Consider the following 115,343-nt stretch of genomic DNA (forward strand, 5'->3'; position numbering starts at 1 on the left):
TTTCGCATTGCTTGGTAATGCTCCATGGTACTCCATTGCGCGTACATCGTTACTTTCGTTCCGTCAGTTCCGCGATGAAGGCTACATGAAACGAATCCTGGCGCATATCGAACGGAGACATCCGTTGCTTGAGTAAGCAATTCGAGAAGACGGCCTTGATTTTGGGGCTCGACAGTAAATACGTTTATAAAAGTAATGACGTTATTGTTCGTGGAAATTACAGTCATCATTCGCACCTCCGTATTCCTGCTAAGTGTTTGATGCTTGGTTATTATTAATTACTGTTTCTGATTTCATACATGAGTTTTTATTGACAGCTTCTACAAATCAAAAAGATCAGGTCATTGTCGTATGACAAAAGAAACCTGATCCCAAATTATTAAAATTACGTATTGTTCTAAACTTGGATTGATTTCCAAGAAGCCTCGATAATCTGTTGGATCTGGAAATCGCTTAAGTCATATTTGTTAATATAGTAACCCTTAAGTATAGAAGAAATGATCCCGTGAATGAGTTGGTGACACAAATGAGAATCCATTTCTTTAATCATACCCAGCCTTTGGCCTTCGATAATCAAATCCTGCACGGCTTTACTGGAACGATGTTCATCGTCCATGTTACGCAGCTCCGGAGAAATATACGGCGAAAACGAATAACTGTCGATAAACAAAAACTTTTTCGGAAAATGCATGCCGAACCGCAACCGATTAAGCTGCAGACATTTAAATCGCTCGTACAGGCTTGCATTCGTGTCGTAACCTTGTAGTAAATATTCCCCCATATGTGTGCGCGACTCGCGATATACTTCATTTACTAATTCTTCTTTGTTCGTAAAATAATTATAGATCGTACCGGACCCAACATTCGCCCGCCTAAACAATTTAGCAAATGTGACCGACTGCAGCCCCTCTTCATGAATCAAGTCGAGTGTGGCCATCATTATGTCTTGTTTTTTGCTCATATTCCCCACCTCCCCCTTATTGTAAACGCAATTTCTCGATTTCGTACAGTGTCGACTCGCGGTTGCGGATCATTTAACGTATAAGCGCTCCATTACCACGTAGTCTTTACCGCCTTTACTAAAAGTGTGGTCTGTTTCAAGCAGTCCGAATTTTTTGTAAAACGCCCCCTTTTCCTTTCTCGCATTGCAGTATATCCGCTTAATGCCGAGACGATTGGCTTCTTCGAATACATAGCTTAGAAGCGTACTTCCATAACCTTTATTTTGATGAGGGGTCAATGTAGCAAATTTTCGAAACTGCGCTTGGTCTCCGCGAATAAAGACGGACACCACCGAGACAAGCTCCTCCGCTACAAAAAGGCCATAATGAATACCTTGGTCGTCCTCATCCAGTTTAATGTAATCGAAATCCTTATTCGGCCACATGACCGTATGCCTCAGCCGCCAAGCTTGTTCCTTCTCAATCCTTCTAATGGTCAATTACACCCAAACCTTTCATTAATCGAGTACGCTCTTCTCCTTAAGGTCCGATCGGTATGACTTGCAAGCCTATAATCACATGGTAGCATTTTTTCGAGGCGCATAAGTGAATGATATGGAAAATAGGGTGGGATCAGGGGAATGGGATTGGATGTATTCGCACAAACAGACCGCCGCAATCATGGGCAGTCTGTTTGTGCGCGGTATGCGAGAAGCGGGATATCACTCACGGCGTTCAGGTTACGTGTGCATCCTCTTACTTTGTTTGTGTAACAAATTCGTTAACCGCTTGCGCAAATTGCTGAGTATGCTCTACATGCTCCATATGACCGCCCCGCTCGAATAGGACGAGATGAGATCCAGGTATTTTTTCCGCTATTTCTTCAGACCATCTTGGGCCGCAGTTGACGTCATATTCACCGGCTAGAATGAGCGTTGGCGTGGTGATCGTGTGCAGACGATCTCGTACATCCCATTCATAGGGCTGACGGTTGGGATCTCCGAAGAAATCGAGATCTACCTTCCATTTGTCTACCTTCTCCTTAACACTCCAATAGTTACCGAAGTATGCGGGCAATAAACGGTGAAGAACAGCCATGGCCGATTCTTTGTCCCTTACGTTTTTTGAATCCATCATGGCTTGCTTCGCATCTTGAGCTTCCGCGTTATCTGGCCAACGCTTGGCAAAGTTCTCGATTTGTTTGAATTGTTCCATATATAGATCCATGCCCATTGTAGGGGCACTGGAATAGAGGATCAGACCGCGAAGTTCGTTCGGATAGTCCAGAGCGTACTGAAGGCCCACACCGCCGCCATGAGCATGACCCAGGAAGTAATACGTTTGAGCTCCGATATGCTCGGCTACTTGGTGCGCGAAATGCGCATACCTCGGCAAACTGTAGTCACCGTCCGGCAGCCTATCCGACTTACCTGTTCCTACAGGTTCTAGATAGACCATTGTCATGGTATGCTCCAGCTCTGGCAGCTGAAGATACTTCCAGTGAAACCCGGGTCCGCCCGGATGAACCAAACAAATGGGGCCATGGCCAGCTACGTGATAAACTTGACGCACCCCGTCGATGAAAATTTCATGTTCTCCAGCAGTGAGCGGGTTAACCTCAGATGGATTCATTATTAAATACCTGCTTTCTTGATTCATTTGGTTGTCAGTCACTTGCCATCAATGGTCTAACGACTTCAAAAATTCCTCTAATGCTATACGCCATGGACGGAGGTCTTCCAATCCATTCGCATGGATGGCCGTATGCGCCAATGCCGAGTACCTCGGACGAGGCGCAGGCCGCGGAAAGTCATGCGTGGAACATGGTTTCATCTCCACGTTGAACCCAGTCTCCTCCATGATCGCAAGAGCAAAATCATACCAGGAGCAGATTCCCGTGTTTGTTGCGTGATAGATGCCATATTGTTCCGAATGGATAAGCTGCAATAAAAAGCAAGCAAGATCCTTGGTATAGGTAGGAGATCCGAATTGATCATTAACTACCTCCAGCCTTTCTCGTTCCTGAGCCAATTTCAGTATGGTTTTAACGAAATTTTTCCCGTTGTGCCCATATACCCAAGAGGTCCTGACGATAAAATAGCGAGCGGAAGACATTTGGACGGCCAGCTCCCCGGCGCGCTTTGACTTTCCGTAGACAGTTTGTGGATCCGTTGCGGCATATTCCCCATACGGCTTCGATGCCTTGCCATCGAAGACATAATCCGTACTGATATAACATAGCGTTGCCCCAATGCTTGCGGAAGCTCTTGCTACATTCCGGGTGCCCGTTTCATTCGTCCTGAAAGCCAGCTCCTGTTCCGATTCGGCCAGATCGACATCCGTGAAAGCGGCGCAATGGATGACGACATCCGGTTTGTAAGCTTCAAACACCTCTACACACTGAGTCTCATCCGAAATATCAAGCTGCTTTCTGCCAAGTCCCAGCACTTCATGACTAGCCGAAAAAAGGTTGACAACTTCATGGCCTAACTGACCCTGCGCACCTGTCACTACTATCTTCATGGCGCTCCCCTAACCTTGATAGCTTGGCTCTGAAGCGTTACCAGTCAAGATTGTCTTCCACCAGTCTTGATGATCCAAATACCATTGAATGGTCTGTAAAATATCGGTCTCAAAACGATGCTTCGGCTGCCATCCCAGTTCATGGATTATCTTGGTCGCATCAATCCCATAACGGCGATCATGTCCTAAACGATCCGGAACATGCCGGATTAACGATTCAGGCTTTCCAAGCTCCTTTAGAATGGTCTGCACAATCTGAAGATTCGTCTTCTCGTTACGCCCGCCGATATTATACACTTCCCCGTTCTTGCCCTGATGCAGCACAAGATCAATCGCATGGCAATGATCCTCTACGTACAACCAGTCACGGATATGCATGCCGTCTCCGTAAATAGGAAGCGGACGATCATGTAATGCATGCACAAGCATGAGAGGGATTAATTTCTCGGGATATTGGAAGGGCCCGTAGTTGTTCGAACATCGCGTAATGTTCACTGGCAAACCAAAGGTCTCGTGATAGGCACGCACGAGCAGATCGGATGCGGCTTTACTTGCCGCATAAGGGCTATTCGGATGAAGCGGTGACTGCTCGGTAAATAGCCCCGTTTCGCCAAGCGTTCCATATACCTCATCCGTAGAGACATGAACAAACTTCTTAACTCCGACTTTTACAGCGGCATCCAGTAAGACTTGTGTCCCGAGTACATTGGTCTTTGTAAAAATGGCGGGCTCCGCGATACTGCGGTCCACATGAGATTCCGCCGCAAAATGAACAACGATGTCAATGCCCTGTCCAAACAGCCCATTCATTTGTTCTCGATCCGTGATATCGCCTTTTATAAAAGAGTGCTTGCCGCTTCTGGGAACCGTTGACAAATTCATTAGATTACCGGCGTATGTTAAGGTATCCAAATTAATCAGCTCATAATCCGGATAGCGATCCAGCATATAATGAATGAAGTTGCTGCCGATAAATCCAGCTCCTCCTGTGACGAGTATTTTCATGACCTTATTGCTCCTAGAAATTTAGTTCCGCATGAATAAGCAGCGGATGCTCCTGATCTTTATCCGATAAAATAGGAGACGCCGTTGGCCAATCAATACCTAATGCAGGGTCATTCCAAAGTATCCCGCGATCCAGTTCCGGAGCGTACATGGCATCAACCTTATATAGCACCTGCGTATTCGGAACGATGGTACAAAAGCCATGCGCAAAGCCTCGCGGGATTAGCAGCTGCCGTTTATTAGCCTCGCTCAGAATAACCCCAACCCATTGTCCGAAAGTAGCAGAATGCGTGCGGATATCAACCGCGACATCATAAATGGCTCCTGTAGTTACGCGAACAAGTTTTGTTTGAGCATGGGGGTTTAATTGATAATGCAAACCCCTTATAATACCGCTCTGAACGGATAAGGAATGATTGTCCTGCACGAATGAAATGTCGATGCCGTACTCGGCAAATGCTGCCTGACTGTAACTCTCCATGAAAAAACCTCGGGAATCACCATGAACTTGCGGCTCTATCACATATAATCCTGCTAACCTTGTAGGAAAGAATTTCATTCGCACCAACACCTTGCTGTCTTAATCCCAAGCGTTGTCTTCAAGAGATAAATCCTTGGCCAGTTCATTCGCGTGTACGAACGATTCATGCGTCCCCGCGTCTGTCCACCAACCACTCAGGATCTCGAATGTGAGTTCGTTTCTTTCGATATACGCATTATTGACATCCGTGATTTCCAATTCGCCGCGATCGGATGGCTTCAGTGTCTTCACGATATCAAACACGGTGTTGTCGAACATATAGATACCCGTGACTGCATAATTGCTTTTCGGATATAGAGGCTTCTCCTCAATCGACACGATCTTATCTTCCAATAGCTCCGGAACACCAAACCTCTGCGGGGATTGTACTTCACGGATCACTATTTTCGCACCCTTGTCCTGCTCTTTGAAACGATTCACAAATGGAACGATACTCTCTTCAAACACATTATCCCCGAGAATAACGGCCATTTTGTCGCTGCCTACGAAGTGTTCGGCTAAATCTAAAGCCTGAGCGATCCCTCCGGCTTCATCTTGAACTTTATAAGTGAACGCAACGTTCATCTCTTGGCCGCTCCCGAGCAGATTAACAACATCTCCTATATCTTCTTTCCCGGTAACGACAAGAATTTCGGTGATGCCGGCTTGTTTTAATTTAAATACCGGATAGTATATCATGGGATATTTACCAACGGGCAATAAGTGTTTATTCGTCACTTTGGTTAGTGGGAGCAATCTGGACCCCTTCCCGCCTGCGAGAATAATTCCCTTCATTTCATTATCCCCCTACTCCCCCATCAATATTAGGATGACAAGGATACTATTATTTCGCGTCTAACTCGGCTACGACATTCGCGATGGCGGCGTACGGATCAAGGGCGGCATACTCCGCGCTCAATCTTTGCGCATTCGCTAAAAATTCCGGCTTATGAAGGACGTTCAGGACAGCCTCTCGAATCGCCGCTGGCGTCGGTGTTTGGGTTTTGAGATTAATTGCGGCACCGGTATGGGCCGTACGGGCGTTACCTTCGATCTTATCTTCGGAAATGCCAGCCAAAACCATCGGCACTCCGAAACTTAACGCCTGCTGCGTCCCGCCAAATCCACCGTTTGTGACGAGAACATTCGTATGCGGCAGGAGATCGACGAAAGGAATAAATTCCGCGACGCGCGCATTGGCTGGTACTTTTTTGACTTCCTCCTTGCTGCCTGTCGCCGCAACGACTAGAACCGGCAGGTCAGCCAGCGCTTCTAGCGTTGGCTCTATCAGGTGACTGAAGTCGCCGTTTGCGACTGTTCCCTGTGTGACGACGACAACTTGCTTCGCTTCTAGCACTTCCGGCCACCATACCGGCAATTTAGCGTCTACGGAAGGCGGGGTAGGAAGCGCACCGATGAAGCGGACGCTTGCTGGCAGGTCCGATCGCTTGTAACTCAGTTCCTCTACAGACAACTGAAGAAAGCTGTCCGCCTGTACGCAGCTATCGAGAAGGTAGGGTATTTCTCCGACCGCCCCCAGATCCCTCAATACCTTTTCATAGAGCTTCTGCGCATCACCGAATATCGTATTTCTCATTAAGCTATTTAACTCCATATTTCGCGCACGACCCTCTTCCGTGCTATCCGGTTCGAGTCCCATGCCAAATGGCGCAGCGTCATTGCTAGAAATCGCAAGCGGTATAACGCCTACGACAATATGTCCCTTCGCGCGTACGCCAGGGGCACCGTGCAATGCCGGCGAGATTGCGAAGCCGAATGACTCTGCCATCACAATCGCTTGGTCGTCGCCATATTTCTCCAGTTCCTGTTGCAGCGCTGCATATTGGTTTGGAATCGCGCTAACGAAATAACGCTGCAGGTCATAGTTAACCTGAGCAGGCCCTTCGAAGGCGAGCCGCTCGGGGTCTAATAGATCTTCGGGCTTCCAATCCGCCGCACCCGTAAATGAGACAAAAGCGGCGCCTGTCTTTTCGACAGCTTCCTTGAATATAGACCCTGTTAAAATCGTCACCTCATGACCGCGCCGAATAAGATCTTTTGCAATGGACAACATAGGAGCGACATGTCCATATACAGGCGTAATAGGCATAATAACTTTTGACATAAAATAACCTCTTTCTTTTCTAAGTTCTAGTTTATAAAGGACTCATCTTCATTCGTGGATATGAAGCGGCGGGCCGTCTGCTCGGCTTCCGGCGCATCATGCTTGCGTTGCTTTGCTTTGCTTTGGTTGCTCGTCGTTATTCCCGGTCTCCTCTTTGTTGTCGATTTACTAGCTAAGTTATGAGATCGATCGTTCTCATATTACAGATCGCCTGACCCTTTGTCAACTTATCTACTAAATCATAGAATCGTCCACACCAGTCCAGAAGCGAGTAAATCCCAAGGACAATGGTCCGTGGATTCGTCGTTAACTGATGAATGTTCTTTCGAATATCCCCCAAAATAATCCCCTCCAAGTAAACTGTGGTGCGCACTGTTTACTTAAAGGGGAAAGCTCATACTAGGGGTTCAGCAACCCTGTAGCTTCAAAATAACAAAAGCCCTTCATCCTGTTAAAGGACGAAGGGCTTGCTTCATTCATTAAGCTCGAAACCCAAATCGGATTATCCCTTTAATCCCGTCGTCGCGATCCCCTCTACGAAATGCTTCTGCGCCAGGAAGAAGACCACGATTTGCGGGATGATCGATACAAGCGACATCGCCAGCACTTGCCCCCACGAAACGGCGGATTGCGTATCGATAAACATTTTCACGGCGAGCGGTACCGTATACTTGTCCACCGAGTTCAAATAGATCAGCGGTCCGAGATAATCTTCCCAGTGCCAGAGAAAGGAAAATATCATCACCGTGATGAGCGCCGGCTTGGTCAGGGGCATCACGATCCGCCAATAGATCCCGAACCAGGTGCAGCCGTCGATCTTAGCCGATTCGTCAAGTTCCATGGGAATGCCCCGTATGAATTGCACCAACAGGAAGATGAAGAAAGCGCCGCCCATCATACTCGGCACGATAAACGGATAATAAGTGTTGATCCAGTTGAACTTGTGGAACATGACGTATTGCGGGATCATGGTAACTTGACCCGGCAGCATGATCGTGACGAGCAGCAGAGAGAACAGCCATTTCTTCAGCGGGAAAGGAATCCGGCCAAACCCGAATGCCACGAGGCTGCTCGATACGACGGTCAAGACGGTCGTGGTGATATTAAGCTTGAAACTATTGAGATAGAAATAAGTAAACGTATATTTGGGCAGCGCCACCCACCCATCGCGAAAATTGCTCCACATCCATTTTGCCGGAAAGATCGAGGGGGAAGCCAGCTCCGTATTCGATTTCAGCGATGCCCCGATCCACCATAAGACGGGATAAAACATGACCGCGCTAAACAAGAGCAGCGCAAGGTGAATGGGCCATTTCTTATTTACCGGCATGCTTAACCCCTCCCCCCTGCTTCATTCTCGTAATACACCCAGTACTTGGATACCGAAAAATTAATCGCCGTTGCCACGGCCACAATGACGAGCAGAATCCAGGCCAACGCGGACGCGTATCCCATATGCAGGGCGGCAAACCCTTTCTGGTATAAATACAGCGCATACATTTCGGTCGAATTGAGGGGCCCGCCTTTCGTGACGACGAAGGCTGAAGTAAAGCTTTGAAACGCCCCAATCACGCCCATAATGAGATTGAAAAATATCACCGGAGACAGCATGGGCAGCGTGACGGCAATGAATTGCCGTAATTTGCCGGCGCCGTCTACCGACGCTGCCTCGTACAGATCTTTGGGCACCTGCTTTAATCCTGCCAGGAAGATGATCATGGCGGAGCCGAACTGCCAAACGCTAAGGGTGATCAAGGTTCCCAGTGCCGTTCCGGGCGATCCGATCCAGTTCTTGGCCTCTATGCCGAAGAGAGAGACCAGGTCATTCATAAACCCGTTGATGCCGAAGATATTTCTCCATAACACGGCAACCGCGACGCTGCCGCCGATTAAGGAAGGAAGGTAGATAATCGTTCGGTAAAAGGAGATCCCGCGAATGTCCCGATTCAGCAGCATCGCGACCATCAAAGCGAACATCAGCCGCAACGGCACCGATAGTAGTACGAATACAAAGGTGACGCGCAAAGAATTGTAGAAATAGCGATCTTTCGCTATTTCCATGAAATTTTGAAACCCAATCCATTTGGGCGGGGACAATAAGGAAAAGTCAGTTAACGAATAGTAGAACGACATGAGCATCGGCCATAAGTTTAGAATTAGAAACCCGATCAGCCATGGGGAAATGAATAGAAAGCCGGCCAACGCATTGGAACGAAGTTTCAGGTTCATCGCGTCCCCCGTTATTTCTCGTATTTTTTTGCGGCTTTGGCCAGTTCGTCGTACGCTTGTTCCGGCGTGATCTTTCCGAACATGAGCTGCTGTTTAATATCGCCTTCTTCTTTGCCGAAGTCTGCCCATCCTGGCGCGCCCGGATTGAAGGCTTGCGAACTCTCGGCTGTCTTGTCGATCATCTCCACTGTCAGTTGATCGCCTTGGTTGAATTTCGGCTTCATTTCGGCCACGATTTTGTTGGAGATGGGAATGCCCCTGGTCGTCCCGTCTAATGCCGTGGCTTCGGGATCGTTAATGAACCAGTCGATAAATCTCTTGGCTTCCTCTTTATATTTCGAATTCTGATTAACGGAGAAATAGAAGGTTGCCTTCAGCCATCCTCCGGGCTGCTCCGCTTTTGGAATCGCCGCCACCCCGATGCTGTTTGGCTTCAGACTCTCGAACGCCGAGACTTGCGCCGCATGCAGGCCCTTGAAGATCAGCTGTCCCTTGATCAGCATGTCCTGGGTCGGGTCCAGATCGATGTCGGCCAGCTGTACGTCCGGGGGCGGCACGATGCCTTTCTTCCGGAGGTCGGCGAATTTATTCGCGTATTCCAGCCAAGTCGCTTTATCATAGTTGAATTTCCCGTCTTCCGTAATCGGCCAGCCCTTGCCCTTGCTCAGTTGATAATTCGCATACAGGGTACTGTCCGCCGTGCCGTCTTTAAACGGATATTGGTCTTTGCCGAGCAAGGGTTTGATCTCTTCCCCCATGCTGAAGTATTCTTCCCACGTCCACCCGTCTTTCGGCGGAGCAACGCCAATCTTCTCGAGCGCCGATTTATCGTATATCATGCCCCATGCATTGCCACCGAGCGGAACCGCTGTCAATGTTCCGTTATATTCGCCGGTTTCCAATAGTTTGGGATCGATATCAGCCGTATTGATGCCCTCGGATAAATCCGATAGTTGGCTGCGTGCATTCCAATCGGCGAGCCAAGCAGCGTCCATTTGAATGATATCGGGGGCGTTATTGGATGCGGCTTGGGTCGATAATTTATCGATGTAGCCGTCGAATCCGGAGTACTCGGGTTCGAACGTGACATTCGGATGCTGTTTTGTGTACAAATCCAACATTTTCAGCGTTGCATCATGTCTGGCTTGGGACCCCCACCACATAATGCGTAGCTTGACGGGCTCGTTCCCGTTTGAAGCAACAGGGTCTGCCGTATTGGTATTCGTCTTCGCCTCGTCCTTCACGCCCAGGGAGCCGCAGGCGGTAGAAAACGAGGTTATGAGTAACAACGTCATTCCGAGCCGCAGCAATTTCTTCTTCATGATCCTCACCTCTTCATGGGATTGGTAAAGCGCTTTCTTAACTAAAATGTTACCAACCGCCTATTCGAGCGTCCATATAAGAAATGTCCGAGTATTGTTTAAAAAGTTCAGAAGTTTAGCGTTTATGGATGTCCGTCGGACTGATCCCGCTGAAATATTTTTTGAACGCGGTGCTAAAATACGATACGTTTTTATACCCTACCTTCTGGGCAATTTCGTAGATCGGAAGCTTTCCTGCTAGAATCAGATGCTTCGCCTGTTCCATTCGCACGCGCGTCAAGTAACCGTGAAACGTTTCGCCGGTTGTTTTCTTGAAAATATCGCAGAGGTAGTTTCGCGAGACGAATACTTTTTCGGCCAGCTCCGTCAGCGTGACCTCTTCAAAGTAGTGCTGTTGGACGTATTGGATGATAAAGTCCACGGTTTCTTTATGTTTGTTATTGAAGCTTCGGCTTTTGCAAATCGAAGAGATCTTCTCGGCGATCCAGCAGCGGAAATCGTCAGACTTCATGATCGCGTTTATTTCTTCGTGAATGAGCGCCGGCGGAAACATCTCATCGAGCTGTAGGCCCGCTTCATTCAACGCATACGTGACCATCATCCAGCACTCTATGCCGAAACGCCGAAGCGTGGTCGGGGTCAAGACCCCCTGTTCTTCAATCTGGCGCAGGAAGTCGCCGATAATTTGCAGCGCCTGTTTCTCCTGTGAGGTTAAGATCGCCTCGCTCAAATGCCGGTGCCATTTCACCAGGCCAATGGAAGGACTCGGACGGCGCGTAAGCTGCAGGTCATGGATGGCTCGTGTGAGAACGGTATGCAGCGTTTGCAGCGAGATCGGCTTGGATAGATAATCCTCCACATTTAAACGGAGCGCCTGACGAGCATACTCGAAGTCGTTATAGCCGCTGTGAATAATAATCTTCCCTTCATACCCTTCGCTCCGGAGGGAATGAATCATCTCGATGCCGTCCATGTCCGGCATGTATAGATCGGTTACGATAATGTCGGGCCGGCTCGAGCGGACAATGTCCAACCCATCCCGGCCATCCATGCCTTCTCCCGCTAACTCGGCACCTAGCTCATCCCACGGGATCATAGATTTCAACCCTCTGAGGACCGATCTGTCGTCATCGACAATCGCGATTTTCCACATGGCTGGTTCTCCTCTCGCATTCATTTCTTGGAAACATTAGGATGAAGCCGTCGGCTGGCTCAGTAAAGGAATCGAAACCGAAATCACAGTTCCGGAATTGAATGCGCTTTCAATCATTACGCCGAACGGACTGCCAAATAAAGCATCGATACGTTCGCGTACATTCCGAATCCCGTACCCTCCCTTTACCTTTTTGCGGTTGTCCGGTCCGTTGACATGAAATCCTCTGCCGTCATCCGTTATCCGGAACGTAATTCCGCTATCGGACGAGAAGGCTTCGATCAGGATGAACCCGCTGCTGCGGCCGTGGAAGCCGTGAAGGATGGCATTCTCGACGAATGGCTGCAAGGTAATTTTCGGGATCAAAGAGGTCGTTAACGATTCCGGAACCCGGACATCATACTCAAGCCCTTCCTCCCAGCGAAGCTGCTGAATGCGAAGGTAGCACTCCACATGCCGAAGCTCGTCGGCGATCGGAATCAGACTCTCTCCGTTGGAAAGCCCGATTCGAAACATTTGCCCCGTCAGCTCAAGGATTTCACTGATCTTATGTTGCCCCTCCTGCATCGCCATCCAATTGATTTGATCCAGGGTGTTATATAGAAAATGTGGATTAATATTCGCTTGAAGCGCTTTCACTTCCGCTTCGCGCTGCCGGCGATGCTGGACTTCAAGCGCCTTGTACAATTCGTCGATGCGTTCCATATGCCTGCGATAGCTGTTAAACAAATAGCCGAATTCATTCCGGTAATCGTCGGGCAGGAACACTTTGCTGCTGTCAAATGCGTATTTCCCCATCGCCTGAACGAGGATCCGGAGAGGCTTAATAAGCTGTCTCGACATCGATAAGCTAATGGCAATTGTAATAAGAATCGTGGAGAGGCCGATGATCAATAAGAGTTTAGCCAGTTTAAAGCCCCCGCTCGTCACGTTCCTCCATGGCGTGATTTCGGTTAACGTCCAATCGGTATTGAACATTTTGGACCAGGCGAGCAAATACCGCTGGCGGTTCGCTGCATCGATTCGCAAGCTCCCGGCTTCGCTTCGCGGATCTGTTACATAAGCGGAGATGTTTGCTGCGATCGGCTGGCCCACCGCAACAAGCAGATTGCCGCCGGAGTCGAACAGCATGCGGTTAGCGGGTTCAGATCCGGCTTGTATCAGACTCCGGATTGCGGATGCCTTCACGTTAATCAGAATAAGCCCTTGATATTCATCCGTGCTGGAGTAGATTTTTCTTGCGAAGCTCAAGACGGACATTTGCCCTTGGAACGTGTCGATGGTATGCTCTCCGATCCAGGTAAAATCCGTCGTTTTCACCGCCGGGTACCAGCTTTCCTGTGATAAACGCGAAAGCTTATAAAATTGCACCGATCTTTGCCGGTCGGAACGGACCGGATGCTCGATGTAGAGTTGAATGGAAAAGATATTCGAAACGCTATTGGCAATATTGGTCAAATATTGAAGCGTATCGTTGAATTTTTTATTGCGGGAATAATCGTCATCGCCGGTATACGAGAGATATTCGAGAAAATCCATGTTGAGCGTCGTGGAAAGCGAGATTTGCTCGATCGCATCCAATTGAATCACCAATTTTTTGTTCAACTCGGTGAGCAGCCCTTGTTGATAGTAGGAAGCGGTTTTCGATAATTCCTGGGATGACACCGTATACGAAATCCAAGTAATAATAAGCGTCAGCATGAAGATCGATCCGGCAAAGCAGGCAAAGACGATGCGATCCCAGCGGTAAATTTTTAACGGGTTGTTCATTCTCTGTCCTCCGGCATGACAAGACCGAATATTATGGCGCGTTCGTGCATTTTAGTACCCTCCCGATTTTCAGTTGACTATCACCTTTCATCCTATATCATCACAAATACAACTTCCTAGAAGATATTGCCTCAAAAGCGGACAATCTTGCTCATATGTCATCGTAAAACGACCATAAAAAAAGGCCAACCAGTAGAGACTGGTTAACCTGATCATACGAATAGCCGCCCATAAAGGTCACCCGAACAACTGAATGACCAGTTCTTCTTCAAATCCATGTTTGCGGTAAATGGTCTGTCCCATGTCACTTGCCTGCAGAACAGCTAACGTTGCGCCCGCGGCTTGCATGTCTAGCAAGGCATGCCCCACCATAACGCCGCCGATTCCCCTTCTACGGAATTCCTTCAACGTAGCGACCATGTACAAGCCTCCTACGTCGCCAGTGCGGAACGTCATGGCCGTTCCTGCCGGCACGTCATCCACATAAGCTAGAAAATACTTCATTTGTCCTTCGGGATCATACACAAATGCTTCGGTAAAGGCATTGGCCAATTCGTCCGGCAGGCCATATTCCGCCACGAACACCCGTTTGAACCTCTCCAGCTCTTCTTCCGTCTGGACGGTCACGATGCTCAAGCCTGGCATAGGAGGTTGTTGAATCGCCTTTCCTTCCAGATTAACCGCCATGCCGGACATGGTCCCGACCGGTAGAAATCCATTCGTCTTTAGCGTTTCGACTACGACTTCGTCTAGTTTATGAGAATAGACATGCCACACGCATTTCGCGCCGCGTTCTCTATAGGAGTCGATCATAGACTTCACCTGCCCGGCTGCTTGGCTCTTATCGTCATCAGCCGCTTGATAATCGAATACGCGATTAAATATCGTTAACGGCAGCTCCGTTTCGATTCTTGCGCTATTTTCGGCACGAATAAATTTTGCGTAAGGACTGTTATCGCCCAAACGTTCAAACGTTTGGATCATGTTCTCCAAGATGGCGTCCTTTTTATTTATCATTTCGCTATTCTCCCTTCAACCGATCCTTTCGATCAAGATCGAAATCATTGTTATCTGCGGTACCCGACAAGTTGTTAGATCGACCATTCTCATATTATGGATTTATCCTAGCAGTGTCAAGCTCGCTATTCAGCATATCAAGTTGTGAACGCAAACAGGGAGCAGCTGCCACGCGGCGATCTGCTCCCTGTTTGCGATGCTACAGTTTCCCGATTTAGTCCGGCGGATCAGATCTGCCTGCTCTACGTGAGGGCTACATCTGATTCCATGGCTTTAAGCTGGCTCGAAATGATACCAAGGTGCATGGCTTCGTGCATTAGTGCGAAATTGAAAAGCTCGCCGGAGGTCATGAATTGGAACGGGCCCATTTGGTATGGCGATTGCAGCTTCACGTCCAGCATCTCGGGCGTCAGTTCTGAGAGACGGGACAGCTGCGCCATTAACTGTTCGGTCAGCTCCTCCTTCGAGGGCGGAGCAATCATCCATTCCGACGGTTTCGTTCCGGAGCCGAACAAGGATTCATAATGAGGCGGTATTGCAGACGGAACTCCGAAGGATAGAGCGGCGTATCCATCCATCCAATTAACGATATGACCGGCATTCCAACGAATCGTGTTATTAAAGCCTCTCGCTTGAATATCGAATCGATCTTCCGAAATGCCTTGGAGCTGCCCGATCACGAGCTGATGCAGTACTTTTCCGCTTGCAAGAATCGTATTGGCCATGATTAACGCCTCCCGTGTCCATTGTTGAACGTATCGCTGTCACATTTAAAGGGTACTCCCCTCTCCACCTCGCAGCCATCACGAGATTCCGATTCAAATGATCGGTTTCAGTAATGATCGTATGAAGGCGTGGTGTAACCTGGACTTTCATTTATAATGAGTAGAGAGCGCTTATGAAAAGGGGGAACGAGGAGTGGAGTTCAGGCAACTCGAGTATTTTGCCGCCGTTTGCAAGGAAATGCATTTCTCTAGAGCGGCAGAGAACCTGTGCACGACACAGTCGAATCTGAGTCAACAGATCAAGTTTTTGGAAAACGAGCTCGGGATACCTCTATTTGATCGCATTGGCAAACGGATTGCTTTGACGGAGGCAGGTACGATCTTGCTGGATCAATGTCATCTTATTTTCGAACGCATCGACTATATTAAGGGAGCGATTACGGATCTGAAGCGTTTGGAAGCCGGCAGGCTGGACATCGGGATTCTTCCTGGAGATGGAGATTTGCTGTTCGATACATTGCTGATCAATTTCCACCGTACCTATCCCAAGCTGTCGATACGCGTAACGGAGACCGTGGATGTCTATGAACAGGTTGTTGACGGCACAAGGGATCTGGGCGTTACGGTTGTGCCTGCGAATCCGGATGATCGCATCTCGATCGTTCCGTTGTTCCACGAGGAGTTTGCATTGGCCATCCATGCGGATCACCCCTTCGCGAAGTCAAAGGCGATCCCCTTCGAACAATTGCAGCAGCTTAAGATGGTGATGTTCGGGCCAGAGCATCAAATTACGAAGGTCATTCATTCCTGCTGCCAAGAAAAGGGAATCACCCTAGAGAATCCAATCGTGACCTCTACGCTATCGACGCTGCTGTCCTTAGTCGAACAAGGATTAGGCGCGGCCATTCTTCCGCGGCTGCTGCTCGATTACCTCAAACGCCATAAGATCTCAGCCGTCACGCTGCTCCATCCGACGCCAAGCCAGGATATTTGCATTCTCTATCGAACGGATAAATTTATGGGGCAAGCTGCAAAAATATTTATCGAAGAGCTGAAATCTTTTGTTCAAAGCGTAAAGGAACTTTCCACGCGGTCTTTGGGGTAAATGGCCGGGGCTGGTATAAATTAAAGGAGCAGTTGCCGTGGCAATCTGCTCCTTGTTAATCATCTGCTGCTATTTGACGCGTCGGCCGATGACTTATTTCTTGCGTTCTAACGTTCTAAGGATGAAGGACGAAAAATCATTTGGCTTTCGACCTAATAGCCATGTTAAAACATTAGAATTGCCTCTAGACCCATGTTCATTGTAATGCTGAAACATCTTTAAGATTGTCGTGACTTGATAGTCTCCCGCTCCATGTTTTTTTAATTGCGATGCGAGCATTTCGTGTGAAGGCGTTTCAACTTTAATCTCATGGCCAAACTGCTGTTCCATGGCGGCTATCATATCGGACAACGATAAATTTTCAGGCCCGCAAAGTTCATACGTGGCCCATGTATGTCCTGGACTCGTAAGAATGATTGAAGCCGCCTCAGCCAAATCCTCTAAGTCAACCATACCGATGCGTGTTTCTTGCGTCGTAAAATAGTTTTGTTGGAAGATGCCTTGCTCAGTAAGCGACTCCCAAGACTCGAGAATATTCTGCATCAATACCCCAGGCTGAATAATCGTATAGGGGATACCCGAATTCACCAGGCGCTCCTCGATGAGCAGTTTTTTGTGGTGATGCGGCATTTCATGAATGAGGGGATGGATGACGGAATGGAAGACAACATGTTCGATTTCGGCCAAGCGGGCTGCTTCGATGATCTAGTGCTTTCACTACTGCACGACCCGTTTTCCCGCTGATCAATTCCATAACATATTGCGGCTTTAAGACGGCCTCCGAGTCCGTGTAGCGAAGCGGGTACCGCTGCTTAGTTGCTTGTAATTCCTCCAGCCAAGCGTCCGATTTTGCCGGTTTTGCATGCGCATTCGCCAGTTGAAGGACGGATTTGACGTCGCCGATGCAGGGGATCGCCGTCGGCACGATTTTGCTGATCTCCGCGGGATCGATGTCGATGTGCGCGATCGTGTTCGCCTTGGGCGCGAACCCGCTCGTTTTCATCGTGACCCGGTCATCGAAGCGCGCGCCGATGCCGATCAGCAGATCGCAGTTCTGCAGCGCCTTGTTCGCCGTATACGTGCCGTGCATTCCCGGCATGCCCAGCCATAATTCATGGGCGATGGGGAATCCGCCCAATCCAAGCAGCGTCGTCGTGACCGGTATTCGCGTTGTGCCGACGAATTCGAGCAGCTCCTTGGCCGCGTCCGAATGGATGACGCCCGCTCCCGCCAGAATAACCGGAGGTTCGGCTTTTTGGATCGCTTGGAGTAAGGCCGCGATTTGAACCTTATCCGGGATCGTATCCGGCTCATACCCGCGAATTCGCAGAACGCCCGTCGGATATTCGAAGCGCATCGTTTGGCTCGTCACGTCCTTCGGAATATCGATCACGACCGGGCCCTTGCGCCCGGTTGAGGCGATGTAGAAGGCTTCGCGGATGATCCCCGGCAGTTCTCGGACATTGCGAACCAAATAAGTATGCTTCGAGATCGGCATCGTGATTCCGGTAATATCCGCTTCTTGAAATGCATCGGTGCCGATAAGCGGCGTGGCGACGTTGCCGGTGATCACGACTAACGGAACGGAGTCCATATGGGCCGTGGCGATGCCCGTGACGAGATTCGTAGCTCCGGGACCCGACGTCGCGAAGCATACGCCGACTTTTCCCGTTGCGCGCGCATAGCCGTCCGCGGCGTGGATAGCCCCCTGCTCATGCCGCGTTAAGATATGCTTGAAATCCGGATTCGCTTGAATGGCGTCGTAGATATTCAGCACACTGCCGCCCGGAATGCCGAACACGCATTCCACGCCTTCGAGCAGCAAGCTTCTGAGCAGCACTTCCGATCCGGTTACAATTTCGTTGTTCATGAGCTCGCGCATGCTTTCTTCCGTCGAGTGTTGCCTATCGGTCTCGATCATGCTGTAGCCTCCCTTTGGCAGCGTATACCGGTGTTGTGCTTTCCGCGGACCATGGATTACGAATGATTTGCCGTTGCCTCATTGTATGTAATTTGAAATTTCCGATCAATACCGCGTTTTCTATCAGTCTGATAGGCTAGGCCGATCATTCGTGCGGCCGTATCCGCCTCCTGGATAAAATTGACCCAAAAAAAAACAAAAAGCCGCGTTTTCGCGGCCTTAAACTTGCTGCACGATTGGCACGAGTGAATTGGAACCAATTCGTCCCTAGCGCTTTTTTCGCATTTACTCTCATTAGGACTTTAACTTTGCAATTGATAGGTTAACACGATAGTGGCCATACTTTAAGATGCGGTCAAGAAAGCCTTCCATGTCTTCATTTGCGGCAAAGTGCGCGGTCAACAAAAAAGAACATCCATCCCCACTGATCCGGTGTACTTCGGTAATCGCCTCTTCCACTCTGAAAAACGTATAAAACGCTGGATGATTGACCGCATCCACATAAATCTGAATAAATGCAGTCAAAGGCTGTCCAAGTTTCGCCTTATTCGTCGCAATCGTATATTGTTCAATGATGCCTAGATCCTCTAACCTTCGAATTCGGTTGCCCACAGCTTGCCCCGTCATATGAATCTCTTGACCAATATCCTTCCATTGCATCCTTGAATTTTTCCTTAATAATTCCAGTATCTTGAGATCCACATCATCAATCATAAGTCGTTCTTCCTTTCATCATGAAACTAGGAAGCAGAAAACCGTTTCATCAACTTATTCTGTTCATTCGTAATCGTCTCTATACTTAGCTATATCAACTTACCCCTACAAGTCGAGGAGCTATCTTAATATATAGCACAGACAAGTAGGAATACAATGTAAGTTTACGAAGGGGTGTAAGAGATGAATGCAACCGTCTCAAAGAAAGTAACGATTCGTTCGTATATGATTGCTTTTCTATTTATTATCTCGATGATTACCGCTGCAGCGATCTTGAACGATCACCAGCTTATTCTGCCAGAAGCTGCAGCAATGGCGGTTGCGATGTGGGTGTACCGGGAAGAAGGATGGATCAGACAGCCTGCGAAGATTTTTCTTGCACCGTCTATCACCGCTGCCCTCGGTTTCGTGGTCAATCACTTCAATATGCCTTATCTAGCAAAGGTTAGTCTGGCCATCGTACTCATCATGCTCACTATGCGTATCCTTCAATCCAACTTAGCACCGTCGATTGCAACGGGTTTACTGCCGTTGGTTGTGAATGCAACCGAATGGTCGTTTATGATATCGGTGATCATTGAAACGTTCCTATTAATGCTCGGCGTTCTCGTATTTCAATTCCATAAAGGACTTGAGAAGAAAGTTAAGCTAAATTACAGGTATATGCTCGTTTTCTTGGTGATGACGTTCGTGTGGATGGGTTTATGCTGGCTTGTTGGACTTCAACAACTTACGGTTATTCCGCCGGTTCTCGTTGTTGTGTTTGAATCGCTTCAGAAGCCGATGTATATCGGCAAGATGGCTTTTAAGCAAGTCGTTGTGTTGACAATCGCTGCGACGGTCGGAACGCTGTTGTACTTGGCTATTGGCAGGTGGATCGTGGTAACGGCGTTAGATATGATCGTCATGCTGATTCTGTTGCGTATTGTCGGCATGCGCATGCCGGCCGCGTACGGTTTTACACTGCTGCCGTTAGTTTTCCCGAAAGATCATGTTCCGATGTTGCCGTTCGTTTCATTGGTTGCCTCTGCATTGCTGTTAACCTTGGTGCTGGCGTATAAAAAGGTTGAAATGAAGCGAAGGACGTTCTCGCCCGCGCCCAGACCGGACGCCGAGGAATGATGAGGCCGCCGTTCCCATATATTAGGCTATACCCTGTCTCATGAAAGGAGGCTGGCGATGTACAGTGATCAACCGGCTCATCGGACGGCTGCTTCTTCGGCTTCCCAATGCCCAGCCACAATTGAAGTCATCGGCGAAGGAACGGTAACCGCAACCCCCGATCAGGCTGTAGTCGTGCTGGGCACCATTTCGGAAGGCTCCGATCTGCAAACGGTCCAATCCGTTAACGCGGCAACCGTGACGAATATCATCGACGACATGCTTCAACTGAACATCCCCCGTGAAAACATGCAAACGTCCGATTACCGTATCGAAGCCCAGTACGATTTCGAGGAAGGCCAATCGATATTTCGGGGATACAAGGTTACGCATCTTCTGCAAATCACGCTCGATCACATCGGTCAAACGGGAACGGTCGTGGACACGGCCGTGGACGCGGGCGCTAATCAGGTAAGCAGCATCCGGTTTCAGCTGAAGCAGCCGGCGCTATACGACAATCAAGCGTTATCGCTAGCCGTTCTCAATGCCCAGCAGAAGGCCGCCTCGATTGCGGGCACGCTCGGGATTCCCCTGCCGGCCGTTCCGAGTAAAGTTCGTGAGATGCCGGATTCGGCTAACGCCATTCCTTTCGCCCCTTCCCTACTCGCAAAGAGCGCCGCCACTCCGATCTCACCGGGCCAGATGAACATTACCGCCTCCGTCCAGGTGACCTACCAGATTCATTAACCGCATTAATTCGATAACGGAACGTGAAAACGGCCTTCTTCGCTTTAGGAAGAAGGCCGTTTTGTCATTAATCATGCTTTAAATGCTGCAGCGTTTGAATGAACATTTGTTCCACATGGCTGTCATCCAGGGAATAAAACACGGTCTTCCCGACTTTGCGGCGCTTCACGATGCGCAAATTACGAAGGAACCGGAGCTGATGCGAAACCGCCGATTGTCCCATTCCAAGCACCTGCGTTAAATCATGAACGCAAAGTTCGCTTAAGGTCAGCGCATGGATGATTTTGACGCGCGTCGGATCTCCCAGCGTCTTAAACAGGTCCGCCATGTCGCTGGCCGCGGTATCGTCAACCATGTTGTCCTTCACGAGCGACAGATCCGCTTCCGTTCCGTCACACGTATCGTCGCATGCGTCTTGCATGATTTTTTCGACCATGGCTGCCTCCCCGATAGCATTTATTCGTAAAAATTATTATAGCACAAAAAGCATTCGGGAATAATGGGTACCCTTAATCCAGCCTCCCGCATATCGTAGCTATACGCGCACACTAACATATGAATAAATGCTCAATAATGCACGAAGGATAGCCGTTCCTGTTTCGCCTTCGATTCCTCTGCATTTTCCCCAATTTGGAAAAATGGGTTTGACACTGAACACGTTCAAGACATATCATATGAATATATGTTCATGTGTAGTTCAGAAAGGAAGGGCGGCTATGAACGAGTATCGCGTGAAAGGGTTATCCTGTGGCAATTGTACATTGGAACTGGAACGCCAAATTCAAAAACTCCCATTTGGCGGCTCAGCTTCGCTTAGTTACAACTCTGGCAAATTGAAGCTGGATCCTCGTGTCGAAATGACGGCTGTCGAGAACATTTTAAAATCAGACCGTGCCTATATCGATCCTCAAACGCGTCCTAATGAAGGTACGCATGACGCACATGGTCATCATCATGATCACGACCATGGTCACGGTCACAACCATGATCACAACCACAACCATGGACACGATCATGATCATAATCACGGACATGATCATGATCATGCTCACGAACATGGAAATACCGCAAGCATGATCAGACTGCTGCTGATCTCGGCCGCCATTTATGCCGCTGCTCTCCTATTGGGCAGCTTCATTCCGGAATCGGTTCAAATCGGCTTGTTTATTGCGGCAATTGTTCTGAGCGGTTACTCCACGTTCCTTCGGGGATTGAAGAATTTGGCAGCGCTCAAGTTCAATATCGACACCTTGATGACGATTGCCCTCATTGGCGCGGTGGCCATCGGAGAATGGAAAGAAGCGACGCTGGTCGCGATCTTATTCGGATTGAACGAGGTTCTCGAAGGTCTGGGCATGGAGAAGGCTCGGCGTTCCATGGAGACGCTGCTGCAGGTCGCTCCTAAAGAAGCCACTAAAATCGAGAATGGCCAAGAGCGCGTCGTCCCCATCGCGACGCTCACGGCCGGCGATCTGGTACTGGTAAAGCCCGGTGACAAAATCCCCTCCGACGGCACGGTCGAAGAAGGCCGAAGCTCCGTCAATGAAGCGGCCATTACGGGCGAATCGCTCCCTGTCGAGAAATCGGGCGGAGACCCTGTGTTCGGCGGCAGCATCAATAATGAAGGCGTGCTGCGCATTCGCATCGAAAAGGCGTATAAGGATTCCTCCCTGGCGAAAATCCTGCATCTCGTCGAAGAGGCCCAAGAAACCAAAACGCCGACCGAGCTCTTCATTAATAAATTTGCTCGTTATTATACGCCGCTCATCATGATCATCGCGGCGCTAGTTATCCTGGTGCCGCCTCTGCTGTTCGGGGGAGACTGGAGCAAATGGGTGTACCAGGGACTGGCCGTACTGATCGTTGGCTGCCCGTGCGCGCTGATACTGGCTTCGCCGATTGCGATCGTATCCGGGATCACGCGTAACGCAAGGAACGGCATCTTAGTGAAAGGCGGTGTCTTCCTCGAGCAATTGGGCAAAATCGACACCCTGGCCTTCGATAAAACGGGAACGCTGACGAAAGGCGAGCCGCACGTCGAGCAAGTCGTGGCGTATGACCGGGAACGCTTCTATCCCGTTGCCGGCGCGATCGAGAAGTCCTCCTCTCACCCTCTGGCCAAAGCGATTCTAAACAAGCTCTCGGAACTCGGCATCGCGATTCCCGAACCGGATGAGATTCAGACGGTTGCCGGTCAAGGCATCGCCGCAACCGTGCAAGGCGTTCGCTACTGGCTTGGCAATGAGCATAGCATGGCGCATCTCACGATTCCTTCCGATGTTCGCCAGGACATTCAAGCGCTTAAGGAGCAAGGACTAACACTCGTTCTGTTAGCGGATTCGGAAGCCGTTCTCGGCATGTTCGGCATAGCCGACGAGATCCGCGAGGAGAGCAAGTCGGTGATCGCCGAGCTTCATCAAGCAGGGATCCGCCAGACCGTCATGTTAACGGGGGATCACGCGAAGACCGCGGAAAAAGTAGCGGGCCTCGTCGGCGTTACGTCGTATTACGGGAACCTGCTTCCCGAAGATAAAGTCAATAAAATAAAAGAGCTTGCCAAGACCGGAAAGGTAGCCATGATCGGTGACGGTATCAATGACGCGCCGGCACTTGCCTCGGCGCAGCTTGGCATCGCGATGGGCAAAGGAACGGACATCGCGATCGAAACGGCGGATATCGTCCTGATGCAGGACCATCTCGGCAAGCTGCCCGAAGCCGTGAAAGTCGCGAAACGCGTCAACGGAATTATTCGGTTCAACATCGCCGTCGCGCTTGGTCTAAAGCTCATCGCCCTGCTGCTCACCGTTCCGGGCTTACTGACGCTATGGTTTGCCATCCTGTCCGATATGGGCGCCACGATCTTCGTAACGTTGATCAGCTTGACGGTTCTGGTCGGCAAGAACAAGCGTTGACCATGGCCGCCGTACAGCCAACTGCTTACAGCGGCCGATGGATATGATACGATACAAGTTAGTATATCTGAAACCGCGTTCGTTTCACAAAGGAGATCCAGAATGAGACCAAACGTTATACCAACTGTCATCGGACTGCTATCCGCCGCGCTTTTTCTCGGAGGGTGCGGTATGTCGGCGGACAAACAGAATCATGCGCAGAATCATGCCATGCAGCACGCAGCGAATGGCGACATCAGAGAAACCACCGGCTCGCTCGATCGGCTCCCCGCCTTCCTCGATGATCAACCCTCTGAGGTCAAAGCGGCTTACTCCATCGCGGCAAGCGTACATGAGCTGCTCGCTTACATTCCCTGTTACTGCGGTTGCGGCGAGAGCGCCGGGCACCAAAGCAACTTGAATTGCTTTATCCACGAGATGCAAGCGGATGGTTCCGTCATCTGGGACGATCATGGCACGCGCTGCGGCGTATGTATGGAGACTGCGGTGCTGACTGCCAAGCTGAAGCAGGAAGGAAAGTCCTTAACCGACATCCGTAATACGATAGACGGATTATACCAGCAAGGCTACGCGGCACCGACACCTACTCCGATGCCGATGTGAGGTCGTTTCGATAGGATAATGACCAAGAGCACCGTTCGATGAACGATGCTCTTGGTTTTGTTCAAGCACGATGTCGAACCCGGCCACCGGGTTCAAATGGATTTCAACAATCCGCTGATTTCGCTTAGATGTTCAGCAAAGCCAACAAACACGTTGTCACCGATCACGATCGTCGGAACAATCTGCTTGCCCGTCAAGTCCCAGACTTCTCTGGGATACTTGGGGTCCTCTTCGCAATTGAACTCTACGTAACGGACATCCTGTTCGTCGAAATAACGCTTGGCATAATGGCAGTCGCTGCAGGTCGGGATCGTATAGATTGTTACCGGTTCTTTCATCGTACGTACACTCCTTTTGATTCAGGATCGCTTCCTTACCTTCCGTTCAGCGCGAGCTGCCGGAGCGCTTCAAGCGAGACCCGATCCACGAATTTGCTGAACTTTTCTTTGCCTTTGGCATGTTCTTTATAATAATCGATAAGAGCGGAGATGGAAGGCACGAGCCGGTCTTCCGTTATTCCCTTCACGAGCAGCTTGGCGAAGGACGTCTTCAGCCCCTTCGGTTCGCCGCCAACGTAGATGTCGAATGTATCTCGCATTTTCACAACGCCGATATCCTTAAGCAGCGGTTCACTGGTGCCAAGTGCGCATCCCGCGTAGCCGATCTTCAGAGGCGTTGGCGTTTCGATGCCGGCGATCGCTCGATTGAGCGTTTTGGCCGTTTCGAGTCCCGCCTCCTCGGCCCCTTTGCAGAAGTTGCAGGCTAGTAAGCTTTTCGTCGCGAATCCCGCCGGATTTACTTCAAGTCCTTGACGCTCAAGCTCCTCCGAGATCGCTGCCCGCCGTCCAACCGGAACCTCGACATAGAGCTGTTTGAATGAAGTCATCTCGATTTTGGCATCTGCCCCTGCAACGGAACCGATAATCGCCAGCTGCTGCGGCGTGAACAGGCTCCCGCCCAGCTGGATCGGAGGGCTTACGGCAATTTTGGTCTTGTCCGCCAAGGGAATCTCTCCTCTCATCGATTGTCTGGATTACTGAATCTCGACTACGAACGGTACCGTAAAGACATTGCGCTGATGTTGGAATTGCCCCCATATCTTATAGGTGCCGCTCTTTGGGAATGAGGTTGCGAATTCTGCCTTAGGGCCGGTCGCGGTTTCATTGACCGGGTGGACATGGAGGTATTGTTCGGCATCCGCGGAAAGGATAACGACATGACCGACAGCTCCCAGATAAGGCTCCAGATTACGAATCCCCTCTTTGGTCCGGGCATCAAGAATATTGAAAGTCAGGGTTACCTCCTCTGCCGGCTTCGTACCGGATAGGGAGAGTTCAACCTCCTTTCCATCGACGATTTTCTCCAGCTTCGCATCGGCTTTGATGTCTGCATGCACCCCTTCTGTCCCCTCCACCTTCACCCATTCACTGCGCGTCACGCTGGATCCGCCTTTAGGAATGAAATCGGCAATGACTTTGTAATCCCCTCCGGTCGGGAAAGAAGTCTCGATCGCAAACTCGTGATTCACGATGATGAGATGCAGCAGCTTTTCACGATTGAGCTCAAACTCCATCACCGGCTTTCCGTCCTGACCCGTGATTTGAATGTCCATTTCCGTACGTTCGTTGGCTTTGGCTGGTCCCGATGCAAATGTAAACGACGCTTGGAGGTTGTTGGCTTCGGCAGGTTGATCGGTACCGTGTCTTCCGTGCCCTCCATGTCCGCTTGAGCTGCCGGTTGGCGTTGCGGCGCTAGTCGCCTGGTGACTGGCACCATGGTCGGCATGACCGGCTTTAGTGGCGTTCCCGCAAGCAGTTAGCAGACTGAGGGCAAGCATACTGCCAACCAACATCCATCTCGTATTCATTAAGAATACCCCCCGTTCCTATCTAATGTTCAAGCGTTCGGGTATTATGGTAACCCGCTGCAGACGGAGCGCGTTCAGTACTACGGATACCGAGCTTAAAGCCATCGCCGCACCTGCAACCCACGGTGCTAAAAAACCAATCGCGGCAATCGGAATCCCGAGCGTGTTGTAGCCCAGTGCCCAGAACAAGTTTTGCTTGATATTGCTCATGGTCTTGCGGCTCATGTAGATCGCATCGGGAATGCTCGACAGGTCTCCGCGCATCAGGGTCACATCCGCCGCTTCCATGGCTACGTCCGTACCCGTGCCGATCGCCATGCCGATATCCGCCGTCGCGAGGGCAGGCGCATCATTGATCCCATCTCCGACCATGGCTACTTTCTTGCCTTGTGCTTGCAGTTTCTTCACTTCTTCCGCTTTCCCTTCCGGAAGCACTTCCGCGCGCACATGGTCGATCCCGACAAGAGCCGCGATGGCCTTGGCAGTCCGTTCGTTATCGCCCGTGATCATGATGACCTCAATGCCCATCGCTTTCAGACGGCTGACAGCAGCTTTCGACGTTTCCTTAATCGTATCCGCCACGGCGACCATTCCGGCGTAGTGATTGTCGATTGCAACCAGCATAACGGTCTTGCCGGCCTCTTCTAGATGTGCCATCGCTTGATACGCATGCTTCGCCTCTACTTCGTACGTTTCCATGAGCTTGCGCGTACCGATTAGCAGCTGTTTGCCTTCGATGGCGGCTTTGATCCCGAAACCCGGAATGGCTTCGAAAGCATCCGTACCCGGAAGCTCGATATTTTTCTCCTGGATCCCCGCAACGATCGCTTCCGCCAGCGGGTGCTCCGAATTTTTCTCAGCCGCGCCGACGAGCCGGAGGAACTCGGTTACATTCCCTTCCGCGTATACGTCCGTTAATTCCGGTTTCCCTTTCGTTACGGTGCCGGTTTTGTCGAGCATGATCGCGTCGATTCGATGCGTCTGTTCGAGATGCTCCCCGCCCTTGAATAAAATGCCGAGCTCTGCCGCGCGTCCCGATCCTGCCATGATGGATGTCGGCGTTGCCAATCCAAGTGCGCACGGGCACGCGATGACGAGGATGGCGATCGCAATCTCCAGCGCCTCGGGTAATTCACCGGGCGTCACGAGGAAATACCATACCAGGAAAGCAATGACCGCGATGCCAACCACGATCGGAACGAAAATGCCGGAGATCACGTCCGCGACCCTTTGAATCGGCGCTTTCGAGCCTTGCGCTTCTTCCACGACTTTGATGATTTGCGCTAGCGCCGTTTCTTTGCCGACTTTCGTTGCTTTGATCCGAAGCATGCCGTTTTTGTTGATCGTAGCGCCGATAACCGCATCTCCGGGCTTCTTCTCAACCGGAAGACTCTCACCCGTGAGCATCGATTCGTCTACCGACGACTCACCCTCGAGCACTTCCCCGTCCACCGCAACTTTATCGCCGGGACGAACGAGCACGATATCGCCTGCGATCACTTCATCGACCGGAATCGTCATCTCTTGACCGGCACGAACGACCAGCGCCGTCTTGGCTTTTAACCCCATTAAGGATTTGATCGCTTCCGATGTCCGGCCCTTCGCGAGGGACTCGAACAGTTTCCCCAGGATGACGAGTGTAATGAGGATCGAGCTCGTTTCATAGTACAAGGACGGACTGTGATGCATGCCGTCTCCCATGGCGAACCAATCGATCGTCACATACAGACTGTAAAGGTACGCGGCAGACGTTCCAAGGGAGACCAGGACGTCCATATTCGCGCTTTTATTGCGAAGGGCCTTATAGGCCCCTACGTAAAACGGTTTGCCGACATAAAATTGCACCGGAGTGGCCAAGAGAAGCTGGATCCATGGGTTCATCAGCAATTCGGGCACGTAGATCCAGGAGGTAAACGAAAAGTGAGCGACCATGCTCCACAAGAGCGGGAGTGAGAGGATTGCCGAGATAAGCAGCTTACGTTTTTGATGGCGTATTTCATTCCCGCGGCGATCAGATCCATCTTCGTTGTCCTTCTTCGCGATCGCTTTATAACCAAGCTGCTTGACTTTGTTTTGCATATCCGCAATCGAGACTTCGCCGGGCGAATATTCCACCCGGGCCGTCTCCATGGCAAAGTTCACGGTGGCATTCGATACGCCGGGCAGCTTATTAAGCCCCTTCTCGATGCGGTTGGCGCAAGCGGCGCAAGTCATCCCTTCCAGCTGAAACTGGGCCACTTCTTTGGCCGTGTCGTACCCGAGCTTCTTAATGGTCGCTTCAAGATTTTCGATGCCGACCTTCGCGGGATCGAACGTGACGCTTGCCTTTTCCAATGCAAAGTTGACATTGGCGGAAGTGACGCCATCCAATTTACCCAGGCCTTTTTCAATTCGGTTGGCGCAAGCGGCGCAAGTCATGCCCGCGATTTGCAATGTCGTTTGCATGGTTTCTAGCGAAGTTGTGGTTTCCACAATCGTTCACTCCTCGTTTTTTGGATGATTTACACCACGTCGTATCCTTGTTCTTCAATCGTTTCTTTGATCCGTTCGAGCGAGATTTGATTATCATCGAAAGCTACCTCCACCGATTCGTTCCGGAGATTCACTTTTCCGACCGCACCGATTTCTTTGAGCGCCCCTTCGATGGAAATTACGCAGTGCTGGCAGCTCATACCTTGAACTTGCAGCGTCGTGTTTCTCATTTATTCTCTTCCCTTCATCCGGAATTGGATTGTCATTCCAGCTCTCGAATGTAGTATACCCCACCACCCTATATTTCTCAAGGCCTTTCCACAAAATATCTCACTTCCCTCTTCTGACGATTGCATGACCTCCCAGATTGAAGGGGACCCCGTTCTTCTTGACGGAAATCGCCCGCCCGCCCGGACCAACTCAATCAATGCCGCCAAACTCGCAATGCCTCCGCCGACGATTGCCACATTGCAGAACCGTTTCATTCTCCATTCCTGTTCGCTATTCCGTCCTTTATCAACTAAGATGAAATTTACCGCGATTCTGTGACAGAATGCCTCGCAAGCGATCCTTCTATCGCATTTTCATCAATCCTTAGAGGAGCAAAATACTCCCCCGCCCTATCTAATAGCGCAAAAAAAAGCAGCTGCTCGCTGCTCGCTCTTCATTTTATGAGTTTATTCATCGTGACCATAAGCTCCGTCAAGACTTCGGTATCTCCGTCCTGGATTCGTTCGACGACGCAGCTGTGAAGGTGATGCTGCAACAATAGCTTACCTACGCCGTTCAAGGCGGACTGGACGGAGGCGATCTGATTCAAAACATCGTCGCAATACGTATCTTTCTCGATTAACCCTTTCAGTCCCCTTACCTGACCTTCGATCCGATTCAACCGGCTAATTAGGTTGTTTTTTACTTTATCCGAATGATGGCTTTTTCGTTCCGCCCCGTCCGTCGAACAACAATTCGAATCATGTTCGTTCATTTGCTCCACCTTTTCCAGCTCCAAGTTCATAAGATTCGCCTCCTCGTTTTATTATTATACTATACCCCCACTCCCTATACAATGACAGGAACGCGCAGTCAAAATTTCATTGCTTGCAAAAAAAAAAAATAGAAGCTGCCAATTAAACTGGCGGCTTCTATTTTATTCGGCCCTGGCTTTGCGAACGTATGTTGGTTACTGCATGTTAATCCACACGCTTTTGACTTCGGTGTAGTTGCGGAGCGCATAATCGCCCATTTCGCGCCCGATGCCGGATTGTTTATAGCCGCCGAACGGAGAAGCGGCGTCGAACACATTGTAGCAGTTCACCCACACCGTGCCGGCGTGAAGCCGGTTGGCTACGTAGTGCGCGTTCTTGAGGTTATCGGTCCACAGGCCGGCGGCAAGTCCGTATTCGCTGTTATTGGCGCGGTCGATCACGTCGTCGATGGATTCAAACGGAATCGCGCAGACGACCGGCCCGAAAATCTCTTCGCGGGCAATCGTCATCGACTCGTCCACGTCGGCAAAGATCGTCGGTTTGACGAAGTAGCCGGCATCGGAGCGGTCCTCCCCGCCGCATACCAGTGCTGCGCCTTCCACCCGCCCTTGGCGGATATAGCCCAGCACTTTTTGCTGCTGCTCCAGCGACACGAGCGGACCCATCTCCGTGTCTGCCTCGATACCGGGACCCTGCTTAATCTTGGCGGCGTAGGACGCCATGTCCGCCACCACGTTGTCATACGTTTTCTTCTGCACGTACACGCGGCTGCCCGCGCAGCATACCTGCCCTTGGTTGAACATCACGCCCGAGAGCGCGCCGGGGATGGCGCGGGAGAGATCCGCGTCCGGCAATATAATGTTCGGCGATTTACCGCCAAGCTCGAGGGTGACGCGTTTGATCTGGTCCGCGGCTTGACGCGCGATGAGTTTGCCGACTTCCGTGGAGCCGGTGAAGGCGATTTTATTCACGTCGGGGTGATTGACGAGCGCCTGCCCCGCCGTCTCGCCGAATCCGGGGACAATGTTCACGACGCCTTCCGGAAAGCCCGCTTCTTGAATGAGCCTTGCCAAATAAAGCGCGGACAGCGGCGTTTGTTCGGCGGGCTTCAATACGACGGTGCAGCCCGCAGCCAGAGCCGGCCCCAGCTTCCAAGCCGCCATTAACAGCGGGAAGTTCCACGGAATGATTTGCCCGACTACGCCGACAGGCTCGTGGCGGGTGTAATTGAAGTACTGACCGGCAACGGGAATCGTTTGTCCGGTAATTTTCGTTGCCCATCCGCCGTAATAGCGGAAATGATCGATCGCCAGCGGAAGATCGGCTGTGCGCGTTTCGCGGATTGGCTTGCCGTTATCGAGCGATTCGAGCTGCGCAAGCTCTTCCCGGTTGGCTTCGATGAGATCGGCGAGTTTAAACAAGAGCCGGCCGCGCTCGGAGGCGCTCATCGTACGCCAAGGACCGCTGTCAAAGGCGCGCCTTGCCGCGGCAACGGCACGGTTGATATCCTCTTCTTTGCCTTCGTGCACCCGCGCAAGCGGCTTTCCCGTTGCCGGGTTGTAGCTTACGAATGTTTTGCCTTCTGCCGAAGGTACGAATTGACCATTGATGAACAGCTGCTGCGGAATCTTGAGTTGATTCTCAATGGCTTGAATCCCTTTCACTTCTTGTGCCATTCGTCTGCATCCCTCCATTTATCATTGATTTCGCTACAATCACAGATATATGGGGGAATGTCCAATTTAATAACTAGACAACCACAGCTCCGGCGGAAATGACATCAAGTTCTTGTCTAGTCTGCTATTCTATAGCCTTTGCCCGTCCAGCTCCAGCCGGAGCCGAAGCGCTTTGTAGTCTACTTCTTGGACCGCGCAGCCCTTCTCCAGCGCCATCGCGGCGGCCGTTGCGGCCGACTGTCCGAGAATCATGAACACCGGCTCCATCCGGATGGAGCCGTAGGCGATATGCGAGGCGGACAAGCACACCGGCACGAGCAGGTTGGTGCACTCCTCCGTTTTGGGCACGATCGCTCGGTAGGACACCGGATAGGGACCGGTAGGACTGATCTCGACGTTCCCCTCGTTCACGCACCGGCCGTCCAGCACGATCCGGCGGCAGTTGTGCGAATCCATCGTATAGGCGGCCAGGCCGACGGAATCTTCTACCTTCACGTAGTGGCGGCAGTGGTGCTCCGTCATCACGATGTCGGAGATCATGCGGCGGCCCTCCCGCACGTATAGTTGATGCGGCCAGCCGTTCGTGTCGACGAATTCGTCGGCCGGCAAGCCCCAGCCGCGAACCTCTCCCCGGATCGGCGCAGGGACGCGGTCGTCATTCGCCAGAAAATACAGCAGCCCAAGATCATAGTTCACATGGTCCTGATAGATCCGTTCCCGTTCCTCGTAGGACGCCTCCGGCCAGCGATGGTTGGCTCCGATATGGTCGGTGCTGAAGCCACCCCGATTGTTCAGATCCGTCTTCCCCCGAGGCATCATGACATTCAGGCCAAGCGTATCCCATACGCCGGTGCGCAAATAGCGGGCCAGCAGCGCGAACCGGTCCGGATCGTAATTCGGCGGCTGCGGGAACGGAATCCGGTTGCCCGGCACGTTCGTCAAGCATATGCGAAAGTTGTAGGCTTGCACGCTGCGGTCCCCTTGCCCCTGATAGCCGGGCTCGGCATCGCTGACGCCGGGCAGCAGGCCGCTGTCCGGCTTCCCTTCGACCCGATACGGATCGACCCAGGCATAGAAGTTGTGCTTGGGATGTCCGAAATGGATGCCGTTCAGCGTCTCCCGGTACACCGAGTTCGCCTCGCGCCCCACGTGATAAGACACACCAGCCATCGCGAGCAGATCGCCTTCATAGGTCGCATCGATAAACATGCCCGCTTGAAACGTATTCCCGTTCTCCATCGTCAGCTCCGCGATGCGACCGTCCCGGCGAGCCACGCTCGCGAGATGCTGCCCGTAATAGACGGGTATTCCCTCGCGCTCGACCCATTCCGCGTAGATTCGCTCGGCCACATGCGGCTCGAACGCCCAGGCCGAGCCATCCGGTTCGCTGCTTCCGTAATGCTGGCCCAGCGCGCGGTAGAATTCGCGGGAGATCCCGCCGATCGCATCCTTATTCCCGATGTCGGTCCGGCCAAGGCCGCTCGCCGTCATGCCGCCCAGGTGGACGCCGAATTCCGCGATCACGACCCGCAGCCCCATCCGGGTTCCCTGGATGCCGGCCGCGATCCCCGCCGGGGTCCCCCCGTAGATGCATAGATCCGCCTCAATCCGTTGCGGGTTCTGGCTGGATGCCGTCTGACGCTGCTTCGAATAGTAGAACAAGGCCTCAAATTTCCCCACCATCATCCCTCTTCCCTAACGAGCGATTGTTTCCGATGCGGCGAACCAGTCGCCGATCACCTGCGTTATTTCCCATCCGCCGTCCGCTCTGCCCAGCAGCGTGACCGAGCAGCCCGGCGTAGCCGATTGAATGGCCGTTCGGCTCCCCGCCGGCGTCAGCAGCCATCCCCCGGCTGCGGCGGCAATCTGGAGCTGGTAAGGCTGCTCGACAATGAACGAATAGGTAAATCCTTTCCTCGCCTGGGGCAGGGTGAGCACGATATCGCCGGACGCATCGCTATTGCCCAGCCTGCAGCCCATCGAATCGAGGCTGACCGATCCCGTGACGCCCACCTTCAGCTGAGGCTGCCAGGCATGCGAGATGACCAGCTCCTCCGTCGTTCCGTCGATGGCGTACAAGCTTGGCGAGCCGCCCCTGGCGCTGCAGTTCACATACGTGATGCCGCGGATTTGCTCGTTTGCGTTTTTCTTGACCGAGAAGCCTCTGACGATGAGGGGCGCCGGACGCTCGTCGATCGATTCGCAAGCGTGATACTCCACATTGCCGATGGCGATTCGCGGGAATTGGGGAACGGTGGTCACGATAAACGAAGACCCGTATCCGTACAGATCGTCCGGCGCGTTGACGGTGTTGCAGTTGACCGCCTTGCAGCGGATATAGGTCGTCTTGATGCTGTCGGGAGAGCTGGATAGGACCGAATAACCGGCATACTGCTCGCTCTCGGCGACGCAGTCGATGAGCCGCACGTCGCCCTTTACCCCGCTTGCCCCATCTCCGCCGTAATTAACCGAATACCCGAACGAATTGCCCTTCGTGCGGCAAGCTTCGAAGGTAATATCCACCCGCTCGCTCTGCGCGGTCAGCTTCTGGACATTCACGAGGAAGCCTCGGCCGACATTCCCTTCCGCGACGCAGTTCACGAAACGGATACGCTTCAGCACATCCAGCCCGGTCGTGTTGTTCGGCTCGATATCGACGCCGCTCTTCGGCGCCGTCCCGGTCGTATTCATGAACCGGCAGCCGTCGACCAGCAGCCCGTCGACGGTGGTGACGGACAGACCTTGGCGCCGGTTATTGTTCGCGCTGCAATCGCGCAGCGTGATCTGTTTGCAGCTGGGCTGCACGGATGAATAGGCGCCGACATAGAAGCCGTCCCCTCCGCTGTCATTGGCATGGATGCGCTCGATCAGCACGTTCTCCGATCCGCTGATATCGAAGATATGCGCCTGCTCGCCGGAGCTGTAGACCGCCTTGTTCATCTGCAGCGTAGCCCCGTTGCCGATAATATGGACGTTTGTCACGTCCAGCAGGCGGATCAGCCGTTCGTACGGCGCTTTCCGGCTCAGCGTATCGATCGCTTGCACCACCGTACCCGGCTCGAATTCGAGGACCGTGTCGCTGCGGACAAACAGCTGTCCCGTCAAGTAGAAGCCGGCGCTTTGCTTCGGAATGAACAGCTTTTTACCGGCCGACGCATCCAGTGCCTTCTGCAGCGCCGCCGTCTCAACCGTCACGCCGTCCCCGCGCGCCCCGAACCATGAAGCGTACAGCGTGTCGCCGTATACCCGTTTGAAGCGGCGGCCGCTCAGCCCGACGACCACCGTGCCCTCATTATCCGCCGATGCCGTATCCGAAGCATCATAGCGGAAGAAGCCTTGCTTCCCCTCGTCCGTAACATAATAAGCGAAGATCGGATTAATGAGCGCGCTCGTCCGAAGCTGGGTTAAGGTCGTCGCGATACAGACCTGGTAATTGCCAAGATCGATGCCGTTTATCGTGTTCGCGGCGGCAGCTTCTTTACCGTACGCCGTCAGCCCTAGCCGCCCCGAGAACATCCCTTCCGCCATCAGCGCCGCCCCGGCCGCTCCGAGCGTGGCCAGCAGCTTCCTGCGGCTGACCAGTACCGGGGCTTTCCCCAGCCCGTCGCGGCTCTGCGCCAGAAGCTCCCCGTCTGCGGCGGACGCCTGCTTCCGCTTCTCTTCCATTCCCAAGTCCCCCATTCGTTAAATAATCGAACGTTCCGCGGGCCGAGCCTGATCCTGCGCGGCGGCCAGCGGACAGGCTATCCCTTGAGTCCCGTTGACGCGATGCCCTGGACAAAATACTTTTGCGCGAAGAAGAAGATCAGCATGACCGGCGCGATCGTGATGACCGAACCGGCCATAATGAGCGTCATCTTGTTGTCGACTTCATTCTTCAGGAACAGCAGGCCGAGCGGCAGCGTGTAGAGCTTCTTATCCTGAAGGTAGATCAAGGGTTCCAGCGTATTGTTCCACGCCGAGATGAATGTGAAGACCGCGAGCGCCGACAATGCCGGCTTGGCTAACGGCATGTAGATCATGTAGAAGATTTTCCAAGGATTCGCGCCGTCCACCCAAGCCGCGTCGTACAGCTCTCTCGGCAGCGACTTGAAATACTGGTGCAGCAGGAAGATCCCGAAGGCGCTGCCCAGGAAGCTGCGCAGCACCAGCGGATAGTAGCTGTCCAGCGCGCCAAGCGATTTCCAGATGAAGTACGTCGGGATCATCGTGATTTGCGATGGAAGCATCATCGTGCCGAGCATCGCCAGGAAGATGAGGTTGCGCCCGCGGAATTGGAAGAATGCCAATCCGTAGGCGACCAGCGCGCAGGATGCCAACGTGCCGACCAAATCCAATATCGTCACGAACACGCTGTTCGCGGTATACCGGACGAAATTAACCTCGATCCACACCTTGGCATAGTTGCTCCATTCCACCGGATCAGGCAGCAGCTTCGGCGGCACCGACAGCTCGGTACCCGATTGCATCAGCGACGTAGAGATCATCCAGAAGAACGGCACCAGCATGATGAGCGCACCGCATCCGAGCACGATGTAGGCGGTCCATTGAACCGGGGATTTACTCATAGTGCACCCATCTCCTCTCCGTCGCCTTTTGAATCAAGGTAATGGCCAGAATAATGAGGAATAATGCCCAAGCCATCGCCGAAGCGCTGCCCATCTTGAAGTTCATGAAGGCGTCGCGGTAGATCAAGATGTTCGGCACCATATTGCGGTCCGCCACGGCGGTGATGTCGCCGAGCATGACGAGGAACACGTCGAACGCATGGAAGGCCGATATCGTCGATAAAATCATGACCATGTAAACCATCGGGGATACGATCGGCACCGTAATTTTGGCGAACAGCGTCCAGCCGGATGCGCCATCGATTTGCGCCGCTTCCAGCATATCCTTCGACAGGTTCTGCATGCCGGCCAAGATGAGCACCATCGAATAGCCCGCGCCCTTCCAGATGTTCACGACCGCGATGGAGCCGATGACGAGCCACCACTTGCTGCTGCTAATCCATTCCACCCGGCTCCAGCCGGCCATCTCCAGCAGCCAGTTGAGGATGCCGTAGTCGTTGTGGTAGATCCAGAGCCAGATCATGCCCCCGGCCACCCAAGGCGTAATGACCGGAAGGAAATAGATCATTCGAAACAGCGCCTTGCCCCGAATCTGCTGATTCAGCAGGTGCGCGAGCACCAAGGCGGCGACTGTCTGAAGCGGGACGAACAGCAGCGCGAAGTAGCTGACGTTGCGCAGCGAGAGCCAGAACACCTTCTGGCTCAGAAACTGCGACCAGTTGCGGATCCCGACCCACAGCGGGGCGTTGAAGAGATCCCATTTGGTAAAGGTCAAATAGAACGAGAAGACAAAGGGAAACAGAAAGAACACCAGGAGCTGCACAAGGAACGGAACGCAGAAGAGGAGGCCCCAGTAGCCTTGCCTATGCATGTTAGCACCTCATTTGCCGAGAAAATCAGTTCATCGCCTATTGATTTTCATCCAGAATCGTCTGCACCTTCGATTGAATTTCCTTCGCGCCATCCGCCGGCGTCCGCTTGCCGTCCATGATGTCGTCCAGAATCGGATTGGCCGCTGCCCGCCACTCGTTCCACGACGGGTTCTCGTCCAGCGTAGCGCCCGCTTCCTCCACGCCCTTCGTGTATGCGAGCTTATTGGCCGGCTTGAACGTCAGGTTGGCGACCGCGTCCATCGCCGTTTTCTTGACGGGCAAGCTCGCTCCGCTCTCGGACAGGAAGCCTTGCGCCTCGTCGCTCAAATAGTATTTGAGGAACGTCCAGGCGGCCTCCTTCGCTTCCGGCTTCGCCTTGGAGTAGACGATCCAGTCGTTCACCACCATCGGCACAAACCGCTTGCCGTTCTCGCCGATCGGCATTTTCACCGTATCCCAATCCAGGTCGGGGCTGCTCTTATTGAGCGACACCTGACTCGAGTACTGCAGGAACACCATCGCCGACTTGCCGTTCTCGAACAGCTTGCCCGTCTTCGCGAGCTCCCGGGTCGGACTGATCTTCAGCTTGTTGATGGTATCCGCCCAGTTCGTCAAGCCTTGAATCGACTTGGCATCCGTGAACATCGCCTTGGTCAGCGTCGGATCGAGCGCGGAGCCGCCGGCTGATTTCATCCAGGGCAGCCAGCCGGAGGTGATGTTGTTGCCCGTCTGAAAGCCGTAAATATCGGGCTTGCCGTCGCCGTCCGTGTCCTTGGTCAGCTTCTTGGCCGTTTCGATCAAATCCGGATACGTCCAATCGTCGGTCGGTACTGGGATGTTGTTTGCTTGAAATAGGGTCTTGTTGTAAGCGAGGGCTACTGGGTTGATGCCGTGAGGGATGCCGTACACCTTGCCGTCCGGTGTTTTGGCCGAGAGGAGCGCACTGACGTAGTCGTCGGTCTTGAGGTCGCGGCTGATGTAGGGTTCGAGATTCTCCGCTACGCCGCGTTGTCCGTAGCCGAGGATGACGGCGTTCTCCTGGAACCACAGATCAGGGGGGTTATTGCCGGCGATTCGGGTGACGATCTTCTTCGTGAAATCCCCCCAAGGCGCTTCGTCGATCTCCAGCTTGATGTTGGGATATTTGGCTTGAAAGCCGTCGATGATCTTCTCGCTGGTAATGTCGTAGCTGCCTGGCAATCCGATCTTCAGCGTCACTTCCTTGGACGGGCTGGCGTCGTTCCCGGGTTCGGCGGCAGGCGCCGTAACGTCTTGCGTGGTGGTTGGCGTAGTGTTTTGCGTGTTGTCTTGCGCCGCGTCTTGCTTGGACCCGCAGGCGGTCATGAGCAGCCCCATGACGAGTGGAATACAGACGGCTTTCATCCGTTTCATATTCATTCCTCCTACATTGAAATAGATCCAGAAAATAGTTCCAGCGCTTGCGGCATCGCGCGCAATCCGCCGGCTTAATAACGAAGTCGCAGCCGCGGCGTCTCCATCGGCTTGCCGGCCGCTAAGGATTCCATGCCGAAGTTAATCATCTGCGAGGTGAGATAGGTTCGTTCCAATGGTACGGGCGAAGCTCCGGTAAGCACCGTCTGTTCGATCAGGCGCGTCAGCGTCTCGAAATGGCGGTATGGCCGCTCCTGGTCACTGTCGCAGCGTGCCGACGCGATATGGCCTTCACGATCGCGTATGGCAAACGTCCACTCGCGCACGAAGCGCTGAAGCTGCAGCACATACCCCTTAAGTCCGTCCGCGTAATCGATGATGAACAGCACCGGCACATCCACATGGTCTCTCGGATGCCCCGGCAATTCCTCGCTCGCCGCTCCCAAGGCGCTGAGCATCAGCTCCTCCGGCACCTCCCCACGGTCCATTGCGGACCAGACCGCTCTTCCTTCCAATGCCTGTACGGAGACGATTCCGGTCTCCCCGCCGTCTCTCTGCTCCGCCAGCGACTGCAGCACCTCCATCCCGTGATAGCCGTACGACTCGATGCCGAGCCAGCTGATGACGAATATCGCGGAAGGAGCGGCCAGCAGGCTGCGATCGATGCGGGGAACATGGGGGACGTGCGGGATCGACGATCCGCCGAGAAACGGCAGTGCCCTGGCGCGAAGTCCCTGATAGATCCAGTCCGCATCGTTGATTCCGCAGGCCAGATGCTTGTCGTTGAAAATCGGGACGCGAAGCTGCAGCCGGTCGAGCGCCCGGAACGTCTCTTCGAAGAAGCGCCGCCTCGGGTACAGCTTCTGGCGCTTCGCGTTCCATGGATAATCCCCATGCTCGCCGATCAGCAGCACGGCGTCCGTATCGGAAGTTATGGCTTCGGCGATGGTTCGTACGACGGGAACGCCGGCGGCGGAGGCTTCCGCCAGGCCGAGATCGTTCGGCGGCATCTGATCCAGATAGAGGGCGCTTACTTCCACCTGAGGCCGATAGCCGAGCTTGCCCAGCAGCCGTCCGATAATGACCTCCGCATGGGCGTTCAGACGATATTCGGTCACGATGGCGGCGACCTTCTTCCTCCTGTGCGAGGCTGCTTCCATCAGGCCCGTTCCTCCCCGGAGCGCATCCAATCGTTCAGCTGGATCAGCCAGGCAGCCGTCGCATCGACAATGGCCTGCAGATACGCCTTGCCCTTGGCCGCATCCGCTGCCGCCGGCGTATCGGTATAGCCGTCTACACCGGTGAGCAGCCCATGCTTCCCGACGAAAGCGCCAGGCGGACCGGCATTGATCCATTGCCGCTGCGGGTGGTCAGGCTGCATCCGGTCCCACTTCATAAGCTCCGGAGCGAGCGCGGCGATGAGCGACGCTTCGAACCCGCCCGCATGCCCGGGTACCATCCCGGTCTCCCCCGCGTTGAGGGCGCCAAGCGAACTGCGCGACAAGCTCCAATAGGATGCCGATGCCGTCCAAATATCGTGCCGGACCGCCAAATCCTGCGCTGTCTGCTGCATGATCGGCTCATTGCCGCCGTGTCCGTTCAGGAACGCGATCCGCCGGAACCCGCCGGCGACAAGGCTGTCTCCAATGTCGGAGAGCATCGACAGATACGTGCTGCTGCTGAAAGACAGCGTCCCGCCGAACGGGAGATGATGCGCCGAGCAGCCGATCGTCAGCGTCGGCGTCAAGAGCAGATCGATGGACGCGGAGGCTTGCTCGCAAGCCCGCACGGCGATATGCTCGCAGATCAGACTGTCCGTATAGACCGGCAGGTGAGGGCCGTGCTGCTCCGTGGCCGCCAGCGGGACGACGGCGATGCAGCCCTCCGAAGCCCGCCGTCTCAGCGCGTCGCGCGTTTCGTGATGATAATAGATCGACGTCATAGCGAGAACCCTCCGTCTACGGGAATCAAGGCGCCTGTAATATAGGAAGCGGCGTCGGACAAGAGGAAGGCGGCAAGCTCGGCGACCTCCTCCGGCGTTCCCGACCTTCCGGCGGGCGTCGCCTGGGCGACCGACGCCCGGAAGGAGACCGGCAGCGCCCGGAGCGCCTCCTCGTCCTTGATGTCGCCGGGAAGCAGCGCGTTGGCGCGTATGCCTTGGCGTGCGTAATCGGCGGCGATGACCCTCGTCAGCTGATTGACTCCCGCTTTGGCGGCACCGTAAGCCAAGCATCTCGGCTTCACCTTATGGCTCAGCACCGAGGAGGTGTTCACGATCGATCCGCCTCCGCTTGCGATCATCAGCTCCAGCGCATATTTGTTGACCAGGAACGTACTGGTCAGCGTCCCGTTCAGCACCCGCTCCCATTCTTCGGCCGATAGCTCGAGTGCAGGCTTCATGATCTGGGTATACGCGTTATGGTATACGCCGTCGAGGCGCCCGAACCGCTGCATAATCTGCTCCAGCATGAGCCGAACCTCGCTCTCGACGCCCGCATTCGCTTGAATATAGAGCAGCCTGTTCCCGTAAGCAGCCTCCATCCCGCCTAGACGGGCGGACGCCTCGCCGGGGTCCAGCAGGTCGTTCACCGCTACGGAGGCGCCCCGCTCCAGGAACAGCTTCACCGCCGCACGTCCCAGCTTGCCGAGCGCGCCGGTTACGAGAATCACTTTTCCTTCTAACGCTGCCATCTCGATCCCTCCAGCGCAGCTACGATTGCTGATAATAATGAATCAGACTCAGCTTGTTGGCCCCTTCTGTCACCAGCTCTTTCATCTGCTTCCAAACGGTCTCGTTCCACCGGGTTGACGGAATGGAGATGCTCATGGCCGCGATGATATTGCCATCGGCGTTATAGATCGGCGCTGCCGTGCAGTGAATGCCCAATATCGCCTCTCCGCGGCTGTAAGCGATCCCTTCCTGCCGAATCACCGCCAGCTGCTCCAGCAAGTTCGGGAGGCTTTCCAGCGTATTCTCGGTCAGCACGCCCAGATGGGATTCGGGGTACATCGCCTTCACTTCTTCGTCGTCCAGTCCGCTGAGCAGCATTTTGCCCATCGCCGTCGAATGCAGCGGCAGCTGCATCCCTAGATGGGAGACGAGCCGAACCGCCTGCGTGCTCTGTTTCTCGGCGATGTACAGAATGTTGCTCCCGCTGCGGATGGACATGTAGACCGCCTCGTTGATTTCATCGACGATGTGCTGGGCGATCTGCGTGAACTCTGCCGTCAAGCTTGTATTTTGGGCGTACTTGGCTCCGATTTCGAATATTTTATAGCCGAGCCGGAATGTTTTGCGGGATTCGTCCTTCTCCAGGTAGCCCCGCGACTCCAAATTTTGCAAAATCTTGAACACGCTGCTGGTCGGCAGCTCCAGTTGCCGGGAGATCTCCATCAAGTTCATCTCTTTCATCTCGGCGAACAGCTCGAAGATATCCAGCACCCGATCCGCCGACTTGACGGTCGGATTCGTTTTTTCCGTTGACATGCAAGCATCCTCTCTTCATTCGAATACTCCGAACCTGGCCGCGGTCGGATTCGAAGGGCGATACGCCGGCGGCCATGCCATTGCGGCTTGACTCCCGCCGGATCCTTCATCCGCGGCCTAGCCCGTCGTGGACTCCGATACGAACGCCGTTGCGTCGATCTCCACCAAAAGATCGAAGTTGAGATCGCAATAGATCGTCGTGCGCGCCGGGAACGGAGGGGTAAAGTACCGCTTGTAGACGTCGTTGAATTCCGCATACAGGCTGCGATCCTTCAAATAAACGTTCACCTTGACGATGTCGTCCATGCCCAGCTTCCGGTCCGTCAGAATGAGCCGGATGTTCTCCATCGTCCTTACCGTCTGCGCTTCCAGATCCGACCCGACGACCCGGCCCGTAACGGGATCAAGCCCGCCCTGGCCCGATACGAACACGAACGGTCCCGCCTGAATCGCCGAGGAGAACGGCAAACTGCCGTTCTCGGGCGTAGCGATCGCCCGCTTCATGATACCGCTCACCTCCCTTCGCCTTGCCACAGTGTCCAGCATCGCCCCGGAATCTCCGTCCGAAAGCACTCGATCGTGCCGGTATCGGCAACGGTCACATAGCATGTACGTCCATCCGGCCCGCCGAACGTAAGATTGGTGCAGTTACGGCCGTGAAGCTCCACCTTGCGAAGGAGCTCGCCATGCGGCGACACGACGGCAACGACGCCTTCGCCATACCGGGTAACGTAGAGGTTGCCTGCTTGATCGCACCGCATCCCGTCCAATCCGAAGTCCGGGAATTGAATCAACAGCCGTTTGCTGCTGATGCCGCCGTGCGCATCCAAGTCGTATGACCATATCCGCCGTTGAACCGTCTCATTGACATACAGCGTGCGATCATCCGCGCTGACTTCAATGCCGTTGGTCGTGCCCATGTTCGCCTCCAGCAGCGCTGCCTGCCCCTCCGGTCCGATTCGCCACAGCCTGCCGTTCCCCCGCTTCCAGTCCGGGTCGCTGGCGAACCAGATCTCGCTGCCGGTCACCGCCAGATCGTTCGGCTGCGTCATCGCCGGCTCTTCGGCGAAGATGCGGATCTCCCGGGTGCGCAGGTCCACTCGGAGCAAGCGGTGATGAACGTAATCGGCAATGATCATCTCGCCTGCCCGGTTGAAGCGGATGGCATTGCCGACTCCGCCGTCCGGCAATTCCAGGAACACCTCGCATTGCCCGTCCGGCGTCATTTTGCCGATCGTATGCCGCCTCTCGCAATTCACGGCGTAGACGTTGCCCTCGCGATCGCACGCAGGTCCTTCGATTCCCGCCGTAAACGCGAAGGGCTTCGTCAGTACCCGGCTTTGGTACAAGGGGGCCGTATCTTCGTTGTGCAGGGTCATCGGATCTCGGCCTTCCGGCTGGACAAGACCCGATGGACCGCCGCCAGCGTCTCGCTCACTTCGCGCTCGCCATGCGCCGCGGAGAGGTACCACAGACCGTTCGGCCGGACGATCACGCCTTCCTGCAGCATGTACTCGGCGAAGCGGATATAGGCCTGCACGTCCCGCAGGTTGAAGGTATCGAAGTCCTCTACCTTGTCGCAATCGATGAACATCATATGGAATACCGGCCCCAGCTGATTCACGACGCCTGGTATCCCGTTCGTTCGAAGCGATTCCCGAATTCCCTCCGCCAGCTCCTCAGTCAAGGCTTCCATCCGTTTCAAAGCATGACTGTCATCCCGGGATAAGATATCGATCACCGCCAGCCCGGCGGCCATCGACAGGCCGTTGCCGTTCAGCGTGCCGAGGTGGGACACCGTGCCGTCTGCAATCAGCCGCATGATCGCCTGACGTCCGGCGACGGCGCTCAGCGGAATCCCGCCGGCAAGCGCTTTGCCGACGGTGACCAGATCCGGCAGGATACCGAACCGTCCGTGCGCGCCGCCAAGCCCGAGACGGAAGCCGGTAATCACTTCATCCCAGATCAGCACGATTCCCTGCTGCTTCGTGAGCTCGCGCATCCGCTCTAGATAGCCCGCTTTCGGTGCGATGCAGCCGGAATTGCACATGACCGGCTCGGTGATGACGGCGGCGATCTCGTGCCCGTTTTCGCGTAGAGCCGCTTCGAGCGCATCCGGGTCGTTCCATGGCAGCAGAATCAGCTCCTCCAGCGCAACCGCGCTCTGACCGCCGGTTCCCGGCGCAATCGTGCTTTCATCCTCCGCAGACGCATTCAAATCCAAGCTAGGGAACGAAGTGAAGATCGTATCGGACCAGCCGTGATAATGACCATAAAAGCGTACGATCTTCGAGCGTCCGGTGTACGCCCTGGCCAGCCGCAAGGCGAGCATGACCGCCTCCGTCCCCGAGCCGCTGAAGGCGACTTGCTCGGCGCAGGGCATGATCTCGGTCAGCCGCTTCGCCAGCTCGATCTCGCCTTCATGCTGAAGGCCGTACGTGCTGCCCTTCCGCAGCGCGGCCTCGAGATCGCCGTTCAAGTCCGGGTGCGCATGTCCCAGAATGAGCGGTCCGTACGCCAGCAAATAATCAATGTAATGATTATTATCGACATCGGTTACGCGAGCGCCGGAAGCGCTCTGCAGGTAGAGCGGAGTCGGCTTCATCGACGCCCGCAAGCTGCTCGCTACCCCTCCCGCCACATACTGCTTGGCTTCAAGCAGCCTGTTCTCCGATCCGCCGGTCACGATCATGCCTCAATCTCCCCTTTCCTTCTTAGGCCCAGCTCCAACGGGGGCGTTCACGCTTGTATTCGCCGGCTCGTCGAAAGGAAACAACGGTCTGGACAACTGTCTGTAGGGCAGCCGGTGCAAGCTTGCGGTGCAGCAGCCTGGCGTATCCGCCTCAATGACCTGCTTCGCATAGGAGCCGAAGGCCGATCTCCAGGCTACGGCGGATTTGACGACGATGATCCGATACGCATCGGGCTCCAGTCCAAGCGAAGCGATATGCCCGATATCCCATGGAGGAACCCGCTCCTCCGTCAGTACCAGCGTGACCTGATTGACCGCAACGACCGCCGTACGTCCCATAAAGGCCGGCGTACCGGTCATATACGGTCCCCGATGCCTGTAAGCCCCGTCGGATAACAAGCGGACCCGGCCTTCGATCGGAACAGGGCTGCCATGCAGCTGATCGCTCTTCCCGCCGACCCGGCACCGCAGTTCCCCGCCCACGCCGGCTTGACACGCGAGCGCGACAGCTTCCAGGTCGCGGATCACCATCAGCGAAGGGACGTTCTGGGCAAGCAGCGCGGGAAGCAGATGCGTGCCGTCCGCCGGAGCCCCGCCTCCCACATTGTCCGAGCCTTCCACCACGATGACCGGCCCGGTGTCCGCCCTGGCCGCTTCCTCGATGGCGGTAACCCCGTCATGTTCGCGGTAGCGGAACTGCTCCCGTCTCGACCAAGCCAGCTGCTTCAGCTCTTCCGCGTATCGCTCGGCGAGCGCCGCATTCCCATCGGTCGTGACAATGAACGACATGCCCGCATGGGGAATATCGCTGTACGGAAACCCGCCGCAGATCGTCACATTTAGCACCCCGGGATCCTTCTCCATCCGGAAGGCCGCATCCATCAGCTCCCGCATGGCGCCTTCCGAGGTGACCATCCGCTGCGGCGCAACGAGCATGCGGGGCCGCGCCATCGCCATCACAGGCCGGATGTCGCCGCGAATACGGCTGACCAGCAGATGCAGCGCTTCGGCGCCTCTCTCGCAGGCATCGATATGCGGATAGGTGTCGTAGCCGACGATCATGTCGCACAGTCGAAGCAGGCCCGAATCCAGATTGGCGTGAAGATCAACGGTCACGGCTATGGGGAGCGTCTCGCGAACCCGCGCCCGAACGGCGCGAAGCAGCGCTTCCTCCATATCGTCATGCTGCTCGGACACCATGGCACCGTGCAAAATGATCATCAGCCCGTCAATATCCGGGGGGACGGAAGCCGCCAACGATTGGATCAGCTGCTCCGCCGCCTCTTGGGACACGATGCCGCTCGGGGTAGCGGAGGCGTACACGCCCGGCAGCAGCTGCACTTGTTCCTCCTGGGACGCATCGATAACGCCGCCCATGGTCGTCTTCGTCCCGGCAAACGCCGTCATGAACGCGTCGCGGCCGGTCGTGCTCGACAAGCGAAACGCATCTGTGTCCGTTCGTCCCGGCGCGAACGTATTGGTCTCGTGATACAGACCAATGACTCCGATGGATATGGAGTCGGGCATACGGAAGATCACCTGCCTATCATCGAAATAGTCATTAATAGGGAAGACTTAGCCGTCGTGCTAGATTCTGGATTGAGTATATCATGGCTACTTAATTTACATCAAGAAATTATTTTTTCATTTAGAAAGAAAATCGACAGTAACAGAGCCGGTACGAGGCATTCAGGGCTAACATCAAACAACGCGCACCGATTGAGTATCGATGCGCGTTAGCGGCTTAGCTTTTTTCGGTTGTCTTCTTGGCTGGGCTGCTGCCGATTTCAGCCCTATGCTTTCGAGACCGCATCGATTATTCGGACAGCAGTCCGAATTCAACGATAAACTGCAAATAGACCTTGGCCGTCAGTTCAAGTTCATGAATCTCGACATATTCGATGTCAGCATGCGCGCTGCTCTGATCTGGCCCGTGGCATAGCGTTGGAATCGCAAGATGTTTGGCGAATATCCCTGCATCCGTAACGAGCTTTTTGCCTGCCATCGGCAGCGGGATCGCTCTGACTTTTCGCGCAGCCTCAACCAACGCAAGGACCGCAGGATGGTTTTTGTCAATCCGATAGCCATCGCGCACCTTCTGAAGCTTGAGCAGGATATCCACCCGATATCGCGATGCGATGTCGTCCAGCAGTACGCGAAGTTCGCGTTCGACGTCGGCGTACTCCGTCTCCGCCGTATCGTCGAACACCGGACAGTTCGGCCGTTTTCGGGTGTTGATTATAGAACTTTCCGCTTTGTACGACGCCGATAAAATACGACGCATTCCCAATGTCTTCAATAGGCTCCAGACGCAGCAGCTCATTCCGCGCTTCCAGTTGTCGGATAATTTCCGACAGCACGCTTATGGGATGCGGGGTGCCCTCGGGTGTGTACAACTGGTGGCTCGGTTCCCCGGTCCGTCTCTCCACGATATCGAACGTGGCGGAACCGAACTGGGCAATGGTGCAATCCCGAGTCGCCCCTTCCATAACAACGGCGGCATCCGCCTGAAGGTTGACGTTCTCGACCAAGGCGTACAAGTCTTCCCCGCGTCCTCCCGGGCTTTCATGCAGGCTGTTGGCAACGATCATCAGCCGGCCTTTCAGCCTGGCTTTGCTGTCCCGTATCGCTCTGATGACCTCGACAATACATGCAAGCGATCCTTTCATATCGTTGGCGCCTCTTCCGTATACGCGGCCGTTCTCGATGCGTGCAGGTCCGTGAGCCAGGGGGATCGTATCCAGATGCCCGGTGAATAGAATCGTTTTACCCAGGAGCTCTCCTTCATACACAGCGACAAGCGTCGGATTGTTCGGGAGGAACTCATAGCGGTCCACCCGGCAGCCGGATTCGGTAAGCAGCTGCGCGTAATAATTAGCCGCCTCTCGCGAATCGCCGGTAGGGCTTGGGATGTTTACGAGCTGCAAGGTATCGGCAACAATTCGTTCGATAGTCACGCATTTCAGGAAAGGCGTCGTCATGGTCAGCTCCCCTCGTGTGCATCAAAAGTCGCCGGCATTCGCCATATGCCCGCCATCGACCAAGAGCGTCGTGCCCGTAATATAGGAAGCTTCGTCGGAGGCCAGGAACAGGAAGGCATTTGCCGCTTCTTCAATGGTCCCAAGCCGCCTCATGGGCGTACGATTCGTCAGGACTAAGGCTATGGCGCTGTTCGCTTTCAGTTCACGGTCGAGCGGCGTATCGATAAATCACGGGGCTACCGCATTCACGCGGATTCCGTACGGCGCCAGCTCCACGGCCATGGATTGCGTAAGCAGCACGACGGCCCCCTTGGACGCATTATAATGGGCTAGCATCGAACTCCCCGCAAGTCCATTTTTGCTGGCCATGTTGACGATCGAGCCTGGGATGCGATTCTCCTTCATGCGCTTGCCGATCAGTTGGCTTAGTCGAAACATGGCATTCAGATTAATGTCCATGATGTTCAACCACCGTTCGTATGGAATGTCCTCAAAGCGCTCCCGTACGGCAATCCCCGCATTATTGATGAGAATATCAACGCCGCCGAACAGATCCCATGCCTGAGAAGCGGCCTCCGCAACCTGCTCCGGACGGCCTAAGTCGCAAACCAATGCGGCACCCGCGGCGCATCCCCGATGCTGCGGTCTGCCTCTTGTTGAAGACGACTTGCCGAATGGGTAAGCTCATCCTGAAGAACATCCACTAAAATGACCGACGCACCTTCGCGAATGAACCGTTCCGCTATCCCGAGACCTATGCCTCTGGCACTTCCTGTAATCAATGCCCGCTTGCCGTGCAGTCTATTCAGAACGACCGCCTCCCTTCGAGGTATATTCGCCACCCCCGCCCGATGATCGGAGGCACGAACCGTGATCGCCGCGGGGATGTCGTACGGGAGCAGGCTGCAGTCCCCATCACCGGGCAGCCGCCGGCTGCGCTCCCCAGTTTGCCCCCGTCAATTCCCGGCCTGCTCACGGGGTGATTTCCGTCCTCGTTCCGTTGCCTTGAACGGCGGGAATGACACGGTTCAGCAGCCTGGCAAGCGCAATCCACCTGTCGAGATGACTGTCGTCGGCCAGCTCGGGGATAAATCCCAAATTCAAGTAGGTTTTGATCGCGGGAATTCGAAAGTCGTCCGTATGCAGCACGGCTCGTGTCCGGCCTTCCCTTGCCATCTGATGCAAGGCTGCGAGGCTCGCGGCGTAACCAAGCTTCTTCCCCGCATGCGCGGGAAGAAGACCGACCATATGCAAATAACCCGTGTCCGCCTTCCATTGCGGCCGATACCAGGCAGAGGCGGTCGCCACCGGCTCGCCATTCTCGAGGGATATGAATCTCACGCGCTCCGGCTTATAAGGATCGTCTGCCGCCATTCCCTTGTCGAACCGGTGTTCTCCTCCGAAGGAGGCCGTAATAATTCGTTCCCACCCGCTATCGTCTCCCGGGCGCAGACGATGTTCGACATACCCTTGAGGCAGTACGAGATCGGGCAGCATGCCGAGATCTTCCCGTATCATAAGCAATTGCGTCTGTTGCTGCTGTTCCATGGCATCATTCGCTCCTTTCAGGACGGTAGATTACAATTTGATGATCTGATCCGCATGCGACTGACTGTTGCGGAAGTCCGGCACATCCATTGCGCGGCCTTCGTTCATGACGGACAATTCCGACAGAATCGCGACGGCTGTCCATTCGCATGCGTCATAGACATCGATGGCCGGTTGACGAAGTCCGTTAATGGCCGCTACGAAGTCCTCCACAATGAAATAATCGCCTCCCCAGTGACCCGCTGCCCGTTGGTCCTCCGTCACGCGCTTGTACCGCTCGGGGAGATATTCGCCATAGTCGCTCAATGGACGCCATTGCGCACGTTCTTCGGGGTCGCCCATACGATCAAGCCAGATCTTGTGCGTATCACCCAGTCCGCGAGGCGCCTCGTAACATCCTTTCGTCCCCTGCAACGTGTAGTAGTTCATATTGTGCGGCCGCTGCGAAATGCAATCCAAGCGCAGTTTAATCAGCTTGCCGCTCGCCATTTGGCAAAGCGTGATCGACGTATCCTCCTGGCGGAATCTGGTGTCCGTGTGCCATCCCGACCCGAAGCACGCTACCGAGCGAATCCGGTCGCCGCCGAACCACTGCATGACAGGCCCCAAGCTGTGCGTCGGATAGAAAGCACCGCGTTTGCCTAACTGCCAGTAGTTGCGCCAGGTCGGCGCGCCGGTTCCGGCACCGGCGCGATTGCCGCGGAACGCCAGGCGGCGAATGTCGTGCAGATATTCGCCTTCGCCGAAGTAGACGTCGCCGAACAGGCCGGACTTCACCATCTGGAGAATTTGCTGGTTCTGCGGAATATAGCAATAGTTCTCGGCCATCATGTACACCTTGCCGGATGCCTCGACGGTCTCCTTCAACCACCAAAGCTCGTCCATGGTGACGCCGGCGGTTACTTCGCTCAGCACGTGCTTGCCCGCTTGAAGCGCCGCGATCGACTGCGGTACATGAAGCTGCATCGGCGTCGATACGACAACCGCGTCGATATCGGAATCGAGCATGTCCTCGAACACCCGGTACGTATTCGGAATGCCATGCCTCGATGCCGCCTGCTTCACGTAATCGCCGTCCAGATCGCACAGCGCGGCGACCTCGACGTCCGCCAGACAACGGAAGCCCTGCAGCGTGCTCAGCCCCCTTGCCCCTACAATGCCGACTCTAATCGTCATGGAGTTGTCCTCCTATCATGGTTCTAGCCTCCTGTACCCTACCGCTTCAGATCGATGCTGAATAAGCGCCGTCCACATACAAGCAAGAACCGGAGACTGCCGTTGACTCATCCGATGCCAGGAACAACACTGCGTATCCGACTTCTCTAACCGATGCCATCCGTCCCAAGGGCTGCTGCCGTTTGATGAGCGGTACCAATTTGTCCAGCCCCCCATGTCTTCGGCGACTTTCCGGTTCATTTCCGTATCCACCCAGCCGGGACAGATGGCATTGCAGCGTATGCCTTGTTCGGAATAGGACACCGCGATTTCTTTCGTTAATCCGATTATGCCGGCTTTGGAAGCCGTATATGCCGTATAACCCGGCTCGGTTAAACCGGCCATTACGGACGACGTGTTAATAATCGAACCCCCTCCTTGCTTAAGCATTTCAGGGATCACCGCCTTGCACATCAGAAACATCGACTTCAGATTGACGGCCATCACACGATCCCACGACTCGTCGGGGTATTCCGTCACGGGGCCTGTCGGCATGATTCCCGCGTTGTTGAAGACAATATCGATCTTGCCATACGCCTCTATCGCGCTTCGAACCGCCCTAGTGATCGTGTACGGCTCCGACACGTCGCCGCACACCGCCGCACACGCCCCGCCCGCTTCCTGGAGACGGGCAACGGCCTGCTCAAGCTTCTCCCGTTGAAGGTCTACCAGCACGAGCTTTGCGCCTTCCTCGATAAACAGCTCCGCTGTGCCCAGACCAATGCCGCTCGCGGCCCCGGTTATAATCACCGATTTCCCTGCAAGTCTCCCTCGATTCGCCAAGTCATCCCCTCCTTATCATGAACCCCTACCCTTATTATTTGACGGCTCCGACAACCAACCCTTTCCGGATATAGCCCTGCAGGAAAACATAAAGCAGGACGGGCGGGACCGATACAAGTACCAAGCCGGATAACAATAACGGAAAATCATCGCCGAAGCGTCCGAGAATCGTAGCCGTTCTTGCACAATTGTTGGAAGAATATGACCTGGCTCAACGCCAACTTGAACAGATTGAGCGCGAGCTTCATCTCATTCCTGAGCGCATTCCATGCGTAAAAGTTACTAGAAATACAAGGTCTTAGTGCAACGAGTCTAACTACTAATGTGCTTGGTGAGGCCGGTGATCTAAGTGGTTATTCGCACGGAAATGCGCTGCTGCGGCATGCCGGATTGAACCTAGCTGAGGCCAGTTCCGGGAAGTGGCGAGGAAAGAAGGTGCTTAGCAAACGGGGGCGGCTACGCCTGCGCCATTTCCTCTATCTCATGACGATGTGTATGGTCATGACAAATTCGGGAATCCGGGCTTTGCACCGTTACAATGCGGAAAACAAGAAGCTGTAGAATATGAAATCCATCATGAAGTTACGTAGTAAAGTAGTGCGTTTGTTAGTCAGCTTAGCAAAAAGCAGCGAGAACTACGATTCAACTCGCGTGTTCCCGCATGCAGCTTAAAGACCGCTCGGACCTCACCAGCTCATGTATTCGCAGGATGAAAGGATGCACGGAGTATCGGGAGACGTGGATGACGCATAGCTCACCTTTATTTACGCATGCCCTTTTCGCTTCATCCGAACAGTAACATCCCCTCCTTGACTTACAGAATAATCCTTATACCACTATATTTCAATTTATGAAAATAGATTCAGCTAACCTGCCGTTCGCACAACGAAGGCAACCGTTCGTTCTGAGGCCATCTCGACGGGTCGATGCCCTATCATTCGTTACGCCTATCCGGTGGGTGGAGGCCGGTTATCCTAACGTTTCACTCGTTACCGATTCTTTCCGTCTTGAACATGCGAATAATGCTGACCCATATCACCAGCAATGGAATATACCCGTACAGCAAAATCGTTCCGGATACGGACAGTAGAGCATCGAATCGGTCTATCGTCATTGACCCTTTCAGTTGGGCGACTACAACGAATAAAAGGATGCTGGTTAACCATAGCGCAGGTCTTGCTTTAAGATTGACTGTTTTTCGCAGGATTTGCGTACCTCCCCACAAGGCGACGCAGATCCGGGGCAAAATAATCGGAAACCAGTTAAACACATACAGGTAATCGAATCGTTCAAAGAACGGAATGCGAATAATTTTCGATATAATCAGCGTAGGCCATATCGTATGCTTCAGCTCTTCAATATTGAAATAAGTAAACACCACGCAGGCAAAAAACAGATAGAGCGCGGTTGTATGTGATGCCGCAAGATGCGCCCATTTCTGCGCTTTCTTATTATTCTTAATATAAGGATAGTAGAGCAGCAAAAATTCAGCGCCTAGAACTAAAGGCACTGCACGGGGAGCGGACTTAGTATAGTCGGCAGCATCATGCGTCAATAAAGGCAGGAAATTCATCCAATGGGCATATTTCAAGGGGAAATATAGCGTGATCAACATTATGGATGGGATAATCACGCACCAGAAGCAAATACCGGTGATGACTCGGAATCCTCCGGCTACGATATAGATGGACGTAAGCAGAATGATTATCGTCAGCTCCCAGGAAGGCGACCATTGAAACACCCACACATGCAGGACTTCTACGTAAGAACGGATTTCCGTCGATATAAACAAGAGCGTGTACCCATAGAATCCCAAAGTCAGGACATTTCCAAGCCACTTCCCAAATAACTGCCGGTGCAGCGAAATGATGTCCCCATTCTCCGAATGGTTCAGCACATAAAAAATCATCCATACAATCAAATGAATACTTGCACCCGTAATCAATATCGACACCCATGCATCCCGTTCGGCGCCAAGGATGATTTTGCCAGGAAAATTCAACATGGCGATACCCGTTTGCGTCCCATGAAGGAGGAACCATAGATAAAAGGAAGAAACGGCCAGGTTATCACTCACTTGTTTACTCACGGATACCCCCGCTGACTGCTATTCTACAATGCCGGATTTGATGAGATGAATCTTCACATGAACGTCAAATACAAGGCTTGGATATTCAACCTCGTAAAATCGCTGTTCCTGCCAATCCTTGCGATGATGCGCTCTAACAAAATCCCCGATTCCGAGAGGGTCCACTTTGTTTTGCACGAATTTATCGAGCAGCGCTAAGAGCTTGCTCCGCAGCTGCTTCTCCAATTGCAGCGTCAATAACTCGACATCCCCGGATTTTTTTAATTTTATCCATTTCGGATAATCCTTAACCATCCCATTCAATGTAAGATTGTAGGTAATCTTAGAGCCCAATGAAGATTTGGACAGCATTCTGGATTTCTTGCCGCTCAGACTGTTGAACACGGCCGTTCCTTCGTTCTGCCCCTTCGTAATTGCAAAAGGCACATTGCCTCGTACAAGGTGGCCCTGAAGTATCTTGTACAGCAAGATTTCTTCCCGCTGTATCGTCAATTTCAATCGGTCGTCCTTCAAAATGGCATGGCCGGTTATTTCAATTTTCCCATTTGGATTTAGCTTTAAATACGGGACCGACGGGTCTCTCCCCTCTCCGTAATAGTCATACAATAAATTGTGCAAATTGGAATCGGGGATTTGCCCTGAATGTATATTTTGCTCGACCGTATGATACGGCAGGCTTTCGCTTTTTACATCCTTCAAGCTCTGCAGCATGGTTGAAGTCGAGCCGTCTGAAACCGCAACAATCAGGTAGTGGCTGATCAGGGGGTCTCTGCATATGGATTCAATAAAAGGGGCCAATCCTTCTTCAGCCAGCTGCTTGTTAATAATTAGCAGCTTCAGCTTGGTAATCATGACGGGTAGTGAGGATTGATTGTTCAGCTCATCCATCAAGAGCGATGGTTTCGCAGCCTTTCCCTGCAGGAGCATCGTTCTCCCTCCAAGGTTATAATCAGAATAAAGTCCTGTTTCCTTGTAACCGGTGTCGCTCTTGTCCAGTCCAAGTACTGTAAGAATATAATTATGATCCACGATCCGCTGGCTGCTGCAGCCAGTCAGGACCAGAATGACCAGAACAAGCGTCACCGCACAAGGTATCCAGTGTCTCCACCTATTGATGTTAGTCATGCTCAAGATTCTCCTTATCAGGCGTGTACCGCTTCTTGGAAAGAGGCTTTAGAAACCCTTTGCGATTTGAGGTGTGCCGGTAGGATAACCGAACCAAGCTATCTGCAAAATGACCCTTCCGAAAAGGAAACAAAGGAGCCAGATAAGGCGTCCCTAACGATTTCAGCCTCAATAAGTGCCCTAAGAGTAACATGCAGCCGACGGCAATTCCCAAACCGCCCCAAAGCGCCGCAAGCAGGATAAAAGGGAACCGCAGGAGGCGGATGGTGTTCGCCATGTTAAAGATCGGCGTGGTGAAAGAAGCCAGCGCCGACAGAGCAACAATGATGAGTAAAATATTGCTTGTGAACGCAGCTTGAACAGATGCTTGACCGATAACAATTCCGCCTACGATGCCCAAAGTCTGCCCGATTTTCGAAGGCAACCGGGCGCCAGCTTCCCGTAAAAGCTCTATCGTAACTTCCAAAAAAATTACCTCAATTACAGGTGGAAACGGGACATGGATACGCGAGTAAATGAGCGGTTGGAGCAAGCTCTCAGGTATGACTTCAAAATGATAAGTGAGAACCGAAACATAAAGAGGAGACGCAATAATCGAGAATAATACACCCACAATACGGATAACACGGAAGAAAGATGCCAGTATCCAGGGAAGATAATAATCCTCGGCGGATATAAAAAAGTCCAACAGCGTCGAAGGTGCTGTTACCGCGTAAGGCGAACCCTCCGACAACACAGCCACCTGACCCGAAAGAATGGAAAAGATGACACGATCGACTCTTTCCGTCGTTACGAGAAGCGGGAAAGGCGTATTGGTATGATCCGTAATAATCTGCGTCAGCTGTGAGCTGTCGAACACTACATCGAAATTAATGGCCTGAAGACGCTGACGCATCGTTTCAATGTGCCGGGAATTCGTGACTCCATCGATATAGGCAATCAGCACTTTAGTGTTGGACAAGGAACCAACGGTTATTTGTTCAAGGATCAATGCAGGCGTATTAATTTGCTGGCGCAATAAATGAATGTTCACCTCGATGTTCTCGACAAAGCCTACCTTTGGGCCAATCACGCTAAATTCATTCTCGGTTTCATTGCTCTTACGATGACCCATGGAAGCATGATTAACATCCACCAAGAGATAATGCAGGTCGTCGCCCTCGAACTGAATGATGACATAACCCTTCGTCAGCTTACCCACGACTTCTGCCGTGTCGGCAATCACCGTCACATCCTCGAAGGGGATGAGCCCTTTGATATCGCTTAACCGCCTCAGACTATCGATATTTTCTTGTATCCCGGGAAGCAGGTACTGATTGACTTTCTCCGTGTCTACCAGGCAGCGATAATAGCTGATTTGAAGAGGTTTACTCTCATCAACAGGGCGAAATTGAAGAAAGTCGACGGACTTAATCGCCTGCTTGAAAATTTCGTTATTGAACATCGCCCGAATTTCCTTTTCTTAACGCGAAATGTAACGATATTATGTCCAATATGGAAAAATGTATGCGCCAAAACAGCCCGTCTCCAATCGACGGGCCCAAAGATTAATCATGCTTACTTTAAGGGAAGGCAGATATCGAATAATTCGACTAAGCTTGTGATCATGTAGGTGCTCCGAATTTCCGGCGGGCTTATTTGCGACTCCCTGTTCACCCAGCAGATATCTATACCGGCTTGAGGGCTATTTTGTACAGATGTCTTAACGACAGACGGCAGAGCATCTGTTAATCTGCTTTGTTCAAATAAAAGTAAAAGACTACGCCGTTTGGCATATTGGCCGCCCCGTATTCCGCCTCGTGCAGCTCCAGAATATTTTTCGAAATCGCGAGTCCCAACCCCGACCCTCCTTGCGATCGTTCGCGTGAAGCGTCTCCGCGATAGAAGCGGTCCCATACTTTATCCAACTGCTCCACGGGAATTCGCACACCGGTATTTTCGACGCGGACGGCGATCCGGCCCGTTTCTTCGCCTGCGGTCACGTTGATGGTCTCGCCTTCAGGCGTATACCGAATGGCATTTGCAACAAAGTTGGTCACCACCTGCTCGATGCGAAGCCGGTTGCCCGCAGCCTTGACGGCGGCCAGCTGAAGTCGCAGACTCTGCCTTTTTCCCTCGATTTCCTCCTCGAACAGGTGACACACCTCTTCGATTACGGCGTCGACGCGGAATGTCTCCATCTCCATTCGATAAGTACCTGACTCGTACTTGGCAAGCTCCAGCATTCCGACGATGAGCGCATCCATCTTATCCACTTCTTTTTCCATCGCCGTAAAATAGTATTCCTTTTTGTTTATCGCCACGCCATCCTTCAGAATCGAGAGACAGCTCTTCATTACGCTAAGGGGCGTCTTGAGCTCATGCGACACGCCGGATATAAATTCTTTGCGTGTATTCTCCAGCCGTCTCTCCTTCTCAATATCCGACTGAAGCTGCCGAATATGAGAATGCAGCGTCTGTGACAATTTGTTTATATTTCCGGACAAGTCGCCGATTTCGTCCTTCGATGTGACGGGGATCGATTCCGAAAAGTCTAAGGCGGCCAGCTTCTTTGTCATCCGGTTGATCCGCAGCAGCGGCCTCGTTAAGCCGATCGCGTAGTACAAGGAAGCAAGCAGGACGAGGAGCATAACGAATGCAATCATATAGACATAGTAATTCTGAACCATCTCTACCGCTTCATTCACCGGCTGGAGAGAGGCCATAGCAAATAAATATCCGCTAGAGCCGTCCGCTTTGCGCAAAGGCTTGACAAACAGCTTGTAATGGACGTTGGCTTGCTCGTAATCTTGCGTCTCAAGCCGCGTGCTCGCACCGGTGTCGTTCAGAAGCAGATCCGTCTGAAATGCGTTAATCCGATCGAGAAGTAACGGATTGGCATGGATCAAGCCTGAAGCGTCGTCGAGCTCCGACACTTGCGCCTTTACGATTTTCCCATACATATAGGTGAACGGATCATATAATTCTGCCTTGCTGCCGCTGAATTCCGGCGATTTCTGAAGCCGCCCCGAAACATGCTCCTCCATTTTTCGTTTCAATAGAAGATTCGCAAACGTCGCGGCTTGAGCTCCATCGCCACGATTCCCGGTTGTAATTGCCGCCGGAATCAAAGTCAGGCCTTTTGCAATGCCATATATCCAAAAAGACTGTTGATCCTTTAGAAATTGCTTGAACGCGTTCGCCTCGTCCGGCTTCACCATATGATACAGCGGTACTTTGTAGGAAATGCTCCGATTATTGACATCAATGCCCATTATCTGAAGGTAATAGCCGTCGGCTTGGATGAGATTTCCGTCTTGGTCCAGGTAAACCAGCCAGGCATTGTGATCCCGGTAAAACTCCTGACCGTTCGATTGCATGTCGTCCGTATCGCTGCTGCCGCCTTCGTATTGTTCTTTGTAGCCTTCGAGGCTCTTCTCGATGTCCTTCACTTTCTGGCTGACGTAATAGGTTTTGAAAAATATCGTTTGCCCGACGTAAACGGACGCAAGAATGAGCGAACACAGCGCAGAGGTCAGCAGGAACAGCTTCAGTACGAGACGACTCCTCATAAGTGGTTCTCGAATCTGTAGCCGGTTCGGACGATGGTTGTGATGAGCTTCGCTTTATCGCCCAGTTTTATTCTTAAATTCCGGATATGCGTGTTGATCGTACGGTCGTCGCCCGCATATTCGTAGCCCCAGATTTCATTGATCATCTGTTCTCTGGTGACCACTATCCCCTGATTCCGCATCAGACAGCTTAAGATCTCGAATTCCGTATGCGTGAGACTGACGGCGGCCCCGTCGTTCTCCACCGTGCGCGATGGAAAATGAATGCGGATGCCGTGACGGGTTAACGTATCGCCGGTCTCGGACGAGTTGCTTCGGCGCGAACGGCTGTCGAGAAGCCGCTTGGCTCTGGCGAGCAGAACCGCCGGACTATACGGCTTCGTGACGTAATCGTCGGCGCCAAGCTCGAAGCCGAGCAGCGTATCGTCTTCGTCCACGCGTGCGGTCAGCATGATAATGGGAACGTCGGATGATTTGCGGATACGCCGGCATACGGACCATCCGTCCAGCTTTGGAAGCATGATATCCAGTATGATCAGATCCGCATTCCCGCTGCCCATCCGCTGCAGCGCCTGCTCGCCGTCCGCGGCCTCAAGCACCTCATACGCTTCATTCTGAAAATAATCCTTGATGATCTCCCTCAGAATCGGTTCATCCTCGACAACCAAAATCGTCCTGGCGTCCATACGCAGCCCCTAACTGATGACCCTGTTTTTCAGTTCATCCTAACAAACTAACGTACAATATGGAAACGCTGCCCGGTTAATAGCGAACCTGAGTGCCGTCGCTAAGCGGCTCGCTGCTCTCCCGAATGACAGATTCGTCTTCGGACAGACTGTCGACAACCGCCGTACTCGAGTCATACACGGCGGATATGGTGACGGATACTTTTCTGGCGTAACGGGCATTTCCGAGAGGTCCCTTTCTATCGTCAATAACAAATACATAGGCTCCGTCCCGGTCTTTATGAACCGCCTCGCTGGAGATGATCAATGCGTCTTCGTTCCCTTGCAGCTCGAGCTTGAGCTCGACCCGATCGCCTGCCCGAAGCGTTTTGTCATGCAGGCCGACGTGAAGTCGAACCGTCTCCGCATCTGCTTGATCGGGATGAGCGGCTTCGGAATCAAACTCGCCGATTTCCATTAATGTTCCCTGCACGGAACGGACGATCTTGTCTTCGGCGACGACTTCCAAAGGATTGCCGATATTCAGCACCGAAGCCATATAGACGGGAACCTGCAATTCGAATTGCAGCCCCTTCTCCATATCGGCAATCCGAACATCCGCCTCTCCCGAGCCTGAGGGCATCCCTTCAACCGCGTGAACGGACTCTATAACTCCATCGAAAGGGGCCTTCAGTTCGCGCTGCTCCGCAAGCCGGCTTTCCAATCTTTGAATCCGCCTCTCCTGCGCGGCCATATCCGTCTTTGCGCTTTCCAAGGCGGTTCGGGCGGCGCTCTGCGCAGCCGGGTCCGCAGCGTTAGCGGCTTCAATATAGGCGCGCTGCAAACTTTCGATCGGCAGCTGCAGCTTTGTCAGCGTATCCCGTTCCGAATCGAGCTGATCCACCGTATCATCGTTCCTATATAGGATAAGAGGCTGCCCCTTCTTCACCTCCTCCCCTTCCTTGACCAGCACCTGCTGGACCTTGCCGCCCTCCGGATTCGATAAATCCAGCTCTGAAACGTATGCCAAAGTGGCACTCCCTTTAAATTCGGGATTCAACGAGCCGGCGCTTGGCCGTTCGACCGTAACCTTAGGCAGTGTCAGCGAATACAGCGTATTGCTGAATAAAGTAAGCACGATGAGCGAACCGAACAGCAGGCCGGCAATCCATCGAATGATTCGCTTCCGGCTTGCGGAAGGGTCGGTTTGGACAGACGGTATCATATCATCACTCCCGAAATTGAGCTACCCTTTGATTCCCGAATGCTGAATCCCTTCGATCAGGTAAGTTTCGGCATACAGAAACAGCAGTACGGCCGGGCACATGTACAGAACCGATGCGGCAAACACAACCTCCGGTTCTTGTTGATGAATCTGGAGCAAATAAAGGGACAGCGGTTGCTTGAACGGATCCTCGAGAAAGATGAGCGGCTGCTCGACCATATTCCAATAATCGACGAACAGCAGGACGGACAGTGCGGCCAGACCAGGCTTGACCAGCGGAAGAATAATCCGGGCGAAAATGACGGCATGCCCCGCACCGTCCATCTTGGTGGCCTCCGTGTACGCGCCTGGAATATGAATCATGTATTGACGAATCATAAATACGCCGAATGCGCCGAATATCCCCGGTAAGATAATCGCTGAAGGCGTATTAAACAAATTCAGCCGATCGATGATGATATAGTTGGGAACAAGCGTAACCTGAAAGGGCATCAGCATCGTCATCAGATAGACCAGGAACAGCGCTTCGCGTCCCTTGAATCGAAGTTTGGCAAATGCATATGCCGCGAGCGAAGCCACCGCCGTCTGTCCCGCGACGATCGGCGCGACGAGCAGCGCCGAATTCCAGAACATCTGTAGAAACCTTGGCATTGAAATCAACAGCTTCCAGTATTGGGCGAAGCTCACCCAATCCGGAATCAGCTTCAAATTGACGAAGGATTCGCCTTGCCTCGATGCGGCATCCGTCATTTTGCCAAGCAGTCCGTAATTAAAGACGAATTCGCTTTCGGTCATGAGGGAATTGGTGATCGTAAGCGCAATCGGAATGAGCATGATTCCCGCGGCCACCGCTACTGCGGCAAACAGCGCGATTTTGGGAAGCGTTCGAATCGTCTGCATATGTCCTCCACGGTTACTCCAAATTTTCTTGAAACCGCCGTTCAACCGTCAACAAGCCGGTTGCCAGGATGACAATAAAACCGACCATGAGCGCAGCCGCGGCTGTCAGCTTTTGAACGTCCAGCGAGAAAAACATATTATTCATGTAATGCTGCATCATATAGATGCGGTCGTACGGATAATCCCCGGCAAGCATGTACGTTTCCCGAAAAACCTTGAACGAGTTGACGATTGAAATCAGAATGACAAATACAATCGTCGGGATCAGGTAAACGATCGTGACGCCCAGCAGCTGACGGAGTCTGCCCGCCCCTTCGATCCGGGCCGTTTCGTAGTAGCTTTGCGGAATCGACTGGAGACCGGCAAGAAACAAAATCATATTATAGCCTAGATTCTTCCAGATGTAGATGGCAATCAATACAGTCATGGACCCATTCGAGTTCAGCCAGTCGACTCGCGGGAGTCCGACGCTGTGCAGCAGCGCGTTCAAGGCGCCGTTCCAATCGATGAAGATTTTCCAAATCATGACGATGGAAGCAACCGGGACGACCAACGGCAAAACAAAGGCGGTCTGCAGCCCGTTTTTCAACCACATCTGCCGATTGAGGATAAGCGCCAGTATCAGCGACAACGCAATGAGAATGGGAACGCCGATGCCGGTGAAGAGCATTGAATTGAAGGCCGCTTGACGGAAGGAGCTGCCGGACAACAGCTCCCTGTAATTAGCGAACCCGACGAACGAACCGCCATGCACCTTGCCGGTAAACGAATAATAGACGCTCATGGCAAACGGGACCATATAGAACAGCGAGAAGCCCGATATACTAGGAGCCAGAAACAGGACGGCGGCCGCTCCGTCTTTTCTTAGCCATGGGGGAAGCTGAAACCTATTCATTGAGGTAGGTCGTCGCTTTATTCTGAATGATGCCGGCTACAGCCCTCGCCGACTTCTGTCCGCTGAAAAAGGCCGGCGATTCGTTCCATATGAGAATCTCGATCTCGTAGGGGAGCGTCGATTTCCGGTTGCTTACTTTGGAAATAAAGTCCGTTAATATGCGGAGTTCCTCCTGATCGGCTTTGCCCTCCTGCACATATTCAGCCTGCTGAGCCGCGAACACGGTCTTGGATATCGGGAAGGTATTGTACACGGAAAGACTCCCGTCCTGTCCCTGATTCGAATTGCCTGCTCCCCCGGACATCAAGAATTTGAGGAAATCCCACGCTTCCGGCTTGACCGAGGAATTCGCGTTGATGGTGATGTTGGCGATTGGAGAAAAATACCCGCCGCCCTGCTGCCCTTCGGCTTTGGGAGCCTCATAGAGCGCCGGATTTTCGAACTTGCTCTCAGCAACCCTGTCCATAAAATCGCGGAAGGAATAAATATCCGTCTGCATGAAGTAGACATGCCCGTAATTGCTAAAATCGAAGGTAATGGCCTTGTCCTTTTCCAATTGCTTGATTAGATTCAGCATTCCGGTAAACCGGTCGGAATCGAAGTAGGCTTTCCGGTTGACCCGATCTACGAATTGGGAGTACGCCGAGGTTACCAGCGCATACAAAAAGTTGCTTTCCTGCTTCTCGGCGTACGCGTATTTGTATCTGCCCGTCATCGGCAACCGCTTGGCGGCCGCTGCAAATTGATCCCAGGTCCAATTGCCGTCCTCAATTTTCACGCCGGAACGTTCCAGGTCGTTTTGATCCGCCAGCAGCGCGGACACATAGAAGGACAGCGGCATTGCATATATGCTGCCGTCGCTCTCTTTCATGTTGTCGATAATGTTCTCGAAATACTTTTCCTTTTGGAAGGAGGTGTCGCCGTCCATCATTTCGCTCAGGTTGGCCAGCAGATGCTTGCCGATGAAGCTGTCGGCCGGCAAATCGTCCATCACAATCATATCGGCCCCTTTGCCGCTCAGGAATTCGGCCGCCGTCTTCGTCCTGAATTTTTCCACCAGCAATCCGGATGGATCGAACTCCTTCGTTACATAATTCAGATCGATGGTGATGTTCGGATGAGCCTTCTCGTAGGCCTTTTTCGCGTCCTCATAGTACGGGTCGTAGCTGTACATGGAGAAAACGATGGTGCTTTTTTTATCGGGATCGGGGGCGGACATCGGCGAAGGGGCGGCGGTCGAATCGTTCTTTGACGGGCCGCTCGTGCCCGATTGAGGGAAATTCGCCGCGCTCCCTGTGCTCGGCGAGGAATTCGGCGTCGAGCCGCCCTTGCTGCAAGCGGCGGCTAGAAGCGCGAGTACGATCCATACAATGATCAGGCTGCCTTTTTTCAACGATCTTCATCCTCTCTGGTAAACCGGGTATTACGGCCAGTTTAATCGAGACGGATCAAGAAGGAATGAAGCGGACATCAAGACGAAATGAAGATTGGAGCAGGCTGCCCAACCATCGCCGGCGGCGAGCGCTCCTTTTCTTTCCCTCATTCTTCACGCCCCTGGAAAGTGACGGTTCCCGGAGCACGAGTACCCGGGAACCGTCATTTTCGCTCCGCCTGAGCGGATGACTCATCATTTCGCGTAGGGAGGGTAAGCTAATTCAACGCATATAAGCATAGCATGAAGCGCAAAAGGCGCAGCCACTCCCGGCGTTTACTCGCCAAACCCGTTCCAGAAGGCAACGTCCTCCACCGGAAGACGCACAGTCTGGTGCGCAGGTTCGAGCGCCTTGCCGACCGCAATCAGCATAACGTCAGTGTACCGGTCCGGAATAGCGAACGCTTCTTTAAGTTTCTGAGCGTCATATCCACCCATTGGTACCGTGTCGTAGCCGTGAGCTTTGGCAACAAGCATAAACTGCATAGCGGCAAGCGAGGTATCAATTAAGAATGAGCTTTTAATATCACCTGGGCTTAAATTCTCATAATACTTGCCCAGGTTTGCCACGAGCGTACTTTTAATCTCAGCCGTCATATATCCAGCCTCGACCGCTTGACTATAAACTTTATCAACTTCTTTATAGGCCTCGAGATCCGCCAGAACAACGATCATCGCGGCAGAGGTTGCCGTCTGCTCTTGGTTAAACGCAACCGGGAGCAGTTTCTCCTTCAGTTCCCGATCGCTAATAACAAGAAACCTCCATGGCTGCACATTCGCTGTCGATGGGGCGAGAACCGCCTCCGAAAGCATCTCGCTTAGTTCCTGCCGGGAGATCTTGACGTTCGGATCGTATTTGCGTACCGCGTGGCGTTCACGAATGACGGTGAAAAAATCTATTTCCTTTAATACGTTCATTTGGTTATGCCTCCCCTTGATGAATTGTCCATTGCGAAGTCGCTTTGAACCTGCTGAACGCAAAATCCTGTAATCATATTTCTGTTCCACGATTCAAGTTAAATCTTACAAACTCCGTCACCGCAGAGACCGCCCTCAGAATCGCCATCCGAAACAGGGGCAATCATCTGCAAAGGATGTTCTTCTCTCCACACTTGTTCTAACATATCCAAAAACGCACTGCTCGTCCTTGCCCCGGATACCGCGTACTTATCATTGATGACATAGAACGGTGTACCTGTGATCCCTAGCTGGGACCCATATTGCCGCTCATTCTTTACCGTATCCTTATACTTATCGCTGGATAGCATATCAAGAACTTCTTTTGCATCAAGACTACTCTCGCCCGCAAGCCTAGCAAGCGTTTCGTGATCGCCGATATCCAGCGAATCCGTAAAATAGGCTTTATAAACCCGATCCATCCACTCTCCAGCTTTGCCTTGTTCTTGCGCATAAACGGCCACGCGAAGAGCATCCGACGTATTCGATGGAACCAATGTATCAAGATTATAGTCGAGACCAATATCCTTCGCCATTTTGACCACTGGTTTATTTCCTTCCCTCACGGAATCGATGGACATTCCGCCGCCATGTATTTCGGCCGTCCAGGCATAATAATCTTGGCCGGTATTGCTCGGAGCATTAGGGAATAGCTGAAATGGTCTATAGACGATTTCTACGTTATCCTTATGCTCGAACCGTTCAAGGGCTGTATCCAAATTCGTTTTTCCAATATAACACAATGGACACATGACATCGGACCAGACCTCAATTTTCATGTTCTCTTCGCCTCTTTCTCCTTATTTGCATAGCTATAATAGATAGTCAACAGGAGTTGATTAATTGACATCTATTGATTATCATTATAGAACGTTCACGCAAAACCTCAATCGCTAATAAATTCGATCTTGTTAACTAATCAACACAACATTGAAGTCTGTTCAACATCATCATAATAAGGACGGTGAACGCACATCATGACTAAAGTAGATAGAAGAATAATCAAGACTAGGGAAGCGATCAATAAAGCCCTGATTGAGTTGATGTCCGAGAAAAGTTTCGAGAACATTACGATCAACGACATCGCGGAAAAAGCTAATCTAAACAGAGGAACGCTTTATCTACACTATACGGACAAATACGATCTGCTCGATAAATGTATAAAGGATCATCTGGCCAATATGTTAAATTTTTGCATTTTATCGGAGCCTGGCGAGGCTAGCCTTGATCTTATTAATTCTCCATTGCCATTGTTTCAATATTTTGAAGAACACTTTTCATTTTATTCCTCCATGTTAACCAATAAAGGCATTACTTGTTTTCAGGAACAGTTGATTCTAATGGTGAAAAAAGGAATAACCGCGCGGTTGAAGATCGAAGAAATGAAGCAAGAGGATAACAACGTGGTTGTCGTTCAATACATGGCATCTGCTTTTGTCGGAGTCGTGGAATGGTGGATTAAAAATAACATGCCCCTTTCTCCTCAAATGATGGCGCAACAATTAGGGGACATCTATGAAAAAAATTATGCCCTAGTCCGACGAAGCTCCCACCCGACTTGAAAGAAGGCTACTGAGGAGAATAAAAAAGCTTCATTCGCTACGATCGAATGAAGCCATAAAGAGTCAAAAAACATCGTTATACTTTGACCACGTTAACACGTGTTAAGACGAGGTCATGTAATTTAGAAATCAATTCGCAGCTGTTGCTTGATCTGGTTCTTACTTGCTGAGAAAGTTTATATTTGGTCCCTGGCTTATTGCTTCAGCCTTGACCGCATCATTTCCACAAATTCCTGACTGCCCATGGTTTGTCATGCCTCGACCAGAGGTTCGACAATACCCGGAATGAACGAAGTTGGTTCTTGCCATCTGTTGCCGCCTCATATATCTTCCTTGCCACATCCTCCACACTGATACCCTTATCCGTTGAGAGCCATTGAAAGAATCGGTTCACATCTTCAACAAAATCGTCGTAAGCGTCAGACAGTGGCAATGCGGGCTTGGTTCTGTTGGGAACTGTTGACGGAATGCAACACGCGTCCGACCAGCGTTATCGGTAAATGTCGCCGTCAACCGGAACTCAGGAGCGCCTTGATGTTCCAGTACGATACGCTTCCCCGACTCGATCTCGATGAACTTGTTCTCGTTCGGATAATCCTTGCCGTCCGGTCCGTGAAAGGTAAAGCGCCAGAAGCCGCCTTCCCGGAAGTCGATTTCGCGGAAGGTGCTCGTGAAGCCGTTAAGCCCCCGCCACTGCGCCAGAAGCTCCGGTTCCGCCCAAGCCCGGTAACCCTCTTCCCTTGGGGAGTCGTACAACCGCGTATGGACAAACTCCTATTAACCGGGAGCCAGTTCGGCATCGTCCTCCGCCACAACGGATTCTCTACTCTGAGCAAGCGAATTGCCCAGCAGCTCTAGCAGCTCCCTCGACCCGTATTCCCGATTCTCCACTGCATCGAGCCCATCGAAGAAGGTACCTTGCTCCGTGAAGGTCAGCCTCGTGCCGCCATCCGCGTCTGCAAGTTCAATCGTAGTAATGGACACCGAGAATCGCACGCTGTTAAAGTCCATCACGTACGTATAAACAATCCGCTCGAGCGGAACGATCTCCTGGTAAGTCGCGTCGAACGTGAACAATCCGCCGTCCGGCGCTTCGCCGCTGCTAAATTCCCGTCCGCCTACCCGGAATTCGAACACTTCCGGTTTCGTGAACCAGCGTGCTTTGGCTTCGGCGTCAGCCATTGCTTCGTACACCTGTTCCCTGGATGCCGGATACGTTTTTTCAATTACGAATGTTCCATGGTTCACAAATTTTTCTTTCATGATCTTAATCCTCCTAGATTTCTTCTTTTTTATTGTTTGTTTTCTCATCCCCACCCGCTAAGAACATCCCCAGCAGGCCAAAACGTTGCTCCCAACTTTGTTGACGATTCAGGATCGGCTTCTCGTAGTCGTTCTTCATCGCTTGTAGCAACGTGGTGAAATCGTCTACCGTTACCTGCTCCTGTTCTTTCATCAGCTTAGACACGTGCCTCAGTTGATCCAATAACTTCTGCTGCCTCCGAATTTGCTCTTGCACTCGCTCGATCTGCAGGCCGACGACCTCGAGCGGGTCAATTCCGCGGCCCGTCAGCGCCACCTTCACTTCGTCGAGCGACAGGCCTAACTCCTTCAGCGATACAATTCGAAAGAGTCGCGATAAATCCTCGTCGTCGTAGAGCCGGTGTCCCGATTCCGTGGCAGCCGACGGCGAGAGCAGCCCAATCTGGTCGTAGAAGCGCAACGTGCGCACCGTTAGCCCCGTTAGCTTGGCCAGATCCCCGACCTTCAAATATCGTTTCATTGATCATCTCCGTTCTATGTCGCTAGCTCGATTGCCGGTATCCTCATTATAAAACCTTACGTTACGTAAGGTGCAAGCGATTTGTTCAATCTTTTTTTCAAACTAAAAAGAACCTTGCAGAAGTAACTAACATTCAAAAGTTCCGCAAACGATAACGACGTCTCAATGACAGCGGCAGTCTATGACTTTATTTTGTCGTTCCTAGCTACTGTTGTTTGCAATATAAGGGTCAGTCTAAAACTTATTTTTTAAAAGCTGACGATTTTTCAACTCAAAAATTTTATAAAATCGATTTTTTCGGTATCCGTCAAGGTTTTAAATAAATAAGGACAACCAGACGAAGACTTCTGGTTGTCCTTTATGGGCTATATGTTTCCTCCGTCTCGATCATGAGAACTCCCCATGTATGCGTACATGAGGAGCGTCCTTCAACGGTTATTTGTGTACGGCGGGCTGATAGTCTCCAGGTACCATCGCTGTCGATATCGCCATGCGATTCCAACAGTTGATGGCGTTGATGGCCATAATCAAATCAACGAACTGGGCTTCGTCAAAATGCTCGCGGACCTGCTCGTACAAGGCAGTCGGCACGCCGCCTACCGAAATTTGCGTCACCGCTTCTGTCAGTGCCAGCGCGGCTCTCTCTGCATTGGTATAGAACGGCGCTTCGCGCCAAGCGTTTAGCAGATACAAGCGTTGCTCTGTTTCCCCCATCGCGCGTGCATCCTTCGTATGCATATCCAGGCAATAAGCGCAGCCGTTGATCTGCGAGGCGCGAATCTTGATCAATTCCCACAGGTGCTGATCAATGCCGCTCTTCTTCACGTACCCTTCCAATTTGAGCAATGTCTGCAGCGATTCCGGTTGTGCTTTCATATAATTCAATCTCATTTCCATGACTCGAGTCTCCCCTTTGGTTTGTTGATGCTAAAATGTGAAACATACGGGCCTTCTTCATTACGAACAGAGTATTTCCTGTTGTATATCGCTTCATGCGAACATTTCCAGCATCGATTACCCGTTTTCCGTTCGCGTCCATCCGCGTTTTATCATCTCGGGCAGTGCGATGCCGGCTATCGTGATGATGACACCTCCCCATTGCATCGCGGTTACGGACTCGTTTAGCGCCAGATACGACATCATAACGGCTGTAGGCAGTTCAGCAGCGCTGAGGATTGTCGCGAGACCGCCTCCAATTCGCGGTACGCCGGAGGCATAACACAACGGTGGGATAACGGTCCCGAACAACGCAAGCAGAAGCCCCCACGCCAGCAGCGAATGCTGCAACGCGCCGTTAATCAGAAAATGAGGCGGAAACACTAACATGATTAGCAGAAACGAGCCGGTCAGCATGAATGCGCTTCGCGTGATCGGGGCGACTTGCGTAGCCGTTCTGCCGCTGAACCAGATGAAGAGCGCGTACGTTATGGCCGACAACAGGCCCAAGACCAACCCGTTCCAGGATAAAGATACCGATCCATGCCCACGGCCAACGTATCCGCTTGCCATTAGAATCCCTGCAACCAGGAGGACAAGCGAATAGAGTTTGGCTTTGCCGGGCAGTTTGCGTTCGGCCACCGCTTCGAACACGATGCCGATCCACGTAAATTGAAACAACAAAATGATGGCGAATGACGCAGAAATGTATTGCAGCGCCGCATAATAAAACATGCTGGTCATCCCCGTTGTAGTTCCTACTGCCATCAGCTTAATTGCCTGACGAACGGATACATTCAACGTTCGCCTTGGTTCTGATGGTTTCGCGGATTTGACGAATACGGCCACCAATAGCCAGAGAATCATAACACCGAATAACGCCTGGCTCCCAACGACATCGCCGACATGCAAACCCGACGCGAACGCGTTTTTAACGAACGTGGACAATAGTCCATAACTGCAGGCTCCCGCCAAGATTAAGAAACTTGATTTCATAAAGCTTCGGCCGGAACTTCAAGCTGTATGCTGTACATGAGGTCAGAAGCGCTCGGCTAGCGCGAGCGCTTGCCGGATCGACTGCTTTTGATTGGAAGCGGCTTGTTCCGGCGCTCCGCCCGTGCCCTCGACATAAATAAAATCGATGGCGTTCAGCCCCATATAGTTGAAGATTGCCGCCAAGTAACGGTGGCTGAATTCGAAGCTCGCCCACCGTCCTTCAGACAGCACGCTGCCGGAAGACTGAATATGAAGCAGCTTCTTGTCGGATGCTAAGCCTGTAATGCCTTCAGGTCCGTATTTTACCGTTTTCCCAGGAATGCAGATTGCATCGATATAAGCTTTCAGAACGGGCGGGAATAGGAAGTTCCAAACCGGGTTAACGATGACAACTTTATCCGCAGCCAGAAACTGCTCGACCAATTCGTTCAATCGCCCGACTTTGCGTTGAGATTCCTGGTTCAATTTTTCGAAGGGACGGCTGCTCTTCAGTTGGTTCCAAGCCGTCAGCACCTCGGCATCCAATTGCGGTATATCTAAGTGATACAGATCCACGTGCGTCACGGTATGCTCTGGATTAGCTTTCCGATAGGCCTCCAGGAACGCATCTCCCACCGTCAAGCTGCGGGAAGCCGTTTTATCAAAGGGATGCGCGGTTACATACAGAACGGTTGTCATCGCTGTTTCTCCTTAACTTAGTCTTGTTCTGGAAACATGCCTGTCGAAATAGCGAGCCGATTCCACGAATTAATGGTATTGATTGCCATAATGATCGCTACGAATTCTGCATCGTCGACATGTGCACGGACGTTATCGTAGATGTCTTGCGGCACACCTTGCTCGGAGATGCGAGTAACCGCTTCTGTAAGCTCCAGTACCGCGCGTTCTTTATCTGTATAAAAAGGGGCTTCGCGCCAAGCATTAAGTAAATAAATGCGCTGCTCGGTCTCTCCCATCTTCCGCGCTTCTTTCGTATGCATGTTGATGCAAAATGCGCAACCGTTGATTTGAGAAGCTCTGATCTTAATCAACTCATACAACTTTGCGTCCAACGTTTTATTGAATCCTTCCATTTTCAACATCGTTTGAAAAGCACCTGGACTTGCTTCGATATAGTTGAATCTGACTTGCATAGTAACTCCTCCTAGAGTAGAAATATAGAAATTAACGTCGACAACATCTATCGTCGATTAACTTCGTCTACAATATAACTCTTCCCTTCAGGGTTGTCAACTCGTAATTAATCGTCATTTTAGCGGGATATTTACGAAGGCTCGCCAATGTACTCACGACTTTTTTGCTAATGGCAACTACGTTTTACCATAGTCATTAAACTACTAAAGCCTTAGCCCGTTGTAATGTCGGAGCTAAGGCTTTTCATTGATTCTTGGAATGGTGGAGCACAGTTTTAGCACATATTCACGATCCCCGTTCGTTTATCAAAGCACCTCTCTATCTTCTGTGCATATGTTTATGAATCGATTAAATACTTTACAGTCGCCGCGGTATCAGGTTGGTCGACCTCGATCTTGTTGATTAATTCCTCTTTGTTGTAATTTGGGTTTGGTCAGCCACCTTTGCAGTCTCCTGCCGGCTTTACCCCTACTCGGAATCGGCTTGTCAGCGCGAATTTTGCTTGGGTGACGGATAATCCTTATAAAAGAGAGTTACATTAAATCCGCTTCTTGCTGTAGACAATGAATCGAGCGGCAAGGAGGCAGAAATAAAAGTCCTCCCGCTGCTGCAGCGGGAATTGAAGATTTCCGGGCTGCAGACCAGCCTAATCATCACGGTCTACGCCGCCGTTTCGATCTTCTGCATTCCGGTCGCCGGCTATCTGTCCGACCGCTTCGGACGTAAACGAATTATCAACATCGGGCTTTCCATCGTGGCGGCCGGCGGACTCGTGTCAGGCTTGGCGGCTTGCGCCCTCGTCTGCTCGGTTCCGGCGCTGTTCACCATTAAGCCGAGATCGACGTCCTCGCCCACGGATAAGCCGCTGACAAGGAAGGGGAACGCCCATTCGCCACGCAAGGCATAATCGACACAAAAGGAGCGGTTAAGGGAATGGAGCGGTTACCGGAGGATCTCGAATAATGCGGGCCGTGATCGCGAACGTCCCGCGAATGCGACCGAGCCATCATCGCAGGAGACGCGTTCATCGCGGTCAAGTAGGTATCGGCGTGGGCCGTACTAACACAGGAGGAAGAGCTTCATGGTCCGCCCGGTTGAATGACATGATTATTTTCAGGAGTATTAATAACGCCTTTTTTACTTGGAGAGACACACCTCTCCCGAAAGAGAGTGAAACCATGAAAACACCTAAACCGATAGAGTTACATTATATAATACGACTCAGTGACGAAGAGAATACCCTGATCGAAGCGCTTCGGACGATCGATATGCCTCCCGCAGCTGCATTGCTACTGGTTAGAAACGAGCTAAAAGGACCATTGGAAGACACACCAATGGCAGAGATCCTAGACAGGTTCTTGGCTAGACATACTATTGGGGAAACTAATGCGTGAAATTATCGATCATTTCATAGACCGCTTGCCACAGCAACTTACAATGAGCATCAGCCTACGAAATGTTTCCTTTGTATTCTATCTTGTCTGATTTTATGTCAGAAGTCTTTTCCTGAAAAAGCAGGTTCCGTTCCTCGGAGTAGCTTTCTTTTTCAAATACTGGAATGAAACCGTTATTATTCACTTCGAGATAACCGCCGCAGGTCGTTTATTTCCTTTGTTACTGTTGCAGTCTTTGCTGGTAGCCCAACAGAACCTCACACGTACGCTGGTCACCGCTTGCGAGAAGCGGAGTCCGCGTTTCGGCGCTAGTTCATCATTTCCTGGCAAGCGCCATTAAGAAGCTGACCATTGCCGGGTGCTCCGTCGACTTCTTCCACGTGTCGAGAGCCGCCGCTTCGCCGGTATACTGCCAGCGCAGCGCCTGCTGAAGTTCAGCGAGATACGTGCCGCTGCCCGCAGCCTCCTCGTTCATGGCGCTGATTAACAATTCCCATTTCGGCGGCGCGTTCGTATCCCTCTTGCGTTCCGGGTATTGCTCCGCTAGCGCGGCCGCATGAACGAATGAACCCGTTTCACAGAGATCGGCTGCGAGATAGGGGCCAATTTGCGCATGGCTGTTATCAAGCTGAACGAGCTTGGCCAGCAGCGCCCTGGCTTCGCTGAATCTTCCTTGCTTCAGCAAGGCTTGCGAATACTCCGCTTGCAGGTACGTTAGATCATCATCCCTGCCCAGCGTCAGCGATAACGCGTAGTAATGCTCTGCTTTCGCCCAATCCCCAAGACCGGCATAATACTGGATCAGCCAGAAGAGATTGTTTATATCGGGACGAAGCGCTAACATATGCAGTCTGTACGGCAGCGCTTCCTGCGCGAACGCTTGCTTCCCGGCGCTATCGCGCACATCGTAGAGCTTGATTATCTTGCCAAGGCTGTAGACGTCCGCGGGATCGGCTGCGAACGCGCGTTGGTACGCCGCCATCGCTTCATCCATGCGATTCGCCAATAGAAGCCTGTCGCCTGCTGTCAGCTGACGAGCGTTCAGCACGAAGTACGGCAGCTCGCCCATCGTGTTCGGCGTCAGCCGATAGCCGCTGCTTTGCGAGAGTTTATGACCTTGTTCGTCATATGCTTCGACGCTCCAGGAGAAGCGTTTGCCAGGATTGGCGAAGCCAAGCAGCGATTCGGGATGGGGAACCTGGCTGTCATCGATCGTATCGTACAGCACACCAGCGGTGAGGTTGTATAGCTCGTCGACCGGCAAGGTGACCTGCGAATCGGCAAGATGATTGCGAATTTGCACGCCGATAGAGCTGCTCCCATGCTCGTTCAAGATCTTTATCGTGCCGGACAGCTTATAGTAGGCTGCTCCGTCCACCGGCTCCCAGCGGAACGTGATACTGCTGCCCGTCACCTGCTCGTCGTTAACGGGAGCGATCAGCCGGATCAGCGGCCGGAGAACGACCGGATACGTAACCGGTTTGCCGTGTTCGACGTCGATCCATTCATCCATGTCGGCCGGCCACGCCCAGCCGTCGATGGCATCGTACGTAAAGCCGAGCGTCAGCTGGTAGGCTCCCGGAACGACGTTCGCGAACGAATAATGCCCTTGCGCATCCGTCATCGTTTGGTACGGTTCCGACTCGAGGAGGCTGTGGTTGACCGCTTCGCTTGTACGCAGGAATACGCCGGCATAGGCCATCGGCTGGCCGTCGCTCCGCGTGATCGTGCCCGATACGGCCGAGGTTTGAATCGCGTCCGCCCCCTTCGGCCGATCCAGGAGTACCTCTTGCAGCGCCTGCAGCTGCTCCAATGGAACAGGCAGTTCCGCGTTCGCATCTCCCGCGAGTCCGGTGAGCTCCTTTTGCCGATCTTGATAGGACGCGACCGCCTGCTTCACGCTTTCCAGCGCCGCTGTCAAGCTGCCGCGCCGGATCAGCAGCTGTGCTTCCAGCTCCGCGACCTTCACATCGCGGTCGAGGTCGACATGCTTCGCAGCGGCTTGTTGGATCTCGCCTATCAGCGCTTCGGCTTGCCGGTCCTTCCCGGACTGGAGGAGCAGCTTGGCTCGTTCAACCTGCAGCTGTGCCGACAGATACGGCTGGCTGTTGCCAGCGCGCCGCTCCGCCGTTTCGAGCGAGCCTATAGCACGGCCGATATCCCCCGACGCTTGATAGTATAGAGCCAGCTGCTTGGCGGCCGTTACGAGATAGGTCGTATCCTTGGCGTCCGCGGGTCCTTCGTTAAGGTAAAGCAGGAGCAAAGGCAGCTTCTCTTCCCAGGTCAGCAGAGGCCTCTCCGTCCGCGCATCCGGGCCGCTCGTCTGAACGAAGTTCGATCCGACGTAGACGTGGAACCCGTGCGACAGCGTATCCGTACCATCGCTCAATACATAATCCTGAATCAGCTTCCATGTCTTCGCGGTTGAAGGGGGATGCGTCAGAAGCGCAAGCAATGCTTCTCTGCTGCGTATCTCTTGCCCGGCAGCCGGCTGAACGCCTGCGAGATCGGCCACGGCAGGCAGGGTCCGATAACCGACGGCCAGGAGAACCGCGACGGCGGCAAGCCCCATCACCAGATGCTTGACCTTAAGGCGAATTTTCAGTCTCAATGGAAGCCACCGCCCTTTCGTAGTCATCCTTCCAATACACGTTGTTCCCTTCATAGACCAGCACGCGCTCCGAATCGGGAGCGAGCGGATCGACGGTCGTCGAAGCGCCGCGGATTCGGCCGAAAAACAGCGTGCCTGCGAGCACGACTGCCAGCGCAGCCAACGGGATGACAGGCAGCTCGAGCTCCATATTCCATATCGCCTCCAGCCGGCGAAGCCAGCCGCGGGGATGCGTCCTTCGGATGACTTGCGCGTGCCCGGTAAACCGAATCCGCCCCAGTTCTTCCTCGAGCGCCGCTTTCAAGCGATCGCGCGCTTCCCGTTCTTCCGGATGCTCCGGCTCTGCCGTTATCGGATGTCTATTCATGACCACCCCTCCTCGTTGGCTTCCAATATCGTTCTCAGCAGTCTTCTGCCGCGGGCCAGCCGCGCTTTAATTGTATTTTCATTGGCATTCAACTGTTCGGTAATCGCGGCGATGGACAGCTCATGGTAATAGTACAGCGTAATGACTTCCCGGTATTTGTAATCTAGACGGCCGATCGCTTCATGGAGCGACTGCTGCCGATGCGCCAGCAGCAGCGCTTGCTCGGGTCCCGGTTCGGGCGTCTCCGTATCGCGCTCCGCCCGCATATCCGGCAGCAGATTCCGCCAGCTCCATGTCCGCTGCTTCATGCGGCAGCGATTAAGCAGGATCCGCAATAGCCAGCCGCTTAGCTTATCACGGTCCTGCAGCTGGCCGATTTTGCGATAAGCCTGTATAAACGTATCCTGCACCGCTTCTTCGGCGGCCTGAAGATCCTTCAGCAGCAGGAAGGCCGTTCGGTGAAGCCGATCGCCGTACGCTTCCATCAGCATGCGCAGCGCCTCTTCGTCTTGCCGTGCTAAACGTTCGATGACATCCAACCCCAGGTCCCACCTCTCCACCTAATGATGATGCACCTCGATTGCAATAAGTTGCAAGGAAATCCTAAAAAACCCATCATAGCGGCTTCAATATGTACGATTTTCATAGAATAGAAAACGGCAGCCGAACGTGAGGCGGCCGCCGTTGTGACTCCGTTCAATTATCGTTCACGGTTAGATGCAGAACATCATTTCAGTTGAGCCAATAGCTGCAAGTATCGCTTCACATAGACGGCAGGGCTGTATTCCTGCCGGATCGCAACGAGTCCGTTGGCAATCAACGTATTCCGCAGCTTCTCTTCTTTCATTACTCGACTCACGTGTTCTACTGCATCAGCAATATGACCGGGCTTATACAATAGACCGTTTCGCCCATGCGTAATGATTTCATTTTTACCGGGAACGTCCGTGCTGATGATTGGCACTCCGACGGCCAGCGGTTCAAGAATATGATTGCCGAGCCCTTCGCGGATCGAAGGCGAGAGGATGACGCCTCCCGAGAGCTGGACCTCCGTGAACACTTCCGGCATGAAGTGATTGGGGACGTTATACATGAACCGGCTGATGCCCAACAATCCGATTCTTTTGCATTCGTGTTGGACGAGCGCCAGTTCATCTCGATTGGTGGGATTGCAGATGAACCATGGCTCGATGTTGTCTATGGCGTTTAGTCGCGCGCAGATGTGAACGAACTCCAACCAGTTCTTGCTGCGTTCCATTCGCGCGGCGAACGCAATGACCTTGCGCCCTTTCCCCGGCTTCGGACAATCCTTCCACTTCCGCTCCTCGGGCTTAATCAGATGGAACATCGGATCGACGGCATTGCCCTCTACGAGCACTTGGACGTTGGCGGTTAATTGCGCCTGGACCAGCGGTTTCAAGTACTTGGCGATACACATGACGGCATGAACCTTCCGATGGCGGCCGATCGTTTTCAGCGTGCCGGCAATTTCCCGATTCCATCCTCGAACCTCGTAGAGCACCTTGCCTGTATAGGTTTTCGGTACGCATGACAGAAAATGAAGCGCGTAAATAAAGGAGATGACATCATAATTGCCAATCTGGATCTGCATATGGAACTCGGCCGGAGTCCGCACATAATAATGGACGATCTCCTTGAAAATATATTCGCCCTCGCTCTTATCCAAAAAAACGACTTCAGCATGAATGCCATGCGCACGCAGCGCGCGTATCCGGTTCCGGAGCGTCGTTTGCAGCCCTCCCACCCTGGAGCTCGGCGCAACATACAAAATTCTCAATCTCTTAGCCCCTCCCGTCTACGATCTCGTGTTCGCCTAGAAACCCTACTCTGCGCCGTGCGAGCCGTCTTTGCCGTAATAGTCGATATACCAGTCCACAAACCGGCCAATCCCTTCCTGAACGGTCGTCTGCGGTTTAAACCCCGTCGTCTTGAACAGATCCGTCACGTCCGCATACGTCTCCGTCACATCCCCCGGCTGGAGAGGAAGCAGTTCTTTTTGTGCGTCGATCCCCAGCTTTTCTTCCAGCACGGTGATGAAGGTCATTAGCGGAACCGGATCGTGATTCCCGATATTATAGACTTTATAAGGAGCGGTACTGGAGCCCGGATTCGGCCGGCCGCCGTCCCAATCGGCATCCGGTTTGGGCGCGAGCGGTATGAGCCGCACGATGCTCTCCACGATGTCGTCGATGTAGGTAAAATCTCGCTTCATCCTGCCATAATTGAATAATTGAATCGGCTTGCCTTCCAAAATGGCTTTGGTGAACAGAAATAACGCCATGTCCGGCCTTCCCCAAGGACCATAAACCGTAAAGAACCGCAGTCCCGTTGTCGGCAGACCAAACAGGTGGCTGTATGTGTGTGCCATCAGCTCATTAGACTTCTTCGTCGCAGCGTACAGGCTAATCGGATGATTAACCGGCTGCGACGTGGCGAACGGCAGCGCGGTGTTGAGGCCGTACACCGAACTGGTCGATGCGTAGATGAGGTGCCCGATTCCGTGATGACGGCAATTTTCCAGCACATTCATGAATCCGACGACATTGGACTGAATGTAAGTATGAGGGTGGTCCAGGCTATACCGGACGCCGGCCTGAGCCGCCAAATGAATCACGGCTTCCGGGCGAAACCGTTCAAATAACGCGGTCATGGCACTGCTATCTTCCAAATCCGCTTGAACGAACAGGAAGCTCGGATCCTCCAACCGTTTCAATCGATTTTTCTTTAGCGAGACCGAATAATAATCGTTCAAGTTATCATAGCCAGCGACGGAATGGCCATCCTCCAACAGCCGCTTGGATACATGAGAACCTATGAATCCGGCACAGCCGGTTACTAGAATTCGCACGACGGATCCCCCCTTTCAAGAACAGCATATGTGAAGCCCTCCAGGAATGAACGGCTATTCCACTACTTGCGGACAAAAAAATCTCTCATAACCCATTCAATTTCATAATCCCTTTCATAAATTAGTAGAAGCTGAAACATAGTCAAAGGAGAATGGGGATTACATGAACATTTTGCTGGTGGCCGATTATCCCGGCTGGGCGTTCGATCATATCGCCCAAGACCTATCGGCGCAAGACATAGATGGGATTCAGTTCGAAATCAACTATTATTCCAATGTGACGGCAGCCGATCAAGCCCGCTTCGATCTGATCTATCCGATGACGGTCTCGATTGCGCAGCGGCTGCATAAGATCGGGATCCCCTTGGAGAAAATGGCGACGGGCATCACGTCATTGGTTCCCTATGAGGCGCAGCTGGCGAGCGGTAGATTGCCGGGAGAATTTCTGCGGCTGCTTCGGATGATGCGCGGCGTTAACACATACTCGAACGAAATCGTCCGCCTGTTCAAGCCCTACTTTCCTCTGCGCAAGACGAGAGTGGGGATCGATACGGCGCTATTCAAACCTGCTCCCGTCAGCCGGGCCGGCTCATTCAGAGCGGGCTGGGTCGGCCGAATCGATATCCCGGCCCGGCGCGAATTAAAGGGGTATGATCTCGTCCGGTCCGCGCTGCATGGATTAAAGCTCGAACTGGAGATACGCACCTTCAAGGAGCGGTACGTCCCCCGCGAGCAAATGATCGGCTATTATCAACGGCTCGATTGCCTGATCTGTTCAAGCCGCACGGAAAGCATTCCTTTTCCGGTATTGGAGGCGGCCGCCTGCGGCGTGCCCGTCATTTCCACGCCGGTGGGAATCGTCCCCGAACTGATTCGGAGCGGACAGAACGGAATCATCATCCCCCGGACGGCGAACGCGATTCGGAAAGAGGTCCTTCAATTCATGGCGAATCCTGGCGAACGGCAGAAATTGGGACGCAATGCCAGAGATACGGTCGTGAAGCAATGGTCGTGGGACGTCTGCAAGCGAGATTGGGAGGCTTTTTTCAAATCGCTCTAGTGACCCATTCATGCTCACGATCCCTTTCATCTCATCGACGAAGGAGAATGGGGTAAGATGAATATTTTGCTGGTGGCCGATTATCCCGGCTGGGCGTTCGATCATCGAGCCCAGGATCTATCGGCGCTTAACCTAGAAGGAATCCATTTTGAAATCGGCTATGTTTCCAATGTGACGGCCGCCGATCAAGACCGCTATGACCTGACCTATCCGATGACGGTCTCGATTGCGCAGCGACTGCATCGGATCGGAATCCCCTTGCAGAACATGGCGACAGGCATCACTTCCTTAATTCCCTATGAGACGCATCTGGCGAGCGGCCATTTCCCGAGCGAATTTATACGGTTTATACAGCAATTACGGGGCGTCAACACGTGTTCTCAAGAAATCGTCCGCCGCTTCAAGCCCTACTTTCCTCTGCACCGAACCAGAACGGGGATCGATACGGCGCGTTTCAAGCCTGCTCCCGTCAGCCAGGCCGGCTCATTCAGAGCGGGATGGGTCGGCCGAATCGATCTCCCGGCCCGGCGCGAATTAAAAGGGTATGATCTCGTCCGGTCCGCGCTGCGCGGATTACCGCTTGAACTCGAGATACGAACCTTCAAGGAGCATTACGTCCCCCGCGAGCAAATGATCGGGTACTATCAACGGCTCGATTGCCTGATCTGCTCGAGCCGAACGGAGAGCATTCCCCTTCCGGTATTGGAAGCTGCCGCCTGCGGCGTGCCCGTCATTGCCACACCGGTGGGCATCATACCCGAACTGATCCGCAATCGGCAAAACGGAATCATCATCCCCCGGACGGCTAACGCGATTCGAAAAGAAGTCATGCATTTCATGATGGATCCAGGCCAACGTCAAATGATGGGACGCAATGCCAGAGATACGGTCGTGAAGCATTGGTCGTGGGACGTCTGCAAGCGGGATTGGGAGGTTTTTTTCAAGTCGCTGCGATAAACGTGGAAGACGAATAGACACCCTCGCCGGATGCTAGCGGCAGGGTGTCTATTCGATTTGTGCCGTTTATGGCCCATCCGGTGGCGCCCTTTATGGTCCAGCCGGCGGATCAACGTTGGGGTCCTCCGCTGCAGCGGGCGAAGGCGCGATTCCGAGGGCGAGCGCCAGCCGCCTTTTGTTCTCCAGCAGGTTCGCCTCGCCGGGCAAGTACGAGAGAGCATGCTCGTTATGCTCGTACGCCTCCCGCAGATGCCCGAGCTTGGCAAAGCAAAGACAGAGCTGGACATGGGGCAGCCATGTCTGGTAGGCCACATTCACGACCCCCATGTACCCTTCCGCCTGCCGCGACTCCAGCGCCCGGCTGTACCAGTAGATCGCGAGCGCCCACTCTCCCCGTTCCTCGAAGCATCCCGCGATGGTACAGCAGCTGTCCGCGTGCGGAACATCATAGTGAAACGCTTTGAACAGGCTATCCAGCTTCTTCTCCTTCCGTCCGAGGTGATGGTAACACTCGGCGAGCTTGCCGCATGCCGCAATCCGGTCCTCCCGATACCCGGTGGGCTCCCGGAAATACGTCTCGTAGCATTCGGCCGCTTCCTGATACCGCCGCTGGTCCAGCAGCTCGTTCGCATAGAAGTACAAATTGCGTCCTTCCAGCTTGCCGCCTCGTTCCATCCACTGCTGCATGATGCGCATGTTTCTTGCCGAATGGTCGCCCTCCCGGTGATGGGATACCGCGATATCCGTATCCAGCGCCTTCCCGCCCGTCACATCCAAATATTCATGGATCGGATTATGCCAGCGATAGCCTTGGCTCCGTTTGACCAACCGATACCGGCGCGAGATTGTGGTCGCATGTCCCGCCATATCGAACGCCAGATGATAATCGCATATGATGGCGTCCGGTTCCCAGGACAGCGCCTGCTTCAAGCCGGCGAACTTGCCGCGGTCTTTCTCGTAGAGCACGTCGTCCGCGTCAAGCCACATGATATAGTCCATCGTTGCCTGTTCGAACGAGAAGTTGCGCGCGGCCGCAAAATCGTCCCGCCACGGGAAATCGAAGATGCGGTTCGTATAAGTAGCGGCAATCTCCTTCGTGCGGTCCGATGACCCGGTATCGACAATGATGATCTCGTCCACTAGATCGTGAACGGATGCGAGGCATCGGCCGAGTACATGTTCCTCGTCCTTGACGATCATGCATAGACTGACCGTTATCATGGACACTCCCCCTCCTCTATACTTGCATATCGACTCAGCCGTCCAATCACGATGTTCCCGAAAGCATAGCATAGGATATAGTCATACCACTTTGGTTCAGAAGGAAGGATCGCGGTTATGTTGGATCTCGCGGGTCTGCTTGGACGGATTGAATCGGCGCTTGACCATAAACGACCCTTATCTCTCGTTCGAATCGGGGACGGAGAAAATTTGATCTTGGCTCAGAATTCCGTCTGGACCATGGAACAAGTGCTCCGTGAAGCATGGGCGAAGAAAGCGAATATGGGGAAGAAAGGGGTGAATCTCCCTAATCTCGCCTTGAGGGATGAAATGGCCGCTGTACTGAAACAGGCCGATATTGTGGGCATTCTCCCTGCAGGCGATCGGACGATCGGCGTCCCCGAGTATCTGAAACGCGAGTTGACCGATAAAGTATTTGCGCATTTCAACATTCAGCCCCGCTGCACGTGTCATGCCAGCGTCAACCGTAAATTAGCCCATTATCCCGGATTCTGGAATCTCCTCCGGGAACGAAAAGTGCTCATCATCACGTCCAAGGCGGATGAGCTTCGCAAGGTCTTGGAGAACAAGCCGTATCATCTTCATATCGTGGAGGCGCTCGCCTTCTCGCACTATAATGAGATGCAGACGATCCGGAACTGGTTGACGGCCCATCCCGACCAGTTTGACGTTGCCCTGATCTCCTGCGGCGTTAATGCCGTCATTCTTGCCCAGATGGTCCGAGAGCTGACCGGTAAGGTTGGCCTCGATTTCGGGAAGGGAAGGAACGTCTTGTTAAAGGAACGGTTTTAAATCGTCCCCCCGCCCAAGCGAATAATCTTTGCCTTGCCGCTCATTCCCTTCAGCGTATTCCTGGCATCGTATACGAGCGGCACTTGGTCGATAATGCGCTGCAAGGGCAGATCATCGTGGTCTACCGCAATGATTGCGCAGTCGTTCAGGCCTTCCTCGTTCTCACTGAATCGGTAACAGGCAAGCTTCTCCCCCTGCACCGTAATTTCGGGCACATAGGGATCATAATACGATATGAGGGCGCCTTCTTGTTGAAGCCGTTTGATCAGCTCGATCGAACTGGATTCGCGGATATCGTCAATATTCGCCTTGAATGTGACCCCTACGACAAGAATCTTGACACCCGACAACGACCCGCGGGATATGGCCTCCTTGATGCCTTCTACGACAAAGGCGGGCATGCGATGATTGACTTCTTGCGCGATCGCGATAAACGAGCTTGACGCTCCGAATTGCTTCGACCTCCATTGCAGGTAGAGCGGGTCGACAGGAATACAATGACCGCCTACTCCCGGACTAGGATAAAACGCCGAGAATCCAAACGGCTTGGACCGGGCGGCTTCGATGACTTCCCAAACATCGATGCCCATGCGGGTACACAGCTGCGCGATTTCATTGATGAAGGATATATTGATGAACCGGTAGGCATTTTCCAGCAGCTTGGTCATTTCGGCCGCATCGGTGGATGAGATCCGGACAACCGTTCGGAACACGGTCTTATACACGTCCTCCACCGCGCCGGCGCACTTCTCCGTGATGCCGCTGATCACCTTGGGGATGACCTCAAGCGGATAGCTCCGATTCCCCGGGTCGACGCGTTCCGGCGAATAACCCAGATAAATATCGGTGCCCACGATGAGACCGCTTTGCTCCAGCATCGGCTTCAATACTTCACGGGTCGTTCCAGGGTAGGTCGAGCTCTCCAATACGATGATTTGGTCTTGGCGAAGATGGTCGCGGACGTCGGCTGCCGCCTGCAGCAGATACGTCATGTCCGGCTCGTTGTCCTCGGTTAGGGGCGTCGGCACGCAAATAATAATGACATCGGCTTCCTGTAATCTGCGTCTATCCTTGGTCGGAGAAAATCGATGACTCTCCAAAGCCGATTTCACTAGCGAATCGGGAATATCCTTAATATAGCTTCTTCCTTCGTTCAACGCTTGCAGCTTCCGATCATCCAGATCGATGCCGATGATGGTGTAGCCATACTGGGCGAATGCCATTGCGAGCGGCAGTCCCACATAACCGAGTCCGATCACCGCAACGGTTTTCCTCGTGCTACTCACTTATCAGGCCCCCCTCTCTCAATAGCTCCGCGATCGCTGCTTTATCCATTAATCCGGCATTGGAGTGATACTCGCTGAAGGCCACTTGGTGGAGTTGGCTGTAACGCTCATAGCTCCCATATAAGCTGGAGGATGGAAGAATCATATAATACTGCTCGGAGAACTGCCGCGTGTAGGGCACTTCGCTTTTGGAGATGAGTACTTCATCCAGCCGTTCTCCGGGACGCATGCCGATCTCTTTGCAGGACGCCGGTTTGTTGCCCGAGAGCTCCATCAGTACGTTGGCCAGATCCGCGATCCTGCAGGCCTTCATCTTCATCACGAACGTTTCCCCGCCCTCCGACTCCTTTGCGGCAACCAGCAATAATCGGATCGCTTCGGATATCGTAAGAAAGAAACGGGTCATGTCGTTGTGGGTTATCGTAACTTCTTTGCCTTTGCGAATTTGATCCATAAATAACGGGACAACGCTGCCGCTCGTGCCGAGCACGTTGCCTCCCCGCACGCATACGAACCGGGTGTAATCGCTAAGTAAATTCGCGTGGATCATTAACTTTTCCCCGATGGCCTTCGTTAAACCGTACGTATTCATAGGGTCGACGGCTTTGTCGGTGGATACGTTGATGACCTTCGTAACGCGCTGTTTTATACTCGCACGAATCATATTTTCGGTTCCAAGCACATTCGTCTTCAGCGCCTCATCCGGCTGATCTTCGCAGACATCCACATGCTTGAGGGCCGCCAAATGAAACAAATAATCGACTTCTTGGCAGGCGTCATGGACGGCGTGATAATCCCTGACGTCGCCTATGATGAACCGCAGCCGGGAATCCAGCTGGAAATCCCTCTTCATCAGCACTTGCGCGTATTCGTTACGGGAAAAGATTCTGATTTCTTTCGGATGCTCGTTTAAGACGGCTTCCGTCAGCTCTCGGCCCCAAGACCCCGTGCCTCCCGTGATAAGAATCGTTTTGTTACGAAACATCCTTCTTCCCCCCTGTATTTGAATATGCGTTTACGATCAGCGTGTTTTGGCCTTCCTGCATAAGCGGTGTCCCCTTTCCTTGCAGCCGGTGCTAAACTTCTATTAATTTATGAGAGCATGCAAGAATCGGTATGGACGATCTTAATAGGATCAAGAAAATGTTCTTGATAGAGAAGCGATACCGCCATTCAAGTCCGGATTATCGAATGGACCATTCGGATGAATTCAGCCGCGCGAACGGCGGACGTATGGTGATGATGAACGAATTCGCAGCCCTGTCTGGCGATTTGGCTGACCAGGGTCTGATTCCGCGGGGCAGCGTAGAAATCTACCTTTTCCTGATAATCGGCTTCCGATATCGATACGAAATGCTTGCCTGGTTCAAAGCCCAGATCCAGCAAATCCTGATTGCAAGGCGCGAGCAGCAGCGTATTGCAGGCGGGAACCTCGAAATATTTGCGAAGGGGGTAATGAAGGATGGAGTCGCAGGAGAGGAAGATTCGGCTTCGGTTGATTTCCCTGGCATAGTTCTGGCCGATCCAGGCGTTCGTTGGATGCTGGACCTGAACATAACCCGGATGCTCGTGATATACGAAACCCGGGCGGCCTCGATAGCGGTTAAGCATTTGGAGCCGAAGCGGGTAATATTTTCGGTCTACATAGCCCATGAGGAGCAAGTCAATGCGTTTCGTTAACCGGTAATCCCGAAAGACGGGCGCATGCGCGAAATGCGGCAGCCATCTCATTCTGGATACGTATTCCGGATACAAGTGGATAAAGGCGCTGCGGTACATCGAAAAGATCACGGGAACCCGGTGCTGCTGGATGAATGCTTTGCGTCCCTTGACGTCGAAATGGAGATCATGCATGATGATGCCCCATGGGATGGACAGCCGGGCAAGTCCTTCGATTCTCGGACAATGGGTATCGCGTAAATCATTCAGCAGAATAAAGTCCGGCTTGAACCGCAATTGCTTGAGAATGGCTGAAATATCGCCGTCCTCGTGATGCAGCTCGAGGTCTGCATAGGCTTGCAGTTCCTGTTGGAAATAATAAAAACTCCGTTCCATCCGTTGGCTGAAATCACGCGTGATCAAGAGCAGCTTCAGTTTTTTCAATCGTTCCATCTCCCTTATTCGCGAATATGCAGGGGCCCGTACGGGATGAGACTTCTCCTCTTGCACATGGGAAAGGACAGGAATCGCTTCCTGCCCTTTCTTCGGTCCTACTGCAGTTGTACCAGTCCGCTCGTGAATGAGAGATAGGAGATTAGGCGGATGTGGAAGCTTCACCGGAGAAGACTTCCGGGCCGTTGCGGACCGACGTGGTTGCACCGGACACGAACGACGTGTAGACCGTTTCCAATGCGGCAGGGGCAAGCAGATCCTGCGCGGTGAAAGCCGTAATCTGCGTCGTTGCTACGGCGGTTACTACTCCAACAGCCGTGTAAATGACATTCGCCGCGGAGTAGCTGGCTCCCCGAACGATTTCGATCGTGTACGTGTCTCCGAAATCACCGCTAATGCCGATCGTCCCTGACAGAGTAACAATCGGATTCGCGACGTTTTGCGTTTGAAGACCGATAATACCGAACAGAGCCGGCGTCGTGGTTAAAGCTGTTCCTGGCGAGCCAACCGTGTTGGAGTTCATGGAAGAACGTTTATCCAAAAATGTCCCCATCATTAATCACCTCCTAATCTATGGTTAGTATATTGAAGACTCTATTAAAGGGTTTGGACAAACGTACTAGGGGAAGCGTTCATTTTCATGCGTTTACATGTTCGGGGACTTTTTTCTCGCGGCCGACAAGATCCACAGCAGCAGCGGAACCGCGATTCCGCAGATGGGGATAATCGCGTCCTGCCATAGTTTCTGAAACATGATGATCCATGTCTGATTCGGAACCATAATCGCCGAGATGAACATGAGCGGCGCTCCGAACAAAATCATTTTCCGCCAGTCCTTGATATTGAGCCAGTTTGACATTTCGTAGCTGGTCAAGAACAAATATAGCGACAGCTTCGCAAACACGCCGAAAACCCAAACGTAGATGACGAAGATATCGACGTTCTGAATAAAGTTCAAAATGTTGATGGACCGTACGATCATAAAATACGGGAACCTGAACTCGGCGGATAAATTAGGGCCCATAACGAGCAAAACCATTAAGGTTGCGGCGAACACGCCGAGTATGGTCACCAATAGGCCGATCATCGATCTAGACATCGCCTTTTCCGGCTTATGCATGAACGCAATGACCGACAGCAGCATGAAGGTCTCGCCGAAGAAGGAACCGGGAGCGGCCGAAGCCTTCGCGACTTGCTTCCAGCTTATGTCGTTGAAAACCGGCGCCAGCTGACTCCAATCTACATTGCCCTTACTCAACACGAAGGTGAAGAACATGGTGATGACGGTGAGCGGGCCCGCGATCTCGCAAAACCGCCCGATCGATGTTATGCCGCCGGTAAAGGTAATATACGCCATCAACGCCACCATGAGCAGCTCGATCAGCCATACGGGCGTCTGATCGAGCAGGATCAGGTGGATAAAATCGGCGAAGGAGCGGAGCACGTCGATCGATAGCATGTACCATGCCGCAAAGTACGGCAGCACGATCGCTCGGCCGAACCATTTCCCGAGCAGCTTCTGACTGTACTTGACCAGGGTCTGGCCGGGATGGAGCATACTCACGCGAACAGCCAGGAAGGTCAAGACGACGCCGATCAGGCCGGCGAGCAGCATCGATATCCAGGCGTCCTGCCTGGCCGTCTCGATCGCGGGCGATATTCGGAGCCAGACCTCCATGACTAATTCGGAGGTCGCGATGATCCACACAACCTGATTTCCTGTCAGCTTCACAAGTCGATATCCCTCCTGTCCCGCCGGCAACGCAGGCATTTAGCCGGCTTTGAAATGACGCATCAAGGATGAGCTGGACTGCCCCGGGTCCTTGCATTGAATGTCCACCTTCACGGTGATATGAACCCGAGGAAAGGTTGCCTTCCACTTGGGCCTTACCGTTTTCCACTGCACGGGTTGCTGCTTATGGAAGCTTTCCCCGAACGCGAATATATCCGCTTTGTACTGCTTCTGCACCTTATGCACCATTTCGGCGACCGACGTCTGAGTCGCCTCGCTTAGCGCCTTCTGAATGGTCGCGAGATCTTCCCGCTTCGTCGGATCAAGGTTGGAATTGTTCTCGACGATTGTGCCTTCGCCGGTTAAATGGACGTCAACGTCGATTTGCGAACCCGAAGGTTTGACGCGAACCTTATGCTTGAGCGTCTGGAGCCTCACGCTGACGTTGCCGTCGCCCTTCTTGACGAGGGCGGTGATGGCGAATCGGTTCAGTTTGCCGAGTATCCAATTCGTGTACAGCGCTTCCCTAACATTCAGGAAGCCGATCAACTTGAGGTCGTCATCCTTGTTAATAATGGCTCCTCCCGCATACTCGTACTTATGCACGGCATTCAGGCGGATCAACGGCACCAGCGGCTGCGTCGTCTGGCTCATCGATTCCGACAGGAAATTCCGGAAATAGTAAGGCTTCAAGCCCATCGACCTGATCTCCCGCGCCAGAGTCGGCGTAATGATGGGGTCGAAGATTGGCGTAATGGTAAAGATGTCCTTCGCCTCGGCGTTCTTCACCACGAATATCGAGGAGCGCAGTTCCGATTGCGGGTTGCGGATGAAAATATCCATAAAGCTGCCAATTCCGTGGGCGGCCATTCGATGACCGATAATAATGGTCTGGCGGTGACCGAAGAAGAGCGTCCGCGAAACTTGCTTCTGGAGATTTTCCACCGCGTCGTACACGTTCTTGCCGCTTGCCTTCATCATGCGGAAGCTCTGTTTCTTATTGCCGCCGCCGTCTTGCAAGCCTCCGATGCCTGCAGGTACGACGATCTGGGAGCTAAGCATGACCTCCCCTTCCTGCGTATAATCGAGCCCGGACCCGAGGACGAGCGCCTGCTCGTCCGGCTCCTGGAGATTCCAGCAGGCCGTTAGCGGCACGAACAGCAGCAGCGGCAGAATAAGCTTGCCCGCCCGCCTCATGTGGGCTCAGCCTCCGGCTCGGACTTCTTAACTTGCTTGCGGGGCCGCCGCACCACGAGATCCTTCAGCCTGCGGGAGGCAAGCGGTGCCACCGGGCTGAAATACGGGGTGCCGAACGAGCTCAGGTGGATCATATGAATCAGAATGGCGATGATCCCGACGGCCATCCCGAACAGGCCGAAGATGCCGGACATAATAAGCAGCGGAAACCGGAGCATCCGCAGCGGATAACCGGCGCGGTAGCGCGGAATGACGAAGGAAGAGATACCTGCGGCCGCGACAACGATAACGATCGGCGCTGAGATAATCCCGGCGCGAACCGCCGCTTCGCCGATGACGAGCGCCCCGGCGACGGTGACGAGCGGTCCGATCTGCGTCGGCAGGCGGATGCCGGCCTCGCGCAGTCCCTCGAACATGAGCTCCATCAACAGCACCTCGACGACGGTCGGGAACGGCGCCTTCTCCCGCAGCATCGCGATCGTAGTCATGAGCTTGAGCGGCACCATCTCCTGATGATAGTTGGTCAGCGCGATATACAAGGACGGGAAGAGGACCGAGAAGAGGATGAACCCGAAGCGGATCCAGCGGCTGAAATCGACGAACAAGAACCGCTCGTAGTAATCGTCGGGCGCCTGCAGACCGCCCCAGAATGTGGCCGGGGCAACGATGACGAACGGTGAACCGTTGGTAATAATGGCGACTTTGCCTTCAAGCAATTCGGCCGCTACGACGTCGGGTCGTTCCGTGTTGCCCATCTGCTGAAAGGGGGTGAAATGAAAGTCCTCGATCGATTCCTCGATGTAGCCCGATTCGAGAATGCCCTCCATTTCGATCTTGCCGATTCGCTCGCGGACGGTCTTCAGCACGTCCATGGAGACCTTGCCTTCAATATAGGAGATGACGATTTCCGTCTGCGACAAGCTGCCGACTTTATGCGATTCCATCTTCAGCTTCGGCGTCCCGAGTATGCGGCGAAGCATGGTGGTATTGATCCGAAGGTTTTCGGTGAAGCTTTCCTTGGAGCCCCGGAGCGTCGCTTCTTCGGTAGGCTCCTCGATGCTGCGGGTTTCAAATTGCTTGATATCCGCGATAAGCGCGTGCGGTTCCCCGTCGACCAGCAGGGCGAGGTGTCCCTTCAGGATCATCTCGGCAATCGCGGTCGTATCGGACAGCTTCATCGTCTCCAGGATGGATATGAGCTCTTGGTCGAACATCTGGGCGATGCTGTCCATCGCTCCGAGACCTTTCGGCAGCCCATTATAGAGGAGCGGCTTAAGCACGTGTGAAGAGATGATAGCGGTATCGATCATGCCGTCGGTGTATATCAGGAGCAGCTTGGGCTGGTCGTTAATCGTAATCTGACGGAATTTGACATCCGAACAATTCTGAAAAATGTCTTTGAGAACTCGTTCATTCTCTGTGAGGTCTGCGCCAATGTGCATGATTGTTCTCAACCTTCTTGAAGGAGTGTATATCGATACGCATGTTATATCTTTCCTTAATCAAGGAACATTATGCTGGTATGGAAACAGCGCTTCGAAGCGTTCTGAGCCTTTTTTCATCTCATTAACGCGGTGTCGCATTAAACCATTCGGCCAAAAACAAAGACTGTCGTAACTTTCCCGACAGTCTCGAACCGCTTGGCACGCGGCGGCTTAAGCATGTGTTCTTGTCCTCAAGCAGCTGGCCAAGCCGCTGCTGGCAATCAAGGCAACCTATCGATTACATCGGTTGGATGGGATCGCCGTTCAAGATGTCTTCCACTTCTTGGTAGCCATCCGGGTAGGCGAAGTTATATCGCGCCGGAAGCGCAAATACGTATTTGTCGTTGCGAGTGAGTTCGCTTGGCCCCATAGGCGCCGCACCGATGAAGAACTTCTCCTGCTGGAGCGCGTTCCATTGCGCGATCGTAAAAACATAAATCGGGATGTCCTGTCTAGGCTTGTCAGCTGTCCATTCGGGATGGCGGATGCCGATAGACGCGCCGCTTTCGATAGCTTTGCCGTCTGCCGGATCTTGACCCGTCCATTTGCCCGTTACGATCGTGTACCCTTTCCAGCTGGCTGGCAGCGTGAAACGGAAACCATACTCGCTATTCTCATAGACGATTTGATTGGCGGTTGCGTCAGCTTGATTCGCTTGTGCAACGGCTGGGACGGACTGTTGAGCTTGATTCGCTTGTGTAACGGCTGGTGCAACTGCTTTCGCATGATTCGCTTGATTAGCGGATACGACGGCCGGTACGGATATGGCAACGGCAGCCACCAGCAGCAGCACCGCGGCGGCTCCTTTGTTTTTCTTTTTCATGTTTTAGTTTCTCCTCGTTATTTTCGCTTTGATTCAAATTAGGCGCAATGCCTCGATGGGCTTGTTCGCGCCCCGCTTGCAACTTCATATTACCGAGATCAGCCTCTTAAGGAATGACAGAACGGTAACGAAACCATTACAAGTCGGAAACAATACATTTTGATCATCGGTATCACGGTACCACTTTAACCTCCCCCCTATTCAACCCTCCCTCATCTCTTCGTTCGGCCCATAACGCAAGTGACCCGCAAAAGGAGTCACTTTGTTCAAAAGTGTCCTTCTTGCGGGTCACGGTTCAGATTTTAAAGCTGATTTACCAATAAAATACATGGAATTGATTCGGAATTAATGTTGGAGGTGCTATATTGACTGCGGAAGCTTGTCGAATCTCTGGCTATACCAAGCGGCTTCCGGAGCTCTATTATTCTACATCTTAGTTAGGAGGAACAATGATGAGACACATCCGCAAAAAAGGGGCTGCCCTGCTTGCCGCCACCGGCGTCGTCACCGTTACGCTCCTAGCCCCCGGAGCAGCGCTCGCCACGGCAGCGGCCCTGACGCACCCGACGACGCCGCCGCACCCGGGCGCAGGGCACGGCCACGCCGCCCATCCCGCGCAGCAGACCATCTGGCGCGGAGACTTCGACAGCTCCAGCTCCGCCTGGACGATCGAGACTGCCGGCGCCACCGGCGCTTGGCAGGGCTGGACGTTCACGAAGCGTGACGACTGGTTCGCCGCCGCCGAACCGCAGGGCGTTGGCTGCGATCCGGACGCCGATCAGCCGCTGGACAACAGCTGCTTCCTCGACGAGCGCAACCAGTTCTCCCGCGCGCGCGGCACGCTCGCCGTAGCTGACAACGGGATCGCGGCCGCGAACGGCGCCGTCATCGACAACGCGCACCCCGTCTCCACCGCATTGATCAGCCCGAGCGTCACCGTCGAAGGCCGCGACGAGGTCGAGCTCGTCTTCGCTTCGCACTACGAGCAGGCGCATAAGGCCGTCGCCCGCGTCACCGTATCGTTCGACGGCGGTAACGCGCAGGAGATCCTGCGCTATTACGGTGCGCGCATCAGCGACAACGGCGGCGGCGACGTGCTCTCCGGTCAGGAGGTCATTCCGGTGAATGTTCCCGCCAGGGCGAAGTCCGCTGTGTTTCGCTTCGAGTACACAAGCAACAAGCCCGAGCTGTACTGGGCACTGGACGACGTGCTTGTGCGCACGCCGCTCGCCCCGCTGGCTCCGAATGCGAAGGGTACGACGCTGCAGGTGTTCAGCGACATCCAGGGTGAGGGTCTCCCCTACCTCGACGCCGCCCTTGACCTGCTTCACCGCGAAGCCCCGAAAGCGTCAGCCGCGCTCATCGCCGGCGACATCATCAGCGGTCCGAAGGAGAATGGCCAGGAGGCGCAGCTCGCCGAGTACAAGGAGGTGAGCGACATCTTCGCCAAGCACAAGATGCCGCCGGTGTACCCCGCGATCGGCAACCACGACACGCGCAGCTCCGTGCTCAGCCTCGGTCAGCAGGCCGACAATTTCATCGCCTGGGCCAACCGGTGGGGCGCCAAGATCGACAAGACCTACTACGAGAAAGTGATCGATGGCATCCCCTTGATCGCGCTCGGCGCCGAAGCCGGCACCACGGCCGCGGAAGGCGGCGTCAGCGACAAGCAGGTCCAGTTCTTGAAGGACCGCCTCGCGTACTGGAAGACGCAGGGTAACCAGGTTGTCGTGATGGGCCACTACCCGTTCGAATGGTCGGTCTCCGGCACCTACGGCAGCTTCTACCAGAACAGCAGCCGCATCCAGGTGCTTGAGGACATCATCGGCCAATACTCCAATGTTGTCTACATCAGCGGCCACTCGCACTGGTCGCCGTACCTGCGAGACTGGTCGGGCCGCCCGGTGACCGAAGGCGGCGACCCCGACGGCTTCGCGGCGTTCAACACGGGCTCGCTGGCGATGGAGTTCGGTCCGAACCCGATCAACCCGTGGGATGAAGACTCGATGACCGACCGGCCGGAGTCGCCCACGGTAATGACCATCACGAAGTACGATGACCGCATGATCGTACGCGACTTCGACGTTTTGACCGGCGAGCAGATCCAGGAGCTGACCGTAGCGAACCCGCTCGCGGGAGACTGACCCTCTAAACTCCAAACGCTCCGTCTCGCCCTCACCGGGCGGGACGGGGCGTTTTCGTGCTACCGGAGAAGGCGGACCGCCTTCATCGCCGGGAAGAGACGCTTAGGCGTCTCTCCACGCGTCCAATCCGAGCAGCTTTCGGCCAAGCGGCGTTAGCTCGGGCGGCCCCTCGAACGCCGTTTGTTCCCACTTTCTCGGATCTCCGGGGAAGGCAGGGTGATGCTCGGGTGCGCTTCGCTCGCGCCACATCTTAACGCGCTGTTCCCTCGCCTCCTCGCTGCCTTCCGGGAACATCGTCATATATTGCGCGTAACGAGGGACCGTATTCCGGTTATGCCCGTTTCCGTGCGCCAGCAGCACGTCCCAGATGAGCAGATCTCCCGCCTTCCCGGGAATGGGCCGCGCTTCGTAGCCCGTCAGATCGGGAACTCGGGGATTACGGTCGGCGGGCTGCCGATCCAGATACTGCTCCAAGTCATGATAGATTTCCGGCACGCATTGAAACCCGCCCTGATTCGCCTCCGTATCCGCCAAATAGAGCACGCCCTGCACCCTGCGCCCTTTCGGTATCGGGCGCGGCAGGACGCTCGTATCCGTATCCCAATGAATGAAGCTGTTGTCCAGATGCTTCTTATCGGCTCTCATCGGCGGCTTCATGTTCACGCGGTCGATGCTCACCCACAGCTTCTCCTCGCCCAGCAGCGCGGCGAACGCATCATAGACGGCTTCCAGCTGGCGAATGTCCCACATCGCCTGATGATGATACAGCTCGACCATGCCGTCTCGGTTCATCACGCCTGGCGGCGGCGCATACCAATTCTCCGGGTCGGAAGCGTCCTTGCCGAGACAGGACCAGATCGCCTCGATGACCTTATCGCAATACGCTTTGGGCACGAGGCCTTCGAGCTTCACGTACCCGTTATGCCGAAAAAATTCAACCTGTTCCTTGGTGATGATCGCCATTTCCCATCCCTCCATGTTCCTGATCAGCGTCGGCCGAACCCTATCCCTTGACGGATCCGATCATAGCCCCTTTCACGAAATGCTTTTGCAAAAACGGATAAACGATCAAGATCGGAATCGTCGAGACCATAATCGCAGCCATCCGAACCGTGAATACATTCACCTGATTCTGAAAGCCGATGGAGAGTCCCGACTGTTCGGTGGCCGCGCTCGTGTTGCTGATGATATCATTGAGCACCATCTGCAGCTGCCACATTTTCTTTTCCGTCATATACAGGATGGAACTGAAGAAATCGTTCCAGTACCCGACGGCGATAAACAAGGCGATCGTGGCGATAACGGCGTTGGAAAGCGGGAGCACGATTCGAAAAAAGACGGTCAAATCGCCCGCCCCGTCGATCTTCGCCGCTTCCTCGAGCTCATCGGGAATGCCGCGAAAAAAGCTCAGCATAACGAAGATGTTCCAGGCCCCCATCGCATTCGGCAGAATGAGCGCCCAATAGGAGTCGATCATGCCCATCCCTTTGACCAGCAGATACGTGGGAATCAGCCCGCCGCTGAACAGCATGGTGAACAGGATGAGCAGCGCGATGGCCTTTTGCCCCCGCAGCCGCTTTCTCGAGATCGCATACGCCGTCCCCGCGGTGAAGAACGTGCCGATCAGCACGCCGCTCAAGGTCGAGATCACCGTCACCTGAAAGCCGGTCAGCAGCGATACGTTTTGCAGCACCGCCTTGTAGGCGGCGAACGAAAACCCTTCGGGCAGCAGGAATAATCCGCCGCCCATCGTCTGCTCAGGTTCGCTTAACGAGCCCATGACGATATACCAGAACGGATAGATCATCGCAACCATCAGGATGATAAAAAACAAGTGATTCAGCATATCAAACAACCGTTCGCCCTTCGATCGTCCAACCATATCCTCGCCTCCTACCAGAGCCCGTCTTGTCCGAATTTCTTCACGATTTTATTGGCCGACACGATCAAGATCATGGCGATCAACGACTTGAATACGCCGGCGGCGGTCGCATAGCTGTAATTGGCATCGGCAATCCCCACTCGGTAGACGTACGTATCGATAATGTCGGCGACGTCGTAGACGAGCGGGCTGTACAACAAGAAGATCTGCTGAAAGCCGGCTTCGAGAATGTTGGCCAGACTCAGGATGACGAGAATGATGATGACGGGCCGAATGGCAGGAAGCGTCACATGCCACATCTGCCTTCCCTTGCTCGCGCCGTCCATTCTCGAGGCCTCATACAGCTCCGGGTTTACGCCCGACATGGCCGCCAGATAAATGATCGTGCCCCATCCCACTTCCTTGTACAGATCGCTCGCCACGAGAATGGAACGGAAGTAATTCACATTGATGAGAAAATCGATAGGCTTCCCGCCGGAGGCTTTGATGATATAATTCACGAGGCCGTCGACCGGGTTCAGGAACGTAATGAGAATGCCGGAGAAGATGACCCACGACACGAAATGGGGCAAATAAATAATCGATTGCGTAATCCGTTTAAAGACCATGTTCTTCAATTCATTCAGCAGCAGTGATAGAAGGATGGGAACGGAGAAGCCCGCGGCCAGTTTATAGATGCTGATCACGAGCGTATTGCGCAAGATCTCGTAGAAATCAGGGGAACGAAACAGCTTGTCGAACTGCTCGAAGCCGACCCATTCGCTGCCCCCGATGCCGTTATAAATGTTGTAGTCCTGAAAGGCGATGACGATGCCGTACATCGGGGCATAGCGAAACACTAGAATCAGCAGCAGACCGGGCAGCAGCAGCAGATACAAGTACCTGTCGCGCACCACGTCCTTCCACAATCTCCGTTGGCCGGTCGACCTCAATTTCATTTGGACCGCGGTTTTGGCAGCCGGTTCCATTCGGACACCTCGTCTCTTCTTGAAATGGAAGAGAAGCCCCGGGTCGGAGCTTCCCCTTCCCCCTTTTGCGATTCGCCTTCGTCCGGTCTTCTACGACAACCTACTACTTATAAGGCGTGATGTTTTTCTCGTACCATTCGTCATACTTGGCGTATTCTTCTTCCTGCGCGCTGTACAGCGCGTTCGCTTCTTCATCGACTGCCTTGCCGCCGAGCTTCTGGTATTGATCGACGAAGGTATCGAATGCCTCGATGCCGAGCTTGCCGGTAATGATGCCCCAGAACGTCTCGTCGCGGGCCTTCTGGATGTCCGCGGAATATTTGTCCCATTGCGGACGGTTCGTCGCTTTGAATACGGCGATCTTGTCACGCATCGGCTGGGACGTTTCGGCCTTATACTCGAACAGCTTGGTCACCTCGGGCGTATTGGAGAGGTTGGCCGCGTCCTTGCGCGTGATGACCCAGGAGAAATTGTCGAGGCCCAGCTTGTTGGCTTCGTCCGGCGTGACTTTCCGGTTGTACAAGCCGTTATCCATCGTATAATGTTCGCCTTCCTTGCCGAAGCGGAGCAAGGTGTTGACTTCCGGCGAAGCAATGGCGTTGAGCACCTGCACCGCATCGTCGGCGGAGCCCGCGTCGGTCACGACCAGGTAGCACCAGCCTCTCGGGGCGGACGGAATGTCGGACTTGAATCCATCCGGTCCCGCCACCGGATCGATCGCGATATAATCGCCGCCGGGGTTGTTCTGTTTGAAATTGATGGCCGCGTTGCCTGTCGGATTGAAGTAGGCGACCCAGCGGTAGAACGCCCCGACCTTGCCGGACGCATAAATTTCGTCGACTTTTTCATTCGTATTGTTCGAGGCGCTGGCCATTCGGGGATCGATGACGCCCTCACCGTACAGTTGGGCGATCTGCTGCAGCGCCGTCTTGACCTGCGGCATGGTGGCCCCGTACTTGATCGTTCCGTCCTCCTGTTTGATGAACGCGTCGGGATCCACCCCATAGGCGTAGAAGAACGGCGCGAGACTGCGGTAATAGTAGTCGCCCGACAAGCCGTACGTGTCCTTCTTGCCGTTGCCGTCCGGATCGTCGTTCGTAAAGGCACGGAGCACTTGTACGAACTCATCCAGCGTTTTCGGCACCTGAAGCCCCAACTTATCGAGCCAATCCTTGCGGACGATCGTGGTCATGGTGCCGGCTTCGGCAACATCTCCGGGGATTTGAAACAATTTGCCGCTGGAATCCCAATGATAGAATAGGGTGTCCTTGGAGTAATAATCGATAATCTCTTTGCCGTATTTCTGCAGCGAAGGGGTGAGGTCCTGAATGATGCCCGCCTGGACCCACTTCGAATATTCCTTGGTATCGCCGGTCCATAGAATATTCGGCCGGGTATTCTTGGCGCTCATCAGCAGGTTGATCTTCGTATCAACCTCCGAAGACGGCAGGAAGATCGGGTCGATCGTGACCGGCCTCCCGAGCTTATCCGTCAGCTGCTCTTCTAACGCCTTCTCGCTCCACGCATCCGGCGTTTTCGGGCCGCCATTCAGCGTGATGCTGATATCCATCGGCTTCTTGGCCGCGTCGGCATCGGCTGCCCCGTTGTTCGCCGGCGCATTGTTACCGCCGTTCGAGCAAGCGGTGCCCAGCAGCGTGACGCCGGTCAGCGTCAGCCCGAGCCATTTGGCATTGATTCGTTTCTTCATCCGCAAGACCCTCCTTCATGTTCAACCGTCGATTGCAATCGCTTCCAACAGTCATGGGATCAACACCTCTGCCGTACTTTCGGGATGACCCAGTGAGTCCGATTAGTCCGGAAATACGCGGTCGAAGCCTGTTTTGGTCCGTCTCAGCAGCTCCTCGGGATCGCCTGCGGGCGGCTCCGGAGTCAGCACTTCTTGCGCTACCGGTCCGTCATAGCCGATCTTCTTCAATGCGGAGAGGAACCCTGTCAAGTCGATGACGCCTTCGCCTGTATAGAGACGGTCGTTGTCTCTCAGCTCCTCGATGGGCAAATCTTTGGCGTCGTTGATGTGGACGTGGACGATTTGATCCGCTTTCAACTGCTCCAGCTGAGACGGTGTAAATCCGGTCGTATGGCAGTGATAAAAATCAATCAGCAGACCGACATTCGGAAGACCGATGGCGGCGGCCATATCGAGCGTCTCCTCTACCGTCCAAATAAACGGATTCTTCCTGGATACGCGCCCATGGTGAGGCCCGACGAACTCCAGGCCGAACCGCAGCCCATAAGCGCCCAGCATCTCCGCGCACACGCGAAGCCGATAGATCGCCTGCGCCATGAAGCGGGCGGACGGCTGATCCGTGGAAGGCAGAATATACGTCACGCAGCGCGTACAGCCGAGCTCGGCCGCCGCGGCTGCCGACTCGGCGAGCGCGGGCAGCGCATGCCTGAATGCCGCGTCTGTGCCGCGCCAATCGACAGGGAGCCCGATCGCGCCGATCGCTACGCCGGTTTCGGCCAGCAAGCTTGCAGCCCCCTCCCGACCCAGCGAAGCTATCAACCCTTTCGCGTCGATGTCCACCGATTCGAAGCCGTATGCTGCCGCTTTACGAATAAATTCCTCGTTGCTCCATGTTGATCCCAGCCCGGCTCGCGTCAATCCTCTAATCATGAATTCGCCTCCGTTTCGAAAAATTCGACATAATAAAGCGCTTCCATCTCCTTATGAAAAAAAGACTGATGTGCCAAAGAAGATAAACACGAACCGTTACGATCGTTACATTATCGTCATTTTGCACACCAATCTGTCCGAGGTAAATTATAGCACCGCTGCATTTATGTGTAAACCTTCTTTTTCCAGTTGAAGTTATAGGTCGCATTATGCTCGAACCCTACGATTTTATCCTGCCTATTCCGAGGCTGAGTTTATTTGACAAACGATGTGATCTTTTGTTTCGTAAAGTAAACATATTTACATATGAACTGCACACTAGTTGACAAATACTTGCTGTCAACTACAATTAAATTCATACTCTTCTAAACGAAGGATTGAAGCCGGTGAATAAAAAAGTAACCACGTACGACATCTCCAACACACTCGGTCTTTCTCGAAACACGGTATCGAAGGCACTGAATAACCACCCCAGCATATCGGAAGCGACCAAGCAAAAAGTGCTTGAGCATGCCGTTGCAATGGGATATAAGCGAGTAACTCCCGGCCCCGCCGAACGGAGCGCTAGTACCCGAAGCACGAAGTGTATCGCCTATTTGACGCGAATCGACAGAAGCACGAACGGTTATTGGATGAATCTGATGAGAGGCGTCGAGGATGTACTCCGAGGCAGCGGTTACGACATGAAGATGTCCTTCATCCAAGACGAGGATATCCATGCCCTCTCGGCGCCTCCCCTGCTGAACGGCGCCATCGACGGATTCGTCGTGGTGGGCATGCTGGACAAAGCCTACACCGAGACCTTGCTGGCGCATTCGCTGCCGAAGGTTTTCATCGATTTGAATGCCGAGCTGCCGATCACCGACCTGAAAGCCGATGTGGTATTGATGGAGAGCGAGGAAAGCGTGTACCGGCTGACCCGCCATCTCATCGATTCGGGGCACCGCGAGATCGGATTTATCGGAGATACGTCGTCCCGAAGCTTCCTCGAACGCTGGATCGGTTACAGCAGAGCCCTTCATGACGCGAATATTCCCCCGCATCCCAGCTGCTGCATTACGCGTGCACCGTCCATACTCCCTCAATCCTATGAAGGCATTTCCGATACGCTTGGAGCGCTCGAACGGCTTCCGACCGCATTGGTATGCGGTAACGACCTCATCGCGCTGCACGCCATCCGGTTCGTGAAGGAGCAAGGCATGCGCGTTCCGCAAGACATCGCCATAGCCGGCTTTGACCAGATGAAAGAAACCGAGCTCCTGGATATTTCGCTCACAACGGTGACGAATAACGAGTTTCAACTGGGACAGCGGGCCGCAGCGGAGCTTCTATTCCGGATCCAGCGACCGAACAGGGCATTCGAGGTTATTCGCTTATCCACCAAGGTGATCTTCGGGGAAAGCACGCGTACGACCGCGCCGCCCAGCGAAGCTTGATTGGCCTGAAGCAGCTTGGACGGCATTCCAAGACCCCTTCCGTTCGTACGGTCGGGGGTTCTTTTTGCGTTTCGCGCAATCTTGCAACCTTGTAAGTTTGTTGAAGGGCAGATCGATACTACGGGCCATACGACTGCGCTACACTCAGACTGACGATTGGCGCGGCGCCGTCGATGAGTGCGAGACGAATCGTGGTGATTACGCCGGCGCTATGTATGCGGAGGGGAATGGCAAGATGAATGAAGGCCGTACGGGCCAAAGGCGCCGCGCCGCGGCGGCAGCGATGATACTGACGCTTGGAATGAGCCTGCTCGCCGCGTGCACGAACGATGGCCGCGAAGACGCCGAGCACCGCGTGCTGCGGGTAGGCGTCATCGCATCCGGCGACGCGGACGAGGCCGGGCAGCGCGAAGCTTGGACCGATGCGTTCGAGCTGACGCATCCGGACATCGAGGTCAAGCTCGTGCCCGCCGTAGATCTGGACGATCTGCGCAGCCGGGAGCTTGCCGGCGACCGCAGCCGGCCGAACCGATTCGAAGCGTTGAAGCGCTTGCTCGCGGGACCCGATCCGGTGGACGCGGTGGTACTGGACGACGCGACGTATTACCGGCCATTGACGCGCGAAGGGCTGCTGACGCCTCTCGACCCGATGGTCCAGGAAGACGGATTCGACCTGGACGATTACGTGCCGAGCGTCGTCGAGGCGCTGCGCGATACGGACGATCGCCAGCTGTATGCGCTGGCGTCGTCGTTCAACGCGGGCGGGTTGTATGTCAACAAGTCGCTGTTCGCCGCTGCGGGGGTGGCGCCTCCGACCGAAGCGTCGACCTGGCCGGACGTGATGACGCTGGCCAAGCGAATCGCGAGCGGCAGCGGAGACGGACGGATATTCGGTCTTTCCTTCGACCGCTGGAATGCCGACCCGTTCGCCGACGCCCGGCTGTACGCGATGATGCTGCAGCTGAAGCTGTTCGACAAGCAGGCGTGGACAATGACCGTCGATACGCCGCAATGGAATCGCGTCTGGACGGACGTTGCCGGCCTGTATGCCGACCGAATCGTGCCGTCGCAGGAGGACTTGGCGAGCGTCTCGAACGCGAACGCGGATCTGTTCATGAGCGGCCGGGTCGCAATGGCGGTCGGCGGGTACGAATATTTGAGCGACTTGCTGGCTGCGAAGACGTACGCGAAGGATTCGGAGCTGCGCGCGCTGGATTGGGAGGTCGTTCCGCTGCCGGCAATCCCCGAGAACCCGGATATCGGCGGCGGGTTGACGCTGAACGGCCTTATGGCGATCGGCGCCAAAGCCCGCAACCCGCGGCATGCGTGGGAGTTCATCCGGTACAACAACAGCCTGGAAGTGTCGAAGCTCGGCGCACGAAGCACGTACCGGATGCCGGCCCGCAAGTCGCTGATCAAGCCCCGGGACGGCGCGAGCTACGATCCTGGCGTCCGGACGCGTACGCGAACGACCGCTACTTCGGCGGCGGTTGGGGCGGTTGAGCCCCCCCTTCCCCTAACCGCGATGGCCCTTCACGCCGAGCCTGTCAGCACATTTGGATGATAACCGAAAAAAAGCCATTCGTTTGAGCACGAATGGCTTTTTGCGGGATCAGCGAGTACAAAGCGGCTATTTTGGCATGCGTAAATGCGTGCTAGTTGTCGAAGCTGATCCTTTCTGCATATTCAAGCAGTGTTGATGCCGCTTCTCTGCTTATGTGTTTACCGCTCTGAGCTTTTATTTCGTTTATAAACGAAGTGAGTTTTGCTTGCTTGAGTTTTACCTTCAAGCTGTTATATATGCCAGGGTTATCTATCGCTCCGTCTGCAAGATACCCGTCAAGAAGTTTATGCATTTTGTCTATAAGAAACGCTTCCGGCTTCCATAAATAGTCTCTGGCATAGATGGTGAACAACTGGCACCAAGTATTAAAGTCGTGTCCGCCTGCAACCACGAGATTCTTATAATTCGCGTCGGTAACGTCCAACGCGGCTACTTGGGCCGGACTCGGCAATCCGAAATCATATCGCCCGGCGCCAATGAGAATATAGGGTGCCCCCAGGTTCTTCGCTTCGGGGCTGATTCGCATGCCGGCGCTGAATACGCCGTAGTATCCGAACTTCGCAGCATCATCGTTTATGATGGTTGTTGTGATCCCCCCGCCCATGGACAACCCGGCAAACGACCGATCAGCGGGTTTCTTCGACACATTATAGTTGTCTTCAATGAATGGAAGAATGATATTGTACAAATTGGGATATCCGTCTTGAGCGTTTCCAAGGTACGTAGAATCCGTCGTAACGACGATCGCGGGTTCGGTAAGGCCATCGGCGAGCAGGTTATCCATAATGTTCGGTACGCTGCCAATGTTCATCCAATCGGAGGCGTCCTGGCCGCTGCCATGTTGCAGATATATCGTTTTATACGGCTCTTCTCGCTCTTCATCATATCCGTACGGTAGATACACGCCCAGGTACCGCGTCTTGCCATTGATCAGCGTCGGGATTTCCACATAATCCCATTTCCCTGTCTTTCCATCGGTTCTAGGGTTTTCAATCTCGCGCGCCCCCATGATTTTATCCTGTTTGTCCGGATCGTATGGCACGTACACCGCGTTAAAGGAACGCCTGGCGTTTCCTGTGAGGCCATCCGGAGCGAATTTCGGCGAATTCGCGGGATCGGGCACCCAGTAGTTACGATTCCCGTCCACGTAGAACCAATATTGGTTGGCGCCGGCTGCAAGCGGTACTTCAATGACCCAATAACCGCCGTCGCGCTTCTCCATTTCCGCCTCGAACGCACCGCCGCCGCGCATCAAACCGGGCCTATACTCACGCGGCGTGTATACGTTCGTGTCTGCGGGATCGGCCCAGTTTCTCAACAGCATGTCTCCGACGAACGTCACGCGGGAAGCGTTTTCGTTCTTATAAACAAACCGTACGGTATAGCCGGTCGGCGAATCGGGATCCTTCATAACGGTCGGCCCCTCGACAAGTTCCTCGCCGGACGCGAACCCCTGCTGCTTCGAGACCGGATTCTTATCGGCCTGCGCCGTCACGGGCAAAACCAAGACCATCGCCAATACGAGTACCAAAGCCGTGATTCCGATGCTTTTCATTATCTACTCTCCTTCATGATTTTACTTTTCTGTGAATGTGTTTCAGGCGCTACAATCGACCCGTTAAGCAGTCCAATGGAACCACCTCCCCTCAATCGGGTTGCATCCCCCCACGGTTCATCGGGATGCCGAACGCATGGTCGCCGTTCGGGTGATGCCAGCCGCGCGGGTCACCCCTTCACGCCGCCAGCCGTCATGCCCTCGATGAAATATTTCTGAAAGAATAGGAATACGGCTAGAATCGGCAGGATTGCGAGCACCGCGCCGGATATCAGCATGTCGAAGTTATTGCCGTACGGCGTGAGCAGCGTGGCCAGCCCGATCGGGATCGTGAGCTGTTCGTTGGTGCGGAGCACAATGAGCGGCCACAGGAAATTGTTCCAACTGAAGAGGGCTTGCAATATGGCCATCGAAGAGAAGGCCGGCATCATCAAGGGCATCATGATCCGGAAGAACGTGCCCAGCTCCGTACAGCCGTCCACGCGTCCGGCATCCAGAAAGTCCCGCGGCAGTCCGGCGGCGTACTGCCGGAAGAAGAAGATCGGCAGCGGCGCCACCACGAATGGCAGAATGATCCCCCATATGCTGTTGATCAGCTTGAGCGCGATCGACAGCTTATAGAGCGGAAGAATGATGATTTCGATCGGGATCATCGTCATGACAAGCACGAGTACGAAGACCAGGTTGCGAAAGCGGAATTGGTACACGGCGAGCCCGTACCCGACCATCGACGACAGCAGGAGGCACAGCGCGGTAAATACGGCTGTGATCAGCAAGCTGTTCCAATACCAGGTCAAATAGAGCGATTCGCCGCTGAACAAGTAGGCATAGTTCTTGAGCGAGAACAGATCGGGATCAATCTTCAGATTCAGCCCGAAGCGCATCAATTCCTGGGCAGGCTTGAAGGATGCAATGATCAGCGTGACGATCGGAAACACCGCGAACGCGCCGAACACGGTGAATAGCAGCACCAGCAGCGCGGTAATCGCCGGCCGTTTGCGTTTATTACGGCTGTCCACCGTTCATTCCTCCTTTCGGAACATGCCGAACAGCTTCAGCTGCACGATAGTAATCGCAAAGGTAAGCAGGAGAAGCACGATGCCGACGGCCGAACCGAGACCGAGATTATTCTGTTCGAGGCCGTTGCGGTACAAGTACCCGACGATCGTCAGGCCGATATCGTTCGGCGAACGGTTCCCCGCCCACAGCATGTAGCTTTCGGTGAACATGGAGAAGCCGCCGTAAATGCTGATCGTGAACACGTAGATGCTGATCGGCTTCAGCAGGGGCAGTGTAATGCGGCTGAATTTGTTCCAAGTATTGGCCCCATCGATCTCCGCGGATTCATACAGCTCCTTCGGAATGTTCTGCAGACCCGCCATGAAATAGAGCAGGTTCACGCCGATCCACCGCCAGCAGGCCAGCAGCACGAGCGCAAACATCGCCAGTCCTTCCTGGCGCAGCCATTGCTGCGGTTCAAATCCGAGCGTTACAGCGACGGTATTCATCAGCGAACCTTCCAGTTCGCCGAACGCCAGACGGAATACGGTACCGGCTACCACGACCGAGGTGAGCGCCGGGATGAACAGCGTCGAGCGGAAGAAGCTCCGGAGCGCCATCGCTTTCGAATTCAAGAAGACGGCGAGCACGAGCGGCAGCGGAATGAGGATGAGCAAGGTATAGAGCGTATATTTGCTGCTGTTGACGATCGCCTTCCAGAACGTCGGGTTCCACAGCTTTTCATAGTTATCGAGCCCGATGTATTCGACCTGGCCGGGCAGCACCTGTTGGAAGCTCATATTCACCGAGGAAAGAACCGGATAGACGAAAAATAGGGCAAACGAGACGAGAAATGGGAGAACGAACAACCACGGGGCGATTTTCTGCGAATACAGAATGCCGGTTAATTTGCGTCTATTACCCCCACCCGCCTTGGCAGCCGTTGCCGGGGAAATCTCCATCAGAGGTCCGCCTTTCGTATTCCGGCACCGCCAGCTCAGACATGAGCCGCGCGGCGCCGGACGTTATGCTATTTCAGTTGATCCGCCGCTTCGGACAACACCTTGCCGACATCTTCGTTATCCTGGAGAATGCGCGTAATCACGCTGGTCCTGAAAGCATCCGATATCGTCGGCGTTTTCTCGTTGATGATGACGCCTTCGATCTCGCTCTTCACTTGCGTCAGGACGTCGAAAATGTCAGGCCCGAAATAGTCCGTGAATTTGTTCGGCTCCTTCAGCTCCGGCGCATCCCAGACATCCGTACGCAGCGGGTCGAATCCGAGCTGCCTCCAGATCTCGATATTGCCTTCCCGCGAGAGCTTGGCGTAGGCCAGGAACGCCTTCGCCGCCTCCTGGTTTTTGGACGCTTTGGTCACCGCCGTACCGGTGCCGCCCATCCCGGCGGAACGGGGCTCGCCCGGGTTCCAGACCGGCATCGGCTTAATGACGATCTTGCCTTTGAGGTCCGGCATATAGTCGGTGAAGCGTCCCATGTACCACATCGGCATCCAGACGGAAGCGGCTCCGCCGGCGTTCATCATGCCGTAATACTCTTCCGCGTGATGGTTCCCTCCGGGCGCCTGAATCGCGATTTTGGATTTGATCAGGTTCTGCTGCCAGGTCAACGGTCCTGAGACGACGGCGTTCGTGATGTTCAACTGTCCGTCTGCGGTCTGAAAGTCATCCGCTCCAGGAGCTTGCGACACCTGAGGCCAGAGAGACCACAGGTCGGATGTCTCGAGCGTCGTCATCGGAACGCCGGCGGCATCGCGCACTTTTTTGCCCGCCGCTTCATAATCGGCCCACGTCACGATGTCATCCGGATTGACGCCGGCTTTGTCTAGAATCTCTTTGTTGTAGTAGATGACCGCGGCTCCGACATGGAAGTCGATGCCGTAGTAGTTACCGTCCTTCGCGTAGTTGTCCATTCGGGATTTGACCAGGTTGTTGATTTCGGGTTCGATGATGTCGTTGAGAGGAACGAGTTGGGGTTCGCCTTTGAGGAAGTTCGGAAACTTGTTGATCTCGATATCGGCCAGATCAGGCGCTCCGGTGCCCGATTGCAGGGCAACGAGCAATTTGTTGTGCATGTCGTCATACGGGTAGACGTTGACGGTCAGATCGATTTGCTTGTCCGGATTGGCTTCGTTCCAACGCTTGGCCATGTCGTCATAAAACGTCTTATGCAGTTCTTGGAACGTCCACATTTCCAGCTTGGCCGCTCCGTCCGGCGGACTTCCGGAATCGGAAGCCGCGTTTTCCGGGCTGCCGCCGTTTGTGCATGCGGCTAATGCCATGACGAGCGCGACCATCAGAGACAACCATACGAGCACCTGCTTTTTCACATCGTATCCCCCTCGATAATTAGGTTGGTACGCTTGCTCCCGTTCGGGATCAAGCCGGAGCTGCCGCGGCGGACTGACCGGATGTTATTTGCTTTAGTAAAACCTAAATCATTACGGTTTCATCATAAATATTCGCCTTTAACTTTGTCAATACCTAAATAAAAGCGCTTACTAAGCAGGTTTAATTTAGTCTTAATTAAACTAAACGCACTCCAATGCACGACTTTGCTCTTCTCAGCATTTTCCTTTAAGTTTATAATAGATGTAAACCATTTTGATGGTCAGGACAGGAGGCTTTCCGGTTGATTCATATCAAAGACCTTCGATCCGGTCTGAATATTTTCAAAGCCTTGAGCTCCGAAATCAGAATTGAGATTTTGGAACTGCTTGACAAGCACAACAGCCTTAATCTAAACGAAATTGCCGAGAAGCTCGGGCTGACCAACGGCGCCATCACCATGCATATCAAAAAGCTCGAGGACAGCGGCCTCATCGATATCACGACGGCGGTCGGCAAGCACGGACTTCAGAAGATCTGTTATCTGAACGAGGACATGCTCACCGTTGAGCTGCACCATGAAGGCGCAGGCAAGAATCTGTACGAAGTCGAAATCAAGGTCGGCCATTACACGGATTACCGGGTAGAACCGACATGCGGCCTGGCGACCGAAGACAGTATCATTGGGGAATTCGACAATCCCAGCTATTTTGCGGATCCCGAGCGCATCAACGCCGGAATCGTCTGGTTAACGCGAGGTTACCTGGAGTACCGGATCCCGAACTATCTGAAGCCGCGGCAGCGGTTCAGCGAGCTGCAATTCATTATGGAGCTCGGCTCTGAAGCGCCGTGTTACAATAACGACTATCCCTCCGACATCGTCTTCTCCGTCAACAATAAAGAAGTCTGCATCTGGACGTCGCCCGGCGATTTCGGCGATGAGAGAGGCAAAGTCGCGCCCAATTGGTGGCCGCCCCAGTTGAACCAATATGGCCTGTTGAAAATGGTTCGCATCAATGAGAACGGCACGTTCATCGACGGCGTCCGGGTATCCGGCACGACGATCCATGACATCGAGCTCGAACAGAACTCCGATATTCGGTTCCGGATCGGCGTCTGCGAAACCGGACAAATAGGCGGGCTGACGATCTACGGCTCGCACTTTGGAAACTACAAGCAGGATTTGATCGCCAGGGTCATTTATGACGTAATCGAGTGACCATCGCAAGCTTACGCGTCTTACGAATTGTTCACTCCGCCTCCAGAGACTCCCCCCTATCCCCCAAGCCGCTTGAACCTGACGTTTGTCCCCCTTCCTCAGGCGCGCAGCGCGACATCCCCCTTATCCGGCCAGCCGAAGTTACGATCTGCGCCTAGTCCGAAATGTTATGTAAGCGTTACCCATTCACTATGCAAAGGAGAGATGAGCATGTTCCCCCCTTTATACGAAATTAGAAAAGCGACCACTCGACAATTCACGACCTTCGATCCCGTCACCAAGAGCAAAACGGTGAGAATCACGCCCGGTGAGCCTCCACGCACGATCGTGAATAGCGACAAGCCTGGCATCATCAGCCGAATGTGGCTGACCTTTCCCGGATGGTTCTGGCGGCATTGGGATACGCAGGCCGAGAACGATACGTCTACCTTGAAGAAGCTCATCCTCCGCATCTATTGGGACGGCGAGACCGAGCCATCCGTCGAATGTCCGGTCGGCGACTTCTTCGGCATCGGGCATTGCGAATTCCGGCACTACGTCTCCCGGTATCTCGGCATGTCGAGCGGAGGCTTCTATTCCTACTTCCCGATGCCGTATAATCAGGTGCGCATCGAGCTCGAGAACTTGCATGAGCACATTCCGCTCGATGTTTTCTTTAACGCCAACTACGAGGAATACCCCGAACCGCCGGCTGAATCCGGGCGGTTCCATTGCCTCTTCCGGACGGCCCGCCTCGCAGGCAATGCCCCGCTTCCATTGGTCGACATTCAAGGCCGCGGCCATTACATCGGATGCTGCCTGTCCATGCAGGGGGAGGAACTCAACTACTTGTCTTACCTGGAAGCGCCGGAATATATGTTCATCGACACGGAAGACCGCATGAACCCGACGATCGTCGGCACCGGACTCGAAGATTATTTTAATGGCGGCTGGTACTTCAGGGACGGCGAATTCTACGCGGAACTGCACGGCGTGCCGCTCAAGGATACGCTGCGTTCGATGATCAGCATGTACCGGTTCCACGAACGCGACGCCATCGCGTTCGACAAAAGCCTCAGCATCTCGTTCGTGAACCCCTGGGAGTCGCAGCACCTGAAGCCTTACTGGTATGCTTCGACCGCCTACTGGTATCAGGATCGGGCGGCAGCGCTTCCCGAGAAGCTTCCCGTCGACCAGCTGATGAGCATGTACAGACGACGCGACACGGACCATCAGTCCTATCCTTAAGCGAACTCTGAATCTCGTAAGAGGGATCAGATGGTTGATCCTTCTCCCCGCTCCAACACGCGCATAGCAGCCCTCAGCATCACGAGGCCGCCAGAACTCACTGGCGGCCTCGTTTTTTCTTTAGTCCCCATCAGAGCGTTTCGATGGATAAATCAACCAATTCGGGGCAACGTAACCTCATCATTGTTTTTACGGGGTTGCCAAAGGAGATCTTTGTTATGAAATTTCGAAAACATTCTTCCAGCGCAGCGATGGAAGCCGCTCACCATCCGAATACCGACTACAATTTTCCCATTGACCCGACACTATCCGTAAACGAACAACGTCTAAGAACCATCTTCGAGGATTGCTCCGACGTCGCGTTCCACTGTCTTCCAATGCCCATGCAGAGCGACACGCTCGCCGTCTATATCATCGGCTTGCCCGATACGAAACATCTCGACGCCTTGTTTTTGAATCAGCTGAACGCCGGCCGTTCGAGGGAGCCGCTTACCTCCGATCGGCCGGAGGGAGCTGAACCGTTTTTTCAACAGAGGCTTGTTCCGGTGAGCATGTCTAGAAAAGTGGAATCGATCGATGAAGCCGTCGACGCCGTGTTGGCGGGCGAAGTCGTTTTTTTATTCGATGGCGCATCCCATGGACTAGCCGCGAGCGTACCGGAATCGGAAGGCAGAGCGATTGAGGATCCGCCATCGGAGCCGGCCATTCGCGGCCCTCGCGAAGGTTTCGTAGAACGTTTGGTGACGAATACCAGCCTGCTGCGCAGGCGGCTTCGGAACACGCATTTAAAAATCGAAACGTACGCGATCGGCACGCTTTCCCGTACGGAGGTAGCGCTCGTTTATTTAAAAGCGATTGCGGAAGAGGACCTGCTCCAAGAGGTCCGCAGCCGGCTCCAACGTATCCGAATCGACGGCGTGCTGGAGTCCGGGTATATCGAAGAATTCATAACGGATACCCCGATTTCGCCATTTCCCCAAATCCAGAACACCGAGCGTCCCGACGTCGTAATCGGGAGTCTTCTCGAAGGCAAAGTCGCTCTATTAACCGAGGGAACGCCCGTGGCATTGGTGCTGCCGATGACCTTTTGGACCGGATTGCAGGCAAGCGAGGACTATTACGAACGATCGATGATCGCGACACCTATTCGTTGGCTCCGCATTTTATTTACGACCGTTTCCTTGTTTCTGCCCTCTTTGTACGTTTCCTTGGTCAGCTACGACCATCCGGCTTTACCGACCAACCTCCTCCTGAGCATCGCGTCATCGCAGCGTCTCTCCCCTTTCCCCGCGATTATCGAAATGCTTCTGATGGAGGTTACGTTTGAAGCCTTGCGCGAGGCGGGCGTCCGGCTCCCGAAAGGCGTCGGCTCCGCCGTTACCATCGTCGGCGGAATCGTCATAGGACAAGCCGCTGTTCAGGCCGGCTTTATATCGGCTCCGGTTGTCATCGTCGTGGCCACGACCGGAATCGCGTCGTTCATCATACCCCGGTATAATTTCGGCCTTGCGTTTCGCTTGTTGCGGTTCCCGTTGTTACTGCTGGCTGGTTTTATGGGCTTTTTTGGATTAATGATCGGCATACTCGCCATCATGATCCATTTGGCTTCGCTGCGCTCGTTCGGCTTGCCGTATCTGTATCCGGTGGCACCGCTGTCGATGGAAGGATTGAAGGATGTGTTCGTTCGTAAAGCGTGGTTCAACATGGGCTCGCGGCCAAGGCCGGCCGCCGCGCGGAACCGCTTAAGAATCCCGCCGGGGAAGCAGCCCGATACTCGCAATCAAGACGATTAAAACGCGGAGGCACAGATGATCGGAACAGAGAAGATCTCGCAGTGGCAATTTATCATCATCCTGAGCGTGTCAGTTCTAGGGACCGAAATCTTCAATATCGCGGCTTTTCCCGCGCAATTTTCCAAGCAGGATGCTTGGATGTCCATTCTGATCGCACCAGTCTCCAGCCTATGGTGCATCCTGGTGACAACGGCGCTCGCCGCTCGTTACCCGAACATGACGATTATCGAGTACAGCAGATCGATTCTAGGGAAATGGCTCAGTATCTTAGTCGAGCTCTATTATTTATGCCTGTTATTTGTATACACAAGCGTCATAGCGAAAGTCATCGTGGATCTCATCTCCTTGATTTCTCACCCGCTCACCCCCCACATCGTGCTCTTGCTCATGCTTTTCGCCATTTGCGGAATAGCGGCGTGGTGCGGGATCGGTGTCATCGGCCGATGCGGCGAAATGATCTTTCCGGTTATGATCGTCATCGCTTGCTCGATCTTCTTTTTGACGATCCGCGACTGGAATGCCATGTATCTTCGCCCGGTCGCCGAACATGATCTGGTGTCCATCCTGCGCGGAGCTTCGGTCCCCAGCGGTTGGCTGGGCGAAGTCATGCTGATCGGGTTTTTGATCCCCTTCCTGAATCAACCCGAACAAGCGCGTAAAGCTTCGTTCTATACAACGATCATTATTACGCTCTTCATGTTGAAAACGGTACTCGAATGCACGCTGGTCGAAGGCCCGCTCGTATCCGAATTTCCGTTCCCCTATGCGGCCGTAATCCGCTACATCAGCTTAGGCGATGTACTTGAACGGATCGATCCCGTTTTTCTGCCGATTTGGGTTTCCGTGGGCTTTTTAAAATTGGCTACTTTTTTATTCGTGACCTGTCTTTGCGTGAGCCGGATGTTTAAGGTCAAGAATCAACGCTCGGTGTCCCTGCCCGTTATGCTGATCGTTTTTGTCGGCGCTCTATGGACGATGAAGAGTTCCCCTGGGATGGATGCGATTTTGGAGTTTTATTATTATTCGTTTCCCATCGCCAGCTTTATTGGAGCCAATCTAATTCCGACGATGTTACTAGGGATCGCTTGGATCCGTTCAAGCTGGAGGATGGAACACAATGTATAGACGCCTAATCGTCATCTTGGTCATGGTCTGCTTACTTGCGGCGACCGGCTGCTGGGATCGGAGAGAGGTTAAAAATCTGGCGATCGTGACCGCAACCGGCCTGGACCTCAATCCAGACGGCTCTTTGACGCAGAGCGTCCAAATCGCGATCCCTTCGCCGGTGCAATCCAGCGGAGGCGGCAGCCGCCAAAAAACATTTTTCGTTCTAAGCGCAAAAGGAAAGACGCTCGCGGATTCCCGGCAACAATTACAACAAAAAATTCATCTCAAGCTCTACTATTCGCATCGGAGGGTGATCATCATCGGCGAACGTATGGCGCGGCATGGATTGGAACAGGTTCTTGACAGCTTTCATCGCGAAATCGATATGCGAATGCGAAATATGGTGTTCGTCGCGAAAGGAACGGATGCGGCGACGATCTTGAATTGTCCGGTAACGCTCGAATCTATCCCTGCGGATCAATTTCAAGATCTGCATATGCAGCCGTCCGGAACCGCTACAACGATCATGAACTTCGACGCGACTGCCGCATCGGAAGGAATCGTGCCGATCATGGGGGCTTTCGAGGCGAGTCAAGACCAAGCGTCCAACCGATCGGGAGCTTCGGCAACGGCAAGCTCCGAACCGCGCATTAAGTTGTACGGCGTCGGCATATTCAAGCATCTCAAGCTGATCGGTTATTTTAACGATGCCGAAACCCGTGCCATGAACTGGGCTACAGAGAATATGAAGGATGCTTATCTGACCGCGTACGTCCCGCAAGGACAAGGGAACGTCAGCGTGCATGTTCTCTCGTCCAAGCACGTCATTCGCCCGGAAATCGTCGGCAACGACATCCGCATGACTGTGAACGTTCAGAGCGATTGCGAGCTGACCGAAAACGGCACCAACCTGGATTTCACTCAACCCGCCAACGTAAAGCTCGTGAATACGCTGCTGTCCAATCAGGTGAATAGCGCGGTCGACAAGGCGGTCAAGAAAAGCCAGCTGTTCTATAAGTCCGACGTGTTTGGATTCGGCCGTATCCTTCATGCCACGCATCCTCGGGAGTGGAGACGACTATCCTCGTCCTGGGCAGACCTCTATCCGCAAATCAAAATCACGACGCAGGCGAATATCTCCGTCATCGGAACGGGGTTCGCAAAGAAGCCCCTGCATCGAAACGTTCTTACGAGAGAAGGCGCATAATGCAAATTTTGAACGTATGCTTATTTCTAGCGCTCGTGTCCGCCGTGTCGATTATCCAAGTTCGCTCTCTATTCCGTAAACGTGAACGGTCGGCGGCCATCGTCTATCTTGGACTTATGTCCGCTGCAGTCCTGATGTACGCGATTGTCATCTTGAGCAAGAAGCTCCCCTTTAGTCCCTTGAGTATTTTAACGCTTCCTTTCGAACAGATCGGGAAGTTTCTCATCCGTTCCTAACCTGACATCGCTGCCGACGGCCGATCGTTCCATGATCGCTTCGGGAAGACGCTCTCTTGTTCAGCGCCAAACGCAACGTGAACGGCGGGTGCCGTGCCCCGCTCGGAAGTCCGCTCATATCCTACAGTGAATGCCTATGGCAGACATCGACCTAAGGAGCTGAAGGACATTTGAGAATTGCGCAAATCTCGACGAACACGATTTCCGTTCCGCCGAAGAAGTACGGAGGAACGCAGCGCGACGTGCATTATTTGACAGAGGAGCTGGTCAGGCGGGGGCACGAGGTGTTCCTGTTCGCCAAGAAAGGCTCGACGTCGAACGCGACCCAAACGTTCGAGTACGACTCGAACGATCGGACCAAGCAGTTGGACTTCATCATCCGGAACATGCCGCCGGACATCGACATCATCCATGACCATTACGGCATCGTGGCCAAGGCGAATCCGCCGATCCCGACCATCTGCCAGTCCCATTCCAAGTGGATACGATCGAACGTGCAGATTAGAGTCTACGTGAGCAAATTCATTTTGCGGAAGTACGGCAAGGGGAAGGGCTACGCCGTCTACAACGGCATGCGCATGGACGATTACACGTTCAAGAAGAAGAAGCAGAAATATTTGCTCTTCCTCGGCAGATTAATCAAAGAGAAAGGCGTCCACCTGGCCATCAAGGTGGCCAAGAAGACGGGCCGCAAGCTTATCATCGCCGGCACGCTGAACGACCGGAAGTACTATAACGCCAAGATCAAACCGCATCTGGGCAAAAAAATCCGTTACGTCGGCGCCGTCGGCGGCGCCCGCAAGCGCAGGCTGCTGGCCAACGCGCACTGCGTCCTGTTCACGTCGACCTGGGATGAGCCGTTCGGGCTCGTCCTCGTCGAAGCGATGGCGAGCGGCACGCCCGTGCTCGGCTTCCGCCGCGGCGCCGTGCCCGAGGTGCTGCGCGGCATGCCGCGGCTCGTGTGCAACACGACGACCGGCATGGCGGCGAAAGTTCGCAATCGCCATCGGCTCCCCAGCGCCCGCAGGCTCCGGCGGTATGCCCGGACTCGTTACTCCGAACAGAACATGACGAACGCATTTCTGAAGCTGTATCGGAGAGTCCTCAACAAGAAGCTCTATAAAATCAAGAAAAACACGCTATGGAACCGGCGCAAAGCTAAATTGGGGATGAATCGGAAATGATTACCGTGATCGCGTGCACGATACGGTCGTCGTATATCGACAATGTGTTTAATAATTACGATCGCCAGCGCTGGAAGAACAAAAAAATGATTATCGTCCTAAACAATGACAACATGGACATCGAAGTCTACAAGGAGCGGGCAAGCCAATATCCGCCGGGCGAAATCACGGTCTATCAGCTGCCGCAGAAATACCGGCTCGGAAAATGCCTGAATTATGCGATCAAGCGGGCGGACAACGGCCTCATCGCCAAGTTCGACGACGACGATTACTACGGCCCGAAGTTTCTGCGGGAAGCTGCGCGCGCAATCAAGCACGGCAGAGCCCCCATCGTCGGCAAGCACACGGCTTACCTCTACTTCAAAGCTAAACGAGCGTTGATGGTATTTCGTAGAGGCGGCGAATGGAAATACAAGCGCCATCTCAAAGGCGGATCGTTTGTGTTTCGCAAATCGGTTTGGCGGCGGGTCAAGTTTCCCGCGAACCGGAAAGCCGGTACGGATTCAAGGTGGCTCTCTCGCTGCCTTCGGCGGGGCTTTCGCGCCTTTTCCGTTTCCAAACGGCACTATGTCTGCATCCGCCGAAAAAATTGGAACAGCCATACTCAAAAGAAGAGTACGCGTTCGTACATGCGGCGATGCAGGCTCGTACGCCGAACAACGAAATTCCAACGTTATGTCAATTAGCAGCCGTCGCAGCCGTGCGCCGCTCGATATGAGCGTATCCTATCCGAGATGAACAAAGGCTGCCGGTCGTATTGGAAAAAGCACCTCCGATCGTTAGCGCTACCCTAACGATCGGAGGTGCGATTCACTTAGCCGGCTGCCTGTTAATTCACATGATTGAACTGCGGCAGATACGCCCGGTTGGCTTCGAACATCTCGTCGACCATGGATTTGATCTCGCTCAAGCTAAGCACGGCCGACGTCAAGGGATCGAAGCATACCGCATGGAAGATCTTCCTCGGATCCCCGGTCAGGGCGCCTTCGACGGCCATCTCCTCGCATCTCGCGCTAATATTCGTCAAGGTCGCCAGTTGGGCCGGCAGCGCACCCACGTGAATGGGCTCGAGTCCTTTTTTGGATGCCAATACGGGGACCTCGACGCAGCAGCCGTCCGGCAAGTTATCGATCAGGTTCGTATTGCGGACATTGCCGTTAAACTTGAATAACGTCCCGTCCCCGATCGTGGCATTGAAGATCGAAGCAGCATACTCCTCGCCCCTCTTCAAATCGATGGGGGCGTCCGTCCAGCGCTGCATCTGCGCTCTCCAGTCGCTCTGCCGCTTCTCGTAGCCTTTGACGATATACGCGTATTCGCCGGGATTCCAGCCCGTTCCGTGCGTGCAGTATTTCTCGATCAAATCGGGCCGCTTGCGGAACCAGGCGTTGTACTCCGAGTTATGGCCGCTGGATTCGGTCACGTAATAGTCGAGATGAAGAAACATTTCGTTTCTGACTTGCTCCTCATTATAAATCTTGGGATCGTTCATCGCCTCCCGAATGAGCGGATAGGCGTCTTGGCCGTTCCACCGAAAGTCCAAATAAAACGCCTGATGGTTAATGCCCGCGCACAGATAAGTAATCTCATCCTTCGGCGCGCCGATCCATCTAGCCAGCATGGCGGCCGTCCCTTGAACGCTATGGCACAGCCCCGTCACGGTGACGTTCGTCTCGCTCTGCACCGCTCTG

At 53.6% G+C, this 115,343-nt stretch carries 108 protein-coding genes and 3 pseudogenes (2 of these 111 running past the window's edge); 21 read left to right on the plus strand and 90 right to left on the minus strand.

Annotated features, from left to right (window positions below; translation table 11 throughout):
• From ACFPB1_RS01300 to ACFPB1_RS01375, 16 genes are all read right to left on the minus strand, one after another.
• On the minus strand, positions 1–230 hold the 5' portion of the coding sequence (locus tag ACFPB1_RS01300; protein WP_379221036.1) for an antibiotic biosynthesis monooxygenase family protein. 103 nt of this gene lie to the left of the window's left edge; 230 of the gene's 333 nt are visible here — the first part of the coding sequence; the start codon lies at positions 228–230; its stop codon lies beyond the left edge, outside the window.
• A gap of 167 nt (positions 231–397) precedes the next feature.
• A complete protein-coding gene (locus ACFPB1_RS01305) occupies positions 398–961 on the minus strand; it encodes a TetR/AcrR family transcriptional regulator (protein WP_379221038.1) in 564 nt (187 codons plus the stop codon).
• A gap of 69 nt (positions 962–1,030) precedes the next feature.
• Positions 1,031–1,441, minus strand: coding sequence for a GNAT family N-acetyltransferase (locus tag ACFPB1_RS01310; protein ID WP_379221041.1), 411 nt, complete (start codon positions 1,439–1,441; stop codon positions 1,031–1,033).
• Positions 1,442–1,697: 256 nt separating this feature from the next.
• Positions 1,698–2,573, minus strand: a complete 876-nt coding sequence (locus ACFPB1_RS01315; RefSeq protein ID WP_379221043.1) for an alpha/beta fold hydrolase — start codon at positions 2,571–2,573, stop codon at positions 1,698–1,700.
• Between the two features lie 48 nt (positions 2,574–2,621).
• Complete coding sequence (gene rfbD / locus ACFPB1_RS01320) at positions 2,622–3,464, minus strand: dTDP-4-dehydrorhamnose reductase (protein ID WP_379221046.1); 843 nt, start codon at positions 3,462–3,464, stop codon at positions 2,622–2,624.
• A 9-nt stretch (positions 3,465–3,473) separates the two neighbouring features.
• Positions 3,474–4,469 carry a dTDP-glucose 4,6-dehydratase gene (rfbB, locus tag ACFPB1_RS01325; RefSeq protein ID WP_379221048.1) on the minus strand — a complete coding sequence of 332 codons (996 nt, stop codon included), beginning with the start codon at positions 4,467–4,469 and terminating at the stop codon, positions 3,474–3,476.
• 13 nt (positions 4,470–4,482) lie between these two features.
• Entirely contained in the window at positions 4,483–5,028 is a 546-nt protein-coding gene (rfbC, locus tag ACFPB1_RS01330; RefSeq protein ID WP_379221050.1) for a dTDP-4-dehydrorhamnose 3,5-epimerase, read from the minus strand.
• 21 nt (positions 5,029–5,049) lie between these two features.
• Entirely contained in the window at positions 5,050–5,784 is a 735-nt protein-coding gene (locus ACFPB1_RS01335; protein WP_379221052.1) for a sugar phosphate nucleotidyltransferase, read from the minus strand.
• A gap of 49 nt (positions 5,785–5,833) precedes the next feature.
• Complete coding sequence (locus ACFPB1_RS01340) at positions 5,834–7,114, minus strand: glycosyltransferase (protein ID WP_379221054.1); 1,281 nt, start codon at positions 7,112–7,114, stop codon at positions 5,834–5,836.
• Between the two features lie 502 nt (positions 7,115–7,616).
• The gene (locus tag ACFPB1_RS01345) at positions 7,617–8,444 is read right to left on the minus strand and encodes a carbohydrate ABC transporter permease (protein ID WP_379221057.1); all 828 of its coding nucleotides are present in this window, start codon (positions 8,442–8,444) and stop codon (positions 7,617–7,619) included.
• 2 nt (positions 8,445–8,446) lie between these two features.
• On the minus strand, positions 8,447–9,343 hold the full coding sequence (locus tag ACFPB1_RS01350; protein WP_379221060.1) for a carbohydrate ABC transporter permease: 897 nt from the start codon (positions 9,341–9,343) through the stop codon (positions 8,447–8,449).
• Positions 9,344–9,354: 11 nt separating this feature from the next.
• Complete coding sequence (locus ACFPB1_RS01355) at positions 9,355–10,665, minus strand: ABC transporter substrate-binding protein (RefSeq protein ID WP_379221062.1); 1,311 nt, start codon at positions 10,663–10,665, stop codon at positions 9,355–9,357.
• 115 nt (positions 10,666–10,780) lie between these two features.
• Complete coding sequence (locus ACFPB1_RS01360; protein ID WP_379221064.1) at positions 10,781–11,818, minus strand: response regulator transcription factor; 1,038 nt, start codon at positions 11,816–11,818, stop codon at positions 10,781–10,783.
• A gap of 36 nt (positions 11,819–11,854) precedes the next feature.
• Entirely contained in the window at positions 11,855–13,588 is a 1,734-nt protein-coding gene (locus ACFPB1_RS01365; RefSeq protein WP_379221066.1) for a cache domain-containing sensor histidine kinase, read from the minus strand.
• 237 nt (positions 13,589–13,825) lie between these two features.
• Entirely contained in the window at positions 13,826–14,605 is a 780-nt protein-coding gene (locus ACFPB1_RS01370; RefSeq protein ID WP_379221069.1) for a GNAT family N-acetyltransferase, read from the minus strand.
• 242 nt (positions 14,606–14,847) lie between these two features.
• Complete coding sequence (locus tag ACFPB1_RS01375; RefSeq protein WP_379221071.1) at positions 14,848–15,330, minus strand: DinB family protein; 483 nt, start codon at positions 15,328–15,330, stop codon at positions 14,848–14,850.
• A gap of 193 nt (positions 15,331–15,523) precedes the next feature.
• Here ACFPB1_RS01375 and ACFPB1_RS01380 point away from each other — a divergent pair, with 193 nt between their 5' ends.
• Positions 15,524–16,435, plus strand: coding sequence for a LysR family transcriptional regulator (locus ACFPB1_RS01380; protein WP_379221073.1), 912 nt, complete (start codon positions 15,524–15,526; stop codon positions 16,433–16,435).
• Between the two features lie 93 nt (positions 16,436–16,528).
• Here the strand turns inward: ACFPB1_RS01380 and ACFPB1_RS01385 are convergent, their stop codons facing one another.
• The 3 genes and pseudogenes from ACFPB1_RS01385 to ACFPB1_RS01395 all read right to left on the minus strand — a co-directional run bounded on the left by ACFPB1_RS01385 (position 16,529) and on the right by ACFPB1_RS01395 (position 19,070).
• Positions 16,529–17,122 carry an SDR family oxidoreductase gene (locus tag ACFPB1_RS01385; RefSeq protein ID WP_379221075.1) on the minus strand — a complete coding sequence of 198 codons (594 nt, stop codon included), beginning with the start codon at positions 17,120–17,122 and terminating at the stop codon, positions 16,529–16,531.
• A 28-nt stretch (positions 17,123–17,150) separates the two neighbouring features.
• Positions 17,151–18,356, minus strand: a pseudogene (locus tag ACFPB1_RS01390) (thiamine pyrophosphate-binding protein); the annotation flags it as partial.
• Positions 18,357–18,650: 294 nt separating this feature from the next.
• On the minus strand, positions 18,651–19,070 hold the full coding sequence (locus tag ACFPB1_RS01395; protein ID WP_379221077.1) for an Lrp/AsnC family transcriptional regulator: 420 nt from the start codon (positions 19,068–19,070) through the stop codon (positions 18,651–18,653).
• 183 nt (positions 19,071–19,253) lie between these two features.
• Here ACFPB1_RS01395 and ACFPB1_RS01400 point away from each other — a divergent pair, with 183 nt between their 5' ends.
• Positions 19,254–20,192 carry a hypothetical protein gene (locus ACFPB1_RS01400; protein WP_379221079.1) on the plus strand — a complete coding sequence of 313 codons (939 nt, stop codon included), beginning with the start codon at positions 19,254–19,256 and terminating at the stop codon, positions 20,190–20,192.
• A 57-nt stretch (positions 20,193–20,249) separates the two neighbouring features.
• Positions 20,250–20,918, plus strand: coding sequence for an SIMPL domain-containing protein (locus ACFPB1_RS01405; RefSeq protein ID WP_379221081.1), 669 nt, complete (start codon positions 20,250–20,252; stop codon positions 20,916–20,918).
• Between the two features lie 67 nt (positions 20,919–20,985).
• On the opposite strand, the gene ACFPB1_RS01410 is transcribed toward ACFPB1_RS01405, so the two are convergent.
• Complete coding sequence (locus ACFPB1_RS01410; protein WP_379221083.1) at positions 20,986–21,354, minus strand: ArsR/SmtB family transcription factor; 369 nt, start codon at positions 21,352–21,354, stop codon at positions 20,986–20,988.
• A 280-nt stretch (positions 21,355–21,634) separates the two neighbouring features.
• Here ACFPB1_RS01410 and ACFPB1_RS01415 point away from each other — a divergent pair, with 280 nt between their 5' ends.
• A complete protein-coding gene (locus tag ACFPB1_RS01415; protein WP_379221085.1) occupies positions 21,635–23,830 on the plus strand; it encodes a heavy metal translocating P-type ATPase in 2,196 nt (731 codons plus the stop codon).
• A gap of 102 nt (positions 23,831–23,932) precedes the next feature.
• Positions 23,933–24,433 carry a PCYCGC motif-containing (lipo)protein gene (locus tag ACFPB1_RS01420; protein WP_379221087.1) on the plus strand — a complete coding sequence of 167 codons (501 nt, stop codon included), beginning with the start codon at positions 23,933–23,935 and terminating at the stop codon, positions 24,431–24,433.
• Between the two features lie 92 nt (positions 24,434–24,525).
• Here ACFPB1_RS01420 and ACFPB1_RS01425 read toward each other — a convergent pair whose 3' ends face one another.
• The 28 genes and pseudogenes from ACFPB1_RS01425 to ACFPB1_RS01560 form a co-directional block, all read right to left on the minus strand.
• Positions 24,526–24,771, minus strand: coding sequence for a glutaredoxin family protein (locus ACFPB1_RS01425; RefSeq protein WP_379221089.1), 246 nt, complete (start codon positions 24,769–24,771; stop codon positions 24,526–24,528).
• 35 nt (positions 24,772–24,806) lie between these two features.
• On the minus strand, positions 24,807–25,436 hold the full coding sequence (locus tag ACFPB1_RS01430; RefSeq protein ID WP_379221091.1) for a nitrite reductase: 630 nt from the start codon (positions 25,434–25,436) through the stop codon (positions 24,807–24,809).
• Between the two features lie 30 nt (positions 25,437–25,466).
• The gene (locus ACFPB1_RS01435; protein WP_379221093.1) at positions 25,467–26,300 is read right to left on the minus strand and encodes a hypothetical protein; all 834 of its coding nucleotides are present in this window, start codon (positions 26,298–26,300) and stop codon (positions 25,467–25,469) included.
• A gap of 18 nt (positions 26,301–26,318) precedes the next feature.
• Entirely contained in the window at positions 26,319–28,745 is a 2,427-nt protein-coding gene (locus ACFPB1_RS01440; RefSeq protein WP_379221670.1) for a heavy metal translocating P-type ATPase, read from the minus strand.
• A 56-nt stretch (positions 28,746–28,801) separates the two neighbouring features.
• The gene (locus ACFPB1_RS01445; protein WP_379221095.1) at positions 28,802–29,002 is read right to left on the minus strand and encodes a copper ion binding protein; all 201 of its coding nucleotides are present in this window, start codon (positions 29,000–29,002) and stop codon (positions 28,802–28,804) included.
• A gap of 434 nt (positions 29,003–29,436) precedes the next feature.
• Positions 29,437–29,757 carry a metal-sensitive transcriptional regulator gene (locus ACFPB1_RS01450; protein WP_379221672.1) on the minus strand — a complete coding sequence of 107 codons (321 nt, stop codon included), beginning with the start codon at positions 29,755–29,757 and terminating at the stop codon, positions 29,437–29,439.
• A 195-nt stretch (positions 29,758–29,952) separates the two neighbouring features.
• On the minus strand, positions 29,953–31,434 hold the full coding sequence (locus ACFPB1_RS01455; RefSeq protein WP_379221097.1) for an aldehyde dehydrogenase family protein: 1,482 nt from the start codon (positions 31,432–31,434) through the stop codon (positions 29,953–29,955).
• Positions 31,435–31,563: 129 nt separating this feature from the next.
• Positions 31,564–33,117, minus strand: coding sequence for an FAD-dependent oxidoreductase (locus ACFPB1_RS01460; protein WP_379221099.1), 1,554 nt, complete (start codon positions 33,115–33,117; stop codon positions 31,564–31,566).
• 12 nt (positions 33,118–33,129) lie between these two features.
• Positions 33,130–35,100, minus strand: coding sequence for a right-handed parallel beta-helix repeat-containing protein (locus ACFPB1_RS01465; protein ID WP_379221102.1), 1,971 nt, complete (start codon positions 35,098–35,100; stop codon positions 33,130–33,132).
• A gap of 77 nt (positions 35,101–35,177) precedes the next feature.
• Positions 35,178–36,002 carry a carbohydrate ABC transporter permease gene (locus tag ACFPB1_RS01470; RefSeq protein ID WP_379221104.1) on the minus strand — a complete coding sequence of 275 codons (825 nt, stop codon included), beginning with the start codon at positions 36,000–36,002 and terminating at the stop codon, positions 35,178–35,180.
• Entirely contained in the window at positions 35,995–36,873 is an 879-nt protein-coding gene (locus tag ACFPB1_RS01475; protein ID WP_379221107.1) for a carbohydrate ABC transporter permease, read from the minus strand. The genes ACFPB1_RS01470 and ACFPB1_RS01475 overlap by 8 nt, the downstream gene beginning before the upstream one ends.
• Positions 36,874–36,910: 37 nt before the next feature.
• Positions 36,911–38,266, minus strand: a complete 1,356-nt coding sequence (locus ACFPB1_RS01480; protein WP_379221109.1) for an ABC transporter substrate-binding protein — start codon at positions 38,264–38,266, stop codon at positions 36,911–36,913.
• Between the two features lie 74 nt (positions 38,267–38,340).
• Positions 38,341–39,426, minus strand: coding sequence for a hypothetical protein (locus ACFPB1_RS01485; protein ID WP_379221112.1), 1,086 nt, complete (start codon positions 39,424–39,426; stop codon positions 38,341–38,343).
• Complete coding sequence (locus ACFPB1_RS01490; RefSeq protein ID WP_379221114.1) at positions 39,426–40,208, minus strand: creatininase family protein; 783 nt, start codon at positions 40,206–40,208, stop codon at positions 39,426–39,428. The genes ACFPB1_RS01485 and ACFPB1_RS01490 overlap by 1 nt, the downstream gene beginning before the upstream one ends.
• Positions 40,205–40,957: an SDR family NAD(P)-dependent oxidoreductase gene (locus ACFPB1_RS01495; RefSeq protein WP_379221116.1), complete on the minus strand. Its 753-nt coding sequence runs from the start codon at positions 40,955–40,957 to the stop codon at positions 40,205–40,207. Before ACFPB1_RS01495 ends, ACFPB1_RS01490 begins: the two co-directional genes overlap by 4 nt.
• A gap of 19 nt (positions 40,958–40,976) precedes the next feature.
• The gene (locus ACFPB1_RS01500; protein WP_379221119.1) at positions 40,977–41,753 is read right to left on the minus strand and encodes an IclR family transcriptional regulator; all 777 of its coding nucleotides are present in this window, start codon (positions 41,751–41,753) and stop codon (positions 40,977–40,979) included.
• Between the two features lie 117 nt (positions 41,754–41,870).
• The gene (locus ACFPB1_RS01505) at positions 41,871–42,257 is read right to left on the minus strand and encodes a RidA family protein (protein WP_379221121.1); all 387 of its coding nucleotides are present in this window, start codon (positions 42,255–42,257) and stop codon (positions 41,871–41,873) included.
• An 8-nt stretch (positions 42,258–42,265) separates the two neighbouring features.
• The gene (locus ACFPB1_RS01510) at positions 42,266–43,132 is read right to left on the minus strand and encodes an SMP-30/gluconolactonase/LRE family protein (RefSeq protein WP_379221124.1); all 867 of its coding nucleotides are present in this window, start codon (positions 43,130–43,132) and stop codon (positions 42,266–42,268) included.
• Positions 43,129–44,445 carry an aspartate aminotransferase family protein gene (locus tag ACFPB1_RS01515; RefSeq protein WP_379221126.1) on the minus strand — a complete coding sequence of 439 codons (1,317 nt, stop codon included), beginning with the start codon at positions 44,443–44,445 and terminating at the stop codon, positions 43,129–43,131. The genes ACFPB1_RS01510 and ACFPB1_RS01515 overlap by 4 nt, the downstream gene beginning before the upstream one ends.
• A 3-nt stretch (positions 44,446–44,448) precedes the next feature.
• Positions 44,449–45,972, minus strand: coding sequence for a M81 family metallopeptidase (locus ACFPB1_RS01520; protein ID WP_379221128.1), 1,524 nt, complete (start codon positions 45,970–45,972; stop codon positions 44,449–44,451).
• A gap of 289 nt (positions 45,973–46,261) precedes the next feature.
• Positions 46,262–46,567 carry a M20/M25/M40 family metallo-hydrolase gene (locus ACFPB1_RS01525; RefSeq protein WP_379221130.1) on the minus strand — a complete coding sequence of 102 codons (306 nt, stop codon included), beginning with the start codon at positions 46,565–46,567 and terminating at the stop codon, positions 46,262–46,264.
• On the minus strand, positions 46,518–47,426 hold the full coding sequence (locus tag ACFPB1_RS01530) for a M20 family metallopeptidase (protein ID WP_379221132.1): 909 nt from the start codon (positions 47,424–47,426) through the stop codon (positions 46,518–46,520). Before ACFPB1_RS01530 ends, ACFPB1_RS01525 begins: the two co-directional genes overlap by 50 nt.
• 21 nt (positions 47,427–47,447) lie before the next feature.
• Positions 47,448–48,038 (minus strand): annotated as a pseudogene (locus tag ACFPB1_RS01535) (SDR family NAD(P)-dependent oxidoreductase).
• Complete coding sequence (locus ACFPB1_RS01540) at positions 48,023–48,268, minus strand: SDR family NAD(P)-dependent oxidoreductase (protein ID WP_379221134.1); 246 nt, start codon at positions 48,266–48,268, stop codon at positions 48,023–48,025. The pseudogene ACFPB1_RS01535 and the gene ACFPB1_RS01540 overlap by 16 nt, the downstream one beginning before the upstream one ends.
• 130 nt (positions 48,269–48,398) lie before the next feature.
• The gene (locus ACFPB1_RS01545; protein ID WP_379221137.1) at positions 48,399–48,974 is read right to left on the minus strand and encodes a GNAT family N-acetyltransferase; all 576 of its coding nucleotides are present in this window, start codon (positions 48,972–48,974) and stop codon (positions 48,399–48,401) included.
• Positions 48,975–49,004: 30 nt separating this feature from the next.
• Entirely contained in the window at positions 49,005–50,150 is a 1,146-nt protein-coding gene (locus ACFPB1_RS01550; protein ID WP_379221139.1) for a Gfo/Idh/MocA family protein, read from the minus strand.
• A gap of 46 nt (positions 50,151–50,196) precedes the next feature.
• The gene (locus tag ACFPB1_RS01555) at positions 50,197–50,310 is read right to left on the minus strand and encodes an SDR family oxidoreductase (RefSeq protein ID WP_379221674.1); all 114 of its coding nucleotides are present in this window, start codon (positions 50,308–50,310) and stop codon (positions 50,197–50,199) included.
• A 68-nt stretch (positions 50,311–50,378) separates the two neighbouring features.
• Positions 50,379–50,939 (minus strand): annotated as a pseudogene (locus ACFPB1_RS01560) (SDR family NAD(P)-dependent oxidoreductase); the annotation flags it as partial.
• 357 nt (positions 50,940–51,296) lie between these two features.
• On the opposite strand from ACFPB1_RS01560, the gene ACFPB1_RS01565 reads away from it, so the two are divergent.
• Complete coding sequence (locus ACFPB1_RS01565) at positions 51,297–51,533, plus strand: transposase (protein ID WP_379221141.1); 237 nt, start codon at positions 51,297–51,299, stop codon at positions 51,531–51,533.
• A 421-nt stretch (positions 51,534–51,954) separates the two neighbouring features.
• Here the strand turns inward: ACFPB1_RS01565 and ACFPB1_RS01570 are convergent, their stop codons facing one another.
• From ACFPB1_RS01570 to ACFPB1_RS01620, 11 genes are all read right to left on the minus strand, one after another.
• On the minus strand, positions 51,955–53,061 hold the full coding sequence (locus tag ACFPB1_RS01570) for a GerAB/ArcD/ProY family transporter (protein ID WP_379221143.1): 1,107 nt from the start codon (positions 53,059–53,061) through the stop codon (positions 51,955–51,957).
• Positions 53,062–53,079: 18 nt separating this feature from the next.
• Positions 53,080–54,186, minus strand: coding sequence for a Ger(x)C family spore germination protein (locus ACFPB1_RS01575; protein WP_379221146.1), 1,107 nt, complete (start codon positions 54,184–54,186; stop codon positions 53,080–53,082).
• Positions 54,179–55,630 (minus strand): spore germination protein, encoded by a 1,452-nt coding sequence (locus ACFPB1_RS01580; RefSeq protein WP_379221148.1) that lies wholly within the window; start codon positions 55,628–55,630, stop codon positions 54,179–54,181. Before ACFPB1_RS01580 ends, ACFPB1_RS01575 begins: the two co-directional genes overlap by 8 nt.
• A gap of 283 nt (positions 55,631–55,913) precedes the next feature.
• Positions 55,914–57,737 carry a sensor histidine kinase gene (locus ACFPB1_RS01585; protein ID WP_379221150.1) on the minus strand — a complete coding sequence of 608 codons (1,824 nt, stop codon included), beginning with the start codon at positions 57,735–57,737 and terminating at the stop codon, positions 55,914–55,916.
• Positions 57,734–58,423 carry a response regulator transcription factor gene (locus ACFPB1_RS01590; RefSeq protein ID WP_379221152.1) on the minus strand — a complete coding sequence of 230 codons (690 nt, stop codon included), beginning with the start codon at positions 58,421–58,423 and terminating at the stop codon, positions 57,734–57,736. Before ACFPB1_RS01590 ends, ACFPB1_RS01585 begins: the two co-directional genes overlap by 4 nt.
• Before the next feature lie 76 nt (positions 58,424–58,499).
• On the minus strand, positions 58,500–59,627 hold the full coding sequence (locus ACFPB1_RS01595; protein WP_379221154.1) for an efflux RND transporter periplasmic adaptor subunit: 1,128 nt from the start codon (positions 59,625–59,627) through the stop codon (positions 58,500–58,502).
• Positions 59,628–59,648: 21 nt separating this feature from the next.
• Complete coding sequence (locus ACFPB1_RS01600) at positions 59,649–60,527, minus strand: carbohydrate ABC transporter permease (RefSeq protein WP_379221676.1); 879 nt, start codon at positions 60,525–60,527, stop codon at positions 59,649–59,651.
• 13 nt (positions 60,528–60,540) lie between these two features.
• On the minus strand, positions 60,541–61,422 hold the full coding sequence (locus ACFPB1_RS01605) for a carbohydrate ABC transporter permease (protein WP_379221157.1): 882 nt from the start codon (positions 61,420–61,422) through the stop codon (positions 60,541–60,543).
• Positions 61,415–62,815 (minus strand): ABC transporter substrate-binding protein, encoded by a 1,401-nt coding sequence (locus ACFPB1_RS01610; RefSeq protein ID WP_379221159.1) that lies wholly within the window; start codon positions 62,813–62,815, stop codon positions 61,415–61,417. The genes ACFPB1_RS01605 and ACFPB1_RS01610 overlap by 8 nt, the downstream gene beginning before the upstream one ends.
• A 315-nt stretch (positions 62,816–63,130) precedes the next feature.
• Positions 63,131–63,772 (minus strand): nitroreductase family protein, encoded by a 642-nt coding sequence (locus ACFPB1_RS01615; RefSeq protein ID WP_379221162.1) that lies wholly within the window; start codon positions 63,770–63,772, stop codon positions 63,131–63,133.
• Between the two features lie 98 nt (positions 63,773–63,870).
• A complete protein-coding gene (locus ACFPB1_RS01620; RefSeq protein ID WP_379221164.1) occupies positions 63,871–64,590 on the minus strand; it encodes a DsbA family oxidoreductase in 720 nt (239 codons plus the stop codon).
• 198 nt (positions 64,591–64,788) lie between these two features.
• Here ACFPB1_RS01620 and ACFPB1_RS01625 point away from each other — a divergent pair, with 198 nt between their 5' ends.
• Positions 64,789–65,373 (plus strand): TetR/AcrR family transcriptional regulator, encoded by a 585-nt coding sequence (locus ACFPB1_RS01625; protein WP_379221166.1) that lies wholly within the window; start codon positions 64,789–64,791, stop codon positions 65,371–65,373.
• Positions 65,374–65,763: 390 nt separating this feature from the next.
• Here ACFPB1_RS01625 and ACFPB1_RS01630 read toward each other — a convergent pair whose 3' ends face one another.
• The 7 genes from ACFPB1_RS01630 to ACFPB1_RS01660 form a co-directional block, all read right to left on the minus strand.
• Positions 65,764–66,129: an SRPBCC domain-containing protein gene (locus ACFPB1_RS01630; protein WP_379221168.1), complete on the minus strand. Its 366-nt coding sequence runs from the start codon at positions 66,127–66,129 to the stop codon at positions 65,764–65,766.
• A gap of 21 nt (positions 66,130–66,150) precedes the next feature.
• Positions 66,151–66,636: an SRPBCC family protein gene (locus tag ACFPB1_RS01635; protein ID WP_379221170.1), complete on the minus strand. Its 486-nt coding sequence runs from the start codon at positions 66,634–66,636 to the stop codon at positions 66,151–66,153.
• 13 nt (positions 66,637–66,649) lie between these two features.
• Positions 66,650–67,156 carry a MerR family transcriptional regulator gene (locus ACFPB1_RS01640; RefSeq protein WP_379221172.1) on the minus strand — a complete coding sequence of 169 codons (507 nt, stop codon included), beginning with the start codon at positions 67,154–67,156 and terminating at the stop codon, positions 66,650–66,652.
• A gap of 435 nt (positions 67,157–67,591) precedes the next feature.
• The gene (locus tag ACFPB1_RS01645) at positions 67,592–68,053 is read right to left on the minus strand and encodes a carboxymuconolactone decarboxylase family protein (protein ID WP_379221174.1); all 462 of its coding nucleotides are present in this window, start codon (positions 68,051–68,053) and stop codon (positions 67,592–67,594) included.
• A 117-nt stretch (positions 68,054–68,170) separates the two neighbouring features.
• Positions 68,171–69,088 carry a DMT family transporter gene (locus tag ACFPB1_RS01650; protein WP_379221176.1) on the minus strand — a complete coding sequence of 306 codons (918 nt, stop codon included), beginning with the start codon at positions 69,086–69,088 and terminating at the stop codon, positions 68,171–68,173.
• A 42-nt stretch (positions 69,089–69,130) separates the two neighbouring features.
• Complete coding sequence (locus ACFPB1_RS01655; protein WP_379221178.1) at positions 69,131–69,766, minus strand: FMN-dependent NADH-azoreductase; 636 nt, start codon at positions 69,764–69,766, stop codon at positions 69,131–69,133.
• 17 nt (positions 69,767–69,783) lie between these two features.
• Positions 69,784–70,221, minus strand: coding sequence for a carboxymuconolactone decarboxylase family protein (locus ACFPB1_RS01660; protein ID WP_379221180.1), 438 nt, complete (start codon positions 70,219–70,221; stop codon positions 69,784–69,786).
• A 608-nt stretch (positions 70,222–70,829) separates the two neighbouring features.
• Between ACFPB1_RS01660 and ACFPB1_RS01665 the strand changes: the two genes are divergently transcribed.
• Complete coding sequence (locus ACFPB1_RS01665; RefSeq protein ID WP_379221679.1) at positions 70,830–71,129, plus strand: MFS transporter; 300 nt, start codon at positions 70,830–70,832, stop codon at positions 71,127–71,129.
• A gap of 803 nt (positions 71,130–71,932) precedes the next feature.
• On the opposite strand, the gene ACFPB1_RS01670 is transcribed toward ACFPB1_RS01665, so the two are convergent.
• The 5 genes from ACFPB1_RS01670 to ACFPB1_RS01690 all read right to left on the minus strand — a co-directional run bounded on the left by ACFPB1_RS01670 (position 71,933) and on the right by ACFPB1_RS01690 (position 77,463).
• Positions 71,933–74,227, minus strand: coding sequence for a carboxypeptidase regulatory-like domain-containing protein (locus ACFPB1_RS01670; protein ID WP_379221182.1), 2,295 nt, complete (start codon positions 74,225–74,227; stop codon positions 71,933–71,935).
• Entirely contained in the window at positions 74,205–74,594 is a 390-nt protein-coding gene (locus ACFPB1_RS01675; RefSeq protein WP_379221184.1) for a hypothetical protein, read from the minus strand. The genes ACFPB1_RS01670 and ACFPB1_RS01675 overlap by 23 nt, the downstream gene beginning before the upstream one ends.
• Complete coding sequence (locus ACFPB1_RS01680; RefSeq protein WP_379221186.1) at positions 74,591–75,154, minus strand: sigma-70 family RNA polymerase sigma factor; 564 nt, start codon at positions 75,152–75,154, stop codon at positions 74,591–74,593. Before ACFPB1_RS01680 ends, ACFPB1_RS01675 begins: the two co-directional genes overlap by 4 nt.
• Positions 75,155–75,321: 167 nt before the next feature.
• The gene (locus ACFPB1_RS01685; protein WP_379221188.1) at positions 75,322–76,392 is read right to left on the minus strand and encodes a glycosyltransferase family 4 protein; all 1,071 of its coding nucleotides are present in this window, start codon (positions 76,390–76,392) and stop codon (positions 75,322–75,324) included.
• 45 nt (positions 76,393–76,437) lie between these two features.
• The gene (locus tag ACFPB1_RS01690) at positions 76,438–77,463 is read right to left on the minus strand and encodes an NAD-dependent epimerase (RefSeq protein ID WP_379221190.1); all 1,026 of its coding nucleotides are present in this window, start codon (positions 77,461–77,463) and stop codon (positions 76,438–76,440) included.
• A gap of 163 nt (positions 77,464–77,626) precedes the next feature.
• On the opposite strand from ACFPB1_RS01690, the gene ACFPB1_RS01695 reads away from it, so the two are divergent.
• Positions 77,627–78,523, plus strand: coding sequence for a glycosyltransferase family 4 protein (locus tag ACFPB1_RS01695; RefSeq protein WP_379221192.1), 897 nt, complete (start codon positions 77,627–77,629; stop codon positions 78,521–78,523).
• A 57-nt stretch (positions 78,524–78,580) separates the two neighbouring features.
• Positions 78,581–79,480: a glycosyltransferase family 4 protein gene (locus ACFPB1_RS01700; RefSeq protein WP_379221194.1), complete on the plus strand. Its 900-nt coding sequence runs from the start codon at positions 78,581–78,583 to the stop codon at positions 79,478–79,480.
• 90 nt (positions 79,481–79,570) lie between these two features.
• Here the strand turns inward: ACFPB1_RS01700 and ACFPB1_RS01705 are convergent, their stop codons facing one another.
• Positions 79,571–80,701 carry a glycosyltransferase gene (locus ACFPB1_RS01705; RefSeq protein ID WP_379221196.1) on the minus strand — a complete coding sequence of 377 codons (1,131 nt, stop codon included), beginning with the start codon at positions 80,699–80,701 and terminating at the stop codon, positions 79,571–79,573.
• Between the two features lie 117 nt (positions 80,702–80,818).
• Here ACFPB1_RS01705 and ACFPB1_RS01710 point away from each other — a divergent pair, with 117 nt between their 5' ends.
• Positions 80,819–81,514 (plus strand): GT-D fold domain-containing glycosyltransferase, encoded by a 696-nt coding sequence (locus tag ACFPB1_RS01710; protein WP_379221198.1) that lies wholly within the window; start codon positions 80,819–80,821, stop codon positions 81,512–81,514.
• On the opposite strand, the gene ACFPB1_RS01715 is transcribed toward ACFPB1_RS01710, so the two are convergent.
• From ACFPB1_RS01715 to ACFPB1_RS01750, 8 genes are all read right to left on the minus strand, one after another.
• On the minus strand, positions 81,511–82,800 hold the full coding sequence (locus ACFPB1_RS01715; protein WP_379221200.1) for a nucleotide sugar dehydrogenase: 1,290 nt from the start codon (positions 82,798–82,800) through the stop codon (positions 81,511–81,513). The two genes, ACFPB1_RS01710 and ACFPB1_RS01715, sit on opposite strands and share 4 nt — an antisense overlap.
• Positions 82,793–83,785, minus strand: a complete 993-nt coding sequence (locus ACFPB1_RS01720; protein ID WP_379221203.1) for an SDR family NAD(P)-dependent oxidoreductase — start codon at positions 83,783–83,785, stop codon at positions 82,793–82,795. Before ACFPB1_RS01720 ends, ACFPB1_RS01715 begins: the two co-directional genes overlap by 8 nt.
• Before the next feature lie 188 nt (positions 83,786–83,973).
• Positions 83,974–84,903: a glycosyltransferase family protein gene (locus ACFPB1_RS01725; RefSeq protein ID WP_379221205.1), complete on the minus strand. Its 930-nt coding sequence runs from the start codon at positions 84,901–84,903 to the stop codon at positions 83,974–83,976.
• 151 nt (positions 84,904–85,054) lie between these two features.
• Positions 85,055–85,468: a hypothetical protein gene (locus tag ACFPB1_RS01730; RefSeq protein WP_379221207.1), complete on the minus strand. Its 414-nt coding sequence runs from the start codon at positions 85,466–85,468 to the stop codon at positions 85,055–85,057.
• Between the two features lie 90 nt (positions 85,469–85,558).
• Positions 85,559–86,644 (minus strand): GerAB/ArcD/ProY family transporter, encoded by a 1,086-nt coding sequence (locus tag ACFPB1_RS01735; RefSeq protein WP_379221210.1) that lies wholly within the window; start codon positions 86,642–86,644, stop codon positions 85,559–85,561.
• A gap of 39 nt (positions 86,645–86,683) precedes the next feature.
• On the minus strand, positions 86,684–87,841 hold the full coding sequence (locus ACFPB1_RS01740; protein ID WP_379221212.1) for a Ger(x)C family spore germination protein: 1,158 nt from the start codon (positions 87,839–87,841) through the stop codon (positions 86,684–86,686).
• Entirely contained in the window at positions 87,838–89,283 is a 1,446-nt protein-coding gene (locus tag ACFPB1_RS01745; protein ID WP_379221214.1) for a spore germination protein, read from the minus strand. The genes ACFPB1_RS01740 and ACFPB1_RS01745 overlap by 4 nt, the downstream gene beginning before the upstream one ends.
• A 280-nt stretch (positions 89,284–89,563) precedes the next feature.
• Complete coding sequence (locus ACFPB1_RS01750) at positions 89,564–90,148, minus strand: hypothetical protein (protein ID WP_379221216.1); 585 nt, start codon at positions 90,146–90,148, stop codon at positions 89,564–89,566.
• A gap of 452 nt (positions 90,149–90,600) precedes the next feature.
• Here ACFPB1_RS01750 and ACFPB1_RS01755 point away from each other — a divergent pair, with 452 nt between their 5' ends.
• Positions 90,601–92,292, plus strand: coding sequence for a metallophosphoesterase family protein (locus tag ACFPB1_RS01755; RefSeq protein WP_379221218.1), 1,692 nt, complete (start codon positions 90,601–90,603; stop codon positions 92,290–92,292).
• A gap of 102 nt (positions 92,293–92,394) precedes the next feature.
• Here the strand turns inward: ACFPB1_RS01755 and ACFPB1_RS01760 are convergent, their stop codons facing one another.
• From ACFPB1_RS01760 to ACFPB1_RS01780, 5 genes are all read right to left on the minus strand, one after another.
• A complete protein-coding gene (locus ACFPB1_RS01760; RefSeq protein ID WP_379221220.1) occupies positions 92,395–93,255 on the minus strand; it encodes a phytanoyl-CoA dioxygenase family protein in 861 nt (286 codons plus the stop codon).
• Between the two features lie 40 nt (positions 93,256–93,295).
• Complete coding sequence (locus tag ACFPB1_RS01765; protein WP_379221222.1) at positions 93,296–94,174, minus strand: carbohydrate ABC transporter permease; 879 nt, start codon at positions 94,172–94,174, stop codon at positions 93,296–93,298.
• A gap of 11 nt (positions 94,175–94,185) precedes the next feature.
• Positions 94,186–95,142, minus strand: a complete 957-nt coding sequence (locus ACFPB1_RS01770) for an ABC transporter permease (protein WP_379221224.1) — start codon at positions 95,140–95,142, stop codon at positions 94,186–94,188.
• 103 nt (positions 95,143–95,245) lie between these two features.
• The gene (locus tag ACFPB1_RS01775) at positions 95,246–96,850 is read right to left on the minus strand and encodes an ABC transporter substrate-binding protein (protein WP_379221226.1); all 1,605 of its coding nucleotides are present in this window, start codon (positions 96,848–96,850) and stop codon (positions 95,246–95,248) included.
• A 102-nt stretch (positions 96,851–96,952) separates the two neighbouring features.
• Entirely contained in the window at positions 96,953–97,780 is an 828-nt protein-coding gene (locus ACFPB1_RS01780) for a sugar phosphate isomerase/epimerase family protein (protein WP_379221228.1), read from the minus strand.
• A gap of 386 nt (positions 97,781–98,166) precedes the next feature.
• Between ACFPB1_RS01780 and ACFPB1_RS01785 the strand changes: the two genes are divergently transcribed.
• Both ACFPB1_RS01785 and ACFPB1_RS01790 read left to right on the plus strand, forming a co-directional pair.
• Positions 98,167–99,216 (plus strand): LacI family DNA-binding transcriptional regulator, encoded by a 1,050-nt coding sequence (locus ACFPB1_RS01785; RefSeq protein ID WP_379221230.1) that lies wholly within the window; start codon positions 98,167–98,169, stop codon positions 99,214–99,216.
• A 235-nt stretch (positions 99,217–99,451) separates the two neighbouring features.
• Complete coding sequence (locus tag ACFPB1_RS01790) at positions 99,452–100,780, plus strand: ABC transporter substrate-binding protein (protein WP_379221232.1); 1,329 nt, start codon at positions 99,452–99,454, stop codon at positions 100,778–100,780.
• Between the two features lie 91 nt (positions 100,781–100,871).
• Here ACFPB1_RS01790 and ACFPB1_RS01795 read toward each other — a convergent pair whose 3' ends face one another.
• From ACFPB1_RS01795 to ACFPB1_RS01810, 4 genes are all read right to left on the minus strand, one after another.
• A complete protein-coding gene (locus ACFPB1_RS01795; RefSeq protein ID WP_379221234.1) occupies positions 100,872–102,335 on the minus strand; it encodes an alpha/beta hydrolase-fold protein in 1,464 nt (487 codons plus the stop codon).
• A gap of 170 nt (positions 102,336–102,505) precedes the next feature.
• On the minus strand, positions 102,506–103,354 hold the full coding sequence (locus ACFPB1_RS01800; protein WP_379221236.1) for a carbohydrate ABC transporter permease: 849 nt from the start codon (positions 103,352–103,354) through the stop codon (positions 102,506–102,508).
• Between the two features lie 3 nt (positions 103,355–103,357).
• On the minus strand, positions 103,358–104,296 hold the full coding sequence (locus ACFPB1_RS01805; protein ID WP_379221238.1) for a carbohydrate ABC transporter permease: 939 nt from the start codon (positions 104,294–104,296) through the stop codon (positions 103,358–103,360).
• Positions 104,297–104,364: 68 nt separating this feature from the next.
• Positions 104,365–105,681: an ABC transporter substrate-binding protein gene (locus ACFPB1_RS01810; RefSeq protein WP_379221241.1), complete on the minus strand. Its 1,317-nt coding sequence runs from the start codon at positions 105,679–105,681 to the stop codon at positions 104,365–104,367.
• Positions 105,682–105,983: 302 nt separating this feature from the next.
• On the opposite strand from ACFPB1_RS01810, the gene ACFPB1_RS01815 reads away from it, so the two are divergent.
• From ACFPB1_RS01815 to ACFPB1_RS01845, 7 genes are all read left to right on the plus strand, one after another.
• The gene (locus tag ACFPB1_RS01815) at positions 105,984–106,898 is read left to right on the plus strand and encodes an ArsR/SmtB family transcription factor (protein ID WP_379221243.1); all 915 of its coding nucleotides are present in this window, start codon (positions 105,984–105,986) and stop codon (positions 106,896–106,898) included.
• Between the two features lie 210 nt (positions 106,899–107,108).
• Entirely contained in the window at positions 107,109–108,125 is a 1,017-nt protein-coding gene (locus ACFPB1_RS01820) for a glycoside hydrolase family 172 protein (protein WP_379221245.1), read from the plus strand.
• 218 nt (positions 108,126–108,343) lie between these two features.
• Complete coding sequence (locus ACFPB1_RS01825; RefSeq protein ID WP_379221247.1) at positions 108,344–109,918, plus strand: spore germination protein; 1,575 nt, start codon at positions 108,344–108,346, stop codon at positions 109,916–109,918.
• Between the two features lie 15 nt (positions 109,919–109,933).
• Positions 109,934–111,043 carry a GerAB/ArcD/ProY family transporter gene (locus tag ACFPB1_RS01830; RefSeq protein WP_379221249.1) on the plus strand — a complete coding sequence of 370 codons (1,110 nt, stop codon included), beginning with the start codon at positions 109,934–109,936 and terminating at the stop codon, positions 111,041–111,043.
• Positions 111,036–112,232, plus strand: coding sequence for a Ger(x)C family spore germination protein (locus ACFPB1_RS01835; protein ID WP_379221251.1), 1,197 nt, complete (start codon positions 111,036–111,038; stop codon positions 112,230–112,232). The genes ACFPB1_RS01830 and ACFPB1_RS01835 overlap by 8 nt, the downstream gene beginning before the upstream one ends.
• A gap of 406 nt (positions 112,233–112,638) precedes the next feature.
• On the plus strand, positions 112,639–113,652 hold the full coding sequence (locus tag ACFPB1_RS01840; protein ID WP_379221253.1) for a glycosyltransferase: 1,014 nt from the start codon (positions 112,639–112,641) through the stop codon (positions 113,650–113,652).
• Positions 113,649–114,338 carry a glycosyltransferase gene (locus ACFPB1_RS01845; protein WP_379221255.1) on the plus strand — a complete coding sequence of 230 codons (690 nt, stop codon included), beginning with the start codon at positions 113,649–113,651 and terminating at the stop codon, positions 114,336–114,338. Before ACFPB1_RS01840 ends, ACFPB1_RS01845 begins: the two co-directional genes overlap by 4 nt.
• A 143-nt stretch (positions 114,339–114,481) precedes the next feature.
• Here ACFPB1_RS01845 and melA read toward each other — a convergent pair whose 3' ends face one another.
• Positions 114,482–115,343 carry the 3' portion of an alpha-galactosidase gene (gene melA, locus ACFPB1_RS01850; RefSeq protein WP_379221257.1) on the minus strand. Its footprint extends 458 nt past the window's final position, so 862 of the gene's 1,320 nt are visible here — the last part of the coding sequence; its start codon lies off the right edge, out of view — the gene reads right to left on this strand; it ends in the stop codon at positions 114,482–114,484.

It is taken from the genome of Paenibacillus sp. GCM10023250 (assembly GCF_042653205.1).
Taxonomy (GTDB): Bacteria; Bacillota; Bacilli; order Paenibacillales; family Paenibacillaceae; genus Paenibacillus_Z.

Bases quoted from the DNA above. Each gene is read 5' to 3' on its own strand.
- ACFPB1_RS01370 (WP_379221069.1), bottom strand. From the start codon at position 14,605: ATGATAAATAAAAAGGACGCCATCTTGGAGAACATGATCCAAACGTTT.
- ACFPB1_RS01350 (WP_379221060.1), bottom strand. From the start codon at position 9,343: ATGAACCTGAAACTTCGTTCCAATGCGTTGGCCGGCTTTCTATTCATT.
- ACFPB1_RS01720 (WP_379221203.1), bottom strand. From the start codon at position 83,785: ATGTTTCGTAACAAAACGATTCTTATCACGGGAGGCACGGGGTCTTGG.
- ACFPB1_RS01795 (WP_379221234.1), bottom strand. From the start codon at position 102,335: ATGAAAAGCATCGGAATCACGGCTTTGGTACTCGTATTGGCGATGGTC.
- ACFPB1_RS01595 (WP_379221154.1), bottom strand. From the start codon at position 59,627: ATGATACCGTCTGTCCAAACCGACCCTTCCGCAAGCCGGAAGCGAATC.
- ACFPB1_RS01505 (WP_379221121.1), bottom strand. From the start codon at position 42,257: ATGAAGCGGGCGATCGCTACGCCCGAGAACGGCAGTTTGCCGTTCTCC.
- ACFPB1_RS01845 (WP_379221255.1), top strand. From the start codon at position 113,649: ATGATTACCGTGATCGCGTGCACGATACGGTCGTCGTATATCGACAAT.
- ACFPB1_RS01830 (WP_379221249.1), top strand. From the start codon at position 109,934: ATGATCGGAACAGAGAAGATCTCGCAGTGGCAATTTATCATCATCCTG.
- ACFPB1_RS01450 (WP_379221672.1), bottom strand. From the start codon at position 29,757: ATGAACGAACATGATTCGAATTGTTGTTCGACGGACGGGGCGGAACGA.
- ACFPB1_RS01440 (WP_379221670.1), bottom strand. From the start codon at position 28,745: ATGCAAACGACATTGCAAATCGCGGGCATGACTTGCGCCGCTTGCGCC.
- ACFPB1_RS01615 (WP_379221162.1), bottom strand. From the start codon at position 63,772: ATGAACGTATTAAAGGAAATAGATTTTTTCACCGTCATTCGTGAACGC.
- ACFPB1_RS01825 (WP_379221247.1), top strand. From the start codon at position 108,344: ATGAAATTTCGAAAACATTCTTCCAGCGCAGCGATGGAAGCCGCTCAC.
- ACFPB1_RS01345 (WP_379221057.1), bottom strand. From the start codon at position 8,444: ATGCCGGTAAATAAGAAATGGCCCATTCACCTTGCGCTGCTCTTGTTT.
- ACFPB1_RS01475 (WP_379221107.1), bottom strand. From the start codon at position 36,873: ATGCATAGGCAAGGCTACTGGGGCCTCCTCTTCTGCGTTCCGTTCCTT.
- ACFPB1_RS01710 (WP_379221198.1), top strand. From the start codon at position 80,819: ATGTTGGATCTCGCGGGTCTGCTTGGACGGATTGAATCGGCGCTTGAC.
- ACFPB1_RS01420 (WP_379221087.1), top strand. From the start codon at position 23,933: ATGAGACCAAACGTTATACCAACTGTCATCGGACTGCTATCCGCCGCG.
- ACFPB1_RS01460 (WP_379221099.1), bottom strand. From the start codon at position 33,117: ATGGTGGGGAAATTTGAGGCCTTGTTCTACTATTCGAAGCAGCGTCAG.
- rfbD (WP_379221046.1), bottom strand. From the start codon at position 3,464: ATGAAGATAGTAGTGACAGGTGCGCAGGGTCAGTTAGGCCATGAAGTT.
- ACFPB1_RS01485 (WP_379221112.1), bottom strand. From the start codon at position 39,426: ATGGAAGCAGCCTCGCACAGGAGGAAGAAGGTCGCCGCCATCGTGACC.
- ACFPB1_RS01805 (WP_379221238.1), bottom strand. From the start codon at position 104,296: ATGGAGATTTCCCCGGCAACGGCTGCCAAGGCGGGTGGGGGTAATAGA.
- ACFPB1_RS01530 (WP_379221132.1), bottom strand. From the start codon at position 47,426: ATGACGACGCCTTTCCTGAAATGCGTGACTATCGAACGAATTGTTGCC.
- ACFPB1_RS01340 (WP_379221054.1), bottom strand. From the start codon at position 7,114: ATGTCAAAAGTTATTATGCCTATTACGCCTGTATATGGACATGTCGCT.
- ACFPB1_RS01585 (WP_379221150.1), bottom strand. From the start codon at position 57,737: ATGAGGAGTCGTCTCGTACTGAAGCTGTTCCTGCTGACCTCTGCGCTG.
- ACFPB1_RS01395 (WP_379221077.1), bottom strand. From the start codon at position 19,070: ATGATTGATGATGTGGATCTCAAGATACTGGAATTATTAAGGAAAAAT.
- ACFPB1_RS01545 (WP_379221137.1), bottom strand. From the start codon at position 48,974: ATGGAACAGCAGCAACAGACGCAATTGCTTATGATACGGGAAGATCTC.
- ACFPB1_RS01650 (WP_379221176.1), bottom strand. From the start codon at position 69,088: ATGAAATCAAGTTTCTTAATCTTGGCGGGAGCCTGCAGTTATGGACTA.
- ACFPB1_RS01465 (WP_379221102.1), bottom strand. From the start codon at position 35,100: ATGGAAGAGAAGCGGAAGCAGGCGTCCGCCGCAGACGGGGAGCTTCTG.
- ACFPB1_RS01675 (WP_379221184.1), bottom strand. From the start codon at position 74,594: ATGAATAGACATCCGATAACGGCAGAGCCGGAGCATCCGGAAGAACGG.
- ACFPB1_RS01705 (WP_379221196.1), bottom strand. From the start codon at position 80,701: ATGATAACGGTCAGTCTATGCATGATCGTCAAGGACGAGGAACATGTA.
- ACFPB1_RS01645 (WP_379221174.1), bottom strand. From the start codon at position 68,053: ATGGAAATGAGATTGAATTATATGAAAGCACAACCGGAATCGCTGCAG.
- ACFPB1_RS01770 (WP_379221224.1), bottom strand. From the start codon at position 95,142: ATGGAACCGGCTGCCAAAACCGCGGTCCAAATGAAATTGAGGTCGACC.
- ACFPB1_RS01405 (WP_379221081.1), top strand. From the start codon at position 20,250: ATGTACAGTGATCAACCGGCTCATCGGACGGCTGCTTCTTCGGCTTCC.
- ACFPB1_RS01820 (WP_379221245.1), top strand. From the start codon at position 107,109: ATGTTCCCCCCTTTATACGAAATTAGAAAAGCGACCACTCGACAATTC.
- ACFPB1_RS01660 (WP_379221180.1), bottom strand. From the start codon at position 70,221: ATGCAAGTCAGATTCAACTATATCGAAGCAAGTCCAGGTGCTTTTCAA.
- ACFPB1_RS01835 (WP_379221251.1), top strand. From the start codon at position 111,036: ATGTATAGACGCCTAATCGTCATCTTGGTCATGGTCTGCTTACTTGCG.
- ACFPB1_RS01750 (WP_379221216.1), bottom strand. From the start codon at position 90,148: ATGAAAAAGAAAAACAAAGGAGCCGCCGCGGTGCTGCTGCTGGTGGCT.
- ACFPB1_RS01575 (WP_379221146.1), bottom strand. From the start codon at position 54,186: ATGACTAACATCAATAGGTGGAGACACTGGATACCTTGTGCGGTGACG.
- ACFPB1_RS01640 (WP_379221172.1), bottom strand. From the start codon at position 67,156: ATGAAACGATATTTGAAGGTCGGGGATCTGGCCAAGCTAACGGGGCTA.
- ACFPB1_RS01500 (WP_379221119.1), bottom strand. From the start codon at position 41,753: ATGTCAACGGAAAAAACGAATCCGACCGTCAAGTCGGCGGATCGGGTG.
- ACFPB1_RS01580 (WP_379221148.1), bottom strand. From the start codon at position 55,630: ATGTTCAATAACGAAATTTTCAAGCAGGCGATTAAGTCCGTCGACTTT.
- ACFPB1_RS01740 (WP_379221212.1), bottom strand. From the start codon at position 87,841: ATGAGGCGGGCGGGCAAGCTTATTCTGCCGCTGCTGCTGTTCGTGCCG.
- ACFPB1_RS01700 (WP_379221194.1), top strand. From the start codon at position 78,581: ATGAATATTTTGCTGGTGGCCGATTATCCCGGCTGGGCGTTCGATCAT.
- ACFPB1_RS01780 (WP_379221228.1), bottom strand. From the start codon at position 97,780: ATGATTAGAGGATTGACGCGAGCCGGGCTGGGATCAACATGGAGCAAC.
- ACFPB1_RS01445 (WP_379221095.1), bottom strand. From the start codon at position 29,002: ATGAGAAACACGACGCTGCAAGTTCAAGGTATGAGCTGCCAGCACTGC.
- ACFPB1_RS01425 (WP_379221089.1), bottom strand. From the start codon at position 24,771: ATGAAAGAACCGGTAACAATCTATACGATCCCGACCTGCAGCGACTGC.
- ACFPB1_RS01435 (WP_379221093.1), bottom strand. From the start codon at position 26,300: ATGAATACGAGATGGATGTTGGTTGGCAGTATGCTTGCCCTCAGTCTG.
- ACFPB1_RS01635 (WP_379221170.1), bottom strand. From the start codon at position 66,636: ATGAAAGAAAAATTTGTGAACCATGGAACATTCGTAATTGAAAAAACG.
- ACFPB1_RS01490 (WP_379221114.1), bottom strand. From the start codon at position 40,208: ATGACGTCGATCTATTATCATCACGAAACGCGCGACGCGCTGAGACGG.
- ACFPB1_RS01360 (WP_379221064.1), bottom strand. From the start codon at position 11,818: ATGTGGAAAATCGCGATTGTCGATGACGACAGATCGGTCCTCAGAGGG.
- ACFPB1_RS01355 (WP_379221062.1), bottom strand. From the start codon at position 10,665: ATGAAGAAGAAATTGCTGCGGCTCGGAATGACGTTGTTACTCATAACC.
- ACFPB1_RS01515 (WP_379221126.1), bottom strand. From the start codon at position 44,445: ATGATCGTGACCGGCGGATCGGAGAACAGGCTGCTTGAAGCCAAGCAG.
- ACFPB1_RS01600 (WP_379221676.1), bottom strand. From the start codon at position 60,527: ATGCAGACGATTCGAACGCTTCCCAAAATCGCGCTGTTTGCCGCAGTA.
- ACFPB1_RS01605 (WP_379221157.1), bottom strand. From the start codon at position 61,422: ATGAATAGGTTTCAGCTTCCCCCATGGCTAAGAAAAGACGGAGCGGCC.
- rfbB (WP_379221048.1), bottom strand. From the start codon at position 4,469: ATGAAAATACTCGTCACAGGAGGAGCTGGATTTATCGGCAGCAACTTC.
- ACFPB1_RS01625 (WP_379221166.1), top strand. From the start codon at position 64,789: ATGACTAAAGTAGATAGAAGAATAATCAAGACTAGGGAAGCGATCAAT.
- ACFPB1_RS01555 (WP_379221674.1), bottom strand. From the start codon at position 50,310: ATGGCATCGGTTAGAGAAGTCGGATACGCAGTGTTGTTCCTGGCATCG.
- ACFPB1_RS01755 (WP_379221218.1), top strand. From the start codon at position 90,601: ATGAGACACATCCGCAAAAAAGGGGCTGCCCTGCTTGCCGCCACCGGC.
- ACFPB1_RS01510 (WP_379221124.1), bottom strand. From the start codon at position 43,132: ATGACCCTGCACAACGAAGATACGGCCCCCTTGTACCAAAGCCGGGTA.
- ACFPB1_RS01455 (WP_379221097.1), bottom strand. From the start codon at position 31,434: ATGGCACAAGAAGTGAAAGGGATTCAAGCCATTGAGAATCAACTCAAG.
- ACFPB1_RS01375 (WP_379221071.1), bottom strand. From the start codon at position 15,330: ATGGCCAATACGATTCTTGCAAGCGGAAAAGTACTGCATCAGCTCGTG.
- ACFPB1_RS01520 (WP_379221128.1), bottom strand. From the start codon at position 45,972: ATGCCCGACTCCATATCCATCGGAGTCATTGGTCTGTATCACGAGACC.
- ACFPB1_RS01760 (WP_379221220.1), bottom strand. From the start codon at position 93,255: ATGGCGATCATCACCAAGGAACAGGTTGAATTTTTTCGGCATAACGGG.
- ACFPB1_RS01305 (WP_379221038.1), bottom strand. From the start codon at position 961: ATGAGCAAAAAACAAGACATAATGATGGCCACACTCGACTTGATTCAT.
- ACFPB1_RS01400 (WP_379221079.1), top strand. From the start codon at position 19,254: ATGAATGCAACCGTCTCAAAGAAAGTAACGATTCGTTCGTATATGATT.
- ACFPB1_RS01620 (WP_379221164.1), bottom strand. From the start codon at position 64,590: ATGAAAATTGAGGTCTGGTCCGATGTCATGTGTCCATTGTGTTATATT.
- ACFPB1_RS01790 (WP_379221232.1), top strand. From the start codon at position 99,452: ATGAATGAAGGCCGTACGGGCCAAAGGCGCCGCGCCGCGGCGGCAGCG.
- ACFPB1_RS01695 (WP_379221192.1), top strand. From the start codon at position 77,627: ATGAACATTTTGCTGGTGGCCGATTATCCCGGCTGGGCGTTCGATCAT.
- ACFPB1_RS01730 (WP_379221207.1), bottom strand. From the start codon at position 85,468: ATGATGGGGACATTTTTGGATAAACGTTCTTCCATGAACTCCAACACG.
- ACFPB1_RS01590 (WP_379221152.1), bottom strand. From the start codon at position 58,423: ATGGACGCCAGGACGATTTTGGTTGTCGAGGATGAACCGATTCTGAGG.
- ACFPB1_RS01765 (WP_379221222.1), bottom strand. From the start codon at position 94,174: ATGGTTGGACGATCGAAGGGCGAACGGTTGTTTGATATGCTGAATCAC.
- ACFPB1_RS01365 (WP_379221066.1), bottom strand. From the start codon at position 13,588: ATGAACAACCCGTTAAAAATTTACCGCTGGGATCGCATCGTCTTTGCC.
- ACFPB1_RS01415 (WP_379221085.1), top strand. From the start codon at position 21,635: ATGAACGAGTATCGCGTGAAAGGGTTATCCTGTGGCAATTGTACATTG.
- ACFPB1_RS01745 (WP_379221214.1), bottom strand. From the start codon at position 89,283: ATGCACATTGGCGCAGACCTCACAGAGAATGAACGAGTTCTCAAAGAC.
- ACFPB1_RS01470 (WP_379221104.1), bottom strand. From the start codon at position 36,002: ATGAGTAAATCCCCGGTTCAATGGACCGCCTACATCGTGCTCGGATGC.
- rfbC (WP_379221050.1), bottom strand. From the start codon at position 5,028: ATGAAATTCTTTCCTACAAGGTTAGCAGGATTATATGTGATAGAGCCG.
- ACFPB1_RS01655 (WP_379221178.1), bottom strand. From the start codon at position 69,766: ATGACAACCGTTCTGTATGTAACCGCGCATCCCTTTGATAAAACGGCT.
- ACFPB1_RS01315 (WP_379221043.1), bottom strand. From the start codon at position 2,573: ATGAATCCATCTGAGGTTAACCCGCTCACTGCTGGAGAACATGAAATT.
- ACFPB1_RS01495 (WP_379221116.1), bottom strand. From the start codon at position 40,957: ATGGCAGCGTTAGAAGGAAAAGTGATTCTCGTAACCGGCGCGCTCGGC.
- ACFPB1_RS01410 (WP_379221083.1), bottom strand. From the start codon at position 21,354: ATGGTCGAAAAAATCATGCAAGACGCATGCGACGATACGTGTGACGGA.
- ACFPB1_RS01550 (WP_379221139.1), bottom strand. From the start codon at position 50,150: ATGACGATTAGAGTCGGCATTGTAGGGGCAAGGGGGCTGAGCACGCTG.
- ACFPB1_RS01775 (WP_379221226.1), bottom strand. From the start codon at position 96,850: ATGAAGAAACGAATCAATGCCAAATGGCTCGGGCTGACGCTGACCGGC.
- ACFPB1_RS01335 (WP_379221052.1), bottom strand. From the start codon at position 5,784: ATGAAGGGAATTATTCTCGCAGGCGGGAAGGGGTCCAGATTGCTCCCA.
- ACFPB1_RS01480 (WP_379221109.1), bottom strand. From the start codon at position 38,266: ATGAAACGGATGAAAGCCGTCTGTATTCCACTCGTCATGGGGCTGCTC.